Source organism: Halopenitus malekzadehii (assembly GCF_900108505.1).
Lineage (GTDB): Archaea > Halobacteriota > Halobacteria > Halobacteriales > Haloferacaceae > Halopenitus > Halopenitus malekzadehii.
The window spans coordinates 1-111,981 of sequence record NZ_FNWU01000001.1; the positions used below are offsets into that span (position 1 = coordinate 1).

Here is a 111,981-nt window from a genome sequence, read left to right on the forward strand (position 1 = left end):
CCTTCTCTTTCTTCTTGCGAAGGTTCGAGAGGTTCCGATAGAAGCGTGCGACGGTGGCTTGGGCGGCCTTTGAGTGTAGTTTACTGAAGACGGGCCACTTTCGCTTCCAGTCGGGAAGTTTGTTGTTCTGGTCGTACTCACTCGGCTTATTGTCTTCCGGGGCTTGTTCGTAGTCCCAGCGGACGTGGTTGTAGAGCTGGCGATGAACATCCAGATGGTGTTCCAGTCCAGCCGCTACCTCTTGTGTCGGGTAAGCGTGGTAGCGGTGACTGTGTTCCATCGCTGTCTATTGATTAGTGACATATTCATTTAGTGGTTTGTATCACGAGTTGTCGGCTTCATCCCCGAGGTCAAGCCTCGAGGTATTCGCCTTGTCCGCCGATAAACGCGGCGGCGATCGTCGACGGGCACGCCGATCTCCTGCGCGAGACGGCCGATCCGCGATCGCGGTCAATACGGGCGATCGACGCCGCCGCAGACCGGATCCGGTCGACGGTCGAGGAGGTCGCGTCGGTCGCACAGCCGTTCGAGACGACCCGACGAGTGGATCTCGAGGCGGCCGTCACGGACGCCGTCGCCGCGTTCGAACGCGACCATCCGGACGTGACCGTGCGCGCGGACCTGGAGACGGACGGGACGGACACCCAGGTCGTGGGCGACGATCGGATCCGCCTCGCCATCGATGAACTGCTCGAGAACGCCGTCGAACACGGGACGACGGACCGCGTCGCGGTCGGGATCCGCGAGGCGCCCGACACCGTGACGGTGTCGGTCAGCGACGACGGAACGGGGCTGTCCGCCGACCAGCGCGACCTGTTGACTGCGGGGGAGTTCCCGGAGTACGACGATCCCTCAGCGGGATTCGGTCTGCAGATCGTTCACCTCATCGTCGGCCGGTACGGCGGCCAGGTCCGCGTCACCGCCGACGGGATCGACGGGGACGGAACGACCATCACGCTCGTGCTTCCCCGACACTCCCTCCCGGACCCGCTCGTGGAATCCGTCTCCGTAACGTTCCCGAACCTCCGTCGGGCCGTCGCCGCGAGCCTCGTCGCCGGGCTGGCGATGGGGCTGTTCTTCCAGATCGCGAGCGGCCTGCTCCCCGTGATCGGCGCGCTCTACGGCGTCGAGCGCCCGGTGGTGGGGTGGATCACCCACCTGTTCCACAGCGTCGTCTTCGGGCTTCTCTTCGCCGCGGGATGCTCGTGGTCGCGACTCCGGCGACACGCTCGAAACCCGGTCTCGGTCGGAACCGTCGGCGTGCTCTGGGGGATCGTCCTCTGGCTGGTCGCCGCCGGCCTGATCATGCCCGTCTGGCTCTCGCTGGTGGGGCTGCCCAGTGCGCTCCCGAACCTCTCGGCGCTCGGGTTCGTCGGGCACGTCCTCTGGGGAGCCGTTCTCGGGACGAGCTTCTGGTGGCTCGGAAACCGATCGATCGGCGAGTTCGATCGCGAGGATCCGCCGGTCGAGTTCCTCCGGTGACGCCCTCCACCGTCGGACTGCTGCGTCCGTTGCTCGCGTGGTGAGGCCGCCTCCGTTTCAACTCAACAGTCACTCTCAACCGACTTTTCGGAGGAAACCGTTATAAAAAAAGGAGAATACCCGCGCCTTTAGGCGTCACCAGAACGCTCCGCGTTCTGGTTGGCGAACGAGACGATTTGCGTCTCGTCAACGAACTCCAGGACGCCGTCGACGGCATCTCGAGCAGGGTGCTCTCCGACAGCCTCGAGGACCTGCAGGAAAACCGGCTCGTCGAACGCGAGATCATCAACGAGAAGCCGTTTCGCGTACAGTACTCGCTGACCGACCACGGCCGTTCCCTCGAACCGGTGATCTATGCGATGCGGGATTGGGGCGTCCAGCATTTGGCTCCCCCCAACTAGCCACGGGCCACCCGACTAGCCGCAGGTCGAGGTCCGTTCCGCTCGTCCGCAGACCGTCGTCCCACGCAGATATGGGCGAGAACCGCGGTTACGTCCGGGTTAGGACGTTCTTTTGTCCCGGGAAGTAGTATGGTAACGTATGACGAATAGCGTGACGCGACGGGCCGCCCTCGTCAGCGTCGGCACCGGAGCCGCGGCCCTCGCCGGGTGTCTCGGCGATCGGGGAGTCGGCAGCGCCGGCTCCGCGTCCTCGACCGACTCCCCGACCGAGGGCGACGGGTCGTCCGATCCGTCGACCGCCGACCGATCCGGACCGCCAACGCGGGACGACACGCTGCCGCTCCCGATGAATTCGTCGTCGATCCGGGACCGTGCGATCTCCGGCGGGCCGCCCAAGGACGGGATCCCCGCCATCGACGATCCGCAGTTCGTCACCGCCGCGGCGGCTGCCGAGCGGCTGAATCCCGGCGATCCCGTGTTCGGACTCGCCAGGGGGGACGCGGTCAAGGCCTACCCGCAGTCGATACTCGTCTCCCACGAGATCTGCAACGACGTCGTCGACGGCGTTCCGGTCAGCGTCACCTACTGTCCGTTGACCGGGACCGCGATGGGATTCGAACGCGGCGACACGACGTTCGGCGTCTCCGGCCGCCTGGTGAACAACAACCTGATCATGTACGATCGGGCCACCGAGACGTGGTGGCCGCAGGTGCTCGCGACGGCGATCCCGGGGCCGTGGAACGAGTCGCCGGCAACGCGGTCGCTCCGGGAGTTCCGGGTCGTCTGGACGACGTGGGAACGGTGGGTGGATCGACATCCGGAGACGCGGGTTCTCTCCCGCGAGACGGGATTCGCACGAAACTACGATGACGACCCGTACGGGACCTACAATCCGCGACTCGGGTACTACGAACCTGAATCCTCGCCGATGTTTCCGCCGCTCGCCACGGACGAGCGTCTCGAGCCGAAACGCGTCGTCATCGGCGCGCGGACGGCCGCGGGCGCGTTCGCCGTCGAGAAGAACCACCTCCGGGATGCGAAACTCGTCCGCGGGGAGCTCGGTGGGACCCCCGTGGTGGCGACCTACGACCAGGCCCTGGATACGGGGTACGTGTTTTTAAACCCCGACACCCGTCGATTCGACTACCGGCGTGGTCGGGTCCACGGCGCCGACGGTGGCACGCATCCGCCGGCGGACCTCCCGCTCGAACGGGTCGACGCGTTCGACGCGATGTGGTTCGCCTGGCGCGGATTCTACCCCGAGACGACCCTGTATGACTGATCCCGGCCCCTCGACTCCCGTCCCGACCGATGGCGACGCCGCCGACCCCGCCGATGCCAGCGTCCTCGCCCGCACCCGCGTCGCCCTCACGGCCGCCATCGAGCGGCGGGACTCCGGACTCCTCCTTTTCGGCGTCGCCCTCGGGTACCTCTGCCTGTATCTTGTCACCGTCGGCGACCTCTCGCTGGTCGGCCGGGACACGGGGACGGTCTCGATCCGGACCGCGGCGGACCTCTCGCGAGCGGTCGCCCGCCTCGGGTTCCTCCGGTTCGGCGCGATCGCCGTCGTCTCCGCGGGGCCGGTCACGTACCTGTTTGCCCCGCTCAACGTGCTGGTCGGGACGGTCCTCGCGCTTCTGGTCGGAGCGAACGCCGCGCTCACGTATCTGGGCGTGGTCCAGCCGCGAGCCTGCGGACTCGAGTCCTCGACCGGGATCCTGGCCGGCGTCCCGGCGCTGTTGTCCGGAGCGGCTTGCTGTGGTCCAACGATCCTGCTCGTCGTCGGGATCCAGGCGAGCGCGGCACTCGTCGCGGCGTTCCAGCTGTTGGTGCCGGTCGCCGTCGTGTTGCTCGTCGCCGGGCTCCTTCTGGTCGGCCGCCGGATCGATCCCGCGCTGGTGTGACCGATCGCCGGATCGATCCCGCGTTACGCCTCGTCCAACGCGTCGGCCAGCTCGTGGAGCGATTCCACGATCAGGTTCGGGTCGGAACCGAACGGCTCCCACGGCGTCCCCTTCCGGTCGACCCAGACGCCCTGCATGCCGGCGTGTTTCGCCCCCTGGACGTCGAACCAGCCGGCGGTCACGTGGGCGATCCCGTCGATCGGCGTCCCCGTTCGCGCCGCGGCGTGGCGGTAGATCTCGGCGGCGGGTTTGAACGTCCGGACCTCGTCGGCGCTGATCGTGTCTACCACGAGGTCGCCGATGTCGGCGTGTTCCACCATCGAGGCCAGCATCTCCGGGTTTCCGTTGGAGACGACGTAACAGTCGTAGCCGGCCTCCCGGAGCCGCTCGATCCCCTCGCGGACGTCCGCGAAGACGTCGAGCTCGTGGTAGACCGCGAGGATCTCGTCGCGTTCCTCCCGCGGGAGGTCGACGCCGTGGGCGTCGAGGGCGTACTGGAGCGCGTCCCGGTTCATCTCGTAGAAGGGTTGGTAGGCGTCGAGGTGGTTCGCGACGAAGGTGTACTCGATCGACCGCGCCCGCCAGAGCTTCGAGACCGGTTCGGGGTCGGACACGCGGTCGGCAAGCGCGGACTCGGCCGCGTCCACGTCGACGAGCGTGCTGTACGAGTCGAAGGTCACGGTTCGAACGCGCTCGGGGTCGAAGCTCATCACCGTCTCCACGAGCCCCGAGGTGATAACCCTCCGGCTTTCCCTTCCTCACCCGGTTTCCACTCGCTCACCTGGTGTCTCTATACGGCTTGCGCTCGTATCGCGGGTATGGTCTCGCACACGCGCCTGTACGGCGCCGCGATCGCCGTCGCGTCCGGCCTGTACTCCGTCACGAGCGCCATAACGGGCTCACGAATGGGCGTCGGCGGCTGGATCATGGGTCTGATCGGCGTCGTCGTGATCGTCCACGGCGTCGCCTTGCTCACGGACGCCGCCACCCGGCTCGGGGGCGTTAGCGGACCGTTGATGGTCGGCTACGCGGTCGTGATGCTCCTCCTCCAAATTCTGTATGGGGTCGGTATGTTGGCCGTTGGAGGCACGTCCGGAATGGCTGGCGGCGGTATGACCGGCGGTGGGGCCGGAATGGGCGTGACCGCCGGAATGGGGTGGGATGCGGGAATGGTTGCGTTGGCCCTGTTGATGCTGGTCAGCGGGCTCGTTATGACGCGGGATGGCCCGACGGAATCGGGCCGGAGAATGTAACGCGAGGACGGCGGTGACGAGCACGATCAGCGGCGCTCGTCCGGCACGTCTCGGTCAAACCGCTCTCGGTCAAACCGCTTGCCCCGGCCGAGTCACTCGGCGTCGGAGAGTCTGCCGTTCAGCACCTTCGCCGCGACCAGAACCGGATCCCAGACCGGGCTGAACGGCGGGGCGTAGGCGAGATCGAGCCGCTCGAGTTTCGGGACGGTGAGGTCGGATTCGAGCGCGGTCGCGAGCGTGTCGATCCGGATCGCGGCGCGGTCGGTTCCCACGATGCTGCCGCCCAGCAGCCGCCCGGTTTCGCGATCGGCGGTGAGCGTCACCGTCGTCTCGGCGGCGCCGGGATAGTACCCCGACCGCGATCCGGCCGTGACGGTCTCGGAGACGGGATCGAACCCGGCCTCACGGGCCCGGCCGTGATCAAGGATCCCCGTCCGTCCGCACTCCTGGTCGAACGCCTTCACGGCCGCGGTGCCCGCGATCTCGCCGACCGGCGTGGGATCCCCGGCGACCGTGCTCCCGATCGCCCGCCCGGCCCGGTTGGCCGTCAGTCCGAGCGGTACCCAGTCGGGCTCGCCGGTCACCGCGTGTCGCATCTCTGCGCAGTCGCCCGCGGCGAACACCCGGCCCGCCGTCGTTCGGCCGTACTCGTCGGTCGCGATCGCGCCCGACGCGCCGCGTTCGATCGGGGTATCGTCGACGATCCCCGCGTTCGGTCGCACGCCGATCCCGATCAGCGCGAGATCGACCGACACCCGTTCGTCCGCGGTGACGACGGCCTCGACCCGGTCCGTTCCGGCCAGCCGCTCGACTTCGGTTCCGATCCGGACGTCGACACCGTGGTCGACGAGCGTCGCTTCGACCGTCTCGCCGACCGCCTGACCGAACTCCGGCAGCAGCCGGTCGGGCCGCTGGAAGAGATGGACGTCGAGGTCGTGTGCGCTGAACGCCTCGGCCATCTCGACGCCGACGTATCCGCCGCCGACGATCGCGACGCCCGTCGGCGGTTCCATTTCGGCGTACCGTTCGACGCGCTCGGCGTCGACGTATTCGAGGTCCGGGACCACACCACCCTTCTCGATATCGGTGCCGACGGCATTCGGCGGCGTGAGAAACGCTCGCAGCGCCGCGGCGGCGTCCATACTGTGCATCGTGAACGCGCCGGTCAGATCGCCCCCCGCGATCGGGTCCGCGACCGCGTGCGCGCCGGTCGCCACGATGAGGTCGCCATACGACCGTTCGAACCGGGTCGATTCACTCTCGACCGTCACGGTTCGATCCGCCGTGTTCACCGCCACGACCTCGTGGCGCCGCCGGAGGTCGATCCCGCGGTCGGCGACCGCCTCGGGAGTCAACGAGAGGAGATCACGCAGGGACTCGACCTCGCCTTTCACGTAGTAGGGCATTCCGCACTGTGCGTAGGACACCCACGACCCCTTCTCGAAGACGATCACGTCTCGGTCCGGCCGTTCCCGCTTCAGCTTGCTCGCAGCGCTCAGCCCCGCGGCGTCGCCGCCGATGACGACGAATGGGTCGGTCATACTCGATCTCTCTCCACGGAACGATATAAGTAACCGAGTGAGCTCGGGGTAGCCCGGCCGCGCCCGGGACGCGCCGCTCAAGCCGAGTCGGTGCTTCGAACTCGGTCTCAGTCTCGGTCCGTCCCCGGTCCGGGCTCACGCCGGTCGAACAGCAACAACGGCCGCATTCCCAACACGGGATCGGCGTCGCCGTGGACCGTCGTGTCGAACTCGACCAGTCCGGTTTTCGGGGATCGCTCCTCAGTCCGCACGACCCGCGTTTCGACCGACACCGTCTCGTCGGGTCGCACCGGTGCGGGCCACCGGAGCTCGTCGATCCCCATCGCGCCGACGAACGCGGCGTCGGCGGTGAGATGCTCGGACAGCAGCCGGATCGTCACGGCGAACGTGTGCAGTCCGCTCGCGATGATCCCTCCATAACGCGACTCGGCCGCCCGATCCGCGTCGGTGTGGAACGGTTGAGGGTCGTACTCCTCGGCGAATGCGACGATCTCGGTGCGGGTCATCGTGACCGACCCGAAGCGGTCGGTTTCCCCGACGGTGAAGTCCTCGAAGTGGCGCATCGGCGATGGCCATCGATCCGCGTGCCCGCCCCATACGTGTTCCGCCGCCGATTTTATTACGTCCGGATTTTGGTGTATCATATCGGTGGATTGATGATCGCTGGCGGTCGATTTCCGGTAGAGGCTGGGATCACGATGTCGACCACGACGCAGGACTCCTCGACGACCGGACACGCCGCGCACCGCTGTCAACACTGCAGGGACGGGACGGAACCGGAGAGCGCCGACGGCACCGCCGGTCCGTCAGCACCCTCGAGAACCTACGCACCCGACGACGCGTCCCACGTCGTCTTCGAGGTCGACGGGTTCGACTGTCTCAACTGTCCCGACCGGATCGAGGCAGCGCTTGAACGACTCGCGGGCGTCCACGGCGCGACCGCGAGCTACGGCACGGAGACGGTGGGCGTGTACTACGATCCGGACGTTCGAACGCCCGCGGATCTCGTCGATCGACTGACCGATATCGGCCGGACGGTCGAGAGCTGCGACGACGCCTTCCGGAACCGCCGGGCGCGACAGTGGGCCGACGCACGGTTCGCCGCCGGCGTGTTGGCGGGATTGATGGCGCTCGTTCCGTACGCGAGCGTGGTCTACCCGATGCGGTTCGAGTGGCTGCTCGGCCCCGAGATCGCCGCGCTCCTGCGGTCGGGACTGGCGACGACCGGTGGCTTCAACTTCTACCTGAACGTCGCCGTCCTCTCGGGGATCGTGCTCCGGTTCGCCGGCAAGCCGATGCTCGACCGGGCCCGTGCGGCCCTGTCGGCCGGAACCGTCACTCCGTCGCTCGTCGCCGCGGCCGTCGCGGTGCCAACCTATCTCTATAGCGTTGCCGTCGTCCTCGTCGGGGTCACCGCCGCCGTCGATCTCTCCACGACGCAGGTCCACTTCGACGTCGTCGTTCTGACCGTCCTCGGCTGGCTTACGGTCCAACACGGGCTCGGTCTGGAGGCGTCCATCGCCAGCCCCGATTCGACGCCGTCGGCGTCGACCGCGGGACGCGCTTCCGATGCGGGCGTCGACGATACGTCCACGCCGACCGCCACGTCAGCCCGCACGTCGACTGCAACGTCCACCGTCGCCACGTCGACCGACGAGTAGCACAGCGCACGACGCCCTCACGGCGTGCCCAGGGTCTCGTGTCGCCGGTAGAGGTAGACCACTCCCGCGACGATCCCCACGAACCAGATCGCGAGTCCGATGACCCACAGCACCGCGTTCGGGTCCCAGTCGCTGTTGGCGCTCACGTACTGGATGTCGAAGTACGCCGAGACCGGGAGTCCGACCCACGCAACAAGCAGCAACAGGCCGCCGATCGCGCCGAGGTTGCCGCCGGCACCGGACGCGATCAGAAGCAGCACCCACAGCGCGGTCGCTCCCGCGACGCCGTACCACCACGTGTCGGACACGGTGGTCCCGCCCGTGGTGGCCGGTCCGGCCCCTGACGCCGCCGTCCCGGCCGAGGCCGTGGCGCCGGCGGCGGGACGACCGCCGCCTGCACCTCCCGACCCTCGTCGGCCGCCCCCCGCCGCGTCGTTTCGGACGCCGCAGTTGGGGCACAGCTCGGCCTCCCGTTTGATCGGTTCACCGCAGCTCGTACAGTACACCTCGTCGGCTCGTACCGACCGATCGGGTGATCCCCGATCCGAACGTCTCGACATACTCGATCCTTGCGAGTCTCGCGATATAAACGTGACCGCCGGATGTCGCCCGCGTCGGGTGCTGTGGAATCGCTGGACGCGGCCGGACGTCGTCGATCCGTTAGAAGTGGTCGGCGGCGTCGGTCTCGTGTTGCAGCTCCCCGCCTCGGCCGCCCTCGACGGTCGAGGCGCCCTGATCCCCCGAGGAGGGCACGCGAACCGTCACGTCGGTGACCGCCTCGAAGTCCGCGAGCAGGTCACGTTTGATGTTCGTCGCCGTCACGTTCGAGATCCCACAGCCCGAACAGGTGCCGCCGAGCTCGACGACGACCTCGCCGGTCTCGGGATCCGCCTCCCGGACGACGCTCGTGCCGCCGTGCATCTGGATGATCGGCATCTGTCCGACCATCCACGTCTCGATCCGGTCCGCCAGGGACTCGCTCATCATCCGCCCTTCGGGCCCGAGCCTTGGGAACCTTGCGGTCGATCCGGTCGCGTCTCGATCGGCCTCCCGGGTGCGGCGTCGATCGTTACCGGGTGTCCTCGCGCACGAACGTCACGGGACACGGCGAGGAGAGCATCACCGTTTGGGCGGTGCTCCCGAAGACGGCCTTCCCGGTCGGCGACCGCTTTCGCCCGCCGACGACCACGCGGTCGGCCGTTTCCTCCTCGGCCAGGTCCGCGATCGCCTGACCGTGGTCGCCGACCGCGCCGCGCACGCGGTACTCGACGTCGGACTCCTCCATCGCGTCGGCCAGATCGCGGATCGTGGCGTGTCGCTTCGCGACGCCGTCGGGCGTCGCCGCCTCGCTGCCCGGATCGATGTTCAACCGCTCCCGGCTCTCCTCCAGCGCCTCCTCGGTGAAGACGTGTGCCAACACGACCTCGGCCTCACACGGGCCGGCGACGTCGACGGTCTCCTCGGCAAGCCGTCGGACCTGTTCGTCGCCATCCGTTCCCACGCCCAGCAGGATCGTCTCGATGCTCATAGGACCTATTATCCCCTAACCCTCCTAAAATCGATCGACTCCCCGTTCCGGGCCGTCCGTGGGCGGTCGACCGTAATCGACGAGCCAGTCACGACCCCGCCATCGACCGACGTTTTCGGGCTTCAACTCGTCGAAATGCACCCGATCGGCGTACGGGTTCAGCGTCTCACGAACCGCCCGTAGCGCCGGCTCGGTTTCCGGATCGTCGGCCGTTCGAACGCGCACGCGGGGCATCAGTATCCAGTCGCCGTCGGGGTCCGCATCGATGACCGGCAGGAACGGGTGCGCGGCGATCGTCGCCCACAGCGTTTGCTCCCGTCGGTTCTGTCGGCGTCCGTCGCCCATCTCCGCGCTCGGGCCGTATCGCGCCAGCTTGATCACCCGGTCGGCCTCCGACGGGCCCGATTCGCCTCCGTCGGGGGTGGTGATCGATCCGCTCGTCGCGGCGGCATCGATCGACTCGTTCCCGACGGGAACGGCGAGGGCGACGCGCCCCGTCCCCACCCCGACCCGGGTGAGACCGAACCGGGCCTCCAACGCCGAGAGTACCTCGTCCTCGCCGTCACACAGCTCGAAGAAATACGGCAACTCCTCCCCACCCGGCCAGTACCACGTCCGGCCGTCGTACTCCCACCGTTTCCGGTCGGACGGATGTCTCTCGATCGCTTTCCGCCTTGCCGTGCGCATCTCCGTGACGACGTCGGTGATCGCCTCCTGCAGCGCCGTCGACGTCACGTCCTCGAGCGCCATCGTTCGACGCGGGATACGTCGCCCGCGGCAATACGCGTCGTGGTTCGCGTGCGGTAGCCGAACCGTACGGGACGGGGAAATCCCTTTAGCCACCGTTCATCAAGGTCGTCCGTGTCCGAGATCCTGTTGGTCCGCCACGGTGAAACCTCCTGGAACGCCGCGGGTCGCGTGCAGGGCTGGGCGCCGGTGGGGCTGAACGCCGCCGGCCGCCGCCAGGCTCGCCGCCTCGCCCGTCATCTCGCGGCCGAGCACGAGGACGCCAACGTCACGCTCGTCACCTCCGACCTCGCCCGCGCTCGCGAGACGGCCGCCCCGATCGCTGCGGCGTTCGACGTCGAGCCGACGACCGACTCGCGCCTCCGTGAGCGGGACTTCGGCCGCTATCAGGGGCTCGATTCCACGGATCTCTTCGATCGGTTTCCGGAGCTCGACCTCCTCGCCGATGGATCCGATGCCGCCACCTACACCCCGGATAGCGGCGAGAGCTGGATCGACGTCCGTGACCGCGTTCTCGACGCCGTCGCCGACCTCAGGGAGCGTGCGCGGTCGGCCGACTGCACCGTCATCGCCGTGACGCATCACAACCCGATCCGGCTCGCCTTCGGTCGACTTCGGGATCTGGACCTCACGACCGCGCTCACCCGTCACTCGTTCGAGAACGGATCGATAACCTGGATCCGTGACGGCCGGATCGATCTCGCCGGGCACGTGCCGTCCCTGTCCGACTCCGGCTGATCCGTCCGTTCCCCGGGTCCACACTCGATCTCGGGTCCACACTCGGCCCCAGATCGATAGTCGATCCCGAACTCACACACCGTCCCGGACCCACACTCAGTCGTCCGCAAGCGACGACACCGGAACCGGATCGCGATTGCGATACCGAACGAGATCGAACCGGTCGTACTCGATCGTCTCCGTCACATCCCATCCTGCTCCGAGGTACGGGAAGGACACGTTGCCGCCGCTTCGTTCGGGGATCTCCGAGACGTACGCGCCGGTCGCATACGGGACGTAGATCCGGTAGACGGCCTCGCCGCCGTTGATGAAGACGCGGTCTGCCCCCGTCGCGGCGGCATCATCGATCGCCACAGTCGGATCGGTGACGAATTGGACCCTGGGGTCCGTCGACTCGAGCGAGGGTGTCCGGGTCAACACGATCACCGGATCCCCCGGCGGATCGCTCATCTGGTCGAACGTCCGTCTCCCCATGATCGTCGGGGCGTCGCCGATCCGATCGCGATACTGCGTGATGTCCTCGGGGTACTCCCAGGGAACGTCCTCGCCGGTCCCGATCGCGCCGTCGCGGTCGACCGCCGCGATGAGGTCGATCTCCATACCTACGGCTAGCCGTTCGAGCGTGGAATAGTCGTCGCCGATGGCACGGTCACGCGTGGCGGCGTGGCCCCGCCATCCGTCTCAGTCTCACGTCAACTGGATGTCGTCGACGTCGACGTGCCGCTTCGCGAGCCGCCGCGCGGTCTCGATCGTCTCCCCCTCCTCGCCGATGGCCACTCCGCGGTCGGCCTCGGCGACCTCGACGTAGGCGACGCGGTCGTTCTGCTCGGAGATGGTCACCGCTCGGACCGCCGCCGGTGCGAGCGCACTCGCGACGAACGCCTCCGGGGTATCGGCATCCTCGACGAGCTCGATCGACCGGTCGAGCCGCTCTTCAGCACGCTGGACGGTCTCGCCGCCCTGTCCGATCGCCGCCGCCATCTCCCCCGCAGGGATCACGAACACCAGCCGGTCACCCTCCACGAGGCAGTCCGTCGGCGTCACGCCGGTCACCTCGTCGAATCGGGCGATGAACCGGCGCGCCTCGTCGGAGAGCTCGACGCGCATCAGTCGTCGGCCGGCCCGGAGTTGCCGCTCGCTCCCGATCCCATCCGGAGGTTGACGTCGCCGGTACCGATGGAGACGGGCTTGCCGGCGATGACGTTCTCGATGACGCCGTCGAGCTCGTCGTACTCGCCGTGGACTGCCGCGTCCAGCAGGTGGTTGACCGTCACCTCGAAGGCCGCCCGCGCGAGCACCGAGTCCTTCGAGCCGGAGATGCCGTGGCGGCCGATCGACTCGATCTCGCCGTTGTTCGTCATAATGTCGGCGACCAGCATCAGGTGCCGGATGTTCACGTCGTCGAGACCCTGCTCTTCGAGCGTGTTCATCGTCTCGTCGATGATCGCCTCGCGGGCCGCCTCGACCCCGAGGTTGCGATAGATCTCGTGGATGTTGTTACACGTCGTTCGGGTGTCGTCGACGCCCTCGATCGGGAGCACGTCGCCGAAGGCGGACCCCTCGGTGTAGAGGACGAACTCCTCGCCGTCATCCAGTTGCTCCTTCCGGATGACGACGCGTTCGACCTCCTCGATGCCCTTGAAGACGACCTCGCGGAGCTGCTCGACGAGCTGGAGCAGCTCGCGGTAGCTCGGCTGGTTCGGGCCGAACTCGATGACGGTGCCGGCCTGTCGGGTGTCGACGCCGAGCGCGTCCTCGATCGTCTCGGCGATGATCCCGGCGACCTCGGTCGCGTCCGAGTGGGTCGGCCACCGCTCCAACAGCGTCTCGTCGTTCAGATCGATCCGGACGAGCATGTCCGCCACGTTCGTTGAGACGTCCCCGAGCGCGAGGATCTTCGTCGACTCGATCGACCAGACGACCTCGTGGGCCTTCTCGCGGTCGGTCGCGTACTCGCCCTCGAGGTGGACCGTCATCATCGGCGTGTCCGGCGTCTTCCGGGCGTCCACCAGCTCGATGAGCCGGGGGAGCCCCTGCGTGACGTCGATCTCGGCGACGCCCGCGTAGTGGAAGGTGTTCATCGTGTTGTGGGTCACGACGCCTTCCGCAGTGGTGAACGTCTCGAGCCCTTCGACCGAGAAGTCGTAGACGTACTCGTAGTCGCTTTCTACGGTCTCGATCGATTCGATCCGATCCCAGACGACGTCGCCGCTTGTCGTTTCCGATTCGGGAGCGACGGCAACCGATCCGCCGTCAGTTACTGCCGTTTCGAATCCAGTGACGTCCGCCGTCCGACTGTCCGGATCGAATGAGCCGATCGTCGGAAGGTCGTCGTCGACCGACAGGGAGTCGCCGCGGACCGGGACGATCTCGCCCCCGTCCTTGATCACGAACGAGTGTGCCTTCGTCGCACGGATCGTTCGTCCGGATTCGAGCTCGAAGCGGAGGAGTTCCTCGGGTGCCTCGTGACGACTTACCTCCTCGACGGGCTTCCACTTGACCGATTCGTCGCTCCGAAGCGAGATCACTTCCATTCCGTTCGGTGCGAGGGCGACCTCGTGGTCGTCGATCTCCCGACTCTCCTGCGTCTCGAGCACGTCGTCGACGACTGCTCCGATCTCAACGATGTCCGTCTCGCCGTCACGTCGGACGATGACGCGCTCGTCGTAGGGAACGCTCATCTGCGTTCCGGGCTCACCGATCGACTGCGCCGAGACGGTCCCGACGGGGTCGAGCGGTTCGATCCGGGTGTCGAGATACCGGCTCTCGACGCCGGTGATGATGTCGGCGGCCTGCTCGGTCGTGATTCCGCCGTATTCGGCGGCCTTCTCCTCGATCGTCTCGTAGACGTTCTCCTTGAGCCGCCGCGAGAGATCGGTGTCCTCGATCAGCGCCGCGATGTCGTCGGTGACGTGGTCGTAGTCGTCGGTTTCAGTCATCGGATTCCACCTCCAGCCCCTGCGCCTTGTTCAGGCCGGGCCCGGCGTGTTCGGAGATGTTCGTCGGGCGCTGCTTGCGGCCGAGGAACTCCTTCTTCTCGGCCTCGTCCTCGAACTCCGACGAGAGGACGCGGTCGGCGATCCGATCGACCTCGATGTCGTTGTCCTCCGAGGAGGACACCTTGATCGGCGAGGTGCCGTCCTCGCCGAACTCGAACTGGACGACCGTCCCGGAGGTGTCCCGGACCGAGCCGTCGTACTGCGCCTCGAGCTCCGAGAGCGCGTTGATCAGCCGGCGCTGGAGGTAGCCGGACTTGGAGGTCCGGACCGCCGTGTCGACGAGCCCCTCGCGGCCGCCCATCGCGTGGAAGAAGAACTCACGCGGCGTCAGGCCGGCGCGGTAGGAGTTCTCCACGAAGCCGTGGGCCTCCGCCGAGAGGTCGTTCGGCTGGTAGTGTGACAGCGTTCGGTCCTCGTAGCCGCGGTTGATCCGCTCGCCACGAACCGCCTGCTGGCCGACACACCCGGCCATCTGCGTGAGGTTCAGCATCGACCCACGCGCACCCGAGCGGGCCATCACGACCGCCGGGTTGTCGTCGCCGAAGTGCTGGTCGGCGATCTCGCCGGCCGAGTCCCGGGCCTTCCCGAGCGTCTGCATGATCTTCATCTCGAGGGTCTCGTCGACCGTTCGGCCGGGCAGGCTCTCGAGCTCGCCCGCCTCGTAGGTCTCGATCAGCTCATCGATGCGGTCGTAGGCGTTGTCGATCGCCTCGTCGACCTGATCTTCGGCCTCGGGCGGGATGGACTCGTCGTCGATCCCGATCGAGAAGCCGAAGTGCATGATCGCCCGCATCGCCAGCGCCGCGACCTCGTTGATGAACACGCGGGCGCGCGTCTCGCTGTAGACCTTGGTGATCGTGTCGACGACGTCGCCGCCGAAGGCTCCGACCGCGTCCTCGTCGATCGTCCCCTCCACGAGCTGGCCGTTCTCGATGACGACGTCGTCGCCCGTCGAGGAGGTAAACTCGAGCTCGAGGTCGTCGGGCAGCAGCTCCGAGAACAGCGATCGGCCGGTCCAGTACTCCTCGCCGTCATCGTTGACGCCGTCGGCCTCGGGCAGCTCGTCCACCCGCGTCGCGCGCAGCAGGTCGAGCGCCTGCGTCTCGGTGAACTCGGGGTTGGTGTGGGTGAGTAGGTAGGTCCCCGAGATGTGGTCCTGAATGGCGCCGATGATGTTCTCCCCGAACCGCGGCGAGAGGATCTGCTCCTGGACGCGCATCAGCACGCGCGCCTCCGCCCGCGCCTCCTCGTTCTGGAGGGCGTGCATGTTCATCTCGTCGCCGTCGAAGTCGGCGTTGTAGGGCGGACAGACCGTCGTGTTCAGCCGGAACGTCTTGTACGGCATCACCACGACCTCGTGGGCCATGATCGACATCCGGTGCAGCGACGGCTGCCGGTTGAAGATCACGATGTCGCCGTCGATCAGGTGGCGGTTGACCTCCCAGCCCTCCTCGACCTTCTCGGCGAGCTCCTCGCAGTTCTTCTCGGTCACCTTAAGCCGGCGGCCGTCCGGACGGCGCACGTAGTTCGCGCCCGGATGCGCTTCCGGTCCGTTGTGGACGTACTGACGCGCCTCCTCGACGTTTCGCTCGGTCACGTTCAGCGTCTGGGTCATCTCGGTGGCAACCCGATCGGGGACGCCGACCTCGTTGAGCGAGAGGGTCGGGTCCGGCGAGATGACGGTCCGGGCCGAGAAGTTCACGCGCTTGCCGGACAGCGACCCGCGGAAGCGCCCCTCCTTGCCCTTGAGCCGCTGTGAGAGCGTCTTCAGCGGGCGACCGGAACGGTGTCGAGCCGGAGGCGTCCCGGAGATCTCGTTGTCCACGAACGTCGTGACGTGGTACTGCAACAGCTCCCAGAGGTCCTCGATGATGAGCTGTGGCGCGCCCGCCTCGCGGTTCTCCATGAACCGCTGGTTGATCCGGATGATGTCGACCAGCTTGTGCGTGAGGTCGTCCTCCGACCGCTGGCCGTTGTCGAGGGTGATCGACGGGCGGGTGGTCACCGGCGGAACCGGCAACACCGTCAGGATCATCCACTCGGGTCGAGAGTTCTCGGCGTCGATGCCGAGCACCTCCAGGTCCTCGTCCGGGATGTCCTCGAACCAATCGCGCACGTCCGAGGGCATGAGCTTGTTCATGTCCTCCTCGGTCAGATCGACGTCGAGCGCGCGCTCGATCGCCCGTCGGTCCTCGTCACGAGGCCGGAACTCGCCCGCGAGGATGTCGTTGATCCGGTCGAGTGCGATCCCGGTCTCGTCCGCGAGTTCGGAGGGCGCGGTTCCCGTGTCGTCCTCCTCGTCGGGGTCGGGCTGCATCGCCTCGGCGATGCGTTCGGAGTATTCCCCCGAGAGGACGTCCTGAACCTCGTAGTAGGTCGTCGGCTTCTCGTGTTTGATGTCCGCCTGCGGCTCCCCACAGAACGGACACGTCGAGGCCTTCCGAGCCTGTCGAACGGCCGCCTTCAGCACGTCCGTTTGGTCGTCGCCGAGCTCCCGCGCCCGCTCGTAGCGGTCGCTGAACTCCTCGCGTTCGTGTTCCTCGAGCGCGAGCCGACCACACTCACGACACGTCGATCGGAGCAGCCGCCGGATGAGCTTCGTGAAGCCGACGTGGATGACCGGCGCCGCCAGCTCGATGTGGCCGAAGTGGCCGTTACACGACCCCGAGTGGGAGCCGCAGGTCCGACACTCAAGCCCCGGATCGATGACGCCGAGCCGGGGGTCCATCAGCCCCATATCGATCGGATAGCCGTCGTCGTCGTAGGTGTCCGCCGTGATGACCTTCGTGGCGGACATGTCCCGATACGTCTCCGGGTCCATCAGCCCGAAGGAGATACCGCCGAGTTGTTTCGGTGTTTGCATTGACATTGTGTGGTTTAGACCGCGTCCTCCAGTTCGAGCTTCGGGCGAATGCCCAGCGCGATCATCTCGTCGAGCAGGAGCTTGAACGCGTAGCTGACCTCCAGCTCGTGGATGTCGTCCTCATCGCCGGTGACCGGGTCGTACACCCGACGCTGTTCGCGGTCCTCGACCGCGACCAGTCCCGTCTCCGCGGAGATGTACACCTGCTCGGCGTCCGAGGACTCCAGCAGCCGCTCGTTGAGCACCATCGCGGCGCCGTGGCCGATGACGGTGTCACGCTCCATCTCGCCGACACGGAGGCCGCCCTCGCGAGCACGCCCCTCTGTCGGCTGACGGGTGAGCACCTGCACCGGCCCGCGGGAGCGGGCGTGCAGCTTGTTCGACACCATATGGTAGAGCTTGTGGTAGAAGATGGTGCCGACGAAGATCTCCGCCTCGATCTTCTCGCCGGTGACGCCCGAGTACATGACCTCCTTGCCCGAGGACTTGAATCCGTTCTCCTCCAGCGAACCGCGGAGCTCGTCCTCGTCCTCGCCCTGGAACGGCGTCCCGTCGACGCGCTCGCCGCGTAGCGATCCGACCTTGCCGCCGAGCATCTCCAGCACGTGGCCGACGGTCATCCGCGAGGGGAGCGCGTGCGGGTTCAACACGAGGTCCGGCACGAGTCCCTCCTCGGTGAAGGGCATGTCTTCCTGGGGCGCCAGGTGTCCCACGACGCCCTTCTGACCGTGTCGGGACGCGAACTTATCACCCAGTTCCGGGATCCGCTGGTCGCGGACCTTCACCTTCGAGAGCTTGGAGCCGTCCTCGCCCTCCATCAGCGTGACCGTGTCGACGACGCCGTCCTCGCCCGAGCGCATCGTGACCGACGTCTCACGCCGCTTTTGCGGGGAGAGGCCGCCCATGTCGTCCGGCTCCTCGAGGAACCGGGGCGGGCTGGTCTTGCCGAGCAGGACTGAGGACTCGTCGACCTTGGTCTCGGGGTTGACGAGGCCGTCCTCGTCGAGGTGGGTGTAGGCGTCCTCGCCGCGCGCGCCGCGGACGTCCTGGCTCGGGATCTCGAAGCGGTCCTCCTGGCCGCCGGGGTAGCGGCGCTCCTCGCCCTCGTAGGTTCGGAAGAAGTGCGATCGTGCGAGCGCACGATCGACCGAGCCCTGGTTCATCACGAGCGCGTCCTCGATGTTGAACCCCTCATAGGACATCACGGCGACGACGAAGTTCTGTGCGGCCGGCCGGTCGTCGAAGTTGATCTGCTCGGTGGTCTGCGTTTTCACCATCGACAGCTGCGGGTAATGCATCAGGTGCTGTCGGGTGTCCGGACGGATCCGGTAGTTCGCGGAGGGCAGCCCGAGCGACTGCTTCATCATCCCCGCGCCCATCGTGATCCGGGGGCTGGCGTTGTGTTCCGGGTACGGGATCATCCCCGCACCGATCCCGAAGATGAGCTGCGGATCGATCTCGAGGTGGGTGTGTTCCGCCGAGACTTCGTCCTCGTCGACGGCGACGTAGACGTCCTCCTCCTCCTCGGCGTCGATGAACTCGACGTAGCCGCGGTCGACGAGGTCCTCGAACTCGAGGTCCGCATCCTCGAGCGCATCGATGTCCTCGTCCGACAGCAGGGGTTCGCCGTCCTCGACGACGATCAACGGTCGGCGCGCCCGGCCCGCGTCCGCGTTCACGATCACTTCCTTGGTGCGGTCCTTCACCGAGACGTTGACCATCTCGGAGACGTCGCCGCGTCGCCGTGCCTCTCGAATCTGCTCGGCGAGCTCGTTCGGGTCCGGATGCGTCCCGACGAGGCTCCCGTTGACGTAGACTTTCGCTTCGCGTTCTGATGATGCCATATCAATCGTCCGCCGTGGTTCGGTCGACGCCCTCGATGCCGGGGATCCCCTCGACACCCATCGACGCCAGTTCGCGTTTGAGTCCCTGTTCGTCCTCGATGTCCTGTGACAGCTCCATCGCCTGCGCGAAGTTCTTCACGAGCCCACAGTTCGGGCCCTCCGGCGTCTCGGAGGGGCAGATGCGCCCCCACTGGGTCGCGTGCAGGTCCCGCGCCTCGAAGTGCGGCTGCGAGCGCGACAGCGGCGATCGGAGACGACGCAGGTGTGAGAGCACGCCCATGTAATCCGTCCGATCGACGAGCTGGGAGACGCCCGACCGGCCGCCGACCCAGTTGCCCGTCGCGATCGGGTGTTCGAGTCGCTCGGTCAACACGTCCGAGCGGACGACCGTGTTGACGGTGAGATCGCGGTTCCGCATGTTGGCGCGCTCGAGCTGGTACTTCACGTCCCGCGCCAGCTTGTTGAGCGCCGTCCGGAACAGGTCCTTCATCAGGTCGCCGGAGACCTTGAGCCGCTTGTTCGCGTAGTGGTCTTTGTCGTCGGACTCCCGGCGCCCCAGCGCCAGCTCGAAACACGCCTCCGCCATCCGGCAGAGGTAGTAGGCCTTGTTGATCCGCACGTCCTCCTCCTCGACACCCTCCTCGTGGAGGTGCGGCAGGAGGTAGCGGTCGATCACGTAGTTCGCCCGCTTCAGCTGGTAGTTCTTGCCCTGTCCGCTGGCGACGCGCTTGCCCAGCTCCTCGATGGCCTCCTCTTCGGTCTGAACGGACGCCTCCTCGAGGTTCTCGAGCATATACTTCACGATCTCCGGGTCGTCGGAGACGCGGTGGACGATCTCCTCGTCCGACTCGAGACCGAGCGCGCGCACGAGCGTGACGAAGTCGATCGATCCCGAGACGGACGGGAACGAGACCTCGAGCAGTCCCTCGCGGTTGCGCTCACACAGCACCAGCGCGCGGTAGCCACGTCGCTGAGAGAACGTCTTGGCGACCTGGATCTCGTCGCCGTACTTCGAGTCGTACTCCGCGAGGATCTTGTTCGGCGCGAGGTCCTCGGAGGTCATCAGGACGCGCTCTGAGCCGTTGACGATGAAGTAGCCACCGGGATCGACGGGGTCCTCGCCGATGTCGATCAGTTCCTCGTCGGAGAAGCCGGCCATATTGCACTTCTCGGAGCCGACCATGATCGGCATCCGACCGACCTTCGTCTCCGTGGTGTCGACGACCGTTTCCGGCTCATCCTCGCCGCCACGGACGATGGACATCTCCATAAAGACCGGCGCGGAGTAGGTGATGTTCCGCAGACGGGCCTCCTGGGGATACAGCAGTTCCTCTGACCCGTCGGCCTCGCGGACCCGCGGTGTGACCATTCGAACGTCGCCGAGTTCGACGTAGACGGGCTCCTGGCCCTCCTTGTCGCCGATGTCGGTTTCGATCGTCTCCTTCTCGTCGACGACGTCCTGCATCCCGCGGTTCAGGAAGTTGTTGAACGAGCGGAAGTGGTGTTCTGCGAGCCGTTCATCCGAGAAGTATTCGCGTGAAACGACGCGTCGGTCTTCCCTATTCATGAGATCACGAGTCGATAGACGATCGCCTGGTCGGTCGTTCGGGACTCCCGGGTGATCTTGACGACGTCTCCGGGTTCGGCGTCGTCGGGTAGTGCCGGGTCAGTGCGTTTGATACGCGGCAGGTCTGTTTTCGATATGTTGTACTCCGTGAGCACCTCCTCGACCCGCTCCGGGTCGTCGAGAAGCTCGTGGTCGGGAACGAGTTCGTGGTCAGTTACGTTTACCATGGGTGATGGGGAAAGAAGCTATCACGAGATACTACAGGTCGCTATTGGCCCCACGCTCATAAGAGTTGCCAACCGAGGCGCGAAGCGCGGCTGCCGGCTGGCGGGCGAGTGATATCCGAACACACGGTCGGTCAATATAAAAGGGTGACGCCGCCGCTGGGGCCGCTCGTCGCGCTGCGGCGGATCGGTGGAGTCGGCCAGCTCCTCTCCGTGGTCCCAAACCGATCGAATGGGGCCAGCTGATCGGATGTGACCGATCGACACGCCTGCCCCGGATGACAAGCCTTATTTATACTACTCGGCTATCCGAGAGTGCAGCAGGCCCGGATGGTGTAGTGGCCCATCATACGACCCTGTCACGGTCGTGACGCGGGTTCAAATCCCGCTCCGGGCGCTCTTGCTGCGACCGACCGCGAACACCGGCTGCCCGGATGGTGTAGTGGCCCATCATACGACCCTGTCACGGTCGTGACGCGGGTTCAAATCCCGCTCCGGGCGTTTTACGAACAACACGACGAGCGGAGCGAACCGTCCGTCGAAAACGCAGATGACGGGAATTTCTGCCGTCGCAACAACGAGTGAGGAGCCACGCGAGTCGATCGCCACTCAACCGTGAGCGAGGAGCATTTTTCCATCGAGGGGATTCACTCTCCCGCGAGAGCATTCCCTCTCCTCCGGGAGGATTCACTCCTCCTCGAGGAGGCCGAGATCGCGCGCGACCAGGTCCGCAAGCCGGTCGGCGATCCCCGGCGCGACCTCGGCGATCTCCTCACCGTCGTGGCGGGTTCGGTTGTGGCGGTCGATCGCGTCCGCCAGCGACGACAGCGGGACGCGCGTCGTCGTCTCACAGGCCGAACACCGGATCGGGACGGTCGGTTCGTCCTCGTCCGTGGCCGTCACCGGTTCGGTGCCGTCGGCGGCGTCGTCCGCCTCACTGGTGTCGCTCATTGACGATGAGATGGTCCCGCGGCCGACATAAACACGTTGAACCGGTCGCCCACGTGGCGGCGGGAAAGGGGAATCCTTATCGCTCCGATCCGTGATATCATCGCACGATGCATACGGCACGCTTCCGCGATCCGGCGGGCACCGTTCGAACCGGCGAGTGGACCGACGATGGCCTCCACGCTGCGGGCGAGATCTATGACGTCGACGCGGTCGACGTCCTTCCGCCCGTCTCCCCGAGCAAGATCGTCTGCGTCGGGTTGAACTACGTCGACCACGCGGCCGAGTCCGGGAAGGACGTGCCGGACCGGCCGCTGTTGTTCCTGAAGCCGCCGAACACGCTGTCCGGCCACGGCGACACGGTCACGCTCCCGGCGGGACCGGACCGGATCGACCACGAGGCCGAACTGGGCGTCGTGATCGGTCAGCAGTGCCGCAACGTCGACGCGGCCGACGCCGAGGACGTGATCGCGGGCTACACCTGCGTGAACGACCTCTCGAACCGCGACGACCAGCGCCAGGAGCAGAACTGGGTCCGCGGGAAGGCGTTCGATAACGCCGCTCCGATCGGCCCGGTCGTGGCCGACCCCGCGGACGTCCCCGACGACGCCGCCATCGAGTGCCGCGTGAACGGCGAGACGCGGCAGTCATCCAGCATCGACGCCCTCAGCTTCTCGCCCGCGGATCTGATCGCCGAGATCACCGACTTCATCACCCTCGAACCCGGCGACGTCATCGCGACCGGGACGCCGGCAGGGGTCAGCCCCCTGGCCGACGGCGACGAGGTCGTCGTCGAGATCGAGGGTATCGGCGCGCTCGAGACGACCGTTCGGCGGTGAGGCCGGCTCTCTCGATCGGATCCCTCGGCCGGATCGCTGACGCCTGACGCCGGTCGTCCCCGCTCGAGCAACCACACCGCTTATTCGACGCCCCGTCCAACTCCGGTCACGATGGACCCGCTGTACGCGCGGTATCCGTTCTTCGAGGCGGCCCGCGAGGCGGTCGCCGGCGCCGACGTCTCGCTGCCCGCGCTCGTCGCGTCTGACGCGCCGGCGGTCGAGCGCGGTCGCGAACGCGTCGAGCGCGCGCTCCGTTCGGGAACGACCGCGAGCGAGACGCCAGATGCCTACGACGTGACGGCGGAACTGCTCTCGTATCCGATCGCCCGGATCCTCGTCTCCCTGCTGGAGTCGACCGCCGCCGTCGAGAAGTACGCGAGCGCGGAAGCCGCCACCGCCGCCGACCGGATTCGCGAGGACCTCGAGCGCGAGGACGCCCTCCGATCGACCGATTCCGTCTCGCTCGATCTCTCCGACGTTCTCCGGGAGTTCGACCTCGCGGACGCGGTCCGACCCGCGGTCCGTGGGACGAACGGTGGAGCCGGATCGACGGGTCAGGTGGTCGAGCCCCACGTGCGTGGCGGCTCGTCGGGACGACCGTCCACGCGCGATCCGGAGTGGTTTCGGATCGACGTGGGTCCGTATCTCCAGTTGTTCGACGCGGAGTGGGGCGATCGGTGGCGTCTCGTCAACCGCGAGCTCCGGGACGGCACGGTTTGGATCGATCGGGCCGACCTCGACCGATGTCTGGAGCGGGCAGCACGATCGCGGATTCTCGAGGGGCTTCCCTTCGAGTTCGCGGACGACGACGGGATCAGCAGCGACCTCGAGGCACACGTCGCCGACCTCCGTCGGCTTCTCGACGAGCGGGCGACCGTCGGCAGCTTCGACGTCGTGGTCCCTGAGCTGTTCCCGCCGTGTATGCGAAACCTGATCGACAAGGCCGAGCGGGAGGCGGCGCTGTCGCCCCCCGAGAGCCTCGCGTTGATGGCGTTTCTGACGGCCATCGGGATGTCGCCCGACGAGATCGTCGCCTTCTGTGCCGACACCAGCCTCGACGCCGAGGGCATTCGCTACCAGACCGAATATCTCCGCGACGAGGCCGGGGCTCAGTACCCGCCGCCGACCTGTGAGACGCTCTCGGCGTACGGGATCTGTCACAACGAGGACGACCACTGGCAGGTCGCCGGCGATCCGCTGGCCTACTATGAGGCTCGGTTGGAGGCAGCCGAGGATATCGTCGACTGGCGAGACCGAAACGACGTCGCCGAGGCGGCGTGAGTCGGCGGCGTCTCAGACCGCCCCGTCGGTTCCGTTCGCCCGCATCAGGTAGACGCCGACGAGCGCCATCAACAGGACGAACCCGCCGAGCAGCCCGACCAGCGCGATTCCGCCCGCCGGCGCCAGCGAGATCCCGTCTGTGGAACCGCTTCCGGTCCCGAACCGACTTCCGACCGCGACGAGACCGACGACGAAGACGAGGACAGCGGCGAGGGAGACGACGATCTGGCGACGAAGCTCCGCGTCGATTTCCATACGTCCGGCTCCGAACGGCCGGGTCAAAAGCATGTCGAACCGGCGATCCACGTTCGTCGCCTCGGATGTCGTCGAGGGGATCAGCCGTCGCCGTTCCGGATGTCGTCGAGCGTCGTCCGTTCGGAGTCGCCGACGAACTCCGCGAAGTCGGTCCCGTCGGCGAGCGCGGTCTCCTTCTTCACCCGGTAGTTGCCGCCGTCGGTCGTGTAGAGGTCGCCCGGATGGAAGAAGTACCAGTCCTCACGGTCGAACCGGACGGCGATCCGGGCCTTCGCGCCGAAGTTCCGCGAGAAGAACAACAGCGCCTCGACCTCCTCGCCGTCGAGGTAGATCGGGTCGCCGGCGCTGGATTTGGCCTCGATCGCGTAGAACCGCTCGCCGTTGCCCGCGAGCACGTCCGGAAGTTCGCGTTCGGTTGCACTCCCGCTTGCGGGTGCGCGCATCACCGCGAACCCGGCCTCGTCGAGGGCGTTGACGAGCTCGCGCTCGCGGCGGTCGCCCTTCCGGTTAGCAGACATCGATCGGCCTCCGGACGGCGGGTCGGTCGCAGTCGCGTGCGTCGGTCATATCGGTCGTTTCGTGCACCCGGGTAAAAACGCGACGCCCGACGTCGGTTCGGGCGACGCCGCCCGGTTCGGCTCTATGTTCCGTGTTCCCAGCTGTCCATATACTCGCGCTGTGTCTCCGACAGCGAGTCGTACGCGACGCCCTCGGCGGCGAGCTTGATCTCGGCGACCTCGCGGTCGAGCTCGTCGGGGACGTCGTGGACGCCCGCCGCGTAGTCGTTGCTGTTCTCGACGAGCTCGCGCACGCAGACCGCCTGGATCCCGAAGCTCTGGTCCATCACCTCGACCGGATGACCGAGCGCGATGGGCGCGGCGAGGTTGACGAGCCGCCCCTCGGCGATCACGTTCAGCTCGCGGCCGTCGGCCATTTCGTAGGCCTCGACCCCGTCGCGGGCCTCGAACTGGTCGACGGCGAGCTCCTCGAGATCTTCGAGGTTCACCTCGACGTCGAAGTGGCCGGCGTTCGCCAGCAGGACGCCGTCCTGCATGACCTCGAAGTGTTCCTTCGTGATCACGTCGCGGTTGCCGGTGGTCGTGATGAAGACGTCGCCCGTCGCGGCGGCCTCGTCCATCGGCAACACGTCGTAGCCCTCCATGTGCGCCTCCAGGGCGCGCCGGGGTTCGACCTCGGTTACGATGACGTTCGCGTTCTGGCCGGCCGCCTTCTTCGCGACGCCTTTCCCGCAGTAGCCGTACCCGCCGACGACGACGTTCTTGCCCGCGAATGAGAGGTTCGTCGTCATCGCGATGGTCGCCAGCGAGGACTCGCCCGTGCCATGGATGTTGTCGAACAGCCGCTTCATCGGCGTGTCGTTGACCGCGAAGACCGGGTACTGAAGCTCCCCGTCGGCGTCCATCGCCCGCAGGCGGTGGACCCCCGTCGTCGTCTCCTCGGCCCCGCCGACGATCGAGTCGATCAGCTCGGGATACTCCTCGTGGACGAGCTTCACCATATCCATCCCGTCGTCAACGGTGATCGTCGGGTCGTGGGCGACGACCGCGTGCATCGCGTCGTAGTAGTCCTCGTCGTCGACGCCGCGGACGGCGTAGGAGGTGATGTTCTCGTGTGCGTCCAGCGCGGCGGAGACGTCGTCGTGGGTCGACAGCGGGTTACACCCGGTGATCGCGACCTCGGCGCCGCCGTCGGCCAGCAGCTCGACGAGGTTCGCCGTCTTTGCCTCCACGTGCATCGCCATCGCGATGACCTCGCCCGCAAGCGGCTGGTCCGCGACGAACGACTCGCGCAGCTCCGTGAGGATCGGCATATGCTGGAGGGCCCAATCCATCTTCCGGCGTCCCTCCTCGCGGGCCGTCTCCGGCTCCGCGAGATGCTCGACGACCGGTGAGTAGTGGTCGCTCATGGCCGATACTGGTCGAGCCCGCTAGAAAACCCTACCGACACGCCTCGCTATCGGGTGGTGGATCGACGCGGACGACGACGGTTGGTGGTGTGGGTGAGACGGTGGTGAGTGGTGGTGGGTGATGATGTAGGGGTCCCACGGTGAAGTGGTGAGTGTGTGGTGAGTGGTGTGGGTGCCCATCCGGACGGATGGGTCGTGGGAAACCCCCCATCGTGTGCCTCTCCCCGCGTCGCCCGCACTCGAAGACACGGTGGTGGTATCAATAAATCCCCCTCGCCGTTCGAACCGTGGAAACCGTTTAGAACCGTTTATACCGCCGATTTTCCCGTAAACGGTCGAAACTATCCGGTCGATCGCGCGGCGGGACCGTTCGGTTCGGTCGATTCGATCGCGGGGTGACTCGGGCTGGCGCCGTGGCGTGTTCCGCGTTCACTCAGCTCGCGCCACGAGGTCGGCCGCGTGTTCCGCCGCCCGGTCCATCACGGCCGCCGCGTCGAGGGTGGTGACCTCCCGATCGCGCATCAGAACCGTCCCGTCACAGACGGTGTGGCGGACGTCGGAGCCACGGACCGCGTACGCGAGGTGTGACACGACGTCGTGAGCCGGCGTCAAATGCGGCGCCTCAAGGTCGACGACGATCAGGTCCGCCGCGGCGCCCGTCTCGATCCGGCCGCCGGGGAGACCGATCGCGTCGGCACCGTCGCTCGTCGCCATCTCCACGACCGCCGCGGCCGGCACCGCCGACGCGTCGTCGGCGCCGATCTTGCCGACCATCGCGGTGTCGCGCATCTCACCGAAGAGGTCGAGGTCGTTGTTCGAGGCCGCGCCGTCGGTACCGATCCCGACGGTGACGCCCGCCTCCCGGAGGTGCTGGACCGGGGCGATCCCGGAGGCGAGCTTCATGTTCGAGGCCGGACAGTGGACCACCGCGGTGTCCGTCTCCGCGAGCAGTTCGATCTCGGTGTCGTCGACGTGTACGCCGTGAGCGAGGAACCGGTCCGGGCCGAGCGCGCCCCGGTCGGCCGCGTACTCCAGCGGGCGAACGCCGTGATCCTCGACGATTGGCTCCACCTCGCCCATCGTCTCGTTGGCGTGGAGATGGACCCACAGGTCGTCTTCGTCCGCCGACTCGATCCCCTCCGCGAGCAGACCCTCCGGCACCGTCGTCAGCGAATGGGGCATAAACGCCGTCCGGATCCGGCCGTCCGCGGCGCCGTCGTAGGTTCGTGCGAACTCGAGGCTCCCCTCGAGGTCCGCGCGTGCATCGGCCTCATCCTTGCCGACGGCGACGACCCCCCGGCCGAGCCGCGCGCGGACCCCAGCCCGGTCGACCACGTCCGCGACGCGGTCCATCGAGAAGTACATGTCCGCAAACGCGGTCGTCCCGGACCGGATCATCTCGAGGACGCCCAACTCCGCACCGACTTCGATGTCCTCGTCCGTGAGCTCGGCCTCGACGGGCCAGATGTCCTCACGCAGCCACGACTCCAGCGGCTTGTCGTCGGCGTGGCCGCGCAACAGCGTCATCGAGACGTGGGTGTGGCCGTTGACGAGCCCCGGCATCACGAGTCCCCCCTCGGCGTCGAGCGTCCGGGCGATCTCCCGACCCGTGGTGACGTCCTCGCTGACCGCCTCGATCCGGCCCGCGTCCGCGTCGATCAGTACGTCCGCCTCGCTGACGCGGCCGTCGGGATGGAGCACCCGACCGCCGGTCACGGCAAGCGCGTTCATGCGCAACCGTTCGCTCAGCGACGGCGTAACTCCACCGAAACCGGTCGGGTTGCGACGGGGTGGCGCCGGCCCGCTACTGGTCCGCGCAGTACTCCACGAAGTTCCGCAGGATCCGCAGCCCGGTCTCCCCGCTCTTTTCGGGGTGGAACTGCGTGCCGAACACGTTGCCCGCCTCGTTGGCGACGATCGCCGGGAACTCGACGCCGTGCCGGCTCGTGGCGACGACCGCGTCCGGATCATCGGGTTCCGCGTAGTAGGAGTGGACGAAGTAGGCGTACTCCCCGTCGACGCCCGCGGCGACGGGATGATCGTGATCGACGGACAGGTCGTTCCAGCCCATGTGCGGCACCTTCTCGTCGACGTCGAACCGGACGTTCGTCCCCGGGATCAGGTCCAGCCCGCGAACCTCACCCTGGCCGGCGTGGTCGGCCTCCTCGCTCGAAGTGAGCAGCATCTGCATTCCGAGACAGATGCCGAACAGTGGGCGGCCCGCCTCGGCGTGCTCGACGAGCGCGTCGCGGTACGGCCCCGCGTTCTCCATCCCTTCGCGGAACGCGCCCACGCCCGGGAGGACGACGCCGTCGGCGGCGGCGAACGCGTCGGGATCGTCAGTGATCGTCACGGACGCGCCGGCGCGCTCGAGCCCGCGCGTGGCCGACCGCAGGTTGCCGAGGCCGTAATCGACGATCACGACCTCGGCCAGCGCCTCGTCCGGGGGCTCCGGTATGCTCATACGGTCCCTCGGCGGGCCGTCGTCAAATCGGTTTCCCTCGGGGCCGGCAGTCTCGGAACCCGACCGCTCAGAACTCGCCGAGCCGGGACTGGCCGCCGCCGTTCCCGCCATCGCCCGGCCGGCCATCGCCCGGGCCGCCGCCGCTTCCGCCGTCGGTGTCCGCGTTCGCATCGTCGGCGCTCCCGATCCCCGCGATCCGGGCCGCCTCGGCGATCGACTCGAAAAACCCCTCACGCTGGCTCCGATCGTACAGCGTTGCGGCCGGATGGACCGAGAGGAGGACCCGTCGGGAGGCGTCCCCGATGCGCGCGTCGACGACCGACCCGGCCTCCGCGGTGATCGCGACGTCCCGATCGAGGACGTGCTGGCTCGGGACCTTCCCCAGGGTGACGAGGAGCTCGGGATCGATCCGGTTCAGCTCCGCCGCCAGATAGCCGCGACAGTTCGACAGCTCCTCGACCGACGGGTCCCGGTTGTCCGGCGGCCGACACCGGACGCAGTTCGTGATCCGAACGTCGGACCGAACCAGCCCGGCCGCCCGAAGCGCCTCGTCGAGCACGTCACCTGATCGGCCGACGAACGGCTCTCCCTGCTCGTCCTCGTTCTGGCCCGGTGCCTCACCCAGAAACACCAGACTGGCGTCCGTCGGTCCGACCCCGTTCACGATCCGGGACCGGGACTCCACCAGCGCCGGACAGCGCTCACAGCCGGTCACCCGGAGGTCGTCATCGAGCGTCGCGGTCGCCTCCCCCGATCCGTCGTCGCCGTTCATACCGATCGGGTGTCCGGGAGGGGCCAAAAACCCGATCGGGTTCGACCGCGTCCCGCCCTACTGCTGCTCGGCTGCGAACCGCCGGAACGCCCGCGCGGCCCGTTTTGCGACGCGAACCGGCTCCGGACGATCGTCGTCGTCCACCGTCACCTCACGGACGATGTCGGCGGCCCGGTCGGGATCGATGCCGACCGCGCGCACGAACGGCGCCGTCGTGCCCCGTCGATCCGGCAGCGACCGATACGTCGCGAGCCGGGCCGCGAGTGCGCCGCCCTCGAACTGCTCCCGGAGAGCCGGCTCCAGGCCCGGGCTCGCCTCGAAGGAAACCGAAATCACCGGCCGGTCGACCGCCCGATGGATCACCCCGATATCCACCACAATTGAACCACGCGGGCGCGACCCCGGCGATCACGAGCCGGCGTGCGTCCTCGCGGTCGAGCCGCTCGACGAGGCCGATGACCGATGCGGTCGCGTCGGTGCCGCCGACCGTGCACGTGCCGCCGACCAGGTCGTCAACGCGTCCGTTCGTCCGGACGAGCGCGCCCGCGATCCAGCTCCGATCGTCCCCGTCGGAGAAGGCGATCCCGAGCGAGCGGCTCCCGGATTTCACGCGTGGTCGTTACTCGCCCTGTGTTTTGATGTCCTGGAGCCGGTCCAACAGCTCGTCGCTGGAGGCGCCGATCTCGTATTCCACCCGTCCCTGGTGGTCGTTCTCGGCGGTGCGGACCCCATCGTCATCGAAGTCGGCGTCCAGATCCTGATTCTCCTGTTCGGACTCGTCGTAGCTTCCGAAACCCATACACGTGGATGTTGGTGATCAACCGGCAAAAAACCACTGCCGCCGTGGATCCAGTCCGTTCCGACCGGACCTGACCCGACGACGCGTCAGTTCCCGGCGCTGATCGAGACGAACTCGAAATCGGGCGATCGGTCCTCAAACCGGTCGAGTTCGAAGGGATCCCGCGGAAACGGCGGGTCCGATCCCTCGAGGAGGCACCGAACGAGCGTCGCGGCGATCGGCGAGGTCATGATTCCGCGGCCGTGGAAGCCGGTCGCGACGATCAGCCCGTCGGGCGCGTCCGCCGGCGCGTCGATGATCGGCCGCGTGTCCGGCGTCGCGCCGTCGACGCCCGCCCAACCGTCGACGAGCCGCATCGCCCCCGGAGAGTCGACGAACCGCGGAACGAGGTCGGCGACGTGGTCGCGGAACGCCTCGTCGGCCGACCGGCTCGCGTCGTCCGGGTCGTCCTCGGCGAACGACCAGCCGCCGACGAGCAGGTCGCCGTTCGCCTCCGGCCGGAAGTAGACGTGTTCGCCGGGGATCCACCCCATCGGGAACGATGCCGGCAGGTTCTCGGGCGGCCGCAGGACGATACACTGCGTCCGGTAGGGCCGCACCGGCAGCTGCAGGTGGGGAGCAAGCAGGTCCCGGGTCCGCCATCCCGCCGCGGCGACGACGTGGTCGCACGCGATGAACCCCTGGTCGGTTTCGACGCCGGTCACCTCGTCGCGGTCCGCCGCGACCGCCATCTCGGTGACGGTCACGTCCGTTTCGAAGCGCGCGCCCGCTTCGGCCGCCTCGGCCTGAACAGTCGTCGCCAGCGTGTACGGGTCGACGTGCCCGGTCCCGTGATACCGCGCGACGCCGACGAACTCGTCCATATCGATCCCCGGCCACTGTTTCCGGGCGTCGTCGGCCTCGATGAACGCGACGTCGACGCCGTTCCCACGCTGTCGCTCGACACGGGCACGCACGGTCTCCTCGCGTTCGGGCGTCACGAGCTCCACGCTCGGAATCTCCGCGAACTCGAAGGCGCCGGTCCCGTCGTACGACCGGAAGAAGTCGAGCCCGTGGGTCGCGATCGACGGGTAATCGGGGTAGGAGGGGATCATCGTGATCTCGCCGGCCGCCCGGGCGGTCGCACCCTGTGCGATCCCGTCCCGTTCGAGGACGAGCACGCGATGCGTGTCCGCGAGCTCCCGGGCGACCATACAGCCGATGATGCCGCCGCCGATGACGACCACGCGTGGCTTCCCGCTCCCCGTGTCGTCGTCGATTTCCGTCCCGTTGCCGTCGCTTTCCGTCCCGTCGGGATCGAACCCGATCGACGCCGCCGTCCCGTCGTGTTCGGCTCCCATCGTTAGTGTGCTCCCGTCGCTCGTGGCATCGTTAGTACTCGTGATCGACCGCGCGGAAGGCGTCCTCGGCGACTTCGAGCGCGTCGTCGATCTGCTCGTCGGTGTGGCTGTAGGTGGTGAAGAACCGCTCGCCCTGCATCGGGTTGCCGAAGAGGACCCCGTCGGCGGCCGCCTCGAGCCACCAGTCGGCGAACCGGTCCCCGTTCGCGTGCCAGGTGTCGCGGTAGGACGCGATCTCGTGGTCGGTCATGTACACCTGCCCCATCGACCCGATGTGTTGAACGTTCACCGGCAGGCCGACGTCGTCGGCCACCTCCTGGAGGCCGGTGAACAACCGATCGCCGAGCCGGTCGATGTGCTCGTAGACGTCCCGGTCGTCCAGGATCTCGAGCGTCTTGAGGCCCGCCGCGGCCGCGACCGGGTGCCCGTTGTACGTGCCGCCGTGGAATGCCGAGGAGTTCCACTTCGAGGCCTCCTCCTTGCGCGGGGGGATGATCTCCTCCATAATGTCGGTTCGCCCGCCGAACCCGGCGACCTGGTAGCCTGCGCCGGCGGCCTTCGCGAACGTCGTCATGTCGGGGGTGATCCCGAACCGACCCTGTGCCGATCCCGGCCCGAGGCGGAACCCGGTCATTACCTCGTCCCAGATCAGGACGATCCCGAGCTCTTCGGTGAGGTCCCGGAGGAACTCGTGGTAGCCGTCACGGGGTTTCAGACAGCCGCACGAGAACATCACCGGCTCGATGATCACGGCCGCCATGTCGTCGGCGTGTTTCCGGAGGATCCGCTCGGTCGCCTCCTTGTCGTTGAACGGAATGGCGACCATCGTCTCGCTGACTGCGTCCGGGATCCCCGTCCCGTAGGAGACGGTATTCGGCTCCTTGGCCGGCCCGAGCGCCTCCTCGCTCGCGTAGACGCTCTGGAGCGCGTAGTCGTGGGCACCCGCATAGCCACCCTCGGGTTTCGCGATCTTCTCCTTGCCCGTGTACGAACGCGCCACGCGCATCGCGTGCATCGTGGCCTCGGTGCCGCTGTTGGCCATTCGGACACGCTCGATCGACGGGGTCATCTCCACCACCTTCTCCATGAACTCGATCGCGATGGGCTGTGGCGTTGCCGTCAGGTCGCTCGTGTCGACCTGCGCTTTGACCGCTTCCCGGACCTCGGGGTGGCCGTGACCGAGGATGATCGGGCCGAGCGCGAGCAGGAAGTCGAGGTATTCGTTCCCGTCCATATCGGTGACGTAGGAGCCGTCCGTCTCCTCGATGTAGAACGGATACGGGTCGAACGATCGAACGTTCGACTCGACGCCGAGCGGCGTCACCGACGACGCGCGTTCGTGAAACGACCGGCTGTTCGACGTCCGTTCCTGCAATCGCTTTGCGTGATCGTGCTCGTTGTCTCCGAGACTCATTGTCACCATCGACGGCAGGAGAGGAAATAAATCTTTGCCAAAACGTGTGTTCTACCGAAATTCGTACGACAACATGCTTCGGAGATCGTCAACAGTTCGAAGGTGGTCGAGCCACGGGCCGGACGCCGACTCACTCCTCCACGGACGCTCGCTCCAGGGGGAGGACCAGCCCCTTCGGGCCGCCCCCGGCCTTCCGGATCTCCTGAGCCGTCAGTTCGACGACCTCGAACCCACGTGCTTTCAGGGCTGCACGCACCTCGTGGTTCCCGGAGGGGAGCAGGATCGTCCCCGGCTCGACGACGATCGTGCTCGTCGCACGGTTTCGTTGCTCGCGCATCGGCACCGGAATCGTCTCGATCCCGCGGTCGTGGAGCGTGTCGAGGAACTCCGGCGGCACCGCCTCCGAGTAGACGAGCGCCAGATCCGGCGCGACCATACTGAACACCAGCGCGAGGTGCGTCTGGCCGGTGCTTTCGGTGCTGCCGAAGATCGGCACCTCGATGACGTCGACCCCGTAGGTCTCGAGCACCGTCCGCACCTGTCGAATCCCGGCCGCGTTCGTCGTCTGCGACCGCCCGATCGCGACCGTTCCCTCGTCGATCCACACCATGTTGCCGGCCTCGAACCCGCCGTCGCCGTGGACGCTGTGGTAGATCGGCGCCCCCAACTCGATCACGCGCTCGGAGAGACGCCGCTCCTCGCCGTGACGCGTCTCCTCGACCATGTTCCCGACGACGATGCCGCCCTCGATGGCGAAGCCGACATCCCGGACGAACAGCGACTCCGCCAGGTCGTCTGCGGCGTCGGTCAGCTGGTGAACGGTGACGCCGCGGGACTCGAGCGCCTCCACGAGCCCCTGGTGTTCCTTGGCCGCCCGCTCCTGTCGCGGCAGGCCGTCCCAGTTCCATGCGTCCGGGTCGACGACCGTGTTGAACTCCGCGCCCGGCTCGTGAACGAGCACACGTTCGAGCCGGCCGTACTCCGATCGAACGGACGGTTCGAGGTCCCAGACGTCGCTCATTCGTGATCGATCCGCAGCGTGTGTTCTTCCTTGACGCTGCGCAACGCGACGTCGGTCGCGGTGTCCTCGACGCCGTCGTACTGGCCGATCTCCCGCAGCAACTCGGTGAGTTCCCGGCGATCGGCCACGCGAACCTTCAACAGGAGGTCGGCGTCGCCGGTGAGCTCGTGGATCTCCTGGATAGCGGTGACCTCGACCAGACGTTCGGCGACCTCCGAAGAGCGGCCGGCGGTCGTGTTCACCCGCACGAACCCGACCTCGTTGCGGCCCAGCAGATCTGGATCGAGCACCGCGCGGTACTCGCGGATGTAGCCCTCCTCCTCCAGCGCGTTCGTCCGTTCGTGGATCGTCGCCGTCCCCATGTCCAGCCGTCGGGCGATCTCCGAGAGTGCGGCGCGCCCGTCCGCCTGCAGGATGGCGAGGATCTTTCGGTCGACCTCGTCGAGGTCCATATGGACCGGTGCAGTCGCATCCCCCCTAGGTGTTTTGTTTGGCGACACGGTGTTCAGCCCGATCGATGGGCTCTGAAAACATAATATTTCCTCAAACACCTTTGTTCTCATAGAATCGTCTGCTATTCGGCTACTATACAAAACATATTTCACTCTCTGCGCTATACTCCCACAGGACAATGGGACGTGATACCAAGCGGTCGGCGTCGGGGATCGACGCCGCACTCGTCCGGCGGCTCCGCCGGAACCAGTACACCGGCGCGGTCGTCAACCTGGCGCCGAGCGCCTTCTGGCTCGGCGTGTTCTTTCTCGCCCCGCTGGCGGTGATGTTCCTCTTCAGCTTCGGCCAGCGCGGCGCGTTCGGTGAGGTGTTGCTCGCGCCCGAGAACCTCGGGCTCCAACAGTATCGGGAGTTCTTCATCCCCGACGATCGGTCGCTGATCGGCGGGCTCTGGGTTACGATCGCCTGGGCGATCGAGGCGATCGTGCCGTTCGAACTGTCGCTGACGAGCGGCCAGGCGACGCCGTACGTCAGGTTGCTGTTCAAGAGCATCGGCTACGGCGTCGTGGCCACGGTCGTCTCGCTCGTCGTGGGCTACCCGATGGCGTACTACCTCGGTCATCTCGCGCCCGAACGCTACCAAAACCTGCTCGTCGTCCTCGTCATCCTCCCGTTCTGGGCGTCCTTCCTGGTTCGGATCTACGCGATCCAGCTGCTGTTGTCGGCAAACAGCGTTCTGATGAACGCGCTCGCGGTCCTGCCGGGGATCGGAGCCGACGTCTCGTTGATGAATTCCCGGTTCGCCGTCCTGCTCGGGCTGGTCTACATCTGGATCCCCTTCATGATCCTCCCGGTGTACGCGAGCATCGAGGAGATCGACTTCACCTACCGTGAGGCGGCGATGGACCTCGGTGCCGACCGGCTTGAGGCGTTCGTCCACGTCGTCTTCCCCCTCTCGAAACCCGGCGTGATGGCCGGCAGCGTGCTCGTGTTCATCCCGAGCGCTGGCGCGTACGTGATCCCCGAGCTGCTCGGCGGAACCGACAGCCAGATGATCGGTAACCTGATCGCCGACCAGTTCGGATCGGCCGGCAACTGGCCGCTCGGGGCGGCGGCGTCGTTCGTGTTGATGGGCGTGATGCTGTTGAGCATCGCTGCCTATCAGCGCGGCGGGGGTGAGCTCGCGTGAGCGGCGTCCTCGGTCGGATCCGGTCCGGCCTGTTCAAACGCGGGACCGGGATCCTGCTCGGGCAGACGGCGCTCGTCTACCTGTTCTTGTACATTCCCATCGTCGTCCTCGTCACGCTCTCGTTCAACGACTCGCGATACGCGATCGTCTGGCAGGGGTTCACCACCGAGTGGTACGCGGCGCTGTTGAGCGGTGAGACGGTCGCCCGGGTGGATCCGAACGCCGCCTGGGCCGCGCTCAGCAACTCCGTCGAGATCGCCGCGGCGAGCGTGATCATCAGTACGGTCTTCGGGACGATGCTCGCGTTCGCGCTCGACCGCTACGAGTTCCCCGGCAAGCGCCTGTTCACCGGCGTGGTGTTCATGCCGATCATCATCCCGAGCATCGTGATGGGGATCTCGCTGCTGTTGTTCTTCAACATCGTCGGGATGCAACTCAGCATCCGAACCGCGGTCATCGGTCACGTGGCCTTCGGCATCAGCTTCGTCGCCGTCGTCGTCGCGGCGCGGCTCCAGAACTTCGATCGAACCCTCGAGGAGGCGGCGATGGACCTCGGGGCCAACGAGCTCGAGACGTTCCGATACGTCACGCTGCCGGTGATAAAGCCGGGCGTCCTCGCGGGCGCGCTGTTGGCGTTCGCGATGAGCTTCGACGACTACGTCGTGACGTTCTTCATCATCGGCCAGGAGAACACGCTCCCGATCTACTTCTTCGGGATGGTGCGACAGGGGATCTCCCCGGGCGTCAACGTCATCGCCGCGCTGATCGTGGTCTCGACGATGGTGCTCGTCGGGATCGCCCAGTGGTTCCAGGGGCCGACCTGGTGAGCGGCTGCCGTTCCACGTTCGGCAAAACTTAGTCGATTATCTGGTCTCTCTGACGAAATATTTATGACTCTTGGCGGCAATTTAGAAAAAAGAGACGGTGATAACTGATGACACGACACCAGAAAAGCGATCGACGGACGTTCCTCCGGACGACCGGCGCTCTCTCGGCCGGCGCGCTCGCCGGGCTTGCGGGTTGCTCCGGTAACGGCGGCGGGGATGGAAACGGCGGCGGGAACGGTAACGGCGGCGGGAACGGTGGCGGCAATGGCAACGGCGGCGGCGAGATCGAGGACGAGCTCGCCGTCTTCCAGTGGACCGATTACTGGCACAACGGGTTCATAAGCGGCTTCGAGGAGGAGTACGACGTCTCGGTTTCGGTCTCGAACTACGGCTCCAACGAGGAGATGTTCAACGCCCTCCAGGCCGGCGGGACCGGCCAGTACGACGTCATCTTCCCGAGCGACTACATGGTCAACGTCCTCCACGACCAGGACATGATCCAGCCGCTCGACCTCGAGGCCATCCCCAACTTCGAGAACCTCTCCGAGCGGTTCCGGAACGCACCCTACGACCCCGGCGAACAGCGGTTCTCCGCGCCCTATCAGTGGGGAACCTCCGGGGTCGCCTACAACGAGAACATGGTCGGCGACATCGAGGTCTCCTCCTGGGAGACGATGTGGAACGAGGAGTTCGCCGGGCAGATGTCGATGCTCGACGACGTCCGCGAGACGATGGGTGCAGCCCTGAAGCAGCTGGGCTACTCGCTCAACACGACCGACGAAAGCGAGATCGAGGAGGCAAAGGAGCTGTTGATCCAGCAGAAGGATCTCCTGTCGACCTACGACTCGACGAACTTCCCGACGAACCTCATCAACGAGCAGATGAGCCCGGTCCACGCCTGGTCCGGCGGCGCCTTCCAGGCCTACTGGGAGACCTTCGAGGACGGAAGCTCGCCGATCAACTACGTCATCCCCGAGGAGGGAAGCGTCGTATGGGTCGACACCGCGGCGATCACGGCGGAGGCCGAACACGTCAACGCGGCACACGCGTTCATCGATTACTTCCTCGACGCGCAGGTCGGCGCGGAGATCACGAACTACACCTACTACGGCAGCCCGAACGAGGCGGCCGAGGAGTACATCTCCGAGGACGTCCTGAACAACGAATCGATCTACCCGCCCGAGGAGACGATGGAGAACCTCGAGTACATCCAGAACATCGGACAGGCCACCACGCTCTATGACGAGGCCTGGCAGGAGATCAAGACGGCGTAATCGATGACGACGTACGACGTCCGGATGGAGGGGGTGACGAAGCGGTTCGACGACGTGGTCGCGGTCGACGACGTCGACCTGTCCGTGGAATCCGGGCAGTTCCTGACCCTCCTCGGTCCGAGTGGCTGCGGCAAGACGACTCTGCTTCGGTGTATCGACGGGTTCGAGACGCCGACGGAGGGGACGGTGTACATCCAGGACGAGGACGTGACGTACGTTCCGCCGTTCGATCGCGACACGAGTATGGTCTTTCAGTCGTACGCCCTGTTCCCGCACATGACCGTCGGCGAGAACGTCGCCTTCGGACTCCAGATGCAGGGCCTGGACGCGGGGGGCGAGGCCGGCCGCGGCGGGGTTGGCAACTCACTGAAACGACTGTTCCGTCGGAAGTCCAACGAGGAGATCGAGGCGCGCGTCTCGCGGATGCTCGAGCTCGTCGAGCTCCCCGGAACGGCGGACCGCGACGTGAGCGAGCTCTCCGGCGGTCAACAGCAACGGATCGCGCTGGCGCGGGCACTCATCACCGAGCCGACCGTCCTCCTGCTCGATGAGCCGCTCGGCGCGCTCGATCTGAAGCTGCGGAAGAATATGCAGGTCGAGCTGAAGAACCTCCAGGAGGAGCTCGAGACGACCTTCGTCTACGTGACCCACGACCAGGAGGAGGCGTTGACGATGTCCGACCGGATCGCGGTGATGAACGACGGACGGATCGAGCAGCTCGGCACCGCCACGGAGATCTACGAGGAGCCGGCCACCGAGTTCGTCGCCGACTTCATCGGCGAGACGAACCTGATCCACGGTGACTACGGCGAGACCGACGATGGCGCCGTGATCGAACGCGACGGGACGCGCTTCCACGTCCCGCGTGACCCCGCGGCGGGGACGAGCGCGGCCTTCGCGATCCGCCCCGAGAAGATCCGCGTCGGCGCCGACGCCGACGGCCTCCGGAACGTCTTCGACGGGGAAGTCGTCGACGAGATCTACAAGGGCAACCTCGGCAAGTACGTCGTCGAACTCGACACCGGCGACCGGCTGACCGTCGATATGCAGATCCGCGATCAGGGCGGATCGCTGCGGCGCGGCGAGACCGTCCGTCTCGGCTGGGCCGCCGACAACTGCGTCGTCCTCACTGAATAGAGCGAATCGCCCACGACTCGACGGGGACGAACCGCTCTCGACGATCCGGCCGGCGCCCCGGATGATCGAGCAGGCACCCCGGACGATCGAGACGGACACCCCGGACGACCGAGACGGACACCCCGGACGACCGAGACGAACCGCTACGGAACCGATTCAACTGCGAGACCGCGACGACACACGACACGATACGGATGCACTACACAGGCACGCTCCAGGAGACGCACGCACAGGCACGCGAGGACATCGACCGCGAGTTCGGCGCCGTCATCGACGGCGAGACGCGGTCGGCGGCCTCCGGCGAGACGTTCGAGCCGACCGATCCCGCCGTGAACGAGCCGATCACCACGGTCCCCAGCTGCGACGCGACCGACGTCGAGGCCGCCGTCGAGGCGGCCGACGCGGCCGCCGACGAGTGGGGCGGGATGGACGCGAGCGACCGGGAGGACCTGCTCCGCGAGTGGGTCGCCGCGATGCGCGACCACCTCGACGAGTTCGCGCTGCTCGGAGCCCTCGAGGTGGGCAAGCCGCTCGAGTTCGCCCGCGCGGACGTCGAGAACGGCCTCGACTTCCTCGAGTACTACGCGAGCGTCGCGGTCGCCGAGACGGGCGAGTACGTCCCGACCGGCGACGACTCCCACACGTACGTCCGCCGGGAGCCCTACGGCGTCACCGGCCAGATCCTGCCGTGGAACTACCCGATCCTGCTGATGGGCTGGAAGGTCGGCGCCGCCCTCGCGGCCGGCAACACGGCCGTCGTGAAGCCGCCGAGCCCCGCACCGCTGTCGGTCATCCTGGCCGGCCAGCTGGCCGCCGAGACGCTGCCGGACGGCGTGGTGAACGTCGTCCCCGGCTCGGGCTCCGAAGTCGGCGATCCGCTCATCGACCATCCCCGCGTCGGCAAGATCTCCTTCACCGGCTCCGTTCCTGTGGGCCAGGCGATCATGCGGACTGCCGCGGACACGGTCACGCCGGTCACGCTCGAGCTCGGCGGGAAGAATCCCTTCATCGTTTTCCCGGATGCCGACGTCGAGGAGGCGGCCGCAACGGTGGCGACCGGCGGGATGTACAACGCCGGCCAGTCGTGTGACTCGGCGACCCGGATCTTGGTTCACGAGGACGTCAAGGAGGAGTTCCGCGAGGCCTACCTCGAGGAGCTCGACGGCTGGGAACCCGGCGATCCGCTCGCCGAGGGAACCACGATGGGGCCGCTCGCCTACGGCGGCCACTTCGATGACGTCGACGACTACGTCGACCTCGGCCGCGAGGAGGGCGCGACGCTGCTCCGCGGCGGTCCGCTCGAGGACGAGGACTACGCCGACGGCGCCTTCTACCGGCCCACGGTCTTCGACGACGTCGACCCCGAGATGCGAATCGCCCAGGAGGAGGTGTTCGGCCCGGTCCAGTTCCTCTTCGAGTTCGGCGACTACGAGGAGGCGATCGAAATCGCCAACGGCGTCGACTACGGGCTCACCGCCGGCATCGCGACCGGGAACCCGTCGGTCGCCCATCGCGCGGCCGCCGACGTCGAGGCCGGCAGCGTCTGGGTGAACCGCTACTTCGGCACCGTTCCCGGCACGCCCTTCGGCGGGTTCAAACAGTCCGGCTTCGGCCGCGAGTGTGCCGCCCAGGCGATCGAGGAGCACCAACGCGCGAAGTCGGTCAACATGGCGATCGACGAGCCGCCGTACTAGCGAACATTCTTCGCTAACTGGTTCAAACACCGAAACATATTCGACCGCCGTCGGTGCGGGACGGTTCGGCAAGCGTCCGGCGCCCGACGACGCGACCGCTATTCGACGTCGATCCGATGACCGTCAGCGTCGACGTCGGTCTTCGGCAGCTCGACCGTCAACACTCCGTTGAAGTACGCCGCCTCCGCCGCCGTCTCGTCGACGTCGCTCGGGAGCCGGACCCGGCGGGAGACTGACCGGCGACGTCGCTCGCGCCGGTGATACTCGAGCGCGTCCTCCTCGTCGACGCTGTGTTCGACCGACTCGTCGCGCTCGGCCGCGATCGTGAGCGTTCGGTCGGAGACCGTGACGTCGATGTCGTCGCGGTCGTACCCTGGCAGGTCCGCGGTGACGGTGACTGTCGATTCATCCTCGGCGACGTCGATGGAGATCTCCCGTCCGAGGCCCGACTCCAGGTCGCCGAAGCCGGCCTCGAGGTCGCCACCGATCCGCTCGAACTCGCGGTTCATCCGCTCGAACAGCCGTTCCATCTCCTCGAAGGGGTCTCGGCGCGTCATACGGTCGATCGTAGGTCGTCGATCGACTTGAACGTTGCCGGCGTCCCCGTCAAGGGGTGTCGGATCTGTCGGGGAGTCGGAGAAACGGGAGACGGGAGTTCGCGAGATGCGAGGCCGGGGACGGGAGACGGACCCGGTCACACCACGTGCGTCGTGTCGTAGGACCCCAGCACGCGTACCCAGCCGTTCTCGGCGATCGCCTCGAGCGTCTCGAGGGCGTCCTTCGTGCGTGGTTCATAGAGGCCGGCCTCGACGTCGAAGTGGAACAGGTAGTCGCCGAGGCGATTGCCGCTCGGGCGAGATTCCACCCGCGAGAGGTTCACGTCCCGGTCGGCGAACGCCTCGAGCATCTCGAGGAGGAGCCCGGGGTAGTTCGCGTCCGGATAGACGATGAGGGTCGTCTTGCCGCCGGCCTCGCTGCGTGCAGACTCGGGGGCGATGACGAGGAAGCGGGTCGCGTTCGAGGAGCGATCCTGGATGTCCTCGGCAAGGATCCGGAGGCTCGTCCCCTCACCGTCGAGCGGCTCGGCGTTGTCCGGGTGGCCGATCCCGGCGACGCGGGCGTCCTCGCGGGCGCGTTCGACCCCGCGGGCCGTGGAGGCGACCGCCTCCCGGTCGACCTCGGGATACTCCCGCTCGAGGAACGAGCGACACTGCGCGAGCGCCTGCGAGTGGCTCGCGACCACGTCGAAGTCCTCCGCCTGCGCCAATAGGGCGTGCCGGATCGGCGTCACGATCTCCTGGACGACCGCGACCTCCTCGTCGGCCAGCGCGTCGAGGCTCTCCGTGACCGAGCCCTCGATGCTGTTCTCGATCGGGACGACGCCGCGGTCGAAGGCGCCTGCCGAGACCGACTCGACGATCGCCGTGACCGATTCGCGGAACGCCACGTCGTCTGCGACGGCCCGCGCGGCCCGGTGGGAGTAGGTGCCGGCGGGACCCAGCGTGACAACGTTCATCGTCCGGGATAGCCCGGCGCCGCTGAAAAGCGTGCCGGAGCGGCGGTGTTCCGAGACGTGGATCGACCCCGCTTCCCCCCGATCGCTACTCCGCGATGTCGATCGCCGGCCGCCCGGGCTCCGCGTTGCGCGCGACGTCGGCGGCCGCGTCCTCGGCGCGGACGACCCGCACCGGTGCGTCGAACTCCCGCTCGATCAGCCAGGCGGCCGCCCGGAGGGCGTCGTACTCGGCGTCCCCGCGCAGGGTCATCGAGAGCGCCTCGCGCTCGGCCTGGAGGTCCTGGCCGTACGCGGCCGCGGCGTCGCCCTGGTCGCGGATGTGGTCCTCGGCCATCAGCTCGCCGATCAGGTTGTCGGCGTCGCTGTCGATCGCGATCTCGAGGGCGTCGTACTTCCAGTCGGGGGCGACAACGACGTCGATCGACTCGGGATCCTCGATGCCGGCGACGTCGATGATCTGTCGAACGTCCTCGCGGGTGTTCTCGACGAGTCGCCGCCGTTTTCGAACCGTCTCGCGGTCGACCGACGCCTCGGGCCACTCGGCGGCGAGCACGACGCCCCCCTCGACGGCCGCCTCGGCGTCGGCGTCGTTGCTCGGATCCGCGCCCTGTAACTGCGCGTACAGCTCCTCGGCTAGGTGCGGCGTCACGGGCGCAAGCAGCCGGACCGCCGCCGAGAGGCCGCGGCTGAGGACCGCCGGATCCGGATCGTCGACGGCGTCGGCGTAGCTGCGGAGCGTGCGGACGAGCTCCTGGGCCTCCCGCAGCGCGACGTTGAACGTGAGATCCTCGTACTCCGCGGTGGCGATGGCGATCGCGGCGTCGACCTCGTCGGTCACGTACGCGGCGATCGGATCCTCGTCGGCGTCCGCTCCCGCCGCCGTCGCGTCCGCCGCCACGATCGCGTCGGCGTGGTTCTCGACGAGCGCTTTGAGCCGGGCCAAAAAGCGGTTCGTCGAACGAACGCCCTCCTCCGACCAGTCGAAGTCGCGTTCGGGCTGGGCCGCCTGCATCATGAACAGCCGGGCCGTGTCGGCGCCGTACTCCTCGACGATCCGCTGAGGGGAGACGACGTTGCCCTTCGATTTCGACATCTTCTCGCCCTCGAGCTGGACCATCCCCTGGGCCAGCAGGTTCTCAAACGGCTCGCGGTGCTCGAGCCCCTCGTGGTCGGCCAGCACCTTGGTGAAAAACCGCGAGTACAGCAGGTGCATCACCGCGTGTTCGATCCCGCCGACGTACTGGTCGACCGGCATCCAGTCGTTGGCCCGTTCGAGATCGAAGGGCGCCTCCTCGAGGTCGGGGGAGACGTATCGCAGGGGGTACCACGAGGAGTCGACGAAGGTGTCCATCGTGTCGGTCTCCCGCTCCGCGGGGCCGCCACACTCCGGACAGGTCGTCTCCGTCCACTCCTCGGCGGCGTCGAGCGGATTGCCGGTGGTGTTGATGAACTCGGGGAGCTCCACGGGGAGGTCCTCCTCCGGGACCATCACCGGGCCGCAGTCGTCACAGTGGACGACCGGGATCGGGGTCCCCCAGTAGCGCTGCCGGGAGATGCCCCAGTCGCGCAGCTGATACTGGGTCGCCTCGCTGGCGCTCTCGATGTCCTCGGTCAGGCGATCGCGGGCCGTCTCGCTGTCGAGGCCGTCGTACTCGCCGGAGTTGATGAGGATGCCGTCCTCGGTGAACGCGTCGTCCTCGACGTCGGGGACGGTCGGGTCCGCGCTCTCCATATCCGCCTCGTTCGCCTCCTCCATATCTTCCTCCTCCACGTCCGCCGCGTCCGGTTCGGGCGCGATCACCGGCCGGATCTCGATGCCCTTCTTCTCGGCGAAGGCGTGGTCGCGCTCGTCGTGGGCGGGGACCGCCATCAGCGCACCGGTGCCGACATCCGAGAGGACGAAGTCGGCGACGTAGACCGGGATCTCCTCGCCGGTCACCGGGTTCGTGGCGGTCAGTCCCGTCGCGATCCCGTTTGGCTCGTCGCCCTCGGGGTCGGCCGCTTCCTCGATGAACCGGCGGACGTCGGCGTCCGTCTCGGCGAGGGCCTCGCTGATCGGGTGGTCGGGCGCGAGCGCGAAGAAGGTCGCGCCGTGGATCGTGTCGACCCGGGTGGTGAACGCCTCGACGTCGCCGTGCCCCTCGATCTCGAAGGACAGCTCCGTCCCGTGCTGACGGCCGATCCAGTTGCGCTGCATCTGCCGGACCGAGTTGGGCCACCCCTCGAGGTCGTCGATTGCCTCGAGGAGCTCGTCGGCGTACTCGGTGATCCGCAGGAACCACTGATCGAGCTCCCGGGTTTCGACCGGCGTGTCACACCGCCAGCACAGCTCCGCCTCGCCCTCGACCTGCTCGTCGGCGAGGACGGTCTCACAGGAGGGACACCAGTTCACCTCGGCGTCCCGGCGCTCGACCAGTCCCTCCTCGTGGAACCGGGTGAACAGCCACTGGTTCCACCGGTAGTAGTCGGGCGTGCAGGTCGTGATCTCCCGGTCCCAGTCGTAGCCGAACCCCATCGACTGCATCTGGCCCTTCATCGTCTCGATGCAGTCGAGCGTCCAGTCGCGCGGGTTCGTGTCCCGCTCCTTGGCGGCGTTCTCGGCGGGCAGCCCGAAGGCATCCCATCCCATCGGGTGGAGGACGTCGTCGCCGCGCAGCCGGCGGTAGCGCGCGTACGCGTCCGTGATCGTGTAGTTCCGGACGTGCCCCATGTGCAGCTTCCCCGAGGGGTACGGGTACATCCCGAGCACGTACGTCGGGTCCGCGACGTCGTCGGGTGTCCGATACGCGTTCGCCGCCTCCCACGCGTCCTGCCACCGGCGTTCGATCGCCGTGTGGTCGTATCCCTCGTCGGTCATCTGTTTATAGACGCGTGGTGGCGTCTCCGTCGTATACCTTTCCATCCGCGGGGAGGACGGTCCGTCCCTTTCACCACCGCTCTCGACCGGTCCGTAGCCTTTTGCCGGTCGCTACCGTCGATCCCGACGTGGACCGTGACGTCCTCACGCGGGAGCTGCGCGCCGGGCTCGCCGAGACGCGTCGGTACCTCCTGTCCCATCACAAACCGGCGGAGTACGATCGGTGTCACCGGATCTCGATCGGTTCGCTGACGCTCCGGCTGTGCGCGCGCTGTTCCGGCATCTATCCCGGAATTATGGCGGGAATTGCCCTCGGGATCGGCGGCTGGCTGCAGGGACCGATCGGTCTCCTCGTGATCGCGGTCTTCCCGATCGCGGCGCTCGTCGATTGGGCGCTCACCGCGGGCGATCCCGGTGCCGGGTCCAACCGGATCCGAACCGTGACGGGGCTCCTCCTCGGGATCGCGTATGGACTCGGGATGCATCGGCTTCTACTCGACGGCGATCTGCGGATCCTTGCGATCGGCGTCGGATACGCCGCCGTCGTCCTACTTATGCTCAGGATCCATCCCGGATCGCCCGTCGGGACACCTTAAGCGAACGTCGGCCACTCCGCCGTCTTTCGGGATTCGGCAGTTGGGACCGTCCTCGCCGGTCACATAGTTATAAATATCCCCGGAAACACCTCGAAACTATGCCAGGTCCCACTGACGACGACTCGACCCGTGACCGACGATCGCGATCCGACGATTCGGACGACGACGACGATCGAGTTGCCCCTGCCGGCGATGGCCCCGACGACGCGGGATGGGAGGACTCAGACGATCGCGGTGCGGATCGGACCGGTCGCCGCGACGCGGATGACGGTGGTGCCGCCGGCCGGAACGGCGGTCGAAGCTCGGAGCCGAACGCACAGGCTGGCCCCAACGGACAGGCCGACCCGAACGGACAGCCCGGTCCCAACGAACAGTTCTGTTCGAGCTGCGGGACCATCATCAAGAAGCAGGCCGAGATCTGTCCGGAATGTGGCGTCCGGCAGGGCGGTGCGGCCGCTGGCGGCGCCGGCGGTGCAGCCGGGGGCGCCCCGGCGGGCGGTGCCGGCGCCGCCAGAAGCTCCAAGGACCGCACCACTGCGGGGATCCTCGCCCTCCTCCTCGGCGGGATCGGGGCACACAAGTTCTATCTCGGCGAGAACGGGATGGGACTGCTGTACCTCTGTTTCTCCTGGACGTTCATCCCGGCCATCATCGGGTTCATCGAGGGGATCCTCTATCTCACCAAGACCGACGAGGAGTTCCAGCGGCAGTACGTGTAGGAAACGGAACGGCGAATCCAGGCACCGCTAGCCGACGAGACGCCCCATCACGCCCGGTTCCGTCGGCGTCGCCGAATACACAATCCTTATGCCCAATAATGCCCTATATACGGGTGCAATGTCTACCGGAACGGTTGACTTCTTCAACGACACTGGCGGCTACGGCTTCATCTCGACTGAGGACGCGGACGACGACGTCTTCTTCCACATGGAGGACATCGGCGGCCCCGATCTCGAGGAGGGACAGGAGGTCGAGTTCGAGATCGAGGACGCCCCCAAGGGCCCGCGCGCGACGAACCTTACCCGACTGTAAGGTCTCTCGGCGATCTCACTGACGCATCGGCATATGGCTGCGTTTTCCGTTTTCTCGCCCGGACAGCGACGTCGCCGTCGTGCCGTGACCCGATGGGCTCCCGATCGACGGCAGATTCGCCGACGTCATCCCGCTCGACGCCCGACGCGACGGGTTCCCGCTCGACGCCCGCCCGGGCGGCGCCCTTTTGACTGCGCGCCGCCTAGCCGTCGGCCGTGCCCGTCACGACCCGCCACGACCCGAGCCATCGGGAGGCGCTGTGGGAACTCGAGTCCGCCTTCGACCGCGGCGCGCTGATCACCGTCTTCGGCGCCTGCAGCGTCGAGTATCGCGGTCGTGCCGCATCCTCGCTCGGCCCGGGTGACCGGCTCCTCATCCTCAAGCCGGACGGCGCGGCGCTCGTCCACACCGACGAGCAGCGAACCCCGGTCAACTGGCAGCCGCCCGGATCGACCCACCACGCCGCCGTCCGTGACGGGCGGCTTCGGGTCCGGTCGGAACGGTCCTCGCCCGACGAGACGCTCATCGTGCGGTTCTCGACGGTCCACCAGCTCTCGGCGATGGCGGTGACCGGCGGTCGTGACCTGGCGGTCACCGGCAGCGAGGCGGACCTCCGGCGGCGGATCCTCGCGGATCCCGCCCTGATCGAGCCGGGCTTCGAGCCGACCGCGATCGAACGCGACAGCGCCGCCGGCCCGATGGACGTCTTCGGCGTCGACGCCGCCGGGACGCCGGTCGTTCTCGAGTTGAAACGCCGGCGTGTCGGCCCGAGCGCCGTCAGCCAACTCGGCAGGTACGTCGACGCCGTCGCCGAGGAACGGTCCGCGGCGGCGACCGCGGACGACCCGGATTCGGACGACCCGGATGCGGCCGACTCCGGGACCGCCGCCGACGCATCCGACACGGACCGGGTCCGCGGGATCCTCGTCGCACCCTCGATCACCGACCGGGCGGCGGAACTGCTTGCCGATCGCGGGTTCGAGCACGTCGCGCTCGATCCCCCCGCCCCGGCCGGCGACGACACAGGCGCTGACGACACGGACGCCGATGACGCGGATACCGACGACGTGGACGCCGACGACGCGCCGTCCTCGTAACGTCGGGGGCGGTTCGTCGGGAGATCCGACGGCGAGCGGACGCCTCTCAGGGGGTGAACGGCCGCCTTTCGAAGGGTTTATTCGCGCAGCGGCGGGTATACTCGACAAGTAACCATGTCAGAAAAGCCGGCCTCTATGTACCGGACGATCAGCAAGCCCTCGTACACGCGTCGCGAGTACATCACGGGCATTCCGGGTTCGAAGATCGCACAGCACAACATGGGAGACCTTCAGGCCGACCCCGACGACTACGAGGTCGAGATCAGCCTCCGCGTCGAGGAGACGCTCCAGATCCGCCACGGGTCCCTCGAGAGCGCCCGCCTGTCCGCCAACCGCCACCTTCTCACCGAGATCGGCGAGGGCGAGTACAAGATGGTCCTCCGGAAGTTCCCCCACCAGGTCATCCGGGAGAACAAGCAGGCGACCGGCGCCGGCGCCGACCGTGTCTCCGACGGGATGCGGCAGGCGTTCGGCAAGCCGGTCGGCACCGCGGCACGGGTTATGGTCGACGAAGCCGTCTTCACGGCGTACTGTGACCCCGAGGACGCCTCGGCCGTCAAGGAGGCGTTCCGACGCGCGTACAACAAGATGTCCCCGTCCTGCCGGATCACCGTCGACCGCGGCGAGAAGCTGCTCGTCTCGTAGGATCGATCGTCGATCGACGGTCTCCGGCGTCTTCTTCGGGTCGTCGCCCGTGTCCCAGTTTCGACCATCGTCGCGAGGCTTATCCCCGTTGCCCCGTTCGTGTGGATCGATGCTTCGGCTCGCGATGAGTACCCGTTCGGAAACCTTCGAGCGCGTTCGTGACCCCCTCGCGGACCGCGGGATCGAGGTGGTTCACCTCCGCGCGAAACAGCGGCCGATCCGGGTCACCGACGCCCCGGATGCCCCCGCCGATCCCGTCGAGCCGATCCCCGACGCGGTCGACGTCGGCTTCGTCTATCCGACGCGACTGATGGAGGGGGCGGCGCTCGACGCACGCCTCGAGATCCCGTGGGTCAACGACCGCGAGGTCGTCCTCACCTCGCGGAACAAGGGCGGCGTCACGAGCGCGCTCGATGCGGCCGGCGTCCCGGTTCCTCGGACCGTGATGGTCTCGAACCCGGTCGATGAGGCCGCGGTACTCGATGCGGTCGACGCCGCGGGGCTGTCGTATCCCCTCGTCGTCAAGCCGAACTCCGCGACCCGTGGCGTCGGCGTCGCGAAGGCGGTCGACCGGGACGACCTTTCGGGAACGATCGACTACCTCGATCTGATTCACGACAATCCCGCGACCGGCGATAAGTCCTACCTGATCCAGGAGTTCCTACCGAACGCGCGCGACTACCGACTGATGGTGGTCGACGGCGAGTGTCTCGGCTCGGTCGAGCGCCGCCATCCGCCATCCGGGACGGCGTCCCGCGACGATGATGACGCCGTCATGGTTGATACAGCCGACGACGATGCCGCCGCCGCGATCGACGCCGACGGCGCAAGCCGGTGGAAACACAACGTCCACCGCGGGGCGACCGCGACTGCCGTCGATCCGCCCGAGCGCCACCGGGCGATCGCGGAACGAACCGCGGCCACGCTCGGGATCGACTATCTCGGCGTCGACCTCCTCGAAACGGACGATCGGCTCGTGGTGACCGAGACCAACGCCCGGCCGACGGTGGACGCCGCCGAGAAGTACGCGGAGGAGTTTTACGACCGGCTGGCGGCGCTCATCCGGCGAACCGCGGCCGGCGGTGGCTGATCGGAGGCCGAGCTGTTCGGACTTCGGGAACGGCCGGCGCTGGCTTCCCGCCTCACCTCACGCGACGTCGATCGACGCCGAGTCGTCCGCACGGTCGAAGGTCACTTCGAGAATCCCGTTGTTGAACGTCGCGGACGCCGACCGCTCGTCGACGCGGACCGGAAGCGAGACGCGCTCGTCGTACTCCCGGCGGTCGGAGGCGGCCGACACCGTCAGCGTCTCGCCGTCACACTGCAACGAGAGGTCCTCCTTGGAGACGCCGGGCAGGTCCGCGACCAGGCGCACGGTGTCGTCCTCGACGTACGTGTCTACGTGCGTCTCCGTGCCGAAGCCCGCGTCGTCGGCGTGCTCGCCGTCCGCGTTGGCCATCTGGTTCATCATCCGTTCGATCTCCTCGAAGAAATCGCCGAACGGATCGTCGCGGTCGTCTCTGTCCATACGCGAAGGCAGGGCTGTGAGTCGGATAAGCCTTCTGTCAGCCGCGGTTTCAGCCGTTTCCCTGCGCCGCATATCGTCACCGCTGGGGCGACGAATCGGGCGAATCGATCGTCCCGTGACTGCCACGCACCGCCACCGTGTGTGAACACACGTCACCCCGGGTGCGTTTCCCCACGGCTAAGTGAGCCCTCTTCGTTCGGGCACGTATGGCACCGTTCAAGACGCTCGACGACCTGCCGGGCGACGCCCGCGTGCTGGTGCGTCTGGACCTCAACTCGCCGATCGAGGACGGACGACCGCGGGACAACCGGCGGTTCAAACGCCACGCCGCCACCGTCCGGGAGCTCGCCGAGCGGGGGCATCCGGTCGTCTGTCTGGCCCACCAGGGACGGCCCGGCAACGACGACTTCGTGTCCCTGGAGCGACACGCCGATCTGCTCGAATCACACGTCGGCCGCGAAGTCGCCTTCGTCGCGGATACCCACGGGGTGGCCGCCCACGAGGCGATCGAGGCGACCGATCCGGGTGAGATCCTCCTGCTCGAGAACGTTCGAATGGCCGATGACGAGCTTCCCGAAGCGGACCCCGAGACCAAGGCCGAGACCGAGTTCGTCCGCTCGCTCGCACCGTACTTTGACGCCTACGTCAACGATGCCTACTCGGCGGCCCATCGTGCACACGCGTCCCTCGTCGGCTTTCCGCGCGTCCTCCCCGCCTACGCCGGGCGAGTGATGGAGGCCGAGTACGAGGCCAACACGGCGATCGCGACCCGCGAGTTCGACGGTCAGGTGACGATGATCATCGGCGGGACGAAGGCGATCGACGTCATCGACGTGATGGACGCCCTCGAGGGGAAGGTCGACCGGTTCCTGCTCGGCGGCGTGGCCGGCGAACTCTTTTTGCGCGCCGCCGGCCATCCGGTCGGTCACGACCTGAAGTGGATGGATCTCTTCGACGAGCAGTGGGACCGAACCCACGAGACCGTCGAGACGCTGCTTTCTGAGCGCGGCGACGAGATCGAGCTGGCGGTCGATCTCGCCTACGAGGACGAGAACGGCAACCGAACCGAGATCGATGTCGATGACGTCGAGGAGAAAACCGACGCGTACCTGGACATCGGCTCGGCGACGGTCGACGCCTACGGCCCCGTGATCCGGGACTCGGCGGCCGTCTTTATGAAGGGGGCACTCGGCGTCTTCGAGGACGAACAGTTCGCCGACGGCACCGTCGGCGTCCTCGAGACGATCGCCGATACTGATTGCTTCTCGGTGATCGGCGGCGGCGACACTTCCCGGGCGATCGAACTCTACGGGCTCGACGAGGACGACTTCTCACACGTCTCGATCGCCGGCGGCGCCTACATCCGAGCACTCACCGGCGAACCGCTGCCGGCCGTCGAGGAGCTGCAACGAACTGCCTGAGGCGGTCACTCGGCCCGCAGCGCCGGCGGATACTGGACCTCGATCGCCGTCGCCGTCGACAGCGGCAGTCGCATCTCGATCTCCCGCGCCTTGCGCTCGACCACCTCGAACCCGAGCCGCCGGTAGATGCCGCAGGCCACCGAGTTCGACGGCTCGACGGTCAACTCGATCGCCTCCCGTCCGTTCGCCGCACCGAGGGCGATGATCTGTTTGCACAGCTCGGTTCCGAGCCCCCGACCGTGGGAGGCCGGTCCAACGAAGACCGCGAGTTCGGGGTCGGCCACGTACGTCGGCGTGTACACCGCGTGCCCCGCGATCCCGTCCGGTCCGACGGCGACGACGTTGAGTCCTCGGTCGAACAGCCGGTCGAGCCACGTCTCGATCTGCCGATCGTTGACCGGCGGGAGCCCCTGGGCCCGTTCGGCCGAGGTGAACGTCTCGTACATCTCACGAACCCCCTCACGATCCATCTCGGTCGCCTCTCGGATCGTCCAGGGCGTGCCGTGTTTGTCCACGAACCGCGGACAGCGCGGCGGACAGTGTGGCGTTCCCTCACAGTCGTCGGGGGCCCAGTACGAGCAGGCGGCCTCCGGGCTGGATTCGGCGGTGACGTCGGACTCGAGGGTGTCGTCGGGGTTGAGGGTGTCGTCGGGATCGGTCATGGGTCTGTGGGTGGTCCGTGTGCGGTGTGCGAGCTGTTCTCGTTGTACACTCACTACTACGGGGAGGATGCCCTTTAATGCGACTGCGAACATCTTCGGACCCGATCTTGACATCCTCCTCCACCTGAAGGTGGAGGAATCCCGACCGCAGTTGGGATATTATGGTTTGCAGTCTACCACTTCTCGTTGCGGTTGGAATCCGCAGGAGAGGTCATAGAGGTAGACTCCGGGCTGTGCCAACCAGCCGGTACTCCTATCTTCGTCCAAATTGTCCCAAGACTCGGAGTTACTTTCGTCATTGATGTTGAGACGGATGTTCTCCGCCCCGTTCACATCAGCGTTGAACGCTGCGTCACACTCCTCGCACACGTACAAGCCGCGTTCGACACGCTGACTCTCATCTTCTCTCCCACAAACGCAACACGTCTTGCTTGTGTCACGCTCGGACACCTCGACGACCTCGATACCCTCAACCTTCGCCTTGTATTCAAGGATGTTGGTGAAGCGGTCGAATGCCCACCCGTGTAGATCAAGGTTGCCGTGCTGACCCCAGTTCTTCGAGTCGCCATTCTCGTCCTCGCGCACGCCTTCCAAGTCCCCGACATTGATACGGCCAACATCCTTCTCAATACATCGTTGAACGATATGTTTGGCGAGGCTGTGGAAGAAATGGGTGCGACGCTCCGACCACTTCGCGTGGAGACGTGTGGCTCGTTCACCACTGCTGTCGTCGCAGTTGGCGATTTCTTTCGGGAAGTAGTAGCCGTCCTGCTTCAGGCGGTTCCCCAGGTATAAATCCGCTTCTTCAGTGCTGTACGCGACGGCGGCGAAGTTGCAGATGCCGAGGTCAACGCCAGCGGTTTCGTTGCCGGGTGCGGTGGGCGTCTCGATTTCGTCTTTGCAGACGAGGTGGAGTTCCCATCGCTCGTTCTGCTGGTCGTAGACAGCGCGAACCTGTTGCAGGTTATCAACTTCGACACCGGGTCGCGTCTTGTACTCGACAAGGATGTACTCCCACGCTCGGGGGTGTTCCTTGTGATTCGCGCCCTTCGAGAGGCGGACACGGTTGTTTTTTGTGTCGTGACGGATACCATTTTGCTTCCACGTCACCGTGCTGCGGGGATGTTCTTCGTGGACGCGGCGGTCTTGGTCGTCATAGTAGTTTTGTTTGCGGTAGCCGGGCGGATTGTCCCGGTCATCGTCGGAGTTGTACCATGAGTTGAAGGCTTCAGCGAGTTCCTCCAGAACCCGCTGACTGGACTGACTGTGTAGTCCCTTGTATTTGGTGTGAGTCTTCAACTCGTCTTTCAACTCCTCGTGGTCGGGGATTTCGCCCGTCCCCTCCCAGACTTCTCGGGAGTAGTAGTTGGCGACGTTCCAGAGTTTGCTGGCCGACCATCCGTGCCGGTCGAACGAGTCCGCGACCTGTGAGTGGTTGCGGATTTTCGCTCGATGGGTGCGGTGGACTTCCAGCATTCTAAACGTCCGTATAATCGTTTATACTTATGTTTCTTGTAAAGATTGGGTTTGAGAACGGTGGAATATCCGGCCCTGCCGGAGTCGGTGGAATGGGTCACTGAGTGACGGCGCGTATCCACGGCCTGAAGGCCGTGGTATTGCGCCTGCTCAGCGTATAAAAGGGACGTCGCCGATCCGACCGGTTGCCACTTGCAGGCCGAGCTCGACCGTCGGAACGGCTCCGCCGTCGGTGGGGATCGGGCTTCGGTGGGACTCAGTCGTCGACGGGGACCGCTTCCCGGTCGTCGTGGGCATCGAACAGGCTTTCGAGCCCGACATCCAGCGCCTCGTTGGTTCGATCGATCGACGCCGCGGCGTCGACGTCGGTCACCATCGCGCGGATCGCGTCGATGTTCTCCGGGATGACGTCCGACTCCTGGTGGACGTTTTGGAACAGGTACAGGTCCGGTCCCTCCATCCCGACCGACTCCGCCCAGACGCAGTTCTCCCAGAGATCGCCACGGGGACGCCCCGAATCGAGGGCGTAGTCCTTCAGCTTGCCCGCGCCGTCGATGTCGGCGGTTTCCGGGATCGTGAAGATCCGTGATTCGTCCGCGAGGAGGTCCAGGATCGCCGACTCGTCGGGCTCCGATTCGAGGGTGACGTTGAGGCTGTGGGTGTGCATCAACGTCGTCGGGGCCTTCAACGCGAGCGTGTCGATGTCGACGTCGGGGAAGATCGTGTTGACGTCCGGGCCGTGGTGGGAGGGGATCGAGACCGGATCCGGAAGCACGTCGTTGACCGGTCCGCGACCCGTCTCGGAGGGATCGCCGCTGCGACGGACGAGGGTGACTCGCACCTTCTCGATGCCGTACTCCTCCTCGAGCGGCGCGATGACCCGCGAGAGGGCGGTCGTGTTACACGAGACCACGCGGACGTAGTCGGCGTCGCGGGCGTCCTCGAAGTTCGACCGGGCGTTGAAGGAGACGTCGGCGATGTCGGCGCCCTCGCCGCCCTGGAAGATCGCGGGTGTGTCGCGGTCCTCGTAAACGGGTCGGTTCTTCGGGCCGATGTCGCTGGGACAACAGTCGACGACGATGTCACTCGCCTCGATCAGCTCCTCCAAGCCGCCGGCGACGTCGAGGCCGGCATCCGCGAAGGCGTCAGCGCGGTCATCGATCGCGGCATAGAGGTCGTAGCCACGTCGAACCGCGGTTTCGGCCTCGTAGTTCGGGCGGGTCTTCGCGACGCCGCTGACGGTCATGTCCGGCTGGGCCGCGACCGCGTCCGCGACGCGTTTTCCGATCGTTCCGTATCCGTTGACGCCCACGTGGATCATACCCGGAAGTCGGCCCGCGGCCCGTATAATCGTTACGAGACCGTCAGTGACGGTCGTTGGGAGCCGTTCCCACCGATCGGCCGTCATCGACGACCGATCGATATCGGCACCGCGAGAGGCAAACGCTAACGGGATGGACGTTCCACCGTGGAGTATGTCGAGCGACGTCACCGACGCCGACCTCGCGACCGCCGCCGACACCGCCGTCGGGCAGTGTCTGAACCTCGCCGCCGACGAATCGATCGTGATCGTCACCGACGACGAGCGCCGCTCGATCGGCGAGGCTCTATACGCGGCTGCCCGCGACGTGACCGACGACGCGACGATCCTGCAGTATCCGCCGGGCGAGCAACACGGCGGCGAGCCCCCCGCGGCCGTCGCCGAGGCGATGGCCGCGACCGACGCGTTCCTCGCGCCGACGACCAAGAGCATCAGTCACACGCGTGCACGTAGCGAGGCGTGTGACGCCGGCGCCCGCGGTGCGACGCTGCCCGGGATCACCGACTCGGTGTTCGTAACCGGGCTCGATGCCGATTACGCCGCCATTGCGGATCACTGCGCCGCAGTCCACGACCGGGTCGTCGGCGCCGACACGATCCGCGTTACCTCCCCTTCCGGAACCGACATCACGTTCGAGCCGGGTGCTCGCGAGTGGCACACCGACACCGGGATGGTTCACGAGCCGGGCGACTTCTCGAACCTCCCCGCCGGCGAGGTGTTCGTCTCGCCGGAGACGGCCGACGGAACCTACGTTGTCGATGGAACGATGCGTCCGCACGGGCTGCTCGCGGACGACGAACGGCTCACCTTCGAGGTCGAGGACGGCTTCGTCACCGACATCTCCGACTCCGACATCCGTGAGCAGGTCGAGGCGGGGGCCGAGTCGGTCGGCCGGGACGCGTACAACCTCGCCGAGCTCGGGATCGGAACCAACGTCGGCGTGACCGACCTCGTTGGATCGGTCCTTCTCGACGAGAAGGCCGCCGGAACCGTCCACATCGCGATCGGCGACGACGCCAGCATCGGCGGCGACACCGAGGCCCCGCTGCATCTCGACGGGATCCTGCGGGACCCCACGGTGTACGTCGACGGCGAGGCGATCGACCTCCCATCAGCCTGAGCACGAGCAATGAATGGGCGTCCGCCCCTCGACCGTCCGTCGCGGCATCACTCTCCGATGTGCCTCCGGGGCTGATCGTCCAGCCGGTGTTCGTCCGGTCAGCATTCCTTCCCGACGCACGCGCGAGTCACCCACACGCGCCGCCCGACACACGCGGGTTTTTACGCGTCGACGGGATAACGCCACCAATGAGCGATACACGCGAACGCGTCGGTCTCGTCTGCCCGTCCTGTTCGTCGGGCGAGCCGACGGTCCACGAGGTGCTCAGCCCCGGCGGACAGGCGACCGTCAGGTGCACCGACTGCGGTCACACACACAAAACCGAGATCTCGGAGCCGGAGACGGAATCCATTGACATCGTCGTCTCACAGGACGATCAGTCGTTCTCAACGACGATGGAGGTTCCTGCCGACACGTACGCCGAGGTCGGCGGCGAGTTTGTCGTCGACTCTCCGGAGGCACTGTTGCAGGCCCGGGTGACCGATATCGAGGTCGGCCCCGAGGAACGTGTCGAAGAGGCCGATGCCGAGGACATCCAGACGCTGTGGACTCGCGCGGTCGACAACGTCTCGGTAAAGGTGACGCTCCATCCGTCGGACGGCAACCGCGACCGAACGCGCCCCCTCTCGGTCGCCGTTCCGGGCGATTACGAGTTCGAGATCGGCGAGACCGAGACGTTCGGGGACGAGGAATTCACCGTCGAGGGCGTCCAGATCCGTGAGAACGCTCCCGACTATCGGTTCGACAAACTCGATCACAAGGGCGACATCGCCTTCGCGAAGGACGTCAAGCGCCTGTACGCGCGCGATGAGACCTCGACGGCCTGGTCGGCCTGGTGAGCTGCCTCGGCTTTGATCTCCGTGATCCCGCCGACCAGGTAGATCCAGCCGGCTGATCGACTGATGTTCTCCTCGATAGACGGGATTCTTGTGGGACCACAGCTTTCAGGATTCTCTCTGTTTTATGGTACCATATGTCACTCAGCGACGCTCGCGATCGCTTGGTCGAGCGACTCCGGGAGCGGCTGGACGTCGACGAGGCCGTTCTCGCCGCGATCGGGTCCGTCCCCCGCCACGAATTCGTCCCCGACGCCACCGTCGAACGCGCCTATGCCGACCGTCCCTTACCGATCGGGTCGAACCAGACGATAAGTGCGCCGCATATGGTCGCGCTGATGGCTGACCTCCTCGACGTTTCGACGGGCGATCGCGTGCTCGAAATCGGGACCGGTTGTGGGTACCACGCCGCCGTCATCGCGGAACTCGTCGGCGAATCCGGACACGTCTACAGTGTCGAGTACGTCGATGCGCTCGCCGTCGCCGCCCGTGAGCGACTCGATCGGCTTGGGTACGCCGCCGTCGACGTTCGCGTCAGCGACGGTCGGGACGGGTGGCCGGAGTACGCACCGTACGACGCCGCCTCCCTCACCTGTGCCGCCGCCGAGGGAATCCCGAACGCGATCATCGAGCAGACACGTCTCGGCGGGCGGATCGTCGGCCCGGTCGGTCGACGAGGCGATCAGGAGTTGATCCGGGTCACCGTCCAGTCGGACGACCTCGACCGTGAGCGACACGGCGGGGTTCGGTTCGTCCCGATGGTCGGCTGACGGACCCGGATCGCTGCGGTTCGACGTCCGTATGCCCCGCCGTCGAGCGTGCGGTTCATTACGACCCACGCCCGACCGTCGAGTATGGACGAGACGACGTTGCGGGCGGACATGATCGAGCGCCTCGAACACCGCCTCGATCGGCCGCTCGATGAGCGGGTACTCACCGCGCTGCAGCGTGTGCCCCGCGAAACGTTCGTCTCGGAGTCCCCGTACGATGATCGCGCCGGTCGCGAACACGGCACGCGAACGCTTGCGCCCTCGACGGTCGTCCGGATGATCGCCGCCCTCGATCCCTCACCCGACGAGGAAACCCTCGTCGTCGGCGCCGGCGTCGGCTACACAGCGGCGGTGCTTGCGGAGATCGTCGGCGCGCGCCACGTCCACGCGATCGACATCGACCGGGAGATCGTTCACGTGGCGCGGTCGAACCTCTCGGCGGCCGGCTACGACGCCGTGCTGGTCGATCGGCGGAACGGGTCGACCGGTCTCCCCGAGTACGCGCCGTTCGACCGGATCCTCCTCGAGGCCGCCGTCGCCGACCCGCCACGCGCCCTGATCGAGCAGCTCGACCCCGATGGCCGGTTGGTCTTCCCCAACGGGACCGGTGAGCAGACGCTGCTTGCCGTCGAACCCGAGGCAGGGGGTGGCGTCGACGCCGGCGGCGTCGACAGATCGGACCGGCCTGCTTCGCCGACGTCCCCGTCCGCCGGCCGCCGTGGCGGCTACCGCGTCCGTGAACGGGCGGGTCCCGTTCGGCTACAACCGATGCTTGCCGACGGCGAACGCGGCCCGATCGAGCGCAACCGCACCCGTCGTGAGGACGCCGAACGCGCCGTCACCAACGCCGCCTCCCGGCAGGGGTGGGAACAGGACTGGGTCGATTGGGACGATCTCCGGTGACCGTCTCTCCCGTCACTGCTCCGTCACCGTTCCGTTCACTGACATCCGTCATCGTTTCCGTCCGCCGGCTGCTTGGACCGGTCATTCCCGCACCACCAGCACGTTCGTGTTCTCGCGATCGTCGGTGTATTCGCTGCCAGCTGGCGGCTTGACGTCGACGACGAGGGTTCCATCGGCCTGGTTGGGCCCGAGCCTCGGATCGACGGTTACGGTCGCGGTGCCGGACGCGTCGGTTCGTGCGGTCGCCACCGAATCGATCCGAGCGGTCTCTCCACGAACCACGACGGTTGCATCGGCAACCGGTTGCCCGTCGGGATCGACGACGGTGAACGCGATCTCCTGTTCACCCGGCGTCGTCACCTCGGGTTCCGGCTGGACGTCCAGCTCGATCACCGCCAGGCCCTCGATCCCACTCACCATACTCATCATCACGCTCAAGCTCGCGACGCCGACGACGAGCGCGATGACGAGGCGGATCGGTAACCCCTCGATCGCTCGTTCGTCACGTCGGAGATCATCGAGCCCGTTTCGGATCGCTGACCCGGCGGTTTCGATCATAGGCCGTCTGGTCCCGGATTCGTATATAAACACTCGCCCTCCGGTTTTCATATGATGGCGACACACCGACCGTAATGTTCGATCACGGCGAATCGACCGACGTGTGCGGCCGTACTGGTGTTTCCGGGACGCACACGTACTCCTCGTCACAGGCTCCACGGCTGGATACGGCACCGTCGGAGGACACACGCTCGACTGCGACACCGGCGGACGTGGCACCGTACGTACTCGGTCGGGAACCGGGAACGGGCGGGCCACGCGCTCATCTCGGTGCGTTCCTCGCCCGTGACGGGAGCGCGGGTGCTCCGGTCGGGATCGACCTCGATGGGCCACACGCCGGAGTGCTGGTCGGGAAACGCGGCACCGGCAAGTCCTACACGCTCGGCGTCCTCGCCGAGGAGATCGCGATGACGGCCGGCGTGTCGCCGGTCGTTCTCGATCCGATGGGTGCCTTCGACGGCCTCGCTGCGCTCCCGGGTGGCCGGGTGCTTACGGCGTCGATCCACCCGGACTCGTTGCCGCCGGATCGCTGGCCCGCGATCGCGCGCCTCGATCCCGATCAGCCGCCCGGGAGCCTTCTCTGGCGGATCGTTGAAACGGTCGCGGACGAGCCGGGACCGGTGTCGATCCCCGCGATCCGGCGGGCCGTAACCGACGCTGACGTACCCGTGGAGACGAGCCGAACCGTGCGAAACCACCTCGACTTGCTCGCGGCGTGGGACGTCTTCGACACCGATGCGCCGTCGATCGACACGATCGTCGGCGGTGGTCCGACCGTGATCGATTGTCGGTCGCTGCCGCCGACCGCGCTGGACGCCATCGGCTACGCGATCGCGCGCGGGATCTACGACCACTGTGTCAACGCCGCTACCGACGTATTCCCGTGGTTGCTCGTCGATGAGGCACACGCGTTCCTCGACGGGATCGCCGCCGACGCCTTTCGAACGCTGTATACCCGTGGTCGGGCGCCCGGCGTGAGCGTCGTCTGTGCGACACAGCGTCCGAGCGCGCTTCCGCCCGTCACGGTCTCCCAGTCGGATCTCGTTATTGCCCACCGGTTGACCGACGAACGGGACGTTGAGGCGCTCTCGACCGCCCAGCCGACCTACCTCGCGACCGATCTCGCTCGCACCGTGCCTGCCGGCGTCGGTCGTGCACTGGTCGTGGACGACGCCACCGAGGACGCACAGACGGTCCGGATCCGTGAACGCCGCACCGACCACGGCGGCGCGAGTCCGTCCGTCAGCGATCGGTAGGTACAGGCGTCTCACCCACGTAGGGGCGAGCGTGACCGCCGAGACAGATGGCGCCGATCCGGATGCGGCTGACCGGCCCGACGGCACGGACGGTGACCACGATCAGTCCGATCCCTATGCCCGGGATCGGCGTTCTCAGGATCGTCGTGACACCGATCGTCGATCCGAGGCCACCGATATGTCGGAGATTCAACTTGACGAATTGACGCTCCCACAGCGAGTGTTCGTCGCGGCGGTTCAGAACCCGTTCCGCGGCGTTCTGATCGCGCTCTTGTTCGGGTTTGCGTTCTCGTTTTTCATCGCGCTGTGGCTCGCGTTTCCGCGGCTCGCGGCCGGATTCTCTCTCGCCACGCTCGTCGTGGTTGCCGTGATCGTCGGCGTGGTTTCGCTGTTGCGATAAGCGGGATCGGGATTGCGATAAGCGGGATCGGGATTGCGATAAGTGGGAGCCGGGAGACCGAGGTTTCGAGACACGGCGATCCGGGAGCGCGATCGAAAACAACGATCGGTGACGCGACGGATGAGCGCTGCGTGGAACCGATCCGATCTGATCCGATTCGATCCGAATACGGGCCGTGGGCTGGCCCGGCCGGCGGACCCGGCCCTTCCTCCGAACGCGTTTTCAGTACCGGGACGGCATAAACGCGAACGCGATCAGGAACACCACGAGGCCGATCGAGACCCACTGAACCCGGGTCAAGCCGGACATTCGCTGTTCGAACTGGTCGATCTGGGCTTGCTGTGCCTCGTAGGACTCCATATCGTTCGACAGCGAGACGGTCGAGCTGTCCTGGAAGATCACGATGAAGTCGGTCCCATCAAGCGTCACCGTTCCCTGTTGGCTCAGTTCTGCTGAGGCCGTCTCGACGATTTCCCACTGAAGCGTGGCCTCGCTCGTGGTAACGTTTCCAACGGTCGCGTCGTGACCGTCGTACGATATCGTTTCACCCTCCGAGATCCGTCGCTCCTCGGGCTCGGGGAAGTACTCCTCGGCCGGGACGAGCGTCGCGGACCCATTTTCGTCGCGAACCACGACGTATTCCTCGCCGTCGCTCTGGACGGTCTCGTTGTCGGCGGCCGAATCGTTCTGCAGGATCGCCGTCCGATCGAGCTGGTCCTGTAGCGTGACTGTGTCGGGGTCCTCGCCGTCGATCACGACGCGCCAGTCGTTTCCGTCGTAGGTCACGGTCGAGTCGTTCGCCCACGTCGCCGACTCCTCGACTGTTCGATTCCACTCGATCGTTCCAACCAGTGTCGTGGTCGTTGCCCCGTGGCTCTCCGACGTTTCCTCGGTTACCTCGGTGACGGTGTACGTCGTCCCGTTGTACTCGAAGGAGTCACTCGCACCGCCCTCGAACGCCGGGTTATCGAACGAGACCTCCGGAGCGTCCGCAGTCGCCGTAAGTGTGCCCGCTGCCGCGCCCACCAGCAGGAAGAGCACGGCGTACACGGCTACAGCGCGTCGTTGCATAGTTCCAGCATAGGCCACCCGGCGTATAACGGTTACTTTCCCTCTCGCGGATCGGGAATGCCGGCGGCACCTTCTTTCTCGATCCTCTCCATCGTGGCGATCGGAAGTCACTTTTTCGAAAGTTCCCGATCGGGGTTTGCGTCCAGGTCGTTTGACTCGGTCACGTCGATGCTCCTACCGTCTGACTACCGCCTGACGGCTCCGGTGTAATATGTTAAGCAACATATATACCGATAGTTTAAAACCGTCATAGATGCCTACTGGCAGTAGGTATCTATGGACAGACGAACCTTCCTGAAGGCAAGCGGCAGTGCAACGAGCGTAACCGTCCTCGCAGGCTGTATCGGCGGGAACGGAAACGGTGGCGGGAACGGAAACGGTGGCGGGAACGGAAACGGCGGTGGCAACGGTAATGGAAACGGCGGCGGTTCCGATGACCCGATAGTGATCGGCGCCATTCAGCCCCTGTCCGGGAACTTCGGTCCCTGGGGACAGGCCCACCAGGCCGGTCTTGAGTACGGTATACAGGAGATCAACGCCGACGGCGGGGTTCTCGACCGCGATCTGGAGGTCGTCTCAAACGACACGGCAAGCGATCCCTCGCAGGCGGACAGCTACTTCCGGGAGTTCGTCGAGCAGGACGACGCGGTGGCGATCACCGGCGCCGTTTCGAGCGATGTTGGGATCCGAACGTCGGACACCGCCCAGGAGCTTGAAGTTCCGAACTTCCTCCATATGGCGGGCGCCGACGCGGCGATCAACGACCAGCGTCAGCACTCGTTCCGCGTCGGTCTCTTGCCCGCGTCGAACACGATGATCGCGCAGTCGCAGCTCATTGAGGAACGTGGCTACGAGAACATCGGCGCGATCGTCGGCGACTACGCGTGGGGGCGATCGATCCAGGCCGCCATGGAGGAGCAGTTCGGCGGCGACGTCCAGATCGAGGTCGCACCGGTCGGCACGTCCGACTTCCGGCCCTATCTGCGGAGCTTCGACGAGGACATCGAGTTCCTGAACGCGACCGGCCACCCGCCGGGCAACTTCACGATCACCCAGCAGGCGTTCGACATCGGTCTCGATCCGGATGTCGTCTCCGGCTCCGGATTCCCGCCCGGGGTTATCCAGGGCGCGCTCGGCGATCTCGCCCAGGAGGCGTATCTCCACTACCACATGTCCGATTACACCACCGAGGAGTACGTCGGTATCGCCGAGGGGTTCTCGGAGGAATTCCCGGAGCAGGACTTCGATACGCACCACAGTTACGGCTACGTTACCGCACACCTGATCGCGGCGGCGATCGAGGAGGCCGGCGAGGCGACCTCGGCAGCGATCACTGAGACGGTTCGAGACATCGAGTTCGAGACCCTCTACCCCGAACCACTCCAGTATACGAACGGCGGCGAGCCGGACGGACAGGTTCAGATCTACAGCGAGTTCACTTCGGAGGCGCCCGACTACGCGCCCGACCGTGACTGGGGTCTCTCGGAAGTGTTCCGTTCCGACCCGCTTCCGGCCCGCGAGTACTGATCCAGGAGACCATCTCCGGAATCTCGACTCCGGACCCGGGTTCGGCGACGCTTGCCACCGCGTTCGGCGACGCCTGGCTCCGCGTTCGGCGACGTCCGTATTCGGGTTGGAGACCATCGAGCCCCGTTGGACGCGGCTGCGACGATCGCCGGATCGGCCCGGGTCCCGACGGCCGGATGCCTCACGCCGCGGTCTGCCGACGATCGAACACACTCACGAGCGAACAACTAATCCGTAAGGTATACGATGACACCACATCGCAATAGGCGTAGAAGTATATGGTAGCAACTAACACTTTGATCGCTGTCGGGATCGACGGGATCGCATACGGGATGTTTCTGGCGCTTCTGGGCGTCGGGATCACGCTCGTGTTCGGGTTGGGTGAGGTGCTCAACCTCGCGATCGGAATGTTCGCGATCCTCGGCACGCTGATGGCTCACTATCTGTCGACGGCAGTCGGTCTCGGATCGGTGCCGGCGTTCATCCTCGGCGTGGGTCTGGTCGGGGTCCTCGGCGTCGCCGTCGATCGAACGCTGCTGTCGCTCGTGTACCGCTCGGACGGGGAGGAACGGATCCTGTTGGGGATCTTCGTCACCCTTGGCCTCTCGATCCTGCTTGAGGGAACGCTGACCAACTTCTTCCCCTCGCGATACTCGCTCTCGCTCGGGTTGCCCCGCGTCAACGTTATTGGCATCACGATACCCGGGTCCTCGCTTCTCGTCATCGCCGTCTCGGCGGTGGTGCTCGTCGCCCTGTTTGCGTTCCTGCGCGGGACGTTCCTCGGGAAGGCCGCTCGAACGGTCTTCCAGGACGAGGTCGGCGCGCTGCTGATCGGGGTCGATCCACGACGAATCCGGGCGATCGTGTTCGTTCTTGCGACTATCGTTGCCGGCATCGCCGGCGTCGTGTACGGCACGAGCGCGACCCTTGGAGTCACGAGCGGCTTTCAGTTCACGATCTTCGCGCTGATCGTCTCGATCGTCGGCGGCATCCGAAGCATCGAGGGAACCGCCATCGCGGGGATTCTGCTCGGGATCGTCGCGACGTACGCGAACTTCTTCATCGGCGCGTATCTCGCGAGCATCATCCTGTTTATGACCGCAGTGATCATCCTTCTGGTTCGACCGGTGGTGGGAGAATGACGTCGCTACCGCTTCCGCGGACGGAACGCACGTGGACGGGCGTGATGGCCGTCGTGTTGGCCCTTGCCCCGCTTTTCGTCCTCGAGAGCACCACGTATCTCCGGCTGTACAACCAGTTCCTCATCTTTGCGCTGTTGGCGATCGGCTTGAACATCGCCTTCGGCCACACCGACCAGCTGTTCCTGTTTATGGGTGCGCTCGCCGGCGGCGCAGCCTACGTGATGGCTGTTCTCTCACAGGACGTCCTCGGGATCTCTCCGTGGCTTCTGATCCCCGTCGGGATGGCCGCCTCCGGCGTTCTCGGTGCTCTCGTCAGCTGGGTCTCCGCGAAACGGAATCTGGGCGTGATCCTCATCTCGATCCTCACGTTGAACCTGCAGTTGGCCCTGACTGAGGCGTACGTCGGGCTTCGCAGCATCACCGGCGGGAGCACCGGCTACTCGTTCGGCGGGCTCGGGCTCGATTCGATCGGCTCGATGCTCGGCGTAAACCGGTTCGCGGTTCTCTCGTATCTTCTCATCCTGTTCGTCGTTCTCGCGCAGTTGGTCTACGTCCGCCTGATCGCGGGCAAGTACGGCCTCGCCTTCGAGGCGATCCGCGAGGACGACCTCGCCGCCGCCTCCATCGGCATCGACGTGGTTCGGTACAAGACGGTCGCGGGGTTCCTCGCGGCCGCGCTCATCGGACTCGGCGGGATCATGATGGCGGAGTTCCAGGGGACCGTCCTTCCGGGCGACTACGGGTTCGCGGCGATCGACGTGATGGTGCTGATCATGCTCATCGTGGGCGGCATCCGTACCACGTTCGGCCCGGTCGTCGGCGCCGCCGTCGTGTTCGCCATCGAGGAGCTGCTCTCGCCGGTCGGCCAGTGGGAAACGGCGATCTTCGGCGCCCTCCTGATCGTTCTGTTCCTCTATTTCCGTGAGGGAATGATGCCCGTCCTCTCCGACGCCATCGATCGGCTCCGTGATGGGAATGAGCCGCCGTCAGCCGGCACGAGCGACGGCCACCCCTGACCGTCACCGTCACAATCGTTTCACCGACCCCGCAATTGGCGCCACCGTTCGTGAACGGCGAGGCTTTCTCCTCGAACTTCCGTCACCGTTTGCACCCCCCGTCACCGTCGAATTCGATGACGGGGACCGATCGACGGTCTGGCCACGACGGTCCCGATCGATCGACACCGAGAAGATTCGTTCGCGTCCCCGGTCCGGAAATCCGATCCGGCCGTCGAGACGGCGCTAGAGGTAGGCATCCTTGACGTGGTCGCTCTCGAGCATCCCCTGGCCGGTGTCCTCGTGAACTATCTGTCCGTTCTCGAGGAGGTATGCGCGGTCGGCGAGATCGAGCGCCTTATCGACGTGCTGTTCGACGAGGAGGATCGTCGTCTCGTCGCTGATCTCGTCGATGATCTCGAAGACGCGATCAGTGATCTGGGGGGCCAGTCCTTCGCTCGGCTCGTCGAGTGCGAGGATCTTCGGTTCCGACATCAGCCCGCGGGCGATCGCCAGCATCTGCTGTTCGCCCCCGCTCAGCGATCCGGCACGCTGTTCGGACCGTTCCTCGAGAATCGGGAACCGGTCGTACATCTGCTCGATCCGGGCGTCGATGTCGTCTCGCTGCCTGTAGGCACCCATCTCCAGGTTCTCACGGACGGACATCTCCCCGAAGAGGTTCCGTTCCTCGGAGACGAGCACGAACCCGTGTTGGACGATCTCTCCGGGGTCGAGATCGGCGACGTCATCGCCCCACAGGGTGACCGATCCGGAATCGACGGGATGGAGGCCGCTCATCGTCTTCATCAGCGTCGATTTTCCGGCGCCGTTCGGACCCACGAGCGAGACGACCGTGTCCTCCTCGGATAGCTCCAGGGAAACGTCCCAGATGACCTGCATCCGGTCGTAGGAGACGTCGATGTTGGAGAGCTCGATCATCTCAGACAGCACTCCCGAGGTACGCCTCGACGACTGCATCGTCGTCGCGGATCTCTTCCGGAGTTCCGTCGGCGATCAGCTCGCCGCTCTGGAGGACGAGCAGTCGGTCCACGGTTCCCATAATGGCGTCCATAATGTGTTCGATCCAGAACACCGAGATACCTCGTTCGTCCCGGATCCGTTCGATGCTCTCGGAGAGTTCGGCCACCTCGTTGGGTGTGAGCCCGCTGGCGATCTCGTCGAGCATGATCAGGTTCGGATCCGCGGCGAGCACGCGTGCCATCTCGAGCTGTTTCTTCTGTGCCAGCGGGAGCGCACCGGCGTCCATCTCAGCGTGTTCGGCGAGGCCGAGGAACTCGAGCGACTCCATCGCCCGATCCCGGGCCGTCTCCCGGTCGATCGATTCGGTCGTTCCGAACGTCGCGCCGGCGATGGCGTTCTCGAGGACGGTCATCTCGTTGAACACGCGGACGATCTGGAAGGTCCGGACAAGCCCCAGTTGGGCGACCTCGTGAGTCTTGACTTCGAGGAGGTCCTGTCCGTTGAACCGGATCGAACTGCCCTCCTCGGGGGTCAACACGCGGGTTATCGTGTTGAACAGGGTCGTCTTTCCGGCCCCGTTCGGCCCGATCAGGCCGACGATCTCCCCGTCGTCGATCTCGAATGAGACGTCGTCGACGGCGACGAGTCCGCCGAACTCCTTGCGGACGTCGGAAACCTCTAGCATCGTTGTGCATAGACGGGTCGAGGCCGTCTTAACCCTTGTGAAGGACTGCCATTTTTTGTCGGATGGCATTCCCCTCACCGATCGATCCGGCACCCATACCGACGTTCGATCCCGCCGTCACTCGGTTCGCGATCGCCAGTATTGCCCGTGTAGTTCCGCTTCTGGGTTGTGTGGCGACGATCGGGCGCTCCTCGATCACTGATCGACTCAATGCGACGTCCTCGGGAAGCTGCTCCACGGGTGCCCCGAGCACATCCGCGATCCGATCAACCGGCGTTACGTCCTCCGGCCGGTTGAGCGCGACCGCCGCCAGTCCGGTCCCGAGCTCCCGCGCGAGCTCCCGCGTCCGTATCGCGTCCGGAAGTGCAAACGATCGCGGTGAGGCGACGAGTAGACACCGATCCGCGACGGCGAGTGGAACGCCGGCATCCGCGCGGCGTCCTGCGGGACAATCGACCACGACGATTCCACACTCCCGCTCGATCGTCCGCAGCGCGTCACCAAGACGGGTGAGGTCGCTCGCTCGCGCCCCCGCAAGCGATCGCCCACACGGAAGGACGGTGACCGGTCCCTGCCGGAGGCAGTCACGCGGATCGGCACGTCCGGCAAGCACGTCGTGGAGGTCCGTGCCCGTTGGTGCCGGCAGGTCGGCCATCCCGAGATCCGCATCCACGACGACGCCGTCGCAAGCCGCAGCGAGGTTGTACGCGATCGTCGTCTTTCCGACGCCCCCTTTCCCTCCGACGACCGCGACGATCACGCGAGCCTCCGAAGGGTCGTGATCGGGACGTCGAGACGGTCGTGGCGGTCGATCACCTCATCCAGCCGGTCGCGAAGCGTCTCGAGCGTCTCGATCTCGGCCGCGATCCGGTCCACGTCGGATTCGAGAGCGTCCAGACCGCCCGCCTCGGCCACGGCGGAGGTGGCCGCCTCGAGGTCGGCATCCGATACGACCGTGAGTCGGTCGAGCTCCGCGCTCACCGTCTCGATCCGGCGTTCGACCGTCCCGATGGCCGTCCCGTCCGGAGCCCGGCCGGAACCGACACCGTCCGTATTCGGGCCGAGGTCCGGGTCATCCACGTTCGACTCGTCGACCGGTTCGTTCGTCATCGTTCCGCCGTCGGTGCTTGCGGAGCCATCCGCCCGGGCCGCCGTCCCGCCTTCGGCCGTCGACACCGCTTCGCCGTTCGTGTCTGCGGATGCCCTCCGTGTCCCGGCCGCCCCCGCTCGGTCCGCAGGGCCCTCGATCCCCGGTACGCAGTCTCGCGGCGGCCGATGGTCCCCGAGGGTCCGGATCGCACGATCGGCGGCGGCGTTCGCCCCCGTTCCGTCTGTGTCTCGTCGACCAACCTCGTCCTTGATGGGTTCGACCGACTCGATCGTCATTGGTCGACGTTCCGAATCCAACCCCGTCGCACAGACGTACCCGAACCCGACTCGCGAGGATCCCTCGATATGGCAGGTGTACCCCGAACGGTCCCAGCCGGGTTCGGGAACACCGTGACGTCGTGGTGGCACCACCGGGCCGTCCAGGTCGTTTCGGAGCCGAACCAGCTTCGCCTCCGGGCCGTCGTTACACAACAGACACGTCACGATCGCCAGCCCGCCACGCCGTTCGACGTTCCACCTGAGGTCCATGGCCGGTCTGGCGCCCGTTCGTATCTAAAGGTCAGCACGACGCGACCGGCTCCGCCCAGTTCGAGTCGGTGCCATCCATCCCGTTGGTACCGTGCCGCGATCCGATCGGTGTTTCACGGACGGGCGATCGGCGCGCGACGCTTGTTCCGTCCTATGGGCTGCTGATCGAGCCGGCTCACAGGCGGACGATCGGGACGCCAAGCGTGAGGGCTGCCGTCGCGATGTCGTCCTCTTCATCTCTCCCCACTCCGTCGGACTCCGTGCCTACGCCCGGGTTACCAACCACGACGATCGGCGCCCGCCGCCCCGCAAGCGAGATCGCGGCAATATCGGCGATCGTCCGTGGTCCACACCACTCTCCTGGCCGCGATCCGGCCTCCACCGCGATCGGAAGCCCTTCGAGCGTCGATCGAAACGTCGGATGGACCGCTGCGGCGAGTTCACGGCGGGCCTCCCGTTCCAGGTTCGCGATTTCGTCCTCAAGCCGGAGACGACGCTCTCGCCGGTCCCGATCGCGTCTGGCGGCCCGCCGGGCCCGATCGAGGTCCTGTTTCGCCGCAATGCGGGCCGTCTCCGCCTCCGATAGTTCCGTCAGCGTCGCCTCGAGATCCGCACGGACCGCTTCCCGGTCCTCTTCGAGCTCCCGACGGGCTGTCAACTCCCCGCGTATCGTCGCTGCCCGCTCGCGAAGGTCGTGAATATCCGCCCCGACCGATGCGACCTTCCGTCGCGCCTCCGCGAGATCGACTGCTGGAAGATCCATCTCCTCCAGCCGGCGTCGACGGGCGGCCAGCGTCGCCCCGACCGAGGCGACGTGGCCGCGTTCGCGTGCCACGACTGCGAGGAGTCCTCGCAGCGATCGTCTCGCCGGGACTCGATCGAACGCGGTTGACGTCGACGGCCGTACACACGCGATCGTGACACAGGTCGTCTCGTCCTCCGCTTTCGGGACGGTCCCGGAGTCTCGGCTGGCCGATCCCGCGGTCCGTTCCCCGGTCTGCGCCCTGGACCGCCTCCTGGATCGTCCCGCCGTCGCTGCGGGTCGGATCCGGTCCAACACCCGTTCAACTCGCGGATCATTCGAGTTGCTCGCCGGAGTAGCCGCGCTGCTCGCCGGATCTGCCGAAGCGATCGGCGAGCCATCCGCGACGATCGCCGGACCGGTTCCGCCGATCGGATCCCACGACACGTCGCGGAGGTCCACCACCGTGCCCGACCGCTTGACCGGGCCGATCCTGACGCGTATCGCCGGCACGGATCGCGTTCGATCCGTCACCGTCGCGACCCGGGACTCACAGCGGTCGTTCACGCAGCGTCTCCGGATCCGGGTGTCGAGTACCGGCCGCGAACTTCGCGTACGGCGTCGCGGGCGAGTCTCGTGCCGCGTAGGCGGTCGCGGCCTCGCGGACCGCGGCGTCCACCGCCTCGAACTCGTTGAACGGCGACGTCCGTTCGATCTGCACGTCACCCCCGTGTGCGGCCCGTAACCGCAACGCCAGAAACGCGCCGTATGCGGTCCCCTCGAGCACCGCTGCTCGCCCAAACCGGCGTACCACCACGTCCTCGTGGGATCGACACGCGTTCCGCAGCGCCGTCCGTGCCGTCCGCGAGTACACCATCACCAACAACATAAATACTAATTATATAGTTTTAAATTAAATCCATTGATAGTAGAATACAAAACCCGAGCCCACGGTCAACACGTCGTGCCGTTCCCAACGGTTGAGACGGCCCCCTCAGCCACGTTCGGGCATATCGGCTTCGGGGAGGGTGATCTCACCGAGGGCCGTTGCCACGGGCGTCACAGTTTTTCGACGTCGAACCGGATCCGATCGCCGTCTTCGGTGCCGTCATCACCCTCAATGTGCTCCGTGGTTCCATCCACCAGCTCCGCGTTCCTGCCCGGGACGTCCCCGTTTTCGCTCGGGTCGGATCGAACGAGTTCCAGGATCCGCTCACGCGCCGCCGCTTCCGAGGTGGCCACGACGACGGTTCCGTCGATCGGGTCGGATCCGTGCGCCCGATACACCGCCTCGGGTCCCTCGAACTCCGTCGCGTACGTACGAAGGACGGCGATCGTTCGTCGTTCCGTCTCGGCAAGGCTCGCTTTGCCGTCCTCGAACCGCCGGAGGGCGTCCTCGACGTTTCGGATGGCAGATATTCGGTCCATCTACGTCGTTCGGAGGTGGTTTTGTGTCGGTTCGTAGACTTCCCCTTTCCGACGTAGCTTCTCGATCTCGTCCTCCGCCTTCGAGGGATCCATCCCCACCTCGTCGGCGCGGTCGATCACCTCCTCGACGGGTGCTCCTTCCTCGTAGTCCTCCTCGATGTCCGCGATCAGCGTCTTCAGGTTCTTGATCCGGTCGCGCTGGCTCTTTGAGGTTCCCGTCTCCACGACGTCGGCGTCGAACTGTCCGGTTTCGGGATCGACGCCAATGTCTTTCAGACACGACTCCACGATGTCGGTCGCGCGGTCCGCGTCCTTCCGGTCAACCGTGTCCGAAAGTCGGACGCGAGCGCTCGCCTCCGCGAGCCGGACGAGCGCCTCCAGCTTCCGCGCCGTAACGGGGACCGGCGCGTCCTCGTCGGCCCCCTTCGACCGAAGGTCGACGTAGAACTCCTCGATGACCTCCTTGGCCTCCTCGGTCATCGTCGGGTAACAGTTCCGCTTGGCGTAGGCGATGTACTTCCGGAGGAGGTCGGCGTCGATCGCCGGCGCAACCTCCTCGGTGACGTCGTCGACCTCCGCCTGTGTGAACTCCGAGGTGGTCAACTCCGTCCGTTGGGTGTTCAACTCGCCGGCGTAGTTCGTCTTCAGGATGTGTCGCGCCAGCCGGCTGTCGTGTTCCGGATCCGGCTGGTCGGTGACCGTGAAGATGAGGTCGAACCGCGAGATGAGCGCCGGCTCCAAGTCGATCTGCTCGCCGATCGGCTCGTACTGGTCGAACCGACCGTATTTCGGGTTGGCCGCTCCCAGCAGCGAACACCGCGCCTTCAGCGTCGCGTTGATCCCCGCCTTCGAGATCGAGATCTTCTGCTGTTCGAGCCCCTCGTGCATAGCCGAGCGATCCTCCGAGTTGTGAACGACCATCCCGTTGGCAAGGAAGTTATGCGTCCCCTCGACGGTCAAGTCGTATACTTTCGGTCGACGACGCTCCTCGATCTCGGTCAGCACCGACCGGATCTCGCATCGATGCGTTTCGATCCGGTCGGCGGCACTTTCCCGGACTTCGTCGAACCGATCAGTCGTAACGGCACCCGAGAACCAGCGTGAAACCGTCGACGAGGCGACGCCGATATCCCTCGCGATCGACGCCATCGAAACGCCGAACGCTTCCAGTTCGGTTCGGAGTTCGGTCCAGGTTCCCGCGTCGAATGGCCGCCGACACAATTCGCGCGCGCGATCTTCGGCCGTCGATACCTCTCCGCCGATCAGACCCGCAAGCTCCTGCTGGAGCACGTTTATCCGGTCGTCATCGCCGTGCTCGGTGACGGTCGTGACGTCCGTGACTCGTCGCCACTTGACGTCCCCGTTGACGAGGGATCGAAGCTCGCCGAGGTCGGTTTCGGCCACTTCTTCGACTATCGTCGCCAATCGTGTCGCGATATCGGTTCGGAGGGATTCATCGTCGCCCCAGTTCGCCGACACTCGCTGCTGTGGGTACTGGATCCCCTCGGCGAGCTCCCGTTGTGAAACGTGGTATCGATCCTTGATATCCGTGAGCACGTTCCAGGATACGTCCGACTCCAGACCGTCGAGATCACGTTCGGCCGTTCGTCGTCGTCGTTCGAACCGGTCGAGGATCCGGCGTGCTCTATGGATCGAGACGTTCGCATCGCCGTTCTCGAAGTTACAGTAGGTCGTTCCGTTGATCCCACACTCGGATTGGTACAACCGAAGCGACTCGCGAAGCCGCCGGAGCTGGTCACCACGGTTCGGGATGACGTCGAGGATGGTTCGATCGCCGGACGCAGCTCGGCGGACCGTCGTCAGTGCATCGTCCTTTCTCGTCGCCGTAAACCCGATATGCTGGCCGAACGACTCGAGCGAGTCGGCGTCCGTTATCGTGAGGTGATATACCGGTAACCGGTTGTTCCTCTTCGGTTTGGTCTGGATCTGTGCCGACACGCCGAACTCCAGGAGGAGGCTTTTCACGCCGACGAGCAGTTCGTAACTGGCCGACGCGATCCGAACGTTGCCGGCGTTCGTGTCGACGTGTCCCTCGCTGTCAGCCATTGCCCGAACGAATGCGGCCTTCGCGGCACGGTTCCCGGTCGAGACGTCGTCCGGGAACGACTTTCCGTCGTACGTCTCCAGACACATCCCAGCATCGAGAACCGCGTCAGCGGCCGATTTCCCGTGCACGTATACCGTCTCCTGTGGGTCACGATCCGGTCCGCGTTCGCGGCGTTCGCTCGGATGTCTCACCGGCTCCGCGTCGAAGACCCTGCGACACGCCGCCTCGAAGTCATCGAGGAGTTCCGCGTCGGTGTTCGTGAACCGGATGCCGTATCGACCCTGGCTTCGATCGTAGAACACGTTTCCGTCGCCGGAGAGATAGCCGAGAACGGCCGCGAACGCCGGGCTCATTCCATCGGCATTCGTCGGCGGATCGACGGACGTTGAACACACGGCCGTACCGCCGTCGGAGACGGCGGTCGGAAGCTCACGTGGCACGTAGACCCAATCGCCCTCCGCGAGTTCCGCTGCCGATCGTTCGATCCGCTCGCCGTCCTCGAAGACGAAGAACGGATGGTCGTCAGTCGTGGTCACCGATTCGCCGCTTTCGAGCGTGACGCGAGTCCGCTCGTCGGGCGCCTCGTACTCGTGAACGGCCGTGATCGGTCGTCTGACCAGATTCCCGTCATTCGTCATCGTCCACGCGGTCGCGCCCACGTCGCGGATCGTTCGTCCGTTCGGCAGCGCCTCGATCGATCCGTCATCGGCGACTTCGCGAGCGAACTCCCGGACCCTGGTGGTTCGTCCGTCGCCGAGGTGGATCAGCGTGTCGCCCGTGACACACCGCATCTTGTCGAGCTCGTCGATCGCCGCGATCCCCTGGTCGGCGAGGACGAGCGCACCCGCCTCGAGCGACCACTGCTGGCCCTCGCCGAAGTCGTCGCGAACGGCTGCGGCCGTGTTGTGGGTCACGAGACCGTTGGCGAGGAAGTTATGCGTGTCCGGAACTGTGAGGTCGAACACCTCCTTCTTGCCCGTGTTCTCGGCGGCGACGACCTCGTCCCAGACGAGGTTCGCCTCGGCGACTTCCGCAACCACGGGACCGACGTCCCCGAGATCGAGGTCGTCGACGATCGACAGCGCACGGTCCCGACTCGGGTCGTTCCCTCGATTCAGGTTCTGCCAGTACGCACTCGTTCCGCCGTCGGCTCGGGCGAGCGCGTCGCCGATCGGCAGGCGTTCACCGCGTCGAGGAGCGTCACGAACGATCCCGTCCAGCGCGGTCGACTTCGCGGTCGAGCGGAACCCGATCCGGTCCGCGAAGACGTCGAGTTCCTTGCCGTAAATGGCGAGGTGCGTCTGGATCGACATCGACTCGATCTCGTGGCCATCGGCACGCTCGTAGGTCCCACGTCGGTCACGGTCGCGCGTTCGGGCTCGAACGCCGTACGTCTCCAGCATCAGCTGGACCTGTTCGGCAAGGTCCCGACAGACGGTTGAGAACTGCACGCTGGACCCGCCATCATCGCGGCCACACACGGACCCATCGGCGTCGAACAGCCCCTGCAGGAACGCGTCGGCGTGTTCGGCCGTCGTGAGTCCGGGATCGAGTGACACGTCGTTTTTCGGCGATTCGACGCCCACGTTGCTGAAGAATCGGGCGACGGTCGCGCTGTGGAGTCGGATATAGGGAACGCGGTCGTCCTGACGTTCGACGTCGACCGACTTGTCGAACTTCGCCTCGATGATCTCCGCGGCGTGCTCCAGCAGTTCCTCGTCGGAGTTCGAGAGACGGACGTGGCCACGATTCTCGTCCCGGCGGGAGACCATCACGTCGCCATCCCCGAAGACGAGCCCGATCAGGTACAGCAGATCGGCATCGAACTTCTCGGGGATCGCGACGCCGTCACCGTGGCGAAGCATCGCACGGTCGACGTCGACGTCGTCGATGTCGGCATCGATCGCGTTCACGATAGTCTCGAGCGTTTCGAGCGAGAGGTGGCGGTTCGAGAGGGTATCGTAGATGACGTCCTCGGTGAGGTTGAGTTCCGCGGCGGCCGCTCGCAGCGTCCCGAACTCCTCGCGGAGTCGCGTCCGAAGGAACTCGATCGCCGCCGTGGTCGGCTTGAGCTTCTCCTCGGTGAACTCCACGTACTCGCGGACCGGCGGCGTCGACCGTTCGACGTCCGTGTACTTCGGGACGGCCACGTGGTCGCCGGGATCGACGTCCGAGATATCACGCCAGCCGATGCCGTCCGCATCACAGACGAGGACCGGGGTGTTCACCGACGCTTCTACGTCCTTCCCGTGTGCGGTTTCGATCCGACGGCACGGTTTCTCTGGCATCCGCCAGACGTGGGAGCTCTCGGCGAGTTCCACCGCTCCGCTCTCCCGATCGAACGTGTAGAGGTCGTAGTCCGCCTCACGGGACGTCTCCGTGTCCACCGGGTTCGGGTGGTACTCGCTCGCCAGATCCCGGATCGGGACGAAGCCCTCCGCCGTGTGGATCGTCGTGTCGCCGGTGACGCACAGTCCGGCCGCGCTGGAGCCTTTGCCGGAGGTATAGACGGATCTGGGGGCGATGTTCTCGACGTAGGAGATCATCTGGGAGTTGTGCGAGATGACCCCGTTCGAGACGTAGTTGTGGGTTCCCGCGATCTCGAGGTCGTATACCCAGTCGTCCTCGGGTTCGACCGTACCGATCGACTCGATACGATCCCAGCGAACTGCGTGGGTGAATCCGCCCGCTCCCGTGGTGTCGGTCGCCTTCGTCCCTCCGTCGGTGACCGTCCGCGGGGCGACCGCGACGTGGTCCCCGACGTCGAGTTCCTCGGCACGCCGGGGTTCGTGCGTTCCGACGTCGGGCTGAACGAACAGCGGATGCGACGGCGTCACGTCGAGTTCGTGTCCGGACGCGGTCTCGATGCGATACATCGTCTCGGGCGCCTCGCGTTTCCAGACTTTCGTCGCGCTCGCGGATCCGATCGTTCCGTCCGATCCGAGGGTGGGGACCTCGAAATCAACCGTATCGAAGACGCCGTCATCGATCGGTTTCGGATCCTGAAGGTTGTCCTCGACGACCTCACGTATCGGTCGCTCCCGCCCGTCTCCAAGCGTCACGCGAGTATCTCCGTCGAGACACTTCCCCGTACCTGGGTCCCCGATCAACAGCATATGCAGGTCCCCGCGGATCCGCGAGCCATCGGGGAGGTGCTTGGTGACGCCGGAGAAGAGCTGGAGGACCATCGCGAGCTTCTCCTCCTCGTAGCCGTAGATCGCGGGGGCGATCGAGTCGGTCATCCGGTCGTAGACGTCGGGGTCGTTCGAGAGCTCGATGATCTCCTCGACGTCGTCGCTCGTGATGTCCATGTCCTCGAATTGCTCGTCCTCGACCGTGATGGAGACGCCGTCCATATACAGGTCGAAGATCGCGGACTTCTCGTTGCCCTGTTCGACCTGCTCGATGTGGAGGACGCCGACCGCGGTGACGTGGTCACCCGGGGTCACCTTGCCGGTGATGTCGTCGACGACGTTGACGTCGATCGCCTGGGGCGTCTCGCCGCCGCGGAGCCCCTCGGGCGACTCCTGGATCCGGAGCTTCTGGGAGTCGACGAACTCCGACTGGTCGAAGTTGACTCGGAAGGGCCCTTGTCGCTCACAGCCCTGACATTCGTGGGGCTCCTGAAAGCCGCCGTCGCTTTGGGGGATGTAGGTCATCGTTCCGCAGCGTTGACACTCGAAGGCGGCGTCGGTGATCTTCGGACGGACATCGGTCGCCTTCCGAACGATTCCCTGCACGGAGACGAGCGTCCCGATGTGGTCGTCGTGGACGCGGATGCCCCGAATGTCGATGCTGTCGGGGAGGTTCTGGATCCGAACGTGTGCGCGACCGAGGCTGACGTCGGCGGGGAGGTCGTAGAGCCGAAGCGCCTCCTCGGCGTACTCGCGGAGCTGTTCGGGCTGGCTGCGGAAGTCCTCCGCGAGGTCGCGATCGAACTGGTAGAGATCGTCGTAGTCGATGTAGAGGGATCGCTGCTCGTTAGGGTACCGCTGTGCCAACTCGCCGACGGCCTCGCGGTAGTAGTTCCGGTAGAACTGGATGAACCGCTCGGTGAGATCTTGGTTGCCGGCCTGAGCCATTACGACGCGCCTTGGTCGTCATCACTGAAGAACCCTCCCCTCCGGTCGATCGTCGTGATGATCGGTGGCACCGCCCGATATCGGGCGATGATCGGTGATGGCGATCGATGCGTGATCGACGTTGACGGATCGCGTCTGTGCGAATCAGTTCCCGGTCCACCGCAACAGCGCGAGGGTCCCCTCATAGAGGACGATCATGGTGAGCGTGACGATGATCGGTGCCATCCCGGTCGGATCGGGGCTGAACAGGAAGGCGATTCCGAGGAAGGTGCCCCAGAAGATCAGCCGCTTGTCCTCGAGCCACTGCCGGGTGACGAGGTTCATCATGATCGCGAGCATGATGAACAGCGGGATCTGGAAGACGATCGCCATGAACGACATCATCACCACGATGAGGTTGAACGTCTCCTTGAGCCCGAAGGCGATCGTCGCGGCGTCGGAGGTGTAGGTCGTGAAGTAGCTGAAGATCGCCGGCAGCACGAGGAAGTGAGCGAAGAGGATCCCGATCCCGCCGAGGATCAGGCTCGTTGGCACGGCCGCCAGGTAGTACCGGCGCTCCCCGCGGTAGAGCCCGGGACGCATGAACCGATACGTCTGGTAGACGAACACCGGCAACCCAAGAACCACGCCCGCAAGTCCTGCGACCTTGATCCGCGTCAGGACGAGTTCGAGCGGCCCGTAGAGCCGCGGCCGGTTCACGTTCGGCTCCGGAATGTGGTACGACCAGAAGTAGTTTATCAGCTCGCTGGCCGACGGGAACGCGATCACGAGTGCGATGCCGCCGACGAGGAAGACGAGCCCCAGCCGGCGCATCATCTCCTCGATGTGGTCTGCAAGCGGCATCTCCTGGTCCGTCTTCGGACCTTCCATCTCGGTGACTGAGCCGTCGACGTCGTCTTCTTTGTCGGTCGTGCTCTCGTCCGTTTCAGGCCCTTCGTCTTCCGCTTGGTCTTCCGTTTCGTCGTTTTCTGCGTCGCCGCTTTCTGCGTCGTCGTTTTCTGCGTCGTCGTTTTCTGCGTCGTCGTTTTCTGCGTCGTCGTTTTCTGCGTCGTCCGTTTCCTCCCGGTCGCCGCTTCCCGCATCGTGACCGTCTGCTTTCTCATCCGCCCGATCAGTATCGTCCGAGCCGTCATCACGTTCGGCGTCCTCGTCCGTTTCGCCGCCGGTCGTCGGATCGGGCTCGTCACTCTCCGTGATGGGGGTGGCCTCGGTTTTCGACGGGTCGTCCCCGCCCGACTGCGGGCTATCCCCGTTCGCCGACCGATCGTCGTTCGACGACTCCTCGCGGGACGGATCCTCACCCATTCGTTGGTTGTTCACCCCCGGGCTATTATAGGCCTTTTTGGATAGCCGTGTGCACGCTCGCTCTCAGGACCGGCGTGACCGCGATCGACGGGCGCGGATTGAGGTAGATTCGTACGGTCGTCGGGTCGCTTCGAAAAGGTTGATAACTGGGACGCGCGTTCGCCACCGTAATGGCGAGTGCCCTCGATGACGACACCCAGGAGACGCTCACCGACGGGTGGGAGTCCACGAAGGTCGTCCTTCGATCGATTCAGAAGGACCTCCAAAAGGTGTTCATCGTCTACCTCATCGGGTTTCTCGCGACGTTCTACGCGCTTCGGATCTACGTCTGGGACTGGCTCAAGGGCATCACGGCCGCAAATATGCCCGCCGATGTCGAGGCGGAACTCGAGATTATCGCCCAGACTCCCTTCGAGGTCATCCTGTTGCAGGCGAAGATCGGACTCATCGTCGGCGCGGTGTTCGCACTCCCGGTGCTCATCTATTTCGCCCGTGATGGCCTCCGTCGTCGCGGGATGTGGCCGCAGGCCCCGATCCCACGCTGGAAGCTTGCCTCGATCGGGCTGCTCGCGGCCGTGCTGTTCCTCGCCGGCGTCTCCTACGGCGTCTTCGTCTTCTTCCCCGTGATGTTCTCGTTCCTCGCCGCGTTCGGACTCGAGGCGGGATTCAACCCGAGCTACTCCATCGTGATGTGGACGGAGTTCATCGTCTTCCTCACGATTTCCTTCGGGCTCGCGGGGCAGATGCCGCTCGTGATCACCGGACTCTCCTATTCGGGGATCGTTCCCTACGAGACGTTCCGTGACAAGTGGCGCCACGCCGTCGTGGGAATATTCTTCTTCGGTGCGATGTTCTCCCCGCCGGATCCGTTCACCCAGATTATGTGGGCGATCCCGCTCACGACGTTGTACGGCTTCAGCCTCTATCTCGCCAAGGTCGTCGTCACGGCCAAGCGCTCCTCCGACCGGATCGATCCGTTCTCCTCAGCCCGCACCCACTGGAACCTCGTTCTCGGTGCCGGCGTTCTCGGTGGCGGGCTCGTCTATGCGTACTACACCTACGGTGGTCTCCAAGCAACGAACGCGCTGTTGCAGTGGGTCGGAAGCGACTGGCGGGTCGTGCCGCCAGGGTCGAGTCTCGGAATCAACGCATCGACTGCACTGGCCATCTACGCGACGGGCGTTGCGATCCTGTTCGTCGTCCTGGCCGTTCTCGCAGCCATCTATCGCGATCTCGATGCCGACGCGACTGGAACGCCTGGGGGGGCTGCTGTTGACGCCGCGGCCGCCGATGCAACCAACGGTGATCCCTCGGCGATCGACCTCAGTGCGCTTGATGCCGGCGGAGTCCGTGCAGCCCCCGAGGCGGCCTTCACAGCCCTGTCCGAGGAGGAGGCCCTCGCGATCGCGAGCGACGCGATGGAGGATGACGACCCCGAAGCGGCGCAAGCGATCCTCGATCGGTTCGACGAGGCAACCGCAGCTATGGACGAGGAGTCGGAGGCCGTCGAGTCGGACACAGCTGACGACGGGATGGACGAATCGGACGCAACTGACTCGGCGACGGCGGACGTGGCAGAAGCGACTGACTCGGCCGGTGCTGCTGATAGCGATGGCGGACTGTTCGGCGGGATCACCGACCGCGCCTCGCGCGCCAGCACGACCTTCCTCGACGACTTCGCCGACGACGCCGACGAGGAGGACATCGGCGGCTACTACACCGATCTGAAGTTCATCGTCGGTTCGCTCCGGTCCCGGTCGTTCCGCCTCGTCGGCTGGTTCGTCGCCGTGATGGGTGCCGTGTTCACCTGGCTCTACCTGGGTGGCCTCGGTGGGGTTCGTGCCGACTTCCTCGATCGGCTCCCCGAGCGGTTCGACGCCGGGGAGTTCTCGGTGATCACGCTCCATCCCGTCGAGGCGCTCGTCTTTATGGTGAAGTTCTCGGTACTCATCGGCCTCCTTGCCGTGATCCCGCTCGTGGCCTACTACGCGTGGCCGGCGCTCCGGGAGCGCGGGTTCGTCCGCGGCCACGAACGGCACGTCTTCATTTGGACCGGCGCACTCGGCGGCGGGATCGTCGGCGGCTTCGCGCTCGGCTACTTCCTCATCGCGCCCGGGCTCATCTCGTATCTCGTCGCCGACGCGCTCGGCGCGCGGATGGTGATCACCTACCGGATCAACGACTTCTTCTGGCTCATCATCTTCACCACCCTCGGGATCGGCCTGCTCGCCGACGTGCCGGTCCTGATGGTGCTTTTGAACTCGGTGGGCGTTCCCTACGACGCCTTCCGAAACCGCTGGCGGGAGGCGACGATCGCGGCGATGACGTTCGCGGCTGTGCTCACGCCCGCGGACATCGTCACGATGATCCTCGTGACGGTTCCGGTGTTGGCGGCCTACTGGGTCGGCGTCGGGATCCTGTTCGTGGTCACTCTCGGCGGTCGCCGGAACCTCGCACCGCCAGCCCGGATCCTCGAGGCCACGGACCGGTTCGATCTCGACACCTCCGAGTGACGGTCGGGATCACTCACACGCCGCTGCCGTCGTCGATCCTCGCGTCCATCGCCGCTAGCTTCTCACGGGCGACTGCCCGGTCGATCGCCTCGGGGAACGGTTCGAGCCCGGTTCCGGTCGGCTCGCCGTCGACGATCGCCTCGAGCCCCCGTGCCATCAGTGCGAAGGTCGCGTCCATCACGCCGACCGGATTGCCGGCGCTGCCCGGCGCCGCGAGGTTCACCACACGCCCCTCCGTGAGCAGCCGGATCGTCCGCCCGTCGGCGAACTTGATCCGCTCGACTCCCGGTTCGATTCGAGTCCGATCGGCTGCCAACGCGTCGAGTGCATCACGGTCGATCTCCGTCTCGGAGCCGATCGAGGCGAGGACGGCGCCATCGGCCATCGCCGCCAGCTGCTCACGGCCGATCACGTTCGCCCGGCCAGTCGCGGCGATCACGAACGTGGCGTCTGCGACCGCCTCCGCCGCTGGGCGGACGTCGTGCCCGTCGGCCATTGCCTCCAGGGCTTTTCGCGGATCGATCTCGGCTACCGTCGTCCGCGCACCCAACGACCGGAGCTTCCGGGCGATCCCCCGACCACAGTGTCCGTATCCGATCACGGCCGCCGTCGAGCCGGCGATCATCGCGTTCGTCAGGTTCGCGATCGCCGCGATCGAGCTCTCGGCGGTCCCGTGAACGTTGTCGAATCGCTGCTTCATCGGCGCCCCGTTGACGTCGTAGACCGGGAACGGGATCCGTACCGATTTGCCCTCTGCGTCCGGCCGGACGAGCCGCCGAAGCCGGGTGGTTCCGCCGGTCGTCTGTTCACAAGCGCCAGCGACGTCCTCGGCGACGTCCGGGAACTCTCGACACAGCGGCACGAGGAGGTTCGCGCCGTCGTCGGCGATCAGATCCGGCTCGGCGGAAATGACCTCGCGGCGGGCCCGCTCGAGTGACGCGGCTTCGTCCGCTGTGGCCTCCCCGTCCCCTGCTGTCGCCGCACCCCCCGACACGGTGATCGGCGTGACCCCCGGACGTCGACGGAGCGCGGCCACGACGTCGGCATGGGTCGATCCCGCCTCCCCGGCGACCAGCACCGTCGCGTCGCCGGCCGCGAGCACCTCGAGAAACCGCCCCGTGTGCGGCGTCAGCGGGGCTGACACGCCGATGAGTCGGTCGGAAAAGGGTTGTCGCTCCGCGAATCGTTCCGCACACCGGTCGAGCAGCGGGGCTCGCTCGGCGAGCCGATCGATCACGTCCGGATCAGCGTCGGTACTCATATAGCTGATCGCACGCGTGGGGTGACAAAACGGTTCTGTCGGCCGTGTAAGGCAAATATTCATAAGTAAGGACAGATATATCGTAAGATATGGCCGTTTCAGAGGACGCGACCGTCACGAGCAAGGGACAGGTGACGATCCCGAAACGGATTCGCGACGCGCTCGACATCGATGCAGGAACCGAAGTCGAATTCGTCCTCGAGGAGGACGGGACGATTCGCGTTCGTCCGAAGACCCCTGCGATGGATCGGCTTCGGGCCGTGAAGGAGGCGCTCTCGAAACACGACGTCGATCTGACGAAGCTACGCCGCGCCTCGAAGGACGAGTGGGGATCCCACTTCGACGAGGACGAGGCGTGATATTTCTCGACTCGTGGGTGTGGCTCGAGTTCCTCTTCAGCGGCGACCACGACGCCGAGGCGGAATCCGTCATCGAACGGGCCGACTCCGCGACCGTCGGCGGGGTCATCACCCCGACGATCCTCGCGGAGGTTTCCTACCGCGTTCGTGTCGTCGAGGACGCGGCGACTGCGGATCAAGCGGTTGACGCGCTCCGTGACTACGCGCACATCGAGAGCATCCCGGTCGTCGACGAGGTCGCGGAATACGCCGCCAAACTCCGGTTTAAATACTACGAGCCGTCCGAGCGTGAACTCTCGTACGCCGATGCGATCCATCTCGCCACGGCGTCACTTCACGACGAGTGTGACGTGCTCTACTCCGGCGATCCCGACTTCGACGGTCTCGAGGAGATCGAGACCGTGATATTGGGCGATTAAATGAGCGTGTCATAGAACTCTTCACACACTATAGTCAGTTTTATTACTGTTATAGTAGATTATTAGCTTAGAAGTACGTGCACTCGGTGCACAAAGTTTAAAATCAGTTAGAGAGTGCCCTTACGTTTCCGAATAATGATTTCTCGTACCCGTTCAACGTGGTTTGTCTCGGATTGAACGAACGCTGTGAGGATGGCTTCGACGATCTCGGAGCGGCTGGCTCCGAGATCGTCACACTCAGCGACCAATTCATCCACTTCTCGCACGGTTTCCTCGTCAACAGCGACGCCGAACTTCTCTTTCGCCATAGCTAAAACAAGCTTAAAACAGCGTGCAACAAGTGCACGACGGTTTCAATTCGTTTAAGCCGATTCTGCGAACTATGTGAACTCTTCTATGACACGCTCTTAAATGCTAACGCGGTCCTCTCAGTCGCCGCTGGCCGCCGTCGCCGGCTTGCGCCGGTCGCTTCGCGGCCCCTCGGCGTCGATCGCCGGAAGCATGTCCCGGAGATAGCGACCGGTGTGTGACTCCTCCTCGCGGGCCACCTCCTCGGGAGTGCCCGCGGCGACCAGCTCGCCGCCGCCGTCGCCGCCCTCCGGACCGAGATCGATCACGTGGTCGGCGTTCTTCACGAGGTCGAGTTCGTGTTCGATGACGACGACGCTGTTCCCGTTGTCGACGAGCCGGTGGAGGACCTCGATCAGCTTGCGCTCGTCCTCCTTGTGGAGGCCCGTGGTGGGCTCGTCGAGGAGGTAGAGCGTATTGCCGGAGTCCCGCTTGCCGAGCTCCTCGGCGAGCTTGACCCGCTGGGCCTCCCCGCCCGAGAGCGTGGTCGAGGGCTGCCCGAGTCGCATATAGCCGAGCCCGACGTCCAGCAGGAGTTTCAGCCGGCGACGGAGCCCCTCGTGGCTCTCGAAGAACTCGTGGGCCTCCTCGACGCTCATCTCGAGCACGTCCGCGATCGTCTTCCCCTTATACGTCACGTCGAGGGTCTCGTCGTTGTACCGGTCGCCGCCACACTCCTCACAGGGGACGTGGACGTCCGAGAGGAAGTTCATCTCGATCGTGACGGTGCCCTGGCCGCCACACTCCTCACACCGGCCGCCCTTGACGTTGAAGGAGAACCGGCCCTTCTCGTAGCCGCGTTGCTTCGCCAGCTTCGTCTCCGCGAACAGCTCGCGGATCCCGTCGAAGACGTTCGTGTACGTCGCCGGGTTCGAGCGCGGCGTCCGGCCGATCGGCGACTGGTCGATGAGCCGGACGGTCTCGACCGCGTCGATCCCCTCGATGGCGTCGTGGTCACCGGGATCGACGGAGGTGTTGTCGTTCATCTCCCGCGCTAACCCCTTATAAAGGACGTCGTGCATCAACGTCGACTTTCCGGACCCCGACACGCCCGTGATCGCGGTGAAGACGCCGAGCGGGATGGCCACGTCGAGATCGTCGAGGTTGTGCTGGCGCGCGCCGCGGATGGCGAGCTCGCCGTCGCGTTCGCGGCGGTCCTCGGGGACCGGGACGGACCTTCGTCCGGACAGGTAGTCGCCGGTGATCGACTTCGGCGCCTCACAGACGTCCTCGAAGTCGCCCTGCGCGACGATCTCGCCGCCGCGCTTGCCAGGGCCGGGGCCCATATCGATGATCGAGTCCGCCCGCCGCATCGTCTCCTCGTCGTGCTCGACGACGAGCAGGGTGTTCCCCAGGTCGCGAAGCCCCTCCAGCGTGTTCAACAGCCGGTCGTTGTCGCGCTGGTGGAGCCCGATCGAGGGCTCGTCAAGGACGTAGAGCACGCCGACGAGCCCGGAGCCGACCTGCGTCGCGAGCCGGATCCGCTGGCTCTCGCCGCCCGAAAGCGTCGACGCCTCCCGGTCGAGCGTGAGGTACTCGAGGCCGACCTCCTCCATGAACCCGAGCCGGGCGCGGATCTCCTTGAGGATCTCCTCGGCGATCGTCCGGTCGCGCTCGGAGAGCGTCCCCTCCATCCCCTCGAAGTGCTCGCGCGCGTCGCCGATCGACAACCGATTGACCGTGGTGATCGGCGTGCCGTCGACGAGCACCGACCGCGACTGTGGCTTCAACCGGGTCCCCTCGCAGGCCGGACAGGTCGTCACGGCCATGTAGTCCTCGATGTGTTCGCGGGTCGACTGCGACTCCGTCTCGACGTGACGGCGCTGCAGGTTCGGGATCACGCCCTCGAACCGCTTCTCCTTGCGGCGGACGCCGTTCTTCGTCTGCCGCTCGAAGACGACCTGCGCATCCGTGCCGTAGAGGAACTGCTCGCGGACCTCCGGATCGAGGTCCTCGAAGGGCGTCTCGACGGAGACGCCGAAGTGGGCCGCCACGGAGTCGATCCGGGTCCGATAGTACGATCGGTTGTACGACCAGGCCTCGAAGACGTCCGTCAGCGGCTTCGAGGGGTCCTGTACGACGAGGTCCTCGTCGACCTCCTTCGTCGATCCGATCCCCTCACACTCCGGGCAGGCGCCGTGCGGGGAGTTGAAGGAGAACGACCGGGTCTCGATCTCCGAGAAGTCGATGTTGCAGTGGGTACACGCCAACTCCTCGGAGAACTCGACGACGAGTCGGTCGGCGGCCGTCGCCGTCGAATCCGGATCGGCGGATTCGGCGTCGTCGCCTGCTCCGTCCTCGCCGTCCGCGGCCGACTCCTCGCCCCCAGCCAGATCTCCGGTCGATCGCGCCGTCGATCCCCCCAGTTCCGCGGCCGCCTCCGCCGGCGGATCCGGCACGATCAGCTTGATGACGCCGTCGGCCTCCTCGAGGGCCGTCTCGACGGAGTCGGTGAGCCGGGACCGCTCGTCCGCCGAGACCTCGATCCGGTCGACGATCACGTCGATCGTGTGGTCGTAGTTCTCGTCGAGATCGGGATCGTCGAACGAGAGGTCGTACCGCTCGCCGTCGACCTCGACGCGGGCGTAGCCCCGCGACTGGAGGTCCTCGAACAGGTCCTCGAAGGCGCCCTTCTGGTCGCGGACGACCGGCGCGGCGATCTTCGCACGAGTACCCTCTGGCAGCTCGAGGATCCGCCGAACCATCTGCTGGGCCGACTGCTCGCCCACCTCGCGGCCACACTCCGGGCAGTGCGGGGTCCCGATCCGGGCGTACAGCAGCCGGAGGTAGTCGTGAAGTTCGGTGACGGTTCCGACCGTCGATCGCGGGTTGTTCGCGGCGTTCTTCTGGTCGATCGAGATGGCTGGCGAGAGCCCCTCGACGCTTTCGACCTGCGGTTTGTCCATCTGCCCGAGGAAGTTGCGCGCGTACGCCGACAGCGACTCGATGTAGCGGCGCTGCCCCTCGGCGTAGACGGTCTCAAAGGCCAGCGACGACTTCCCCGACCCCGACAGCCCCGTTACGACCGTGAACTCCTCGCGCGGGATCCGGACGTCGAGGTCCGTGAGGTTGTGCTCCTCGGCGCCCCGGACCTCGATGTAGTCCTTGCTCATTCAGCCCCTCGTTGCTCGCGCGCGCGGGAATACCCGTCGGTTCGCGGCTCCGCGGCGTCGGTTCGCGGCTCCGCGGTCGGTCGACCCCGTCGCGCCTGTCGACTCCGGTTCCGCGCGGTCCTCGACTCTCACCGCCGTTCGCTCACCGGCAGTCGGTTGAACTCCTCGGAGAGCTGGGTCGCGACCTCGGAGACGGTGGCGACCGCGAGCGGCCCGGCGATCACGCCGATCGGGCCCGCCGTCAGGACGCCGCCGACGAACCCGATGAAGTAGAGGCTCGCGGCGAGCTCGGCCGTCTCGGCCGCCAGCCGCGTCCGGATCGCCAGATCCGGGATCCATCCGATCACGCCGCCCCCGATCACGAGGATCGCCACCGCGAGCACCAAGTCCCCGGCGATGACGTGGGTTGCCGCCAGCGCCGCAATGAGCAGTATCGGGCCGACCACCGGGATGAACTGGAGGATCCCCGCCACCGCCGCGAGCATCACCGGCGAGGGATACCCGAAGAGGAAAAAGACCGGGATCGCGATCAGAAAGGTCCCGATCCCGGTGGCCGCCTGCACGACGTAGATCCCATAGAGCGTTCGCTGTGCGCGCCGGCGGAGCGCCTCCACCAGATCGCGATAGTCGGGGGGGACGACCGCGATGATCGCCTTTCGGGTTCGCTGTTCGTAGTAGAGCACCGAGTAGACCACGAAGACGAACAGCGCGAGCTTGATGAGCAACACCGGCATCGCGGCGGCGATCCCGGTTGCCGCCGAGAGCAACCAGGCGATCGCCGCGTCGATCACGTCCGCGGTCACGATCGTGGTCGACCAGTCTCCGACCACGATCGGGATCGTCTCCGGTGCTTCATTGAGGTAGTCGATCACCGCGTCCAGCCGGAGGAACAGTATGATCCCGAGCGGCGCCAGGAGGACGATCGTCCCGAGGAACCCGACGACCGTCGCACTCACCGAGGCGATCCGCTGTGACGCCCCGTGGCGGCGAAGCGACCGCCGAACCGGCGAGAGCACGTACGCGACGGTGATCGCGAAAAAGACCGTTCCGGCGACCTCCCAGAGCAACACCGCGGCCACGAGTGCGGCGAACACCAGCAGTCCTCCGAGCACGTACCGTCGCTTGACCATCGTGTGTCCCTGCGTCACGAGGACTTATAAATCGGGGCGCACGATCGCCCGGCCGCTCAACCGACCCTCTCCGTCACTCGACCGCGACGAGAAGCGTCCCGACGTCCTCCTCGAATGCGGTCGGGTCAGCCGCCAGCGTCTCGTCCTCGACGAGCGTGTCGGCGTCGGGCGCATCCGCCGGTAACGCCTCGTCGATCGCAGCCGTGATCCGCTCGATCGGGTACGCCCCACCAGCCAGCAGGACGTCGGTCCCGTCGTGCCAGACGGCGACGCGGCCCTCCATCTCCACCGATCCGGAGACGGTCCGCGTCATCCCGCCGCCGACGTCGACCGGTGCCGTCAGCGGGAATGACCATGGTAGGTGTACTGGGTCGCTTCGTGGCCGGTCTCGACCTCGATCGTCGACTCGCCGTTACCGCCCCGTCATTGGTACGTGATCGACATATCGGTACCGGTCATCGGCGGGACCGTTCGGCTCCGAACGTACCCGTTGAAGCACGGCGTTTAAATACCACTCGGAGAAACAACCCGGTAATGACGGGCGATAACGTTGACCGGCGATCGTTCCTATCGGCCGCTGGGACGGCCACCGCCGTTGGGATCGCGGGGTGTGCCTCCTTTGAGGGGCCGGCCGAGGAGAGCGGAAACGGGACGACCACCGGCGACGGTGATCGGACCCTCGTCGTCGGGACCTACGGCGCGTTCATCGACGCGCCCTCGACGAGTCCCGGCGCCTGGCTCAAGGACGCCTTCGAGGCGGAGACGGGCGCGGAACTCGTCTGGCAGACCCCGCCGAACGGCCTCAACTACTACATCGAGCGCCACAACGCGGGCGTCGACGTCGAGGCGGACCTCTACCTCGGTCTCAACCCGGACGATATGGTCCAGATCGACGAGAACGTCGATGGCGACCTGTTCGCCGAGGCCGGCGATGTCGAGGGACGCGACGACGTCAAATCCGGCCTCGATTTCGACCCCAACGACCGGGCGGTCCCCTACGACACCGGCTACATCAGCCTCGTGTACGACGGCACCGCGATGGAGGCGCCCGAGACCTTCGAGGGACTGCTCGAGGAGGACCACCGCGGGGACTTGATCGCCCAAACCCCCGGTAGCGACACCGGACGCGCGTTTCTGCTGCACACGATCCACGAGTTCGGCGTCGGCGGCGACTACGACTACCTCGACTACTGGGCGGACCTCCAGGTCAACGACGTCCGCGTGCTCGGGACCTGGAGCGACGCCTACGACGCCTGGTCCGCCGGCGAGGCGCCGATGGTCGTCTCCTACTCGACGGACCAGGTGTTCGCCGCCCAGAGCGACGCGAACCTCGAGGAGCATCAGATCCGATTTCTCAACGACCAGGGCTACGCGAACCCGGAGGGGATGGCGACCTTCGCCGACGCCGCCGACCCCGATCTCGCTCGGGAGTTTATGTCGTTCGTGCTCCGCCCGGACGTCCAGGGCGAGATCGCTCAGCGGAACGTCCAGTTCCCCGCGACCGAGACGGCGGAGCTCCCGGACGACTACGCCGACCTCGCCCACGAGCCGCCCGAACCGGTCACCTTCACGTATGCCGACCTCCAAGGCTCGCTCGATGGCTGGATCGACGACTGGGAGCGCCAGTTCGCCGGTGACGACTGACGGACGTCTCGACCCTGATTGCTCCGATGTGGGTCGCTCCGATGTGGGTCGCTCCGATATGGGCCGTTCCGACGCCGGTCCTGGCGATCGGCGGTCCCGCGATCGACGTCGCCGATCTCGCGACCGGTGGCGGAGTCGACTGGAGGTCGATGTCGATCCGTGAACGTCCCCGCATCCCTCCTCGCCCTCGGCGATCGGATCCGCCGACGTCTCGAGGGCCACGCGCTCGCGGCGCTGGCGATCCCCACGGTCCTCGTGCTCGCCGTCGTGTTCTACTACCCCGTCACCACCGTCCTGATCGAGGCGGTCGTCGTCGACGGCACGCCCACGCTCGCGACGTTTCGCCGGACCCTCCAGGACCCGTTCTACTTCGGCGACCTCGCCAGGTTGCTCGCGGGTGAGTCACCGGAAGTGGTCCTCCAGAACCTCCTGAGTGCCGACCGGCAGCTCGGGATCGTGGGATTCACCGCCTATCAGGCGGCGCTGTCGACGCTTGCAAGCGTCGCGCTGGGGCTTCCGGGCGCCTACTTGCTGGCCCGGTTCGAGTTCCCCGGCCGTCGCGTCCTGCGGTCGGTGACGATCCTTCCATTCGTGCTCCCGTCGATTATGGTCGCGGCGGGCTTCGTCGCCACGTTCGGCCGAACGGGCACGCTCAACGCCGTCCTGACGGCTGTCGGGCTCCCCCGCCTCGAACTCCTGTACACGATCGAGGCGATCGTCATCGCCCACGCCTTCTACAACGCGCCGCTCGTCACGCGCGTGACGACCGCCGCCTGGGAGTCAGTCGACGCGAGCGCGGTCGAGACCGCGCGCAGCCTTGGCGCGAGCCCGCTTCGGGCGTTCGTCGACGTGGTCGCGCCACAGGTCTATCCGGCGGTCCTCCTCGGCGCCGCGCTCTCGTTCGTGTTCACCTTCGGAAGCTTCCCGATCGTGCTCGCGCTCGGCGGGTTCGAACTCGCGACCGTCGAGGTGTTCGTCTACCGGCTCGTTCGCGACCTCGAGTACGCCGAGGCGGCCGCGCTCGCGCTCGTTGAGCTGGCCATCTCGCTGACGCTGCTGTATGGCTACCTCCGGTACGAGGCCGCCCATACGGTCCGGTCCCGTGGGGCTCGTCCGCTTCCCCGCCGATCGCTTCGCCCGCCGTCGGGGCTTCGGACCGGATCCCTGCGCGAGCTCCTGCCGCGCGCCGGGCTCGCCGTCTACGTCCTGGTCGCCGCGATCGTGTTTCTCGCGCCGATCGCGAGCATGGTCTGGGCCAGCCTGACGGGTCCCACCGGCATCACTCTCGACCATTACCGGTTCCTGGTGGAGCGACAGCAAACCGGGGCGGCGTTTCAGGTGCGGCCGTGGGACGCGGTCCGGAACTCGCTGCTGTTCGGCCTCGCTGCGCTCGCGGTCGCGCTCCCGATGGGCGTGGTCGTCTCCGTGTTGACGACTCGGGAGTACCGCGGTCGAAAGCTGGTCGACGCCGTGGCGATGGCCCCGCTTGCCGTCTCCGGGATCGTCGTCGGACTCGGCCTCCTCCGGGGACTCGTCTTCGGCGTGGAGATAGCGGGGACCCGGATCGCGGTCGGCGGGGCGGTCGCGATCGTCGCCGCCCACGCCGTGGCCGGCTACCCGTTCGTGGTGCGGACCGTCGCGCCGGGACTCGAGTCGCTCGACCGGTCGCTTACCGAGTCGGCTCGGGCGCTCGGGGCGTCCCGCCTCCGGGCGCTGCTCGACGTCGAACTCCCGCTCGTCTGGCCCGGCGTCGTCGCCGGCGCGGCGTTCGCGTTCGCGATCTCGACCGGCGAGTTCTCGGCCACCGTCGTGCTCGCGACCGGGACCGACCAGTACACGATGCCGATCGCGATCGAACGGTTCATCGGCCGCCGGCTCGGCCCGGCGACCGCGATGGGCGTCGTCCTCCTGTTCGTCACCACCGCGAGCTTCGTCGTGATCGACCGACTCGGGGGTGATCACGGTGGGATCTGATCCCGGCCCCCCTGCGGACCCCTCGATCGCCCTCGAACTCGCCGACGTCACGCGCCGGTACGGCGACACGACCGCGGTCGATGGGGTCTCCCTGCGCGTCCGGCAGGGCGAGTTCTTCACGCTCGTGGGTCCCTCGGGCTGCGGCAAGACGACCACCCTCCGACTGATCGGCGGCTTCGAGACTCCCTCCTCGGGCACGCTCCGGTTCGGAAACCGGGACGTCGCCGGCGTCCCGCCCGAGGAACGTGATGTCGGCGTCGTCTTCCAGAACTATGCGCTGTTCCCGCATATGACCGTCGGCGAGAACGTCGCCTACGGGCTCCGGTTCGCGGATCCGCCCGGGGACGTCTCCCGGACGGAGCGCGTCCAGGAACTGCTCGATCTCGTTGACCTGTCGGGGATGGCGGACCGTGACCCCGACGAACTGTCGGGCGGGCAACGCCAGCGCGTCGCGATCGCCCGGGCGCTCGCTCCGGGGCCACAGGTCCTGTTGCTCGACGAACCGATGAGCGCGCTCGACGCGAAGCTTCGCGAGCGTCTCCGGATGCAGGTCCGATCGATCCAGCGTGAACTGGACATCACCACCGTCTACGTCACCCACGACCAGGAGGAGGCGCTCGCCGTCTCCGACCGCGTCGCCGTGATGAACGGGGGGCGTATCGAACAGGTCGCCACACCCAGACGCGTCTATCGGGAGCCGGCGACTCGGTTCGTCGCCGAGTTCATCGGCGACAACAACGTGCTGTCGGGGACCGTTCGCGACGTCGCCGCGGCGGACGACGGTACGGTCGGCGACCGCGACGATCGCGGCGAGCACGGTGACCGCGGCGAGCACGGTGACCGAGTCGCGACGCTCGAGATCGACGACGCGCCGATCCGGGTCGCCCTGCCGGATCGCCCCGCCGGCGTCGATCAGGGTCCCGTCCACGTTGGGGACCGACTCACCGCCTGCGTGCGACCGGAGAACCTTCGATTCGACCAAGACCCGGACGCGAGCCGAGCACCCGCCGCCACGAACGCCCTGGAGGCCACGGTCGAGAGCGCCGAGTTCCTCGGCGAGACGACGCGGGTTCACCTTCGCTGGAACGACCGGTCGCTCGTGGGGCGGACGCGTGACCTGCTTTCGGGATCGGTGTCGGTCCGTTTCGATCCGGTCGACGTCCACGTCATCGACGTCACCGATGCCGGCGGCGATGAAGCGATCGACGGACGCCGGTGAGGCTGACGCCGGTGTGATGGACGCCGGTGAGACGTCCGCGGATCGAACACGGACCGTGATCGCGGGGATCACGCGGGACGAAAACGGTTTCCACCCGCCCCGCGTTGGTCGGGTATGCGCATCGCCGTCCCCAACAAGGGCCGTCTCCACGAGCCGACGATCGAGCTGCTCGAACGCGCCGGACTGCACGTCGAGCGGACGGCGGACCGGCAGCTGTACGCCGACACCGTCGACCCCGACGTCTCGATCCTGTACGCGCGCGCCGCCGACATCCCCGAATACGTCCGCGACGGCGCCGCCGATCTCGGCATCACCGGGCTCGATCAGGCCACCGAATCCGGGGGTGTGATCGAGACCGCGGCAGCGGCCCGAGGGGAGGACCCCGACGCCGACGACGCAGTGGAGGAGAACGCCCTCGTCGACCTGCTGGACCTCGAGTACGGGTCCTGTCGGCTCGTCCTCGCCGCGCCGGAGGACGGCGGGATCGAGTCGGTCGCGGACCTGGAGGGGCGGACGGTGGCGACCGAGTTCCCCACGATCACGCGGTCGTACTTCGAGTCGGTCGGCGTCGATGCCGAGATCGTCACCGTCACCGGCGCGACCGAACTCACCCCCCACGTCGACATGGCCGACGCCATCGTCGACATCACCTCGACCGGCACGACGCTGCGGGTGAACCGTCTTGCGGTCATCGACGAGGTGCTCGACTCCTCGGTACGTCTGTTCGCCCGGCCGGACGTGGTCGACGACGCGAAGGTGCAACAGGTCGTGACCGCGCTCGGGTCCGTCCTCGCCGCCGAGGACAAACGGTACCTGATGATGAACGCCCCGAAAGCGCAGCTTCCGGCGGTCAAGGACGTCCTTCCCGGACTCGGCGGCCCGACGGTGATGGACGTTGAGGCCGACGAGAACGGGAACGGGACCGTGGCGGTCCACGCGGTCGTCGACGAACGCGACGTCTTCTCGGTCATCACCGACCTCAAGGACGTCGGCGCGAGCGGGATCCTCGTCACCGAGATCGAGCGACTCGTCGAGTGAGCGGGATGGTGGGAAACTGCGTGGGGGTGGGACGCTCAGGCGACCTCGACGTCGCTCCCGTCGTCGGATTCCTCGCCTTCACCGTCTTCATCGTCCGATCCCTCGACCCCATCGTCCAGTAGCTCGGGAGCGGTCACGGCTGGATGGAGCCGGAGACGTCCGGTCCGCCGGCGGACCCACCACGCGATCGCCACACAGCCGAGGATGACGCCGCCCAGTCCGAGGACGCCACCTTCGGGCCCGAACTGGCCGCCGGTGAGGACCGACGGTCCGACGACCTGTGTCTCGACCACGGTGACCGGCAGGGAGACGCCGGAGACGCCGAAGCCGAACACCGCGCCCTGCGTGAGGTTCCACGTCACGTGGACGCCGATCGGGATCGCGAGCTCCCCGGTGAGGAGGTAGCCGAGCGCGAGAAACACCCCCGCCAGGCCGATGATCGTCGTCGACAGCGCGGTCGCGTTCGGGTTCGTGGCGTGGAGGACGCCGAAGACGCCCGCCGACAGGACCGTCGCCAGTGCGGCTGCCAGCCGGTCGCCGACGACCCGGAATCCCTCCGCGAGGTTCGTGAGCAGCCAGCCGCGGACCAGCAGCTCCTCGTAGACGCCAACCGCCAGGAAGAACGCGATCACCCCCGCGAGCCCGAGCAGGAACGACTCGCCCGACCGCGAGACGAGCGTTCCGCGGGGGACGTACCAGCCCGCGGCCCAGCCGGCGAGGAAGATCCCGGCCTGCAGGACTGCCCCGAGGGCGAGTCCGAACCCGCAGTCGATCCACCACTCCCGGTCGATTCGGAGCCCGTAATCGGTGAGCGGGCGCCGGTCGACCACCCGGGCGGCCACGACGCAGCCGAGGACCGTCACGGCCAGGCTCGCCGCCCCGACGCCGACGAGCGCGGCGGATCCGCCGGGCACCGGCAGCGGGAGGATGCCGGCCGCGAGACTGACGCCGATCGCGACCACGAGGAACACTGCGACCGCGAGGGTGAGTCGGACCGGCATACGCGGTCGTGCCTCCGCATCGTTCCAGAGGGCTCGCCGGACCGGATCGGGAACCATTCGGCTGACTCGGGTTCGGGGCGGCATTCATCGTTCGATGACGCGGCAACGGGTAAAAATGTCGGCGTGGTAGCCACCTCGACGTCGATCACGTCGGCCGGGTTCGAACGAACCGGTTGCGTCAGCCGGATTCGAGCGCTCCGGTCACGTCGGCCGGCTCGCCCAGATGATCGAGGCGACGAGGACGATCAGGGTCACGAGGGCGGTCACCGTGAAGTGGACGATCGTGATGATCGCGGTGCGTCGCCGTGTCCCGCCGTAGGCCCACCGGATCGCGGCGGCATCGAGGGCGATCGCGACGGGGAGGGTGACCGCGGCGGGGAGCGTCATCGTCCCGCCGACGACGCTTACCATCGCGGGCCACGGCCCAACGAGGAGGGCGCGTTTCGGGTCGGCGTCGCCGACGACGTACCGAGCTGCGACGTGAACGGTCACCGCGAGTCCCATCGTGAATAGCAGGAGGGTTCCGAGAACGGCGATCGGACCGGTTCCGGTCTGCAGCGGAAGCGGGAGCAGTGTCATCACGAGTCAGCCGAACAGTCCGAGTTCCTCGAGCCGGTCGACGATGACGTCGACGGCACGTTCGGCGTCGGCAGGCTCCTTGCCGCCGGTGATCACGAGCTTGCCGGAGCCGAACAGCAGCGCGACGACGTCGGGATCATCCAGCCGGTAGACGAGTCCGGGGAACTGTTCGGGTTCGTACTCGATGTGTTCCAACCCGAGACCGATCGCGATCGCGTTCAGATTGAGGTCGTCGCCGAGATCCGCGGAGGTGACGATGTTTTGAACCGTGATCTCGGGATCATCCTCGACCGGGATTTCGAGCGCGCGCAGCTCGTCGAAGACGATGTGAAGGCTCTCGTGGACCGCGTCCGTCGACTTCGCGCCGGTACAGACGATCTTGCCCGACCGGAAGATGAGCGCGGCCGATTTCGGCGACTGGGTGCGGTAAACGAGCCCGGGGAACTGTTCGGGGTCGTAGTCCGCGCCCTCAAGGTCCATCGCGACGCTCTCGAGGTCGAGCTCTTGGCCGATCCCCGTCGAGGCGACGACGTTCTCGATCGTTATCGTGTCCTTCGGATCGGTCATCAACGGACGGATCGACGGCTGGATGCTTTAAAAAGATGGTCGTTGGATCTCGGCGATCGATGGGTCTCTGCTGCCGCCATCGTTCGGCCGATCATGTGGATGTGAATCCGCCGATCGTCCACAATCCGTGGAAACGTTCTTATGTATGTGTGGTGTTAGCACAACCAGCGATGCCAGACACGAAATCCGGACGCGAAAAGAAGGGGAAGAACAAGCGTCGCCAGCTCGAGAATCGTCTCGCCGAGCAGGAACTTACCGCCGAGGAGGAGCCACCGGACCCGGAGGAGGAATCGATCGATTCCGAGCTCCTCGTCGAGGACGAGGCGGAGTAGGCCGTTCACCGATCGTCGTTCGACCGTCTTCCGATCGTTATCCGACCGTCGTCGATCGTCGTTCGACCGTCTTCCGATCGTTATCCGACCGTCGTCGATCGTCGTTCGACCGTCTTCCGATCGTTATCCGACCGCCGGCCGCTGCCGCGGGAGGGACGCTTGCCGCAGGTCCACCTCCATCGCGTCGACGACGTTCTTCTTCTTTCGGCGCCGTCCTCGACGGCGATTCCTCGCTTCGTGGGGTGACCGCCCCGTGCGACGAGTTACCACATTTAAACGAGTGATATCGTCCCCGTTCGGTGTCCCATCCGGATCGATCTCGATCGTGGAGACGATCGGAACGGCGTGTCGCCATCCGGCGGTTTTTGCTCTCCTCGGTTGATACCCGTCGGACGAGAGTCGAGCCGGTGACGACACCTTTATATAGAATCACAATCAATCACTCGCTGTCTATGAGTCAGCGAATGCAGCAAGGCCAGCCGATGATCATTATGGGCGAGGACGCCCAGCGCGTCAAGGACAAGGACGCGCAGGAGTACAACATTTCGGCGGCGCGCGCGGTCGCCGAGGCGGTCCGATCGACGCTCGGACCGAAAGGGATGGACAAGATGCTCGTCGACTCGATGGGCGACGTCACCATCACGAATGACGGCGTCACCATCCTCACCGAGATGGACATCGACAACCCGACGGCCGAGATGGTCGTCGAGGTCGCCGAGACACAGGAGGACGAGGCCGGCGACGGCACGACGACGGCCGTCGCGATCGCGGGCGAGCTCCTCAAGAACGCCGAGGACCTCCTCGAGCAGGACATTCACCCGACGGCGGTCATCAAGGGCTTCAACATCGCCAGCGAGTACGCCCGCCAGCAGGTCGACGAGATCGCCGAGCCGGTCGACCCCGACGACACCGACCTCATCAAATCGGTCGCCGAGACCTCGATGACCGGCAAGGGCGCCGAACTCGAGAAGGAGGTCCTCGCGGACCTCGTCGTCCGCGCGGTCCAGGCCATCACCGTCGAGGCCGACGACGGCTCCCACGTGGTCGATCTGCAGAACCTCAAGATCGAGACCCAGACCGGTAGCCCGGCCAGCGAGTCCGAGCTCCTCTCGGGTGCGGTCATCGACAAGGACCCCGTCCAGGACGGAATGCCGACGGACTTCGAGTCCGCGAACGTCCTCCTGATCGACGACCCGATCGAGGTCGAGGACGCCGACGTCGACACGTCCGTCTCCATCGAGAGCCCGGACCAGCTCCAGCAGTTCCTCGACCAGGAGGAGACGCAGCTGCGCGAGAAGGTTGACCGGATCGCGGAGTCCGGCGCCGACGTCGTTTTCTGCCAGAAGGGCATCGACGACATGGCCCAACACTACCTCGCGAAGGAGGGCATCCTCGCCGTCCGTCGCGTGAAGAAGTCCGACCTCGCGTTCCTGAAGAACGTGCTCGGCGCGCCGATCGTCACCGACATCGACGACCTGTCGGCCGACGATCTCGCGACCGGCACCATCTCCCGCGATGCGGCTGACGGCCTCTTCTACGTCGAGGGCGCGGACTCCCACGGCGTCACGCTCCTGCTGCGCGGTTCGACCGAGCACGTCGTCGACGAGCTCGAACGCGGCATCAACGACGCGATCGACGTCGTCTCGACCACGGTTTCCGACGGCCGCACCATCGCGGGCGGCGGCGCCATCGAGGTCGAACTCGCCAGCCGGCTCCGTGACCACGCCGACTCCATCGAGGGTCGCGAGCAGTTGGCCGTCGAAGCGTTCGCGGACGCGCTCGAGATCGTCCCCCGGACGCTTGCGGCCAACGCCGGACTCGACGCGATCGACCTGCTCGTCGACCTCCGCGCGGCCCACGAGGCGGGCGACTCCCGCGCCGGGCTCGACGCCTTCTCCGGCGACGTCGTCGACACCTTCGACGCCGGCGTCGTCGAGACGGCTCACGCCAAAGAGCAGGCGCTCTCCTCGGCCACCGAGGCCGCCAACCTCGTCCTCAAGATCGACGACATCATCTCCGCGGGCGATCTGTCAACCGCCGGCGGCGATGACGAGGGCGGCGCGCCCGGCGGCGCCGGCGGTATGGGCGGCATGGGCGGCGGCATGGGCGGCATGATGTAACCGCGTCCGGAGCACACGCCACCATCCCCCACCGACGGTCAGTCCAGCGCGATTCATCAGTTCGGGTCGAACGCGATCCGTGACCCACTCGACCACGACACGGTCGACGCCGATCCGACCCTCTCGTTTTTCCGAGCGATTCCGGTGTGTCTGACGTAAGAACTAATGTTCTCTCGGCGGCAGTAGGGTGTATGGGAATCATGAGTAAGATCCTCGGCGGCGGGGGCAACCGGTCGGTCGAGGACTACGTCGAACTCGATCTCGATGACTTCGCCGAGGCACGAGGCGAGGCGCGGACACAGGTACACATCGCTGAGATCGCCGATCAGGGCGACGTCATCCCGATCAAGGACGCGGTCTACGACGGCGATCTCGTCATCGCCGACATCACGCGCCACTCGACGTCCGACCGAACCGTCGAACACATCGTCGACGAGCTCCGACAGGTCGCCCAGGAGGTCGACGGCGACATCGTTCAGAAGGGCGACGACCAGCTCATCCTCGCGCCGACCGGCGTCACGATCTCTCGCGAGAAACTGGAGTAGGCGTCCGGCGAACCGCACGATATTTCCCCGTCACCCGCCCACACTCATCCGAATGGCACAGCCAGTCCTGTTGACGGGCGCGGGAGGACGGGTCGGACAGGCCATCCTCCGGGGGATCGGCGACGAGCACGACTGGCGACTGCTCGACCGGGAACCGCTCGCCGCCGACCGGATACCCGACCGCGTCGCCGACGCCGACCTGTACGTCGCCGACGTCACCGATATGGACGCGCTCCGGGACGCGATGGAGGACGTCGAGGCGGTGGTCCATCTCGCCGGTGACCCCCGGACTGACGCCTCCTGGGAGAGCGTGCTCCGGAACAACATCGACGGGACCCAGACGGTCTTCGAGGCCGCCGTCGACGCCGGCGTCGATCGGATCGCCTACGCCTCCTCGAACCACGCCGTCGGTCACTACGAGACCGACGAGCGCACGCCCGGGATGTACCGAACCGACGACGACTACCGGCTGGATGGGACGGAGTTCCCCCGCCCCTCGAACCTCTACGGCGTCTCGAAGGCGACCGGCGAGCTGCTCGGTCGGTATTACCACGACGAGTACGGGATCGACGTCGTCTGCGTCCGGATCGGGAACCTGACCCGGAGCCACCCGCCCCGCGAGTACGAGCGCGGCCAGGCGATGTGGCTCTCCCACCGCGACTGTGCGCACCTGTTCGATCGCTGTCTCCGCGCCGACTACGACTTCGAGATCGTCTACGGGATCTCCGACAACGACCGCAAGTACTACTCGATCGATCGCGCCCGCGAGGTCCTCGGGTACAATCCACGGGACAACTCGGCACAGTACACCTTCGAGGGCGATCCGCGGGACGACGTGTAAACTACCCTCCCCTACTCCCTCGGGCGTAATCGACCTTGTAGGTCTGTCCGAACGCTTCGACGGAGTATTCGAGTTGGGTGTTTTGGGGAATCTGCCAGTCGAGAAGTTCCAAGAAATCACGGAGGACGGCGGCTTTCGTGTTGGCTTCGTCCATCTGTGGGGAAGAGTCGAGAACGGCGTCAGATCGTTTGACGTACTTCCTCACTGCGCCCGTATTCATCCTGTTCCGTCACGTCACGGCGACGGCTTATCAAACCCCACGAACGAACGCCGAGAGGAAGAAGTCACTTGTGGTACTACGCTCACATCTTCAGCGGAAGCAATACAAGCCGAAGGACGGCGTCTAAGTCGGCCGGGACTACTGGTCGGAAGTCCTCCCACCGGGCGACCGAGGCGCGGTTGGCGCCTCGATCCGTCACTCCTCCGCGTTGGCCTCGTGCACGTGGCCGCACTCGGGACACCGGATTTCCTCGCCGCGGATCCGCTGGCTCGACTCACGAACCTCGCGCATCACGCTGGAGATTCGCTCCTCCGCCTCCAGCTCGTCCTCGACGGCGAGATCGACGCCCTCGACCTCCATCAGGAACTTGGCGATTTCGGTCACCTCGTACATCATCTCGTCGAGGTCCTCGGCGGTGAAGAAGCCACACATCGCTCCGTAGAGGAACGTCGCGCCCGCCTTCGTCACCTTCCCCTCGAAGGAGTGGCGCGCCTGGTTGACCGCCTGCGGCGTGTAGGTGTCGGTCATGAAGGGGACCAGTTCCGGGAGGTTCTCACCGATCTTCGTCATCTCGACGCCCGTCTCGGTCCGGAAGTCGGCGCACAGCCGCGCGATCGCCCACTCGCGGGCGGTGATGTAGGTCCGGTCGCGGAGGAACTCGTTGACTCGCTCGTACTGTGCGCCGTCCATCTTCGTGAACCGCTCGTACTTTTGAACGTCCTCGGGGACGTCGGCCTCGGCCGGTTCCGATTCTCCCGCTTCGGTCGAGACCGGGTCACTGGTCGCGTTCGCTTCGGCGGCGTCGCCGTCGACCGCCTCGGTCCCGGATCCCTCGGTCGTCCCGGCTTCGCGTTCGTCGATCGACGCAGCGCCGTCAACCGATTCCGACGCCGGATCCTGATCCTCGCTCATACCGTGGGTAACCCGACCGGCGGCCAAAAGCGTTCCCCGTCGATCGTCAGGTCCCTGGTCGAAAGCGGCGTCAACGGGACCGATCCCGCGACCCTCACTCCGCGACCGATGTGGGTCGGGACTCGGTTCGGAGCGTCCGCAGCGTCGTCACGACGATCGCGCCGGCGACGGCCACGGCGGCGCCCAGCACCAACACCAGTCCGACCGTTTCGAGGAGGGCGATCCCCAGTAACCCGCCGAGTTCGCCGATCGCGACCGCGACCGAGCCGGCAAGGAGCATTCCGCCGAAGTACACCGTGATGCCCTCGGAATCGACGACCGCGGTCGCCGCCGAACCGATCCGGGCGCCGAGCGCGCTGCCGAACAGCAGCGGCACGACGATCCCGAGATCGACCCCGCCGCTTTGTCCGTAGAGGTAGCTGCCGATCCCGCCCGAGAAGACGATCTCGAAGAGGTCGGTGCCGACCGCGACCGGCACGGGCGCGCCGATCGCGTAGATCATCGCGGGCATCCGGATGAACCCGCCGCCGACGCCGAGCAGCCCCGAGAGGAGCCCGGTCGCGAAGGCGACGGCCGTGATCACCCACACGGAGACGCGAACGTCGCCGCGGAGAGTGACCATCGGCGGGATCCGGACCGTCTCCTGGATCCGTTTCGCGATCGCCGGCGGGGTGTGGTTCGAGAGGTCGGCGTCCTCGTCGGATCCGCCGTGACCGTGGCCGCCCGCCCCCGAGCTCTCGTCGGCGTCTCCGTCGGCCTCCTCGTCAGCGTCCCCGTCGTCGGAGAGTGCATCCCGGGTGACCATCGCGCCGATCCCACCGAGCAGCAGGACGTAGATGACGTTGATAACGCCGCCGGCAAGGCCGATGTCCTGGAGGTAGAAGACCGTCATCCGGCCGACCTCGATGCCGATCGTCGTGCCGACGATCATCAACCCGCCCAGCTTGTAGTCGACCTGCCCGAGGTCGTGGTGTTTCAGGGTGGCGATCACCGCGGTTCCGAAGACGAAGGCCATTCCGCTGCCGACCGCCACGCTGGGCTGGTAGCCGAACAGCAACAGCGCGGGCGTCACGAGGAAGGACCCGCCCATTCCGAAGAAGCCGAAGAGGATCCCGACGACGAGTCCGAACCCGACGAACAGCGCCGCCATCTCCGGGCCCGTCCCGAACACGGAGAACCCGTCGACGCCGCCGACGCCGCCGAAGCCACTACCAATGAGGCCGACGCTCCCGAGGAGATCGACGAGGCCCCCACCGATCGAACGTCCGACGCCCGTCGCCGGGATCTCACTCGCTGCCAACGCCGTCACCCCCAACCAACGCGTTCAGGATCGCCGGTCCCACGAGTCGTTCGAGCCCTGCGTACCCGACGTACAACACGATCGCTTCGAGCAGCACCGTCCCGATCAATCGTGCCGCCACCGGGTCCCAGCTCGGAACCGTCAGTCCCGCCATCGTCGTCGATCCTCCGTTCGTCGATTCGACCGTCGGCCGGTCGTTCGAAATTTGCACATTTCTGCTCACTCGATCGTACCGCTTACGGGGATATAACGGTTGTGGGTCTATAGTACAATACTATATCTCCGTAACTCCTCCCCCACCATCGATAACTTATGCATACGTTATGGTCCCGATCGGCACGGGATAATGGCTGCGTGGTCATAGTCAACGGATCACCTTCGACGGATCACCTTTGATGGAGCACCTTGTCGGCTGGCGTCTGCTTTCAGGCGGACGGCGGCGATCGGTCACGGGAACGACGACTGGGCGAACGCGATGCAACCGATCGGCGAGAAGGGAACGGAAACGGCGGGAGCCGAGTCGACCTCGGCGGGCGTCCGGTGGCGATCGGGTTCGGCTCGGGTTAGGCGGTGTGGCGGTCGATCAGCGCCCGGAGCTGGTCTTCGGGCTGGGCGCCAACGACCTCCTCGACCTGCTCGCCGTCGGCGAACAGGACGAGCGTCGGGACGCCGCGAACGCCGTAGGCGCTCGCGAGCGCCTGGTTCTCGTCGACGTCGACCTTCGCGACCGTGGCGTCGGTTTCGGCCGCAAGCGTCTTGACGACCGGTTCGAGCATCTTGCAGGGGCCACACCACTCGGCGTGAAAGTCGACCAGGACGACGCCGCCGTCGGCCACGATCCCGTCGAGCGCTTCCTGCCCGTTTACGTGGACCGGCTCGTCGCGGTTCATCCCGTTCGCATCGACCGATGAATTGGTTGCCATCATCGTTCGTTAGGCGTCGACGGTAGTTAAGAGTTTTGGGTGTATGGCACAATATAAGTGCGTCAGATATGTGGCGCCCGATACCGTAGCTACCGCCGCTCGTTGATCCGAACGTCACCGATTCGGTCGATCGACGCCGACACGATCCGAGACGATTCGGGGGCGATGCACGACGAGTCTGTGTGATGTGAGGGTTCGTACGTGGGACTCCGGAGCGCGCTGAGAACTCACTGCTGCACCGTGGTGAGTCGGCGAATCGGTGAACCCGGGTCGAGGTAGCCTTGCACGATCTACACAAGCCTTTTAAGCACTCGACGACAACACTCGAGTAACGATGCCAGACTCGATGTCGGAACAACTCCAGCAGGATATGGAGTGTGAGGGCCTGCTCGAGTGTTTCCACGGCCTCAAACAGCTCGATAGGGACTGCTTTCAGGCGCTCGTGCGCGCCGAGGAGCCCCTGACGGTCGACGAGATCGCCGAGGTCGTCGATCGGGAACGATCGACCGCCTACCGCGCCGTCCAGCGGCTCCTCCAGACGGGATTCATCCGGAAGGACCAGGTCAACTACGACCAGGGCGGTTACTATCACGTCTACTCGCCGACCGATCCCTCGAAGATCGCCGACAATATGCAGCGGTTGCTCAACGACTGGTACGCCAAGATGGGGCAGCTCATCCAGGAGTTCGAGACCAAGTACGAATCGACCGACGCGACCGTCCCCGCCGAGAGCTAGGTGATACGGTGGCGTGGGTGCAGTCGATCGGGTGGCCGTCCCCGATCACGTCCCGTTGGATACATCTATATATAAATATTGTAAAATGCTCACAAGATTAATGTGTCCTCCGGCCACACTCGCACGTGATGAATGCGACGACGATTACGGAGACCCGCGTCGGATCGAGTGACGTCCCGTCGACGGCGGCACCGCCGATCGGGAGGACGACGCCCCGTATCCGGACGGTGTGGCGATGACCCCGCGTGAGCTTCGCGCCGACGTCCCGGCGCTTGCGGACGTCGACTACTTCAACTACGGGGCACACGGACCGAGCCCGCGATACGTCGTCGAGGCCGCCGACTCGTTCCTCGAGTCCTTCGAGTACGACGCGCCGGTCCGGGAGAACCCCTACCAGACCGCCGCGGAGGCGATCGACGACGTCCGGGAAACGGTCGCGTCCTTCGTCGGCGCGGCCCCCGAGGGGATCGCCCTTACCGAGAGCACGACCGCGGGGATCAACGCGATCGCGAACGCGATCGACTGGGAGCCTGGCGACGTGGTCGTCCGAACGGACCTCGAACATCCGGCCGGGATCCTCCCGTGGGACCGGCTCAAACGGGAGGGGATCGAGGTTCGCGTCGTCCCGACGAGCGGCGGCCGGATCGATCGCGACGCGTTCGCCGAGGCCGTCGCGGACGCGCGGCTCGTCTGTTTCTCGGCGCTCACCTGGACTCACGGCACCTGGCTCCCCGTCGCAGAGCTGGTTGACATCGCCCGCGAGGCCGGGACGTTCACCCTCGTCGACGCGGTACAGGTCCCCGGACAGGCCCCGATGGACGTCACCGACTGGGGCGCTGACGCCGTCGCGGCGGCCGGGCACAAGTGGCTGCTCGGCCTCTGGGGCGGCGGCTTCCTCCACGTCGACGGGGACGTCGTCGACGCTCTCCATCCCCGATCGCTGGGCTACCGCAGCGTCGAGACGCCGACTGCGGACCCCTACGAGCTCGCGGCCGGGGCCCGCCGTTTCGAGGTCGGGACCGCGAACCCGGCCCCACACGTCGCACTCGGGGAGGCGATCACGACGATCGAGTCGATCGGCGTCGACCGGATCCGGGACCGGATCCACGAACTCGCCGGGCGGCTTGCCGATGGCGTCCCCGAGGACCGTCTCCTGAGTCCGGCCGAGCCCGAATCCGGCCTCGTGACGATCGACGTCGATGACCCGGCCACGACGGTCGACCGGCTCGCGGACGAGGGGATCCGCCTCCGGGATCTCCCGTTCCCGGAAGCGGTCCGGGCCTCCGTGCACGCAGTCAACACCGAACGCGAGGTCGACCGATTGATCGACGCCCTCTCCGCGGAGTGGTGACCGATGGGTGCTCCCGACGCCGATGGCGCTCCCGTCTCCGATGGCGCTTCTGACTCTCACGCCGACGGCGACACCGATGGCGACCCCGGCACGGTTCGCGTCTGGCTCGTGGAGCGGACCTACTCGGACGACGAACAGAACATGGTCATCCTCGTGTATGCGACTCCCGACGGGACGCGATACTTCCGCAAGGAGCGCGCGCTGACGAGTTTCACCGACGTGCGCGACACGACCGCCGCGATCGAGGTCGAGCCCGGGAACCTCGGCGCCGTCGAGGACCCCGATCGTCGGGACCGGTATGCGACCGAAGCGTCCCGGATGTCCGCCGATCACGACCCGGACGACGTCGTGTGACGACCGGTGATCGACGATGGATGGTCGACGACCGACCGCCTAGATGATCGACAGCGGGAGCATCACGGCAACGCCGAGGAGCACTCCCGTCACGAGTTCGCGTTTCCCTCCGTTCGGCAGCGACTCGCCGATCGACAGCGCCTCCGGGATGAACTCGGAGAGGACCAGATAGATCATCGCGCCCGCCGCGAACCCGAACCCGTACGGGAGGAATTCGCGGGCGGTTCGAACGAACGCGAAGGCGATCACGGCGCCGATCGGCTGCGGGAGACTCGAGAAGACTGCCCACCAGACCATCCGTGGGTTTGAGACGCCCATCGCCCGCAGCGGGATCGCGATCGCGGTCCCTTCGGGAACGTTGTGGATGGAGATCGCGACGGTCATAAAGACCGCAAGCAGCGGGACCGTCAACCCGAGGATCTCGTATCCACCCTCAAGTCCGAGATCCGCAAAGGAGACGCCAACGGCGATCCCCTCCGGGAAGCTGTGGACGGTCAACACGCCGAGGATCAACACGAGCTTCGTGAAGTCGGCCTGTTCGTACTCGCGGGGATCGATCTCGACGTCGAGCAGCACCTCGTGGACCACCACGACGAGGGCGACGCCAGCGGCCATCCCGATCGCGATCTCGGTCGGGGTTCCCTCGGCGAGACCCTCCTCGATGAGGCCGAACAGCGACGCCGAGACCATAATCCCCGAGGCGAGCCCCCACAACACGACCGTCCATCGATCGCTGATCTCCTCGAAGACGAAGAACGGAAGCGCGCCCAGACCGGTCGCAAGCGCCGTCACCAGGCCGGCAAGAAATACGACGACGAGATTCTCTAGAAGTGCCATCGTTCCGTGGTTCGTGTACGTCGTTTAAAAGTTACGTCCCGAATGGGTCGGGCCGATCACACGAGCAGCTGGACGTCGGATTCGGCCATGTGCTGCAGGGCCGTCGCGGCGCCGACGCCGACGGTGACGCCGTCGTGGAAGTCGTCCTCGTCGTAGCCCATTAGGTCGATCGTCATCTGACACGCCTGGAGGTCGACACCCTGATCCAGCGAGAGCTCGATGAGCTCGTCGATCGTCGCGGTGCCGTTGTCGTCGATCTTGTTCTCCATCATTCGCGTCGCCAGCCGGTCCATTCCGGGGAGGGCTGCGAGAGCGTTCGGCATCGGCATATTCGGATTGCCGATCGCCGAGAGTTTCAGGTCGTCCGATTTCTCCTCGTGGAGGATGTCGAGCCCCCAGAACGTGTGGAACACGACGACGTCCCAGCCGAAGGCGGCCGCCGTGCTCGCGAGGATGAGCGGGGGATAGGCCATGTCGAAACTCCCCTGGGTCGCCACGATCGTCAGCTTGGTCGTGCCGTCGTTGGCGTCGGCCTCGAGGCTCGCCACCGTATCCTCGAGTTCCGCGATGCGGTCGCGAAGCTCGGCCTCGGTCGGCTGCTCGTCGACCGCCCCCGATGCGTTCGCTGCTTCGGCATCGTCGGTCGCCTCCGCTGATCCGTCTGCCGCCGACGGTTCGGTATCCGTGCTCATCACGCCGTCTTCCGCACGTAGTGTTTGTACACGTCGCCCTCCTCGACCTGCTTGAGGAGCTCGACCCCCTCGGTTCCGGCCGCCCAGCCGTCGAGGTCGCTCATACTGCCGGCGTCGGTGGCCAGTACCTCCAGGATATCGTCGACGTCGAGATCGTCGATCGCTCCCTTCGTCTTGATAACTGGCATCGGGCACGATGCGCCTTTCACGTCGAGCGTCTCCGTCACGTCGTTTACTGTGGTCATTGGATATGCACTCCGTTGTTGTATTGGAGCTACCACACAATACCGGATGGGGAATTATAAGGATGTCGATTCTTGTATCTTCTATACACAACTGTACTCCGGTTACGGCCGTCACTCGTATATTCGCATTTATAGATACGCGCGAGTGTGTGGAAGCGATCTCGACGGCCGGATCGCCTCTCCGGAAACCGATCATAGCCGATCGACGCCGCCAGCGGTCAGCCCGTGGCCGCTCGTCCCGTCACGGACCCTCTCGTCCTCGTTCGTCCCGCCGTCACTCGTCCCGTCATCAGCCATCTCGTCCCCGTTCGTCCGTTGCCGCTCGTCTCGTCACCGACTGTCCCGCCGCACTGGCCGGCCGGCACCGCGGCCGAACTATATTGTGTAATATATGAATTACTATACAAACTCTTATATGCCGCCAACCGGTATGGTGGAGTACACGCAATGAACCCGGAAGACTTCCCCACACCGGATGCGGACGTGGAGTCGATCGAACCAGAGACGCTGAAGGACCGGATCGACGCCGGCGAGGACGTCACGCTCCTCGATGCGCGGATGCAGTCGGAGTACGAGGAGTGGCACGTCGACGGCGAGACGGTCGAGTCGATCAACGTCCCGTACTTCGAGTTCCTCGAGGATGAGGTCGACGAGGACGTCCTCGATCGGATCCCGACCGACCGCCAGGTCTCGGTCATCTGTGCGAAGGGCGGCGCCAGCGAGTACGTCGCCGGAACGCTCGCCGAACTCGGCTACGACGTGAACCACGTCGCGGACGGAATGAACGGCTGGGCCCGGATCTACGAGGCCGTCGAGGTGACCGGCTACGACGGTGCCGGGACGCTGTTGCAGTATCAGCGACCCTCCTCGGGCTGTCTGGGATACCTCCTCGTCGACGGGGAAGAGGCGGCCGTGATCGACCCTCTGCGGGCGTTCACCGACCGCTACCTGGCCGATGTCCAGGAACGCGGGGCCGAGTTGGTCTACGCGCTCGACACTCACATCCACGCCGACCACATCTCCGGGGTTCGCGCGCTCGTCGACCGCGGGGTTGAGGGCGTGATCCCGGAGCCGGCCGTCGATCGTGGAGTCACCTACGCCGACGATCTGACCACCGCGGCCGACGGCGACGGCTTCGCGGTTGGCGGTGCCACGATCGAGGCCGTTCACACGCCGGGCCACACGACCGGGATGACTTCCTACCTCGTTGACGGTGGTCTCCTCGCCACCGGCGACGGGCTCTTCATCGAGAGCGTCGCCCGCCCCGACCTCGAGGAGGGCGACGAGGGCGCCCCGGACGCCGCCCGAATGCTCTACGAGTCGCTGCAGGAACGTGTGTTGACGCTGCCCGATGACACGCTCGTCGGCGGTGCACACTTCAGCGACGCGGCCGATCCGGCCGCCGACGGTACCTACACCGCTTCGATCGGCGATCTGAAGCGGCGGATGGACGCGCTCTCGATGGATGAGGGCGCGTTCGTCGAGCTGGTCCTCTCGGATATGCCGCCGCGTCCCGCCAACTACGAGTCGATCATCGCGACGAACCTCGGACAGGAGGTCGTCGACGACGAGGAGGCGTTCACTCTCGAACTCGGTCCCAACAACTGCGCAGCCAGCCAGGAGTCGCTGGCGGGTGACTAAGCACCGATGTCCATTGCGTCGATGATCGTCGATCCGGCGCTGCTTCAGGTGTTCGCGGATCCGTTCCCGAACGGGCTCAGCAGATACGTCGTCGGAGGGCTGTTGGTCGGGCTCGGCGCGACCGTGATCTACGTCGGCACGGGGATCGCGGCGGGGGCGAGCACGTTCCTCGAGTCGACGCTCTCGTACGTCTCCGACCAGTCGCGGTTCAAGCGGTATGTCGCCTCGCGGGGCTGGCGGCTCGTGTTCACGTTCGGCATCGTCCTCGGGGCCGCGCTCTTCGCGGCGACGGTCCAGTCGGGACTGATCACCACCTCGCTGTATCAGTCCGGATCGACGGGTCGACTCTATGAACTCGGCGGCGTGACGCTCTGGCTCACCGAGGTCCAGCCGTGGCGGCTGTTCCTCGGCGGGATCCTCGTCGGGATCGGAACCCGGGTCGGAAAGGGGTGTACCTCCGGTCACGGCGTCTGTGGGGTCGGGTCGGCTTCGAAGACCTCGATCGCGGGCGTGATAACCTTCCTGCTGGTCGCCATCGTCACCGCGCAGGTCGTCGCGGCGCTGGGGGTGTCACCGTGACGAACCGGGACCGTCATCCCGCGTTCCTTCCGCTGATCCTCCTCGGCGGGGTGATCTTCGGGTTCGGGCTCGGATTCAGCCAGATGGCGCGTCCGGAGGTCGTGCTCGCGTTCCTGCAGTTCGCGGACTTCGGCCTCCCGTTCGTGATGTTCGGCGCGGCGATCGTCACGGGGATCGCCTTCGCGGTGCTGCCGCGGATCGCCGATGCGGCGCCGCTGACCGGTGATCCCTTCGAGCGCCGCCTGAAGTCGTTCGACCGGAACGTCCTCGTCGGGGGCGCGATCTTCGGCGTCGGCTGGGGGCTGTCCGGGATCTGTCCGGGCGCCGCCTACGCCAGCCTCGGGATCGGCAACGTGACCATCCTCTGGGCGATCGCCGGGATGTTCCTCGGCGCGTACCTCCAGGGGTGGTGGCGGAGCCGCCCGTCATCCGGCGACGCATCGGCACGGTAACCCGCAAGTGCTTTTTACGATGGATCCAACGACGATACTCCTCTTCGTGGCTGCGGCCATCGCCAGCCTGTTTATGGCGTGGGTCATCGGTGCCGGCTCCAGCGGCGCAACTCCGTTCGCGCCCGCGGTCGGCGCCGACGCGATCGCCACGATGCGGGCCGCCTTCGTGGTCGGCATCCTCGGGTTCGCGGGCGCGGTCACCCAGGGTGGCAACGTCTCGGCGGCCGTGGGTCGCGGGCTCATTGGTGGCGTCACCCTTCCGGTTGCGGGCGTCATCATCGTTCTCCTCGTCGGCGCGGGGCTGATGGCCGTCGGGATCCGAACCGGCTACCCGATCGCGACCGCGTTCACCGTCACCGGATCCGTGATCGGTGTGGGTCTCGCGATCGGCGGCACGCCCGTTCCGAGCACGTACCTCGAGATCGGCGCCGTCTGGCTATTGACCCCGTTTGTTGGCGGTGGTATTGCCTTCGCCATCGCGAGCGTTCTTCCACGGTCCGACGTCCCGGAATCGCGCAGCGTCCCCCTCCTGGTCGGGGTCGTCGGCGCCGTTCTCGCGAACGTCGGGTTCGCGTTCCTCGGCCCCGATGATGGGTCGGGATCGATAGCCGTCGCCGTCGCCGAGGCCCTGCGGGAATGGGCGGGACACGGCGGGCCCGTCTCTGCGCTCGGTGGCGGTATTCCGCTCCCGGTCGGTGGCGGTATTCCGATCACAGTTGCCGGCATCACCCTTCCTCTCGGCCGGGCCGCCGTGACGGTCGGCATCGCGCTCGCGCTCGCCGTGCTCGCCCGGTGGGACGTCCGCCGGGATCAGGCAGGCGGGCTGCGACGGGTCCTGCTCGCGCTCGGCGCGCTCGTGGCCTTCTCGGCCGGCGGGAGCCAGGTTGGCCTGGCGGTCGGGCCGCTGGTGCCGCTTTTCGACACGGTCGAGTCCGTTCCGAGCGTCGCGATCCTCGTCGGCGGCGGCCTCGGGATTCTCGTCGGGTCCTGGACCGGGGCGCCCCGGATGATCAGCTCGCTCGCGCAGGAGTATTCCTCGCTCGGCCCGCGGCGGTCGATCGCCGCGCTCGTTCCGTCCTTTCTGATCGCACAGCTGGCGGTCCTGCTCGGCGTGCCCGTCTCGTTCAACGAGATCATCGTCTCCGCGATGGTCGGCAGCGGCGCTGCGGTCGGCGGATGGGACGCGATCGACCCGCGAAAGATCGGCCTCACGATCCTCGCGTGGATCGCCTCCTTCGCGGTTGCGTTCCTGCTTGGGTACGGGATCGCTCTGGCGGCGATCTGACTGACGACCGTTTGATGGGCGGCGATCGACCCGACCGGTTTTATCGATGCGCCGTCAACGAGCGGTATGGGTTTTCATACCTTCGACGCCGACCGTGCGTCCAAACTCGAGGAGGCCGAGCAACGCTACCGGTATCTGTCCCGTGACGAACTGGTCGCGGCGATCGATCCCGCTCCGGACGACGTTCTCGCCGACCTGGGCAGCGGGACCGGATTTTACACGGACGACGTCGCTCCGTACGTCGACACCGTCCACGCGGTCGACGTCCAACCGGAGATGCACGACTACTACCGCGAGAAGGGTGCGCCCGACAACGTCGCGTTCGTGACGAGCGACGTCGCCGACCTCCCGTTCGAGGCGGACGCCCTCGACGGCGCGTTCTCGACGATGACCTACCACGAGTTCACGACCGAGGAGTCGATCGCGACGCTCGCCAGGACGATCACCCCCGGTGGTCGCCTCGCCATCGCCGATTGGTCGGCCGACGGGATGCGCGAGGTGGGTCCGCCGGTCGAGGAGCGATACGACGCGGCCGACGCCACCGATGCGCTCGAGGCGGGGGGATTTGAGGTGGTTCGTGCCGAGGAGCGACCGGAGACCTTCCTCGTGGTCGCGATCCAGGAGTAGCCGTTTTTGGTCGTGGCGATCCGGAAGCCAGCCTGATCCGGAAGCCAGCCCGAGGCGGAGTCGATCGACTCCGTGGTCGGGGTACGAACAATCAAGTCGCGGACCACCCACAGTGAGATATGGTGCCCGACTCGGTCCTCAACGTGCCCGATGCGCTTGCTGTGCTCACTGCGCACGATGCACATGATGCCCCCGAGGTGACGATGACCGTGTCGGCGGCCCCGACCGGACTGGAGTTGCCCCCTGCAGCGCTGGACGCGGCGGCGATCGTCGAGGTCTCCGGCGCGACGGTCGTGTTCGGGCTCATCCTCGCGGCGCTCGTGCTCTTCGTCACCGAAGCGATTCCCAACGACGTCACAGCGATCGGCGTCATGGCCGCGCTCGTCCTGCTTGAACCGTGGACGGGGGTGGACGCTCGTGGCGCGATCTCGGGGTTTGCCAATCCGGCGACGGTCACCATCATCGCGATGTATATGCTGAGCGCGGGGATCCAGGCGACCGGCCTGGTCCGGCGCCTCGGCGTTCACCTCGCCGACCTCACCGCGGGCAGCGAGTTCCGGGCGCTCGTGGCGACCGTCTGTACGGCCGGTCCGCTCGCGGGGTTCATCAACAACACGCCGGTCGTCGCGGTCTTCGTGCCGATGATCACCGACCTGGCGGCGGAGACGCGGATCAGCCCCTCGAAGCTGCTGTTGCCCCTCTCGTACGCGGCCATCCTCGGCGGCACCCTCACGGTCATCGGCACCTCGACGAACATCCTCGCGAGCGATTTTGCCCGGA

110 protein-coding genes, 2 tRNA genes and 3 pseudogenes (1 of these 115 only partly in view) are annotated in these 111,981 nt (G+C 66.3%); 52 read left to right on the plus strand and 63 right to left on the minus strand.

Annotated features, from left to right (window positions below; translation table 11 throughout):
* The coding region (locus tag BLW38_RS00005) for a helix-turn-helix domain-containing protein (protein ID WP_245710010.1) at positions 1-280 on the minus strand (280 nt) is incomplete at its 3' end.
* A gap of 32 nt (positions 281-312) precedes the next feature.
* Between BLW38_RS00005 and BLW38_RS00010 the strand changes: the two genes are divergently transcribed.
* The 4 genes from BLW38_RS00010 (at position 313) to BLW38_RS00025 (ending at position 3,787) form a co-directional block, all read left to right on the plus strand.
* Positions 313-1,482, plus strand: a complete 1,170-nt coding sequence (locus BLW38_RS00010; RefSeq protein ID WP_177167380.1) for an ATP-binding protein — start codon at positions 313-315, stop codon at positions 1,480-1,482.
* Between the two features lie 155 nt (positions 1,483-1,637).
* Positions 1,638-1,883: a winged helix-turn-helix transcriptional regulator gene (locus BLW38_RS00015; protein WP_394327070.1), complete on the plus strand. Its 246-nt coding sequence runs from the start codon at positions 1,638-1,640 to the stop codon at positions 1,881-1,883.
* A gap of 139 nt (positions 1,884-2,022) precedes the next feature.
* Positions 2,023-3,165, plus strand: coding sequence for a DUF3179 domain-containing protein (locus BLW38_RS00020; protein WP_092812571.1), 1,143 nt, complete (start codon positions 2,023-2,025; stop codon positions 3,163-3,165).
* Positions 3,158-3,787: a hypothetical protein gene (locus BLW38_RS00025; RefSeq protein WP_177167381.1), complete on the plus strand. Its 630-nt coding sequence runs from the start codon at positions 3,158-3,160 to the stop codon at positions 3,785-3,787. Before BLW38_RS00020 ends, BLW38_RS00025 begins: the two co-directional genes overlap by 8 nt.
* Before the next feature lie 23 nt (positions 3,788-3,810).
* Here the strand turns inward: BLW38_RS00025 and BLW38_RS00030 are convergent, their stop codons facing one another.
* A complete protein-coding gene (locus BLW38_RS00030) occupies positions 3,811-4,497 on the minus strand; it encodes a haloacid dehalogenase type II (RefSeq protein ID WP_092815357.1) in 687 nt (228 codons plus the stop codon).
* A gap of 108 nt (positions 4,498-4,605) precedes the next feature.
* Here BLW38_RS00030 and BLW38_RS00035 point away from each other — a divergent pair, with 108 nt between their 5' ends.
* Positions 4,606-5,040 (plus strand): hypothetical protein, encoded by a 435-nt coding sequence (locus tag BLW38_RS00035; protein WP_092812574.1) that lies wholly within the window; start codon positions 4,606-4,608, stop codon positions 5,038-5,040.
* 92 nt (positions 5,041-5,132) lie between these two features.
* Here BLW38_RS00035 and BLW38_RS00040 read toward each other — a convergent pair whose 3' ends face one another.
* Both BLW38_RS00040 and BLW38_RS00045 read right to left on the minus strand, forming a co-directional pair.
* The gene (locus BLW38_RS00040; protein ID WP_092812577.1) at positions 5,133-6,581 is read right to left on the minus strand and encodes an FAD-dependent oxidoreductase; all 1,449 of its coding nucleotides are present in this window, start codon (positions 6,579-6,581) and stop codon (positions 5,133-5,135) included.
* Positions 6,582-6,688: 107 nt separating this feature from the next.
* On the minus strand, positions 6,689-7,144 hold the full coding sequence (locus tag BLW38_RS00045) for a MaoC/PaaZ C-terminal domain-containing protein (protein ID WP_092812580.1): 456 nt from the start codon (positions 7,142-7,144) through the stop codon (positions 6,689-6,691).
* 135 nt (positions 7,145-7,279) lie between these two features.
* Between BLW38_RS00045 and BLW38_RS00050 the strand changes: the two genes are divergently transcribed.
* Positions 7,280-8,242 carry a cation transporter gene (locus tag BLW38_RS00050; protein WP_177167382.1) on the plus strand — a complete coding sequence of 321 codons (963 nt, stop codon included), beginning with the start codon at positions 7,280-7,282 and terminating at the stop codon, positions 8,240-8,242.
* 17 nt (positions 8,243-8,259) lie between these two features.
* Here the strand turns inward: BLW38_RS00050 and BLW38_RS00055 are convergent, their stop codons facing one another.
* From BLW38_RS00055 to BLW38_RS00070, 4 genes are all read right to left on the minus strand, one after another.
* Positions 8,260-8,802, minus strand: coding sequence for a zinc ribbon domain-containing protein (locus BLW38_RS00055; RefSeq protein WP_092812586.1), 543 nt, complete (start codon positions 8,800-8,802; stop codon positions 8,260-8,262).
* Positions 8,803-8,902: 100 nt separating this feature from the next.
* Entirely contained in the window at positions 8,903-9,229 is a 327-nt protein-coding gene (locus tag BLW38_RS00060) for a NifU family protein (RefSeq protein WP_394327066.1), read from the minus strand.
* Positions 9,230-9,311: 82 nt separating this feature from the next.
* Positions 9,312-9,770 carry a universal stress protein gene (locus BLW38_RS00065; protein WP_092812589.1) on the minus strand — a complete coding sequence of 153 codons (459 nt, stop codon included), beginning with the start codon at positions 9,768-9,770 and terminating at the stop codon, positions 9,312-9,314.
* 24 nt (positions 9,771-9,794) lie between these two features.
* Positions 9,795-10,520 carry a hypothetical protein gene (locus tag BLW38_RS00070; protein ID WP_092812592.1) on the minus strand — a complete coding sequence of 242 codons (726 nt, stop codon included), beginning with the start codon at positions 10,518-10,520 and terminating at the stop codon, positions 9,795-9,797.
* Positions 10,521-10,631: 111 nt separating this feature from the next.
* On the opposite strand from BLW38_RS00070, the gene BLW38_RS00075 reads away from it, so the two are divergent.
* Positions 10,632-11,255, plus strand: coding sequence for a histidine phosphatase family protein (locus BLW38_RS00075; RefSeq protein WP_092812595.1), 624 nt, complete (start codon positions 10,632-10,634; stop codon positions 11,253-11,255).
* 96 nt (positions 11,256-11,351) lie between these two features.
* On the opposite strand, the gene BLW38_RS00080 is transcribed toward BLW38_RS00075, so the two are convergent.
* The 8 genes and pseudogenes from BLW38_RS00080 to BLW38_RS00110 form a co-directional block, all read right to left on the minus strand.
* On the minus strand, positions 11,352-11,855 hold the full coding sequence (locus tag BLW38_RS00080; protein WP_092812598.1) for a dihydrofolate reductase: 504 nt from the start codon (positions 11,853-11,855) through the stop codon (positions 11,352-11,354).
* A gap of 87 nt (positions 11,856-11,942) precedes the next feature.
* On the minus strand, positions 11,943-12,362 hold the full coding sequence (locus BLW38_RS00085) for a NusA-like transcription termination signal-binding factor (RefSeq protein ID WP_092812601.1): 420 nt from the start codon (positions 12,360-12,362) through the stop codon (positions 11,943-11,945).
* Positions 12,362-13,936 carry a DNA-directed RNA polymerase subunit A'' gene (rpoA2, locus tag BLW38_RS00090; RefSeq protein WP_245710050.1) on the minus strand — a complete coding sequence of 525 codons (1,575 nt, stop codon included), beginning with the start codon at positions 13,934-13,936 and terminating at the stop codon, positions 12,362-12,364. Before rpoA2 ends, BLW38_RS00085 begins: the two co-directional genes overlap by 1 nt.
* Positions 13,928-14,194 (minus strand): annotated as a pseudogene (locus tag BLW38_RS16445) (DNA-directed RNA polymerase subunit A''); the annotation flags it as partial. The gene rpoA2 and the pseudogene BLW38_RS16445, both read right to left, overlap by 9 nt.
* Positions 14,187-17,117 (minus strand): DNA-directed RNA polymerase subunit A', encoded by a 2,931-nt coding sequence (locus tag BLW38_RS00095; RefSeq protein WP_092812607.1) that lies wholly within the window; start codon positions 17,115-17,117, stop codon positions 14,187-14,189. The gene BLW38_RS00095 and the pseudogene BLW38_RS16445, both read right to left, overlap by 8 nt.
* 14 nt (positions 17,118-17,131) lie before the next feature.
* Positions 17,132-18,961 (minus strand): DNA-directed RNA polymerase subunit B, encoded by a 1,830-nt coding sequence (rpoB, locus tag BLW38_RS00100; RefSeq protein ID WP_092812612.1) that lies wholly within the window; start codon positions 18,959-18,961, stop codon positions 17,132-17,134.
* Between the two features lies 1 nt (position 18,962).
* Positions 18,963-20,528 (minus strand): DNA-directed RNA polymerase subunit B'', encoded by a 1,566-nt coding sequence (locus BLW38_RS00105; RefSeq protein ID WP_092812615.1) that lies wholly within the window; start codon positions 20,526-20,528, stop codon positions 18,963-18,965.
* Positions 20,525-20,755 (minus strand): DNA-directed RNA polymerase subunit H, encoded by a 231-nt coding sequence (locus BLW38_RS00110; protein WP_092812618.1) that lies wholly within the window; start codon positions 20,753-20,755, stop codon positions 20,525-20,527. Before BLW38_RS00110 ends, BLW38_RS00105 begins: the two co-directional genes overlap by 4 nt.
* Before the next feature lie 321 nt (positions 20,756-21,076).
* Here BLW38_RS00110 and BLW38_RS00115 point away from each other — a divergent pair.
* A tRNA-Asp gene (locus BLW38_RS00115) sits at positions 21,077-21,149 on the plus strand.
* A 31-nt stretch (positions 21,150-21,180) separates the two neighbouring features.
* Positions 21,181-21,253, plus strand: a tRNA-Asp gene (locus BLW38_RS00120).
* Between the two features lie 186 nt (positions 21,254-21,439).
* Here the strand turns inward: BLW38_RS00120 and BLW38_RS00125 are convergent.
* Positions 21,440-21,703, minus strand: coding sequence for a hypothetical protein (locus tag BLW38_RS00125; protein ID WP_245710012.1), 264 nt, complete (start codon positions 21,701-21,703; stop codon positions 21,440-21,442).
* A 107-nt stretch (positions 21,704-21,810) separates the two neighbouring features.
* Between BLW38_RS00125 and BLW38_RS00130 the strand changes: the two genes are divergently transcribed.
* Entirely contained in the window at positions 21,811-22,539 is a 729-nt protein-coding gene (locus BLW38_RS00130; protein WP_092812621.1) for a fumarylacetoacetate hydrolase family protein, read from the plus strand.
* A gap of 111 nt (positions 22,540-22,650) precedes the next feature.
* Positions 22,651-23,820 carry a DNA primase gene (locus tag BLW38_RS00135; protein ID WP_092812624.1) on the plus strand — a complete coding sequence of 390 codons (1,170 nt, stop codon included), beginning with the start codon at positions 22,651-22,653 and terminating at the stop codon, positions 23,818-23,820.
* 12 nt (positions 23,821-23,832) lie between these two features.
* On the opposite strand, the gene BLW38_RS00140 is transcribed toward BLW38_RS00135, so the two are convergent.
* The 12 genes and pseudogenes from BLW38_RS00140 to BLW38_RS00195 all read right to left on the minus strand — a co-directional run bounded on the left by BLW38_RS00140 (position 23,833) and on the right by BLW38_RS00195 (position 34,264).
* On the minus strand, positions 23,833-24,075 hold the full coding sequence (locus tag BLW38_RS00140; RefSeq protein WP_092812627.1) for a DUF7472 family protein: 243 nt from the start codon (positions 24,073-24,075) through the stop codon (positions 23,833-23,835).
* An 80-nt stretch (positions 24,076-24,155) separates the two neighbouring features.
* Positions 24,156-24,593: a Holliday junction resolvase Hjc gene (gene hjc / locus BLW38_RS00145; RefSeq protein WP_092812630.1), complete on the minus strand. Its 438-nt coding sequence runs from the start codon at positions 24,591-24,593 to the stop codon at positions 24,156-24,158.
* 122 nt (positions 24,594-24,715) lie between these two features.
* Entirely contained in the window at positions 24,716-26,002 is a 1,287-nt protein-coding gene (locus BLW38_RS00150) for an adenosylhomocysteinase (RefSeq protein WP_092812633.1), read from the minus strand.
* Between the two features lie 429 nt (positions 26,003-26,431).
* Entirely contained in the window at positions 26,432-27,733 is a 1,302-nt protein-coding gene (locus BLW38_RS00155; protein ID WP_092812636.1) for an amidohydrolase, read from the minus strand.
* A gap of 73 nt (positions 27,734-27,806) precedes the next feature.
* Entirely contained in the window at positions 27,807-28,466 is a 660-nt protein-coding gene (gene hisH, locus BLW38_RS00160; protein ID WP_092815366.1) for an imidazole glycerol phosphate synthase subunit HisH, read from the minus strand.
* 67 nt (positions 28,467-28,533) lie between these two features.
* Entirely contained in the window at positions 28,534-29,238 is a 705-nt protein-coding gene (locus BLW38_RS00165; RefSeq protein WP_092812639.1) for a uracil-DNA glycosylase, read from the minus strand.
* A 57-nt stretch (positions 29,239-29,295) separates the two neighbouring features.
* Positions 29,296-29,848: pseudogene (locus BLW38_RS16760) on the minus strand (endonuclease dU).
* A 9-nt stretch (positions 29,849-29,857) separates the two neighbouring features.
* Positions 29,858-30,037, minus strand: a complete 180-nt coding sequence (locus tag BLW38_RS00175) for a DUF5786 family protein (protein ID WP_092812642.1) — start codon at positions 30,035-30,037, stop codon at positions 29,858-29,860.
* Positions 30,038-30,123: 86 nt separating this feature from the next.
* Positions 30,124-31,377: an NAD(P)/FAD-dependent oxidoreductase gene (locus BLW38_RS00180; protein ID WP_092812645.1), complete on the minus strand. Its 1,254-nt coding sequence runs from the start codon at positions 31,375-31,377 to the stop codon at positions 30,124-30,126.
* A gap of 31 nt (positions 31,378-31,408) precedes the next feature.
* Entirely contained in the window at positions 31,409-32,791 is a 1,383-nt protein-coding gene (locus BLW38_RS00185; protein WP_092812648.1) for an aspartate aminotransferase family protein, read from the minus strand.
* Between the two features lie 130 nt (positions 32,792-32,921).
* Positions 32,922-33,812, minus strand: coding sequence for a dimethylarginine dimethylaminohydrolase family protein (locus BLW38_RS00190; RefSeq protein ID WP_092812651.1), 891 nt, complete (start codon positions 33,810-33,812; stop codon positions 32,922-32,924).
* Positions 33,809-34,264: an Lrp/AsnC family transcriptional regulator gene (locus BLW38_RS00195; protein WP_092812654.1), complete on the minus strand. Its 456-nt coding sequence runs from the start codon at positions 34,262-34,264 to the stop codon at positions 33,809-33,811. Before BLW38_RS00195 ends, BLW38_RS00190 begins: the two co-directional genes overlap by 4 nt.
* A gap of 179 nt (positions 34,265-34,443) precedes the next feature.
* On the opposite strand from BLW38_RS00195, the gene BLW38_RS00200 reads away from it, so the two are divergent.
* The 5 genes from BLW38_RS00200 (at position 34,444) to BLW38_RS00220 (ending at position 40,386) form a co-directional block, all read left to right on the plus strand.
* Positions 34,444-35,454 (plus strand): ABC transporter permease, encoded by a 1,011-nt coding sequence (locus BLW38_RS00200; RefSeq protein WP_092812657.1) that lies wholly within the window; start codon positions 34,444-34,446, stop codon positions 35,452-35,454.
* The gene (locus BLW38_RS00205; RefSeq protein WP_092812660.1) at positions 35,451-36,281 is read left to right on the plus strand and encodes an ABC transporter permease; all 831 of its coding nucleotides are present in this window, start codon (positions 35,451-35,453) and stop codon (positions 36,279-36,281) included. The genes BLW38_RS00200 and BLW38_RS00205 overlap by 4 nt, the downstream gene beginning before the upstream one ends.
* A gap of 107 nt (positions 36,282-36,388) precedes the next feature.
* The gene (locus BLW38_RS00210; protein WP_092812663.1) at positions 36,389-37,555 is read left to right on the plus strand and encodes an extracellular solute-binding protein; all 1,167 of its coding nucleotides are present in this window, start codon (positions 36,389-36,391) and stop codon (positions 37,553-37,555) included.
* 3 nt (positions 37,556-37,558) lie between these two features.
* On the plus strand, positions 37,559-38,692 hold the full coding sequence (locus tag BLW38_RS00215) for an ABC transporter ATP-binding protein (protein ID WP_092812666.1): 1,134 nt from the start codon (positions 37,559-37,561) through the stop codon (positions 38,690-38,692).
* Positions 38,693-38,886: 194 nt separating this feature from the next.
* Positions 38,887-40,386 carry an aldehyde dehydrogenase family protein gene (locus BLW38_RS00220; RefSeq protein WP_092812669.1) on the plus strand — a complete coding sequence of 500 codons (1,500 nt, stop codon included), beginning with the start codon at positions 38,887-38,889 and terminating at the stop codon, positions 40,384-40,386.
* A 98-nt stretch (positions 40,387-40,484) separates the two neighbouring features.
* On the opposite strand, the gene BLW38_RS00225 is transcribed toward BLW38_RS00220, so the two are convergent.
* The 3 genes from BLW38_RS00225 to leuS all read right to left on the minus strand — a co-directional run bounded on the left by BLW38_RS00225 (position 40,485) and on the right by leuS (position 44,759).
* Entirely contained in the window at positions 40,485-40,943 is a 459-nt protein-coding gene (locus BLW38_RS00225; protein ID WP_092812672.1) for an Hsp20/alpha crystallin family protein, read from the minus strand.
* A 137-nt stretch (positions 40,944-41,080) separates the two neighbouring features.
* Entirely contained in the window at positions 41,081-41,902 is an 822-nt protein-coding gene (gene pheA / locus BLW38_RS00230) for a prephenate dehydratase (protein ID WP_092812675.1), read from the minus strand.
* Positions 41,903-41,987: 85 nt separating this feature from the next.
* Positions 41,988-44,759 carry a leucine--tRNA ligase gene (leuS, locus tag BLW38_RS00235; protein WP_092815369.1) on the minus strand — a complete coding sequence of 924 codons (2,772 nt, stop codon included), beginning with the start codon at positions 44,757-44,759 and terminating at the stop codon, positions 41,988-41,990.
* 128 nt (positions 44,760-44,887) lie between these two features.
* Here leuS and BLW38_RS00240 point away from each other — a divergent pair, with 128 nt between their 5' ends.
* The 6 genes from BLW38_RS00240 (at position 44,888) to BLW38_RS00265 (ending at position 49,219) form a co-directional block, all read left to right on the plus strand.
* Positions 44,888-45,355 carry a DUF2085 domain-containing protein gene (locus BLW38_RS00240; protein ID WP_092815372.1) on the plus strand — a complete coding sequence of 156 codons (468 nt, stop codon included), beginning with the start codon at positions 44,888-44,890 and terminating at the stop codon, positions 45,353-45,355.
* A 98-nt stretch (positions 45,356-45,453) separates the two neighbouring features.
* Positions 45,454-46,074 (plus strand): TM2 domain-containing protein, encoded by a 621-nt coding sequence (locus BLW38_RS00245; RefSeq protein ID WP_092812678.1) that lies wholly within the window; start codon positions 45,454-45,456, stop codon positions 46,072-46,074.
* A 118-nt stretch (positions 46,075-46,192) separates the two neighbouring features.
* Positions 46,193-46,387 carry a cold-shock protein gene (locus BLW38_RS00250; RefSeq protein WP_021075115.1) on the plus strand — a complete coding sequence of 65 codons (195 nt, stop codon included), beginning with the start codon at positions 46,193-46,195 and terminating at the stop codon, positions 46,385-46,387.
* Positions 46,388-46,602: 215 nt separating this feature from the next.
* Positions 46,603-47,484, plus strand: a complete 882-nt coding sequence (gene nucS / locus BLW38_RS00255) for an endonuclease NucS (protein ID WP_092812681.1) — start codon at positions 46,603-46,605, stop codon at positions 47,482-47,484.
* Between the two features lie 114 nt (positions 47,485-47,598).
* Complete coding sequence (locus BLW38_RS00260) at positions 47,599-48,129, plus strand: 50S ribosomal protein L16 (protein ID WP_092812684.1); 531 nt, start codon at positions 47,599-47,601, stop codon at positions 48,127-48,129.
* Between the two features lie 109 nt (positions 48,130-48,238).
* Positions 48,239-49,219 carry an ATP-grasp domain-containing protein gene (locus BLW38_RS00265; protein ID WP_092812687.1) on the plus strand — a complete coding sequence of 327 codons (981 nt, stop codon included), beginning with the start codon at positions 48,239-48,241 and terminating at the stop codon, positions 49,217-49,219.
* 57 nt (positions 49,220-49,276) lie between these two features.
* Here the strand turns inward: BLW38_RS00265 and BLW38_RS00270 are convergent, their stop codons facing one another.
* Entirely contained in the window at positions 49,277-49,657 is a 381-nt protein-coding gene (locus tag BLW38_RS00270; protein WP_092812690.1) for an Hsp20/alpha crystallin family protein, read from the minus strand.
* A 206-nt stretch (positions 49,658-49,863) separates the two neighbouring features.
* Here BLW38_RS00270 and BLW38_RS00275 point away from each other — a divergent pair, with 206 nt between their 5' ends.
* Positions 49,864-51,078, plus strand: a complete 1,215-nt coding sequence (locus BLW38_RS00275) for a phosphoglycerate kinase (RefSeq protein ID WP_092812693.1) — start codon at positions 49,864-49,866, stop codon at positions 51,076-51,078.
* Positions 51,079-51,083: 5 nt separating this feature from the next.
* Here the strand turns inward: BLW38_RS00275 and BLW38_RS00280 are convergent, their stop codons facing one another.
* The 3 genes from BLW38_RS00280 to BLW38_RS00290 form a co-directional block, all read right to left on the minus strand.
* Positions 51,084-51,740: a GNAT family N-acetyltransferase gene (locus BLW38_RS00280; RefSeq protein ID WP_092812696.1), complete on the minus strand. Its 657-nt coding sequence runs from the start codon at positions 51,738-51,740 to the stop codon at positions 51,084-51,086.
* A gap of 159 nt (positions 51,741-51,899) precedes the next feature.
* Entirely contained in the window at positions 51,900-53,216 is a 1,317-nt protein-coding gene (locus BLW38_RS00285) for an RNA-guided endonuclease InsQ/TnpB family protein (protein WP_092812699.1), read from the minus strand.
* Positions 53,217-53,472: 256 nt separating this feature from the next.
* Positions 53,473-54,537 (minus strand): type II glyceraldehyde-3-phosphate dehydrogenase, encoded by a 1,065-nt coding sequence (locus BLW38_RS00290; protein WP_092815375.1) that lies wholly within the window; start codon positions 54,535-54,537, stop codon positions 53,473-53,475.
* Positions 54,538-54,691: 154 nt separating this feature from the next.
* Here BLW38_RS00290 and BLW38_RS00295 point away from each other — a divergent pair, with 154 nt between their 5' ends.
* The 4 genes from BLW38_RS00295 (at position 54,692) to BLW38_RS00310 (ending at position 58,166) form a co-directional block, all read left to right on the plus strand.
* Entirely contained in the window at positions 54,692-55,657 is a 966-nt protein-coding gene (locus tag BLW38_RS00295) for an aminopeptidase (protein WP_092815378.1), read from the plus strand.
* A 188-nt stretch (positions 55,658-55,845) separates the two neighbouring features.
* Positions 55,846-56,496, plus strand: coding sequence for an HVO_0476 family zinc finger protein (locus BLW38_RS00300; RefSeq protein WP_092812702.1), 651 nt, complete (start codon positions 55,846-55,848; stop codon positions 56,494-56,496).
* Between the two features lie 134 nt (positions 56,497-56,630).
* On the plus strand, positions 56,631-57,263 hold the full coding sequence (locus tag BLW38_RS00305) for a protein-L-isoaspartate(D-aspartate) O-methyltransferase (RefSeq protein ID WP_092812705.1): 633 nt from the start codon (positions 56,631-56,633) through the stop codon (positions 57,261-57,263).
* 84 nt (positions 57,264-57,347) lie between these two features.
* Complete coding sequence (locus tag BLW38_RS00310; RefSeq protein WP_092812708.1) at positions 57,348-58,166, plus strand: protein-L-isoaspartate O-methyltransferase family protein; 819 nt, start codon at positions 57,348-57,350, stop codon at positions 58,164-58,166.
* Between the two features lie 81 nt (positions 58,167-58,247).
* Here the strand turns inward: BLW38_RS00310 and BLW38_RS00315 are convergent, their stop codons facing one another.
* On the minus strand, positions 58,248-58,724 hold the full coding sequence (locus BLW38_RS00315; protein ID WP_092812712.1) for an Ig-like domain-containing protein: 477 nt from the start codon (positions 58,722-58,724) through the stop codon (positions 58,248-58,250).
* A 212-nt stretch (positions 58,725-58,936) separates the two neighbouring features.
* Between BLW38_RS00315 and BLW38_RS00320 the strand changes: the two genes are divergently transcribed.
* Positions 58,937-59,980 carry an ATP-binding protein gene (locus tag BLW38_RS00320; protein ID WP_245710013.1) on the plus strand — a complete coding sequence of 348 codons (1,044 nt, stop codon included), beginning with the start codon at positions 58,937-58,939 and terminating at the stop codon, positions 59,978-59,980.
* 178 nt (positions 59,981-60,158) lie between these two features.
* Positions 60,159-60,380, plus strand: a complete 222-nt coding sequence (locus BLW38_RS15615) for a hypothetical protein (protein ID WP_143040775.1) — start codon at positions 60,159-60,161, stop codon at positions 60,378-60,380.
* A 222-nt stretch (positions 60,381-60,602) separates the two neighbouring features.
* Here BLW38_RS15615 and BLW38_RS00330 read toward each other — a convergent pair whose 3' ends face one another.
* Positions 60,603-61,451, minus strand: a complete 849-nt coding sequence (locus BLW38_RS00330) for a hypothetical protein (protein ID WP_092812718.1) — start codon at positions 61,449-61,451, stop codon at positions 60,603-60,605.
* Between the two features lie 276 nt (positions 61,452-61,727).
* Between BLW38_RS00330 and BLW38_RS00335 the strand changes: the two genes are divergently transcribed.
* From BLW38_RS00335 to BLW38_RS00345, 3 genes are all read left to right on the plus strand, one after another.
* Positions 61,728-62,978, plus strand: coding sequence for a substrate-binding domain-containing protein (locus tag BLW38_RS00335; RefSeq protein WP_092812721.1), 1,251 nt, complete (start codon positions 61,728-61,730; stop codon positions 62,976-62,978).
* Positions 62,979-63,256: 278 nt separating this feature from the next.
* Positions 63,257-64,120: a branched-chain amino acid ABC transporter permease gene (locus BLW38_RS00340; protein WP_092812724.1), complete on the plus strand. Its 864-nt coding sequence runs from the start codon at positions 63,257-63,259 to the stop codon at positions 64,118-64,120.
* Positions 64,117-65,136, plus strand: a complete 1,020-nt coding sequence (locus BLW38_RS00345; RefSeq protein WP_092812727.1) for a branched-chain amino acid ABC transporter permease — start codon at positions 64,117-64,119, stop codon at positions 65,134-65,136. The genes BLW38_RS00340 and BLW38_RS00345 overlap by 4 nt, the downstream gene beginning before the upstream one ends.
* A 225-nt stretch (positions 65,137-65,361) precedes the next feature.
* Here BLW38_RS00345 and BLW38_RS00350 read toward each other — a convergent pair whose 3' ends face one another.
* From BLW38_RS00350 to BLW38_RS00390, 9 genes and pseudogenes are all read right to left on the minus strand, one after another.
* Positions 65,362-66,054 carry an ABC transporter ATP-binding protein gene (locus BLW38_RS00350; protein ID WP_092812732.1) on the minus strand — a complete coding sequence of 231 codons (693 nt, stop codon included), beginning with the start codon at positions 66,052-66,054 and terminating at the stop codon, positions 65,362-65,364.
* A 1-nt stretch (position 66,055) separates the two neighbouring features.
* Complete coding sequence (locus tag BLW38_RS00355) at positions 66,056-66,781, minus strand: ABC transporter ATP-binding protein (protein ID WP_092812735.1); 726 nt, start codon at positions 66,779-66,781, stop codon at positions 66,056-66,058.
* 28 nt (positions 66,782-66,809) lie between these two features.
* The gene (locus BLW38_RS00360; protein WP_092812738.1) at positions 66,810-67,541 is read right to left on the minus strand and encodes a MinD/ParA family ATP-binding protein; all 732 of its coding nucleotides are present in this window, start codon (positions 67,539-67,541) and stop codon (positions 66,810-66,812) included.
* The gene (locus BLW38_RS00365; RefSeq protein WP_092812741.1) at positions 67,538-68,419 is read right to left on the minus strand and encodes a DUF7857 domain-containing protein; all 882 of its coding nucleotides are present in this window, start codon (positions 68,417-68,419) and stop codon (positions 67,538-67,540) included. Before BLW38_RS00365 ends, BLW38_RS00360 begins: the two co-directional genes overlap by 4 nt.
* Before the next feature lie 175 nt (positions 68,420-68,594).
* Positions 68,595-69,728, minus strand: coding sequence for a DUF7856 family protein (locus BLW38_RS16905; protein WP_092812744.1), 1,134 nt, complete (start codon positions 69,726-69,728; stop codon positions 68,595-68,597).
* Positions 69,712-70,050: a DUF7855 family protein gene (locus tag BLW38_RS00375; protein ID WP_092812747.1), complete on the minus strand. Its 339-nt coding sequence runs from the start codon at positions 70,048-70,050 to the stop codon at positions 69,712-69,714. Before BLW38_RS00375 ends, BLW38_RS16905 begins: the two co-directional genes overlap by 17 nt.
* 284 nt (positions 70,051-70,334) lie before the next feature.
* A pseudogene (locus BLW38_RS00380) lies at positions 70,335-70,589 on the minus strand (DUF7854 family protein); the annotation flags it as partial.
* Positions 70,590-76,739, minus strand: a complete 6,150-nt coding sequence (locus BLW38_RS00385) for an LAGLIDADG family homing endonuclease (protein ID WP_092812750.1) — start codon at positions 76,737-76,739, stop codon at positions 70,590-70,592.
* A gap of 144 nt (positions 76,740-76,883) precedes the next feature.
* Entirely contained in the window at positions 76,884-78,044 is a 1,161-nt protein-coding gene (locus BLW38_RS00390) for a twin-arginine translocase subunit TatC (RefSeq protein ID WP_092812753.1), read from the minus strand.
* Between the two features lie 170 nt (positions 78,045-78,214).
* On the opposite strand from BLW38_RS00390, the gene BLW38_RS00395 reads away from it, so the two are divergent.
* Positions 78,215-80,557, plus strand: coding sequence for a twin-arginine translocase subunit TatC (locus BLW38_RS00395; protein ID WP_092812756.1), 2,343 nt, complete (start codon positions 78,215-78,217; stop codon positions 80,555-80,557).
* Between the two features lie 13 nt (positions 80,558-80,570).
* Here BLW38_RS00395 and BLW38_RS00400 read toward each other — a convergent pair whose 3' ends face one another.
* Positions 80,571-81,818, minus strand: coding sequence for an adenosylhomocysteinase (locus tag BLW38_RS00400; protein WP_177167383.1), 1,248 nt, complete (start codon positions 81,816-81,818; stop codon positions 80,571-80,573).
* Positions 81,819-81,907: 89 nt separating this feature from the next.
* Between BLW38_RS00400 and BLW38_RS00405 the strand changes: the two genes are divergently transcribed.
* Positions 81,908-82,177, plus strand: a complete 270-nt coding sequence (locus BLW38_RS00405) for an AbrB/MazE/SpoVT family DNA-binding domain-containing protein (protein WP_092730995.1) — start codon at positions 81,908-81,910, stop codon at positions 82,175-82,177.
* The gene (locus tag BLW38_RS00410; protein WP_092812762.1) at positions 82,174-82,596 is read left to right on the plus strand and encodes a type II toxin-antitoxin system VapC family toxin; all 423 of its coding nucleotides are present in this window, start codon (positions 82,174-82,176) and stop codon (positions 82,594-82,596) included. The genes BLW38_RS00405 and BLW38_RS00410 overlap by 4 nt, the downstream gene beginning before the upstream one ends.
* A 107-nt stretch (positions 82,597-82,703) precedes the next feature.
* On the opposite strand, the gene BLW38_RS15625 is transcribed toward BLW38_RS00410, so the two are convergent.
* The 4 genes from BLW38_RS15625 to BLW38_RS00425 all read right to left on the minus strand — a co-directional run bounded on the left by BLW38_RS15625 (position 82,704) and on the right by BLW38_RS00425 (position 87,500).
* Positions 82,704-82,904, minus strand: coding sequence for a ribbon-helix-helix protein, CopG family (locus BLW38_RS15625; RefSeq protein ID WP_143040777.1), 201 nt, complete (start codon positions 82,902-82,904; stop codon positions 82,704-82,706).
* A 120-nt stretch (positions 82,905-83,024) separates the two neighbouring features.
* Positions 83,025-86,057 (minus strand): excinuclease ABC subunit UvrA, encoded by a 3,033-nt coding sequence (uvrA, locus tag BLW38_RS00415; protein WP_092812765.1) that lies wholly within the window; start codon positions 86,055-86,057, stop codon positions 83,025-83,027.
* A 128-nt stretch (positions 86,058-86,185) separates the two neighbouring features.
* Positions 86,186-87,187, minus strand: a complete 1,002-nt coding sequence (locus BLW38_RS00420) for an AI-2E family transporter (protein ID WP_143040778.1) — start codon at positions 87,185-87,187, stop codon at positions 86,186-86,188.
* 73 nt (positions 87,188-87,260) lie between these two features.
* Entirely contained in the window at positions 87,261-87,500 is a 240-nt protein-coding gene (locus tag BLW38_RS00425) for a hypothetical protein (RefSeq protein ID WP_092812771.1), read from the minus strand.
* Positions 87,501-87,721: 221 nt separating this feature from the next.
* Between BLW38_RS00425 and BLW38_RS00430 the strand changes: the two genes are divergently transcribed.
* From BLW38_RS00430 to hisG, 4 genes are all read left to right on the plus strand, one after another.
* The gene (locus tag BLW38_RS00430; RefSeq protein ID WP_092812774.1) at positions 87,722-88,831 is read left to right on the plus strand and encodes a thiamine ABC transporter substrate-binding protein; all 1,110 of its coding nucleotides are present in this window, start codon (positions 87,722-87,724) and stop codon (positions 88,829-88,831) included.
* A 159-nt stretch (positions 88,832-88,990) separates the two neighbouring features.
* Positions 88,991-90,805: an ABC transporter permease gene (locus BLW38_RS00435; RefSeq protein ID WP_177167384.1), complete on the plus strand. Its 1,815-nt coding sequence runs from the start codon at positions 88,991-88,993 to the stop codon at positions 90,803-90,805.
* Positions 90,795-92,024: an ABC transporter ATP-binding protein gene (locus BLW38_RS00440; RefSeq protein ID WP_245710014.1), complete on the plus strand. Its 1,230-nt coding sequence runs from the start codon at positions 90,795-90,797 to the stop codon at positions 92,022-92,024. Before BLW38_RS00435 ends, BLW38_RS00440 begins: the two co-directional genes overlap by 11 nt.
* Before the next feature lie 114 nt (positions 92,025-92,138).
* A complete protein-coding gene (gene hisG, locus BLW38_RS00445; RefSeq protein WP_092812780.1) occupies positions 92,139-93,062 on the plus strand; it encodes an ATP phosphoribosyltransferase in 924 nt (307 codons plus the stop codon).
* A 35-nt stretch (positions 93,063-93,097) separates the two neighbouring features.
* On the opposite strand, the gene BLW38_RS00450 is transcribed toward hisG, so the two are convergent.
* The 3 genes from BLW38_RS00450 to BLW38_RS00460 all read right to left on the minus strand — a co-directional run bounded on the left by BLW38_RS00450 (position 93,098) and on the right by BLW38_RS00460 (position 95,209).
* Positions 93,098-94,147, minus strand: a complete 1,050-nt coding sequence (locus tag BLW38_RS00450; RefSeq protein WP_245710015.1) for a CPBP family intramembrane glutamic endopeptidase — start codon at positions 94,145-94,147, stop codon at positions 93,098-93,100.
* A 117-nt stretch (positions 94,148-94,264) separates the two neighbouring features.
* Positions 94,265-94,642: a DUF7473 family protein gene (locus tag BLW38_RS00455; protein WP_092812786.1), complete on the minus strand. Its 378-nt coding sequence runs from the start codon at positions 94,640-94,642 to the stop codon at positions 94,265-94,267.
* A gap of 6 nt (positions 94,643-94,648) precedes the next feature.
* Complete coding sequence (locus tag BLW38_RS00460) at positions 94,649-95,209, minus strand: TATA-box-binding protein (protein WP_092812789.1); 561 nt, start codon at positions 95,207-95,209, stop codon at positions 94,649-94,651.
* A 170-nt stretch (positions 95,210-95,379) separates the two neighbouring features.
* Between BLW38_RS00460 and BLW38_RS16075 the strand changes: the two genes are divergently transcribed.
* The 4 genes from BLW38_RS16075 to azf all read left to right on the plus strand — a co-directional run bounded on the left by BLW38_RS16075 (position 95,380) and on the right by azf (position 99,047).
* Positions 95,380-95,541 carry a hypothetical protein gene (locus tag BLW38_RS16075; protein ID WP_177167385.1) on the plus strand — a complete coding sequence of 54 codons (162 nt, stop codon included), beginning with the start codon at positions 95,380-95,382 and terminating at the stop codon, positions 95,539-95,541.
* A gap of 464 nt (positions 95,542-96,005) precedes the next feature.
* Positions 96,006-97,661, plus strand: a complete 1,656-nt coding sequence (thsB, locus tag BLW38_RS00465) for a thermosome subunit beta (protein WP_092812792.1) — start codon at positions 96,006-96,008, stop codon at positions 97,659-97,661.
* A gap of 191 nt (positions 97,662-97,852) precedes the next feature.
* Positions 97,853-98,206, plus strand: a complete 354-nt coding sequence (locus BLW38_RS00470; protein ID WP_092812795.1) for a cell division protein SepF — start codon at positions 97,853-97,855, stop codon at positions 98,204-98,206.
* A 52-nt stretch (positions 98,207-98,258) separates the two neighbouring features.
* Positions 98,259-99,047: an NAD-dependent glucose-6-phosphate dehydrogenase Azf gene (gene azf / locus BLW38_RS00475; RefSeq protein ID WP_092812797.1), complete on the plus strand. Its 789-nt coding sequence runs from the start codon at positions 98,259-98,261 to the stop codon at positions 99,045-99,047.
* A gap of 1 nt (position 99,048) precedes the next feature.
* On the opposite strand, the gene BLW38_RS00480 is transcribed toward azf, so the two are convergent.
* The 5 genes from BLW38_RS00480 to trxA all read right to left on the minus strand — a co-directional run bounded on the left by BLW38_RS00480 (position 99,049) and on the right by trxA (position 102,402).
* Positions 99,049-99,201: a hypothetical protein gene (locus BLW38_RS00480; RefSeq protein WP_177167386.1), complete on the minus strand. Its 153-nt coding sequence runs from the start codon at positions 99,199-99,201 to the stop codon at positions 99,049-99,051.
* Positions 99,202-99,462: 261 nt separating this feature from the next.
* Positions 99,463-100,179, minus strand: coding sequence for a DUF5806 family protein (locus BLW38_RS00485; RefSeq protein ID WP_092812800.1), 717 nt, complete (start codon positions 100,177-100,179; stop codon positions 99,463-99,465).
* Between the two features lie 94 nt (positions 100,180-100,273).
* Positions 100,274-101,329 carry a sulfite exporter TauE/SafE family protein gene (locus BLW38_RS00490; RefSeq protein WP_092815387.1) on the minus strand — a complete coding sequence of 352 codons (1,056 nt, stop codon included), beginning with the start codon at positions 101,327-101,329 and terminating at the stop codon, positions 100,274-100,276.
* 136 nt (positions 101,330-101,465) lie between these two features.
* Entirely contained in the window at positions 101,466-101,633 is a 168-nt protein-coding gene (locus tag BLW38_RS00495; RefSeq protein ID WP_280535330.1) for a DUF7512 family protein, read from the minus strand.
* 409 nt (positions 101,634-102,042) lie between these two features.
* Complete coding sequence (trxA, locus tag BLW38_RS00500) at positions 102,043-102,402, minus strand: thioredoxin (protein WP_092812806.1); 360 nt, start codon at positions 102,400-102,402, stop codon at positions 102,043-102,045.
* Positions 102,403-102,736: 334 nt separating this feature from the next.
* Between trxA and BLW38_RS00505 the strand changes: the two genes are divergently transcribed.
* The 3 genes from BLW38_RS00505 (at position 102,737) to BLW38_RS00515 (ending at position 104,843) form a co-directional block, all read left to right on the plus strand.
* Positions 102,737-103,138, plus strand: coding sequence for a helix-turn-helix domain-containing protein (locus BLW38_RS00505; protein WP_092812809.1), 402 nt, complete (start codon positions 102,737-102,739; stop codon positions 103,136-103,138).
* Positions 103,139-103,373: 235 nt separating this feature from the next.
* A complete protein-coding gene (locus BLW38_RS00510) occupies positions 103,374-104,489 on the plus strand; it encodes an aminotransferase class V-fold PLP-dependent enzyme (protein WP_092812812.1) in 1,116 nt (371 codons plus the stop codon).
* Between the two features lie 3 nt (positions 104,490-104,492).
* Positions 104,493-104,843, plus strand: a complete 351-nt coding sequence (locus BLW38_RS00515) for a hypothetical protein (RefSeq protein ID WP_245710016.1) — start codon at positions 104,493-104,495, stop codon at positions 104,841-104,843.
* A 39-nt stretch (positions 104,844-104,882) separates the two neighbouring features.
* Here the strand turns inward: BLW38_RS00515 and BLW38_RS00520 are convergent, their stop codons facing one another.
* The 3 genes from BLW38_RS00520 to BLW38_RS00530 are packed head-to-tail and all read right to left on the minus strand — an operon-like array spanning position 104,883 to position 106,617.
* A complete protein-coding gene (locus tag BLW38_RS00520) occupies positions 104,883-105,680 on the minus strand; it encodes a ZIP family metal transporter (protein WP_092812815.1) in 798 nt (265 codons plus the stop codon).
* Positions 105,681-105,736: 56 nt separating this feature from the next.
* Positions 105,737-106,372, minus strand: coding sequence for a DsrE/DsrF/DrsH-like family protein (locus tag BLW38_RS00525; protein WP_092812818.1), 636 nt, complete (start codon positions 106,370-106,372; stop codon positions 105,737-105,739).
* Positions 106,372-106,617, minus strand: coding sequence for a sulfurtransferase TusA family protein (locus tag BLW38_RS00530; RefSeq protein WP_092812821.1), 246 nt, complete (start codon positions 106,615-106,617; stop codon positions 106,372-106,374). The genes BLW38_RS00525 and BLW38_RS00530 overlap by 1 nt, the downstream gene beginning before the upstream one ends.
* A gap of 447 nt (positions 106,618-107,064) precedes the next feature.
* Between BLW38_RS00530 and BLW38_RS00535 the strand changes: the two genes are divergently transcribed.
* The 6 genes from BLW38_RS00535 to BLW38_RS00560 all read left to right on the plus strand — a co-directional run.
* Complete coding sequence (locus tag BLW38_RS00535; RefSeq protein ID WP_092812824.1) at positions 107,065-108,258, plus strand: MBL fold metallo-hydrolase; 1,194 nt, start codon at positions 107,065-107,067, stop codon at positions 108,256-108,258.
* A gap of 21 nt (positions 108,259-108,279) precedes the next feature.
* Positions 108,280-108,837, plus strand: a complete 558-nt coding sequence (locus tag BLW38_RS00540) for a YeeE/YedE family protein (RefSeq protein WP_092812827.1) — start codon at positions 108,280-108,282, stop codon at positions 108,835-108,837.
* Complete coding sequence (locus BLW38_RS00545) at positions 108,834-109,289, plus strand: YeeE/YedE family protein (RefSeq protein WP_092812829.1); 456 nt, start codon at positions 108,834-108,836, stop codon at positions 109,287-109,289. The genes BLW38_RS00540 and BLW38_RS00545 overlap by 4 nt, the downstream gene beginning before the upstream one ends.
* A gap of 19 nt (positions 109,290-109,308) precedes the next feature.
* Positions 109,309-110,574: an inorganic phosphate transporter gene (locus tag BLW38_RS00550; RefSeq protein ID WP_092812831.1), complete on the plus strand. Its 1,266-nt coding sequence runs from the start codon at positions 109,309-109,311 to the stop codon at positions 110,572-110,574.
* Between the two features lie 66 nt (positions 110,575-110,640).
* Entirely contained in the window at positions 110,641-111,201 is a 561-nt protein-coding gene (locus BLW38_RS00555) for a class I SAM-dependent methyltransferase (protein ID WP_092812833.1), read from the plus strand.
* A 119-nt stretch (positions 111,202-111,320) separates the two neighbouring features.
* Positions 111,321-111,981, plus strand: the 5' end (the start) of a protein-coding gene (locus tag BLW38_RS00560) for an SLC13 family permease (protein WP_245710017.1). The gene runs 1,322 nt beyond the window's last position; the window shows 661 of its 1,983 coding nt (coding positions 1-661); the start codon lies at positions 111,321-111,323; the stop codon falls past the right edge of the window.

Excerpts from the sequence above, each read along its gene's own strand:
- BLW38_RS00020 (WP_092812571.1), top strand. The coding sequence starts at position 2,023 with ATGACGAATAGCGTGACGCGACGGGCCGCCCTCGTCAGCGTCGGCACC.
- BLW38_RS00025 (WP_177167381.1), top strand. The coding sequence starts at position 3,158 with ATGACTGATCCCGGCCCCTCGACTCCCGTCCCGACCGATGGCGACGCC.
- BLW38_RS00030 (WP_092815357.1), bottom strand. The coding sequence starts at position 4,497 with ATGAGCTTCGACCCCGAGCGCGTTCGAACCGTGACCTTCGACTCGTAC.
- BLW38_RS00035 (WP_092812574.1), top strand. The coding sequence starts at position 4,606 with ATGGTCTCGCACACGCGCCTGTACGGCGCCGCGATCGCCGTCGCGTCC.
- BLW38_RS00040 (WP_092812577.1), bottom strand. The coding sequence starts at position 6,581 with ATGACCGACCCATTCGTCGTCATCGGCGGCGACGCCGCGGGGCTGAGC.
- BLW38_RS00045 (WP_092812580.1), bottom strand. The coding sequence starts at position 7,144 with ATGCGCCACTTCGAGGACTTCACCGTCGGGGAAACCGACCGCTTCGGG.
- BLW38_RS00050 (WP_177167382.1), top strand. The coding sequence starts at position 7,280 with ATGTCGACCACGACGCAGGACTCCTCGACGACCGGACACGCCGCGCAC.
- BLW38_RS00055 (WP_092812586.1), bottom strand. The coding sequence starts at position 8,802 with ATGTCGAGACGTTCGGATCGGGGATCACCCGATCGGTCGGTACGAGCC.
- BLW38_RS00060 (WP_394327066.1), bottom strand. The coding sequence starts at position 9,229 with ATGATGAGCGAGTCCCTGGCGGACCGGATCGAGACGTGGATGGTCGGA.
- BLW38_RS00065 (WP_092812589.1), bottom strand. The coding sequence starts at position 9,770 with ATGAGCATCGAGACGATCCTGCTGGGCGTGGGAACGGATGGCGACGAA.
- BLW38_RS00070 (WP_092812592.1), bottom strand. The coding sequence starts at position 10,520 with ATGGCGCTCGAGGACGTGACGTCGACGGCGCTGCAGGAGGCGATCACC.
- BLW38_RS00080 (WP_092812598.1), bottom strand. The coding sequence starts at position 11,855 with ATGGAGATCGACCTCATCGCGGCGGTCGACCGCGACGGCGCGATCGGG.
- BLW38_RS00085 (WP_092812601.1), bottom strand. The coding sequence starts at position 12,362 with ATGCGCGTCGAGCTCTCCGACGAGGCGCGCCGGTTCATCGCCCGATTC.
- rpoA2 (WP_245710050.1), bottom strand. The coding sequence starts at position 13,936 with ATGAGCGTTCCCTACGACGAGCGCGTCATCGTCCGACGTGACGGCGAG.
- BLW38_RS00095 (WP_092812607.1), bottom strand. The coding sequence starts at position 17,117 with ATGCAAACACCGAAACAACTCGGCGGTATCTCCTTCGGGCTGATGGAC.
- rpoB (WP_092812612.1), bottom strand. The coding sequence starts at position 18,961 with ATGGCATCATCAGAACGCGAAGCGAAAGTCTACGTCAACGGGAGCCTC.
- BLW38_RS00105 (WP_092812615.1), bottom strand. The coding sequence starts at position 20,528 with ATGAATAGGGAAGACCGACGCGTCGTTTCACGCGAATACTTCTCGGAT.
- BLW38_RS00110 (WP_092812618.1), bottom strand. The coding sequence starts at position 20,755 with ATGGTAAACGTAACTGACCACGAACTCGTTCCCGACCACGAGCTTCTC.
- BLW38_RS00125 (WP_245710012.1), bottom strand. The coding sequence starts at position 21,703 with ATGAGCGACACCAGTGAGGCGGACGACGCCGCCGACGGCACCGAACCG.
- BLW38_RS00130 (WP_092812621.1), top strand. The coding sequence starts at position 21,811 with ATGCATACGGCACGCTTCCGCGATCCGGCGGGCACCGTTCGAACCGGC.
- BLW38_RS00135 (WP_092812624.1), top strand. The coding sequence starts at position 22,651 with ATGGACCCGCTGTACGCGCGGTATCCGTTCTTCGAGGCGGCCCGCGAG.
- BLW38_RS00140 (WP_092812627.1), bottom strand. The coding sequence starts at position 24,075 with ATGGAAATCGACGCGGAGCTTCGTCGCCAGATCGTCGTCTCCCTCGCC.
- hjc (WP_092812630.1), bottom strand. The coding sequence starts at position 24,593 with ATGTCTGCTAACCGGAAGGGCGACCGCCGCGAGCGCGAGCTCGTCAAC.
- BLW38_RS00150 (WP_092812633.1), bottom strand. The coding sequence starts at position 26,002 with ATGAGCGACCACTACTCACCGGTCGTCGAGCATCTCGCGGAGCCGGAG.
- BLW38_RS00155 (WP_092812636.1), bottom strand. The coding sequence starts at position 27,733 with ATGAACGCGCTTGCCGTGACCGGCGGTCGGGTGCTCCATCCCGACGGC.
- hisH (WP_092815366.1), bottom strand. The coding sequence starts at position 28,466 with ATGAGCATACCGGAGCCCCCGGACGAGGCGCTGGCCGAGGTCGTGATC.
- BLW38_RS00165 (WP_092812639.1), bottom strand. The coding sequence starts at position 29,238 with ATGAACGGCGACGACGGATCGGGGGAGGCGACCGCGACGCTCGATGAC.
- BLW38_RS00175 (WP_092812642.1), bottom strand. The coding sequence starts at position 30,037 with ATGGGTTTCGGAAGCTACGACGAGTCCGAACAGGAGAATCAGGATCTG.
- BLW38_RS00180 (WP_092812645.1), bottom strand. The coding sequence starts at position 31,377 with ATGGGAGCCGAACACGACGGGACGGCGGCGTCGATCGGGTTCGATCCC.
- BLW38_RS00185 (WP_092812648.1), bottom strand. The coding sequence starts at position 32,791 with ATGAGTCTCGGAGACAACGAGCACGATCACGCAAAGCGATTGCAGGAA.
- BLW38_RS00190 (WP_092812651.1), bottom strand. The coding sequence starts at position 33,812 with ATGAGCGACGTCTGGGACCTCGAACCGTCCGTTCGATCGGAGTACGGC.
- BLW38_RS00195 (WP_092812654.1), bottom strand. The coding sequence starts at position 34,264 with ATGGACCTCGACGAGGTCGACCGAAAGATCCTCGCCATCCTGCAGGCG.
- BLW38_RS00200 (WP_092812657.1), top strand. The coding sequence starts at position 34,444 with ATGGGACGTGATACCAAGCGGTCGGCGTCGGGGATCGACGCCGCACTC.
- BLW38_RS00210 (WP_092812663.1), top strand. The coding sequence starts at position 36,389 with ATGACACGACACCAGAAAAGCGATCGACGGACGTTCCTCCGGACGACC.
- BLW38_RS00215 (WP_092812666.1), top strand. The coding sequence starts at position 37,559 with ATGACGACGTACGACGTCCGGATGGAGGGGGTGACGAAGCGGTTCGAC.
- BLW38_RS00220 (WP_092812669.1), top strand. The coding sequence starts at position 38,887 with ATGCACTACACAGGCACGCTCCAGGAGACGCACGCACAGGCACGCGAG.
- BLW38_RS00225 (WP_092812672.1), bottom strand. The coding sequence starts at position 40,943 with ATGACGCGCCGAGACCCCTTCGAGGAGATGGAACGGCTGTTCGAGCGG.
- pheA (WP_092812675.1), bottom strand. The coding sequence starts at position 41,902 with ATGAACGTTGTCACGCTGGGTCCCGCCGGCACCTACTCCCACCGGGCC.
- leuS (WP_092815369.1), bottom strand. The coding sequence starts at position 44,759 with ATGACCGACGAGGGATACGACCACACGGCGATCGAACGCCGGTGGCAG.
- BLW38_RS00245 (WP_092812678.1), top strand. The coding sequence starts at position 45,454 with ATGCCAGGTCCCACTGACGACGACTCGACCCGTGACCGACGATCGCGA.
- BLW38_RS00250 (WP_021075115.1), top strand. The coding sequence starts at position 46,193 with ATGTCTACCGGAACGGTTGACTTCTTCAACGACACTGGCGGCTACGGC.
- BLW38_RS00260 (WP_092812684.1), top strand. The coding sequence starts at position 47,599 with ATGTCAGAAAAGCCGGCCTCTATGTACCGGACGATCAGCAAGCCCTCG.
- BLW38_RS00265 (WP_092812687.1), top strand. The coding sequence starts at position 48,239 with ATGCTTCGGCTCGCGATGAGTACCCGTTCGGAAACCTTCGAGCGCGTT.
- BLW38_RS00270 (WP_092812690.1), bottom strand. The coding sequence starts at position 49,657 with ATGGACAGAGACGACCGCGACGATCCGTTCGGCGATTTCTTCGAGGAG.
- BLW38_RS00275 (WP_092812693.1), top strand. The coding sequence starts at position 49,864 with ATGGCACCGTTCAAGACGCTCGACGACCTGCCGGGCGACGCCCGCGTG.
- BLW38_RS00280 (WP_092812696.1), bottom strand. The coding sequence starts at position 51,740 with ATGACCGATCCCGACGACACCCTCAACCCCGACGACACCCTCGAGTCC.
- BLW38_RS00285 (WP_092812699.1), bottom strand. The coding sequence starts at position 53,216 with ATGCTGGAAGTCCACCGCACCCATCGAGCGAAAATCCGCAACCACTCA.
- BLW38_RS00290 (WP_092815375.1), bottom strand. The coding sequence starts at position 54,537 with ATGATCCACGTGGGCGTCAACGGATACGGAACGATCGGAAAACGCGTC.
- BLW38_RS00295 (WP_092815378.1), top strand. The coding sequence starts at position 54,692 with ATGTCGAGCGACGTCACCGACGCCGACCTCGCGACCGCCGCCGACACC.
- BLW38_RS00300 (WP_092812702.1), top strand. The coding sequence starts at position 55,846 with ATGAGCGATACACGCGAACGCGTCGGTCTCGTCTGCCCGTCCTGTTCG.
- BLW38_RS00305 (WP_092812705.1), top strand. The coding sequence starts at position 56,631 with ATGTCACTCAGCGACGCTCGCGATCGCTTGGTCGAGCGACTCCGGGAG.
- BLW38_RS00310 (WP_092812708.1), top strand. The coding sequence starts at position 57,348 with ATGGACGAGACGACGTTGCGGGCGGACATGATCGAGCGCCTCGAACAC.
- BLW38_RS00315 (WP_092812712.1), bottom strand. The coding sequence starts at position 58,724 with ATGATCGAAACCGCCGGGTCAGCGATCCGAAACGGGCTCGATGATCTC.
- BLW38_RS15615 (WP_143040775.1), top strand. The coding sequence starts at position 60,159 with ATGTCGGAGATTCAACTTGACGAATTGACGCTCCCACAGCGAGTGTTC.
- BLW38_RS00330 (WP_092812718.1), bottom strand. The coding sequence starts at position 61,451 with ATGCAACGACGCGCTGTAGCCGTGTACGCCGTGCTCTTCCTGCTGGTG.
- BLW38_RS00335 (WP_092812721.1), top strand. The coding sequence starts at position 61,728 with ATGGACAGACGAACCTTCCTGAAGGCAAGCGGCAGTGCAACGAGCGTA.
- BLW38_RS00340 (WP_092812724.1), top strand. The coding sequence starts at position 63,257 with ATGGTAGCAACTAACACTTTGATCGCTGTCGGGATCGACGGGATCGCA.
- BLW38_RS00345 (WP_092812727.1), top strand. The coding sequence starts at position 64,117 with ATGACGTCGCTACCGCTTCCGCGGACGGAACGCACGTGGACGGGCGTG.
- BLW38_RS00350 (WP_092812732.1), bottom strand. The coding sequence starts at position 66,054 with ATGATCGAGCTCTCCAACATCGACGTCTCCTACGACCGGATGCAGGTC.
- BLW38_RS00355 (WP_092812735.1), bottom strand. The coding sequence starts at position 66,781 with ATGCTAGAGGTTTCCGACGTCCGCAAGGAGTTCGGCGGACTCGTCGCC.
- BLW38_RS00365 (WP_092812741.1), bottom strand. The coding sequence starts at position 68,419 with ATGGACCTCAGGTGGAACGTCGAACGGCGTGGCGGGCTGGCGATCGTG.
- BLW38_RS00375 (WP_092812747.1), bottom strand. The coding sequence starts at position 70,050 with ATGTTGTTGGTGATGGTGTACTCGCGGACGGCACGGACGGCGCTGCGG.
- BLW38_RS00385 (WP_092812750.1), bottom strand. The coding sequence starts at position 76,739 with ATGGCTCAGGCCGGCAACCAAGATCTCACCGAGCGGTTCATCCAGTTC.
- BLW38_RS00390 (WP_092812753.1), bottom strand. The coding sequence starts at position 78,044 with ATGGGTGAGGATCCGTCCCGCGAGGAGTCGTCGAACGACGATCGGTCG.
- BLW38_RS00395 (WP_092812756.1), top strand. The coding sequence starts at position 78,215 with ATGGCGAGTGCCCTCGATGACGACACCCAGGAGACGCTCACCGACGGG.
- BLW38_RS00400 (WP_177167383.1), bottom strand. The coding sequence starts at position 81,818 with ATGAGTACCGACGCTGATCCGGACGTGATCGATCGGCTCGCCGAGCGA.
- BLW38_RS00405 (WP_092730995.1), top strand. The coding sequence starts at position 81,908 with ATGGCCGTTTCAGAGGACGCGACCGTCACGAGCAAGGGACAGGTGACG.
- BLW38_RS15625 (WP_143040777.1), bottom strand. The coding sequence starts at position 82,904 with ATGGCGAAAGAGAAGTTCGGCGTCGCTGTTGACGAGGAAACCGTGCGA.
- uvrA (WP_092812765.1), bottom strand. The coding sequence starts at position 86,057 with ATGAGCAAGGACTACATCGAGGTCCGGGGCGCCGAGGAGCACAACCTC.
- BLW38_RS00420 (WP_143040778.1), bottom strand. The coding sequence starts at position 87,187 with ATGGTCAAGCGACGGTACGTGCTCGGAGGACTGCTGGTGTTCGCCGCA.
- BLW38_RS00425 (WP_092812771.1), bottom strand. The coding sequence starts at position 87,500 with ATGACGCGGACCGTCTCCGGATCGGTGGAGATGGAGGGCCGCGTCGCC.
- BLW38_RS00430 (WP_092812774.1), top strand. The coding sequence starts at position 87,722 with ATGACGGGCGATAACGTTGACCGGCGATCGTTCCTATCGGCCGCTGGG.
- hisG (WP_092812780.1), top strand. The coding sequence starts at position 92,139 with ATGCGCATCGCCGTCCCCAACAAGGGCCGTCTCCACGAGCCGACGATC.
- BLW38_RS00450 (WP_245710015.1), bottom strand. The coding sequence starts at position 94,147 with ATGCCGCCCCGAACCCGAGTCAGCCGAATGGTTCCCGATCCGGTCCGG.
- BLW38_RS00455 (WP_092812786.1), bottom strand. The coding sequence starts at position 94,642 with ATGACACTGCTCCCGCTTCCGCTGCAGACCGGAACCGGTCCGATCGCC.
- BLW38_RS00460 (WP_092812789.1), bottom strand. The coding sequence starts at position 95,209 with ATGACCGATCCGAAGGACACGATAACGATCGAGAACGTCGTCGCCTCG.
- BLW38_RS16075 (WP_177167385.1), top strand. The coding sequence starts at position 95,380 with ATGCCAGACACGAAATCCGGACGCGAAAAGAAGGGGAAGAACAAGCGT.
- thsB (WP_092812792.1), top strand. The coding sequence starts at position 96,006 with ATGCAGCAAGGCCAGCCGATGATCATTATGGGCGAGGACGCCCAGCGC.
- BLW38_RS00470 (WP_092812795.1), top strand. The coding sequence starts at position 97,853 with ATGGGAATCATGAGTAAGATCCTCGGCGGCGGGGGCAACCGGTCGGTC.
- azf (WP_092812797.1), top strand. The coding sequence starts at position 98,259 with ATGGCACAGCCAGTCCTGTTGACGGGCGCGGGAGGACGGGTCGGACAG.
- BLW38_RS00480 (WP_177167386.1), bottom strand. The coding sequence starts at position 99,201 with ATGGACGAAGCCAACACGAAAGCCGCCGTCCTCCGTGATTTCTTGGAA.
- BLW38_RS00485 (WP_092812800.1), bottom strand. The coding sequence starts at position 100,179 with ATGAGCGAGGATCAGGATCCGGCGTCGGAATCGGTTGACGGCGCTGCG.
- BLW38_RS00490 (WP_092815387.1), bottom strand. The coding sequence starts at position 101,329 with ATGGCGGCGCTGTTCGTCGGGTTCGGACTCGTCGTCGGGATCCTCTTC.
- BLW38_RS00495 (WP_280535330.1), bottom strand. The coding sequence starts at position 101,633 with ATGGCGGGACTGACGGTTCCGAGCTGGGACCCGGTGGCGGCACGATTG.
- trxA (WP_092812806.1), bottom strand. The coding sequence starts at position 102,402 with ATGGCAACCAATTCATCGGTCGATGCGAACGGGATGAACCGCGACGAG.
- BLW38_RS00505 (WP_092812809.1), top strand. The coding sequence starts at position 102,737 with ATGCCAGACTCGATGTCGGAACAACTCCAGCAGGATATGGAGTGTGAG.
- BLW38_RS00510 (WP_092812812.1), top strand. The coding sequence starts at position 103,374 with ATGACCCCGCGTGAGCTTCGCGCCGACGTCCCGGCGCTTGCGGACGTC.
- BLW38_RS00515 (WP_245710016.1), top strand. The coding sequence starts at position 104,493 with ATGGGTGCTCCCGACGCCGATGGCGCTCCCGTCTCCGATGGCGCTTCT.
- BLW38_RS00520 (WP_092812815.1), bottom strand. The coding sequence starts at position 105,680 with ATGGCACTTCTAGAGAATCTCGTCGTCGTATTTCTTGCCGGCCTGGTG.
- BLW38_RS00525 (WP_092812818.1), bottom strand. The coding sequence starts at position 106,372 with ATGAGCACGGATACCGAACCGTCGGCGGCAGACGGATCAGCGGAGGCG.
- BLW38_RS00530 (WP_092812821.1), bottom strand. The coding sequence starts at position 106,617 with ATGACCACAGTAAACGACGTGACGGAGACGCTCGACGTGAAAGGCGCA.
- BLW38_RS00535 (WP_092812824.1), top strand. The coding sequence starts at position 107,065 with ATGAACCCGGAAGACTTCCCCACACCGGATGCGGACGTGGAGTCGATC.
- BLW38_RS00540 (WP_092812827.1), top strand. The coding sequence starts at position 108,280 with ATGATCGTCGATCCGGCGCTGCTTCAGGTGTTCGCGGATCCGTTCCCG.
- BLW38_RS00550 (WP_092812831.1), top strand. The coding sequence starts at position 109,309 with ATGGATCCAACGACGATACTCCTCTTCGTGGCTGCGGCCATCGCCAGC.
- BLW38_RS00555 (WP_092812833.1), top strand. The coding sequence starts at position 110,641 with ATGGGTTTTCATACCTTCGACGCCGACCGTGCGTCCAAACTCGAGGAG.